Origin of the sequence: Blautia luti (assembly GCF_033096465.1) — a bacterium.
Classification (GTDB): domain Bacteria; phylum Bacillota; class Clostridia; order Lachnospirales; family Lachnospiraceae; genus Blautia_A; species Blautia_A luti.
In genome coordinates, this window is record NZ_AP028156.1 from 247672 (window position 1) to 362500 (window position 114829).

105 protein-coding genes, 1 tRNA gene, 1 other RNA gene, 2 pseudogenes and 1 riboswitch (1 of these 110 cut by a window edge) are annotated in these 114829 nt (G+C 43.8%); of the genes and pseudogenes, 89 read left to right on the forward strand and 20 right to left on the reverse strand.

Features of this window, described 5'->3' with window-relative positions:
- Positions 1-109: 109 nt before the first annotated feature.
- Positions 110-298 (reverse strand): type II toxin-antitoxin system RelE/ParE family toxin, encoded by a 189-nt coding sequence (locus R8695_RS01100; protein WP_154780589.1) that lies wholly within the window; start codon positions 296-298, stop codon positions 110-112.
- A gap of 429 nt (positions 299-727) precedes the next feature.
- Between R8695_RS01100 and R8695_RS01105 the strand changes: the two genes are divergently transcribed.
- The 26 genes and pseudogenes from R8695_RS01105 to R8695_RS01230 all read left to right on the forward strand — a co-directional run bounded on the left by R8695_RS01105 (position 728) and on the right by R8695_RS01230 (position 26411).
- The gene (locus R8695_RS01105; protein WP_154780588.1) at positions 728-1711 is read left to right on the forward strand and encodes a DUF3878 family protein; all 984 of its coding nucleotides are present in this window, start codon (positions 728-730) and stop codon (positions 1709-1711) included.
- A gap of 91 nt (positions 1712-1802) precedes the next feature.
- Positions 1803-2606 carry an HD domain-containing protein gene (locus R8695_RS01110; RefSeq protein WP_154780587.1) on the forward strand — a complete coding sequence of 268 codons (804 nt, stop codon included), beginning with the start codon at positions 1803-1805 and terminating at the stop codon, positions 2604-2606.
- Positions 2581-3168: a M48 family metallopeptidase gene (locus R8695_RS01115; protein WP_118509667.1), complete on the forward strand. Its 588-nt coding sequence runs from the start codon at positions 2581-2583 to the stop codon at positions 3166-3168. The genes R8695_RS01110 and R8695_RS01115 overlap by 26 nt, the downstream gene beginning before the upstream one ends.
- A 6-nt stretch (positions 3169-3174) precedes the next feature.
- A pseudogene (locus R8695_RS01120) lies at positions 3175-4401 on the forward strand (endonuclease Q family protein); the annotation flags it as partial.
- Positions 4402-4537: 136 nt separating this feature from the next.
- On the forward strand, positions 4538-5002 hold the full coding sequence (locus tag R8695_RS01125; RefSeq protein ID WP_118509669.1) for a metallophosphoesterase family protein: 465 nt from the start codon (positions 4538-4540) through the stop codon (positions 5000-5002).
- Between the two features lie 69 nt (positions 5003-5071).
- Positions 5072-6019: a DUF5071 domain-containing protein gene (locus R8695_RS01130; protein WP_167515480.1), complete on the forward strand. Its 948-nt coding sequence runs from the start codon at positions 5072-5074 to the stop codon at positions 6017-6019.
- 246 nt (positions 6020-6265) lie between these two features.
- On the forward strand, positions 6266-8458 hold the full coding sequence (locus R8695_RS01135; protein WP_154780586.1) for an alpha-galactosidase: 2193 nt from the start codon (positions 6266-6268) through the stop codon (positions 8456-8458).
- A gap of 142 nt (positions 8459-8600) precedes the next feature.
- The gene (locus tag R8695_RS01140) at positions 8601-9611 is read left to right on the forward strand and encodes a LacI family DNA-binding transcriptional regulator (RefSeq protein WP_167515479.1); all 1011 of its coding nucleotides are present in this window, start codon (positions 8601-8603) and stop codon (positions 9609-9611) included.
- Between the two features lie 317 nt (positions 9612-9928).
- The gene (locus R8695_RS01145; protein WP_154780584.1) at positions 9929-11284 is read left to right on the forward strand and encodes an ABC transporter substrate-binding protein; all 1356 of its coding nucleotides are present in this window, start codon (positions 9929-9931) and stop codon (positions 11282-11284) included.
- Positions 11285-11381: 97 nt separating this feature from the next.
- Complete coding sequence (locus tag R8695_RS01150; protein WP_118509674.1) at positions 11382-12359, forward strand: carbohydrate ABC transporter permease; 978 nt, start codon at positions 11382-11384, stop codon at positions 12357-12359.
- Positions 12359-13204 (forward strand): carbohydrate ABC transporter permease, encoded by an 846-nt coding sequence (locus tag R8695_RS01155; RefSeq protein ID WP_118509675.1) that lies wholly within the window; start codon positions 12359-12361, stop codon positions 13202-13204. Before R8695_RS01150 ends, R8695_RS01155 begins: the two co-directional genes overlap by 1 nt.
- A 44-nt stretch (positions 13205-13248) precedes the next feature.
- A complete protein-coding gene (locus tag R8695_RS01160; protein ID WP_154780583.1) occupies positions 13249-14280 on the forward strand; it encodes a glycoside hydrolase family 130 protein in 1032 nt (343 codons plus the stop codon).
- Between the two features lie 134 nt (positions 14281-14414).
- Positions 14415-15464 (forward strand): SGNH/GDSL hydrolase family protein, encoded by a 1050-nt coding sequence (locus R8695_RS01165; protein ID WP_154780582.1) that lies wholly within the window; start codon positions 14415-14417, stop codon positions 15462-15464.
- Positions 15464-16540 carry an SGNH/GDSL hydrolase family protein gene (locus tag R8695_RS01170; RefSeq protein ID WP_154780581.1) on the forward strand — a complete coding sequence of 359 codons (1077 nt, stop codon included), beginning with the start codon at positions 15464-15466 and terminating at the stop codon, positions 16538-16540. Before R8695_RS01165 ends, R8695_RS01170 begins: the two co-directional genes overlap by 1 nt.
- A 97-nt stretch (positions 16541-16637) precedes the next feature.
- The gene (locus tag R8695_RS01175; protein WP_154780580.1) at positions 16638-16835 is read left to right on the forward strand and encodes a family 1 glycosylhydrolase; all 198 of its coding nucleotides are present in this window, start codon (positions 16638-16640) and stop codon (positions 16833-16835) included.
- Positions 16832-17059 (forward strand): family 1 glycosylhydrolase, encoded by a 228-nt coding sequence (locus tag R8695_RS01180; protein WP_308418850.1) that lies wholly within the window; start codon positions 16832-16834, stop codon positions 17057-17059. The genes R8695_RS01175 and R8695_RS01180 overlap by 4 nt, the downstream gene beginning before the upstream one ends.
- 83 nt (positions 17060-17142) lie before the next feature.
- A complete protein-coding gene (locus R8695_RS01185) occupies positions 17143-17871 on the forward strand; it encodes a hypothetical protein (RefSeq protein WP_118509680.1) in 729 nt (242 codons plus the stop codon).
- A 116-nt stretch (positions 17872-17987) separates the two neighbouring features.
- The gene (locus R8695_RS01190) at positions 17988-19166 is read left to right on the forward strand and encodes an AGE family epimerase/isomerase (RefSeq protein WP_118509828.1); all 1179 of its coding nucleotides are present in this window, start codon (positions 17988-17990) and stop codon (positions 19164-19166) included.
- Positions 19156-20304: pseudogene (locus tag R8695_RS17615) on the forward strand (glycoside hydrolase family 130 protein); the annotation flags it as partial. The gene R8695_RS01190 and the pseudogene R8695_RS17615, both read left to right, overlap by 11 nt.
- A complete protein-coding gene (locus R8695_RS17620; protein ID WP_416385742.1) occupies positions 20290-22008 on the forward strand; it encodes a phospho-sugar mutase in 1719 nt (572 codons plus the stop codon). The pseudogene R8695_RS17615 and the gene R8695_RS17620, both read left to right, overlap by 15 nt.
- Before the next feature lie 152 nt (positions 22009-22160).
- On the forward strand, positions 22161-23102 hold the full coding sequence (locus tag R8695_RS01205) for a type I phosphomannose isomerase catalytic subunit (RefSeq protein WP_154780579.1): 942 nt from the start codon (positions 22161-22163) through the stop codon (positions 23100-23102).
- A 260-nt stretch (positions 23103-23362) separates the two neighbouring features.
- Positions 23363-23830 (forward strand): hypothetical protein, encoded by a 468-nt coding sequence (locus R8695_RS01210; protein ID WP_118509683.1) that lies wholly within the window; start codon positions 23363-23365, stop codon positions 23828-23830.
- Positions 23831-23849: 19 nt separating this feature from the next.
- A complete protein-coding gene (locus tag R8695_RS01215) occupies positions 23850-24218 on the forward strand; it encodes a CidA/LrgA family protein (RefSeq protein WP_118509684.1) in 369 nt (122 codons plus the stop codon).
- Positions 24215-24907, forward strand: coding sequence for an LrgB family protein (locus R8695_RS01220; RefSeq protein ID WP_118509685.1), 693 nt, complete (start codon positions 24215-24217; stop codon positions 24905-24907). Before R8695_RS01215 ends, R8695_RS01220 begins: the two co-directional genes overlap by 4 nt.
- Before the next feature lie 207 nt (positions 24908-25114).
- Positions 25115-25339 carry a hypothetical protein gene (locus tag R8695_RS01225; RefSeq protein WP_118509686.1) on the forward strand — a complete coding sequence of 75 codons (225 nt, stop codon included), beginning with the start codon at positions 25115-25117 and terminating at the stop codon, positions 25337-25339.
- Between the two features lie 103 nt (positions 25340-25442).
- A complete protein-coding gene (locus tag R8695_RS01230; RefSeq protein WP_118509687.1) occupies positions 25443-26411 on the forward strand; it encodes a biotin--[acetyl-CoA-carboxylase] ligase in 969 nt (322 codons plus the stop codon).
- Between the two features lie 74 nt (positions 26412-26485).
- Here R8695_RS01230 and R8695_RS01235 read toward each other — a convergent pair whose 3' ends face one another.
- The 3 genes from R8695_RS01235 to R8695_RS01245 are packed head-to-tail and all read right to left on the reverse strand — an operon-like array spanning position 26486 to position 28228.
- Positions 26486-27223 (reverse strand): hypothetical protein, encoded by a 738-nt coding sequence (locus tag R8695_RS01235; RefSeq protein WP_118509688.1) that lies wholly within the window; start codon positions 27221-27223, stop codon positions 26486-26488.
- A gap of 3 nt (positions 27224-27226) precedes the next feature.
- Entirely contained in the window at positions 27227-27721 is a 495-nt protein-coding gene (locus R8695_RS01240) for a hypothetical protein (RefSeq protein ID WP_118509689.1), read from the reverse strand.
- Complete coding sequence (locus R8695_RS01245; protein ID WP_118509690.1) at positions 27722-28228, reverse strand: RNA polymerase sigma factor; 507 nt, start codon at positions 28226-28228, stop codon at positions 27722-27724.
- 178 nt (positions 28229-28406) lie between these two features.
- On the opposite strand from R8695_RS01245, the gene R8695_RS01250 reads away from it, so the two are divergent.
- Complete coding sequence (locus R8695_RS01250) at positions 28407-29558, forward strand: alanyl-tRNA editing protein (protein WP_154780578.1); 1152 nt, start codon at positions 28407-28409, stop codon at positions 29556-29558.
- Between the two features lie 96 nt (positions 29559-29654).
- Complete coding sequence (locus R8695_RS01255; protein ID WP_154780577.1) at positions 29655-30524, forward strand: amidohydrolase family protein; 870 nt, start codon at positions 29655-29657, stop codon at positions 30522-30524.
- Positions 30525-30599: 75 nt separating this feature from the next.
- On the opposite strand, the gene R8695_RS01260 is transcribed toward R8695_RS01255, so the two are convergent.
- Positions 30600-31778 carry a hypothetical protein gene (locus tag R8695_RS01260; RefSeq protein WP_154780576.1) on the reverse strand — a complete coding sequence of 393 codons (1179 nt, stop codon included), beginning with the start codon at positions 31776-31778 and terminating at the stop codon, positions 30600-30602.
- 24 nt (positions 31779-31802) lie between these two features.
- Positions 31803-31991 (reverse strand): hypothetical protein, encoded by a 189-nt coding sequence (locus R8695_RS01265; protein WP_118509696.1) that lies wholly within the window; start codon positions 31989-31991, stop codon positions 31803-31805.
- A 157-nt stretch (positions 31992-32148) separates the two neighbouring features.
- Positions 32149-32254, forward strand: a riboswitch (THF riboswitch).
- An 88-nt stretch (positions 32255-32342) separates the two neighbouring features.
- Between R8695_RS01265 and R8695_RS01270 the strand changes: the two genes are divergently transcribed.
- Entirely contained in the window at positions 32343-32903 is a 561-nt protein-coding gene (locus tag R8695_RS01270) for a folate family ECF transporter S component (RefSeq protein ID WP_118509698.1), read from the forward strand.
- 177 nt (positions 32904-33080) lie between these two features.
- Here R8695_RS01270 and R8695_RS01275 read toward each other — a convergent pair whose 3' ends face one another.
- Positions 33081-33857 (reverse strand): GNAT family N-acetyltransferase, encoded by a 777-nt coding sequence (locus R8695_RS01275; RefSeq protein WP_118509700.1) that lies wholly within the window; start codon positions 33855-33857, stop codon positions 33081-33083.
- Between the two features lie 100 nt (positions 33858-33957).
- Positions 33958-34656, reverse strand: coding sequence for an SGNH/GDSL hydrolase family protein (locus tag R8695_RS01280; RefSeq protein WP_118509702.1), 699 nt, complete (start codon positions 34654-34656; stop codon positions 33958-33960).
- Positions 34657-35087: 431 nt separating this feature from the next.
- Here R8695_RS01280 and R8695_RS01285 point away from each other — a divergent pair, with 431 nt between their 5' ends.
- The 8 genes from R8695_RS01285 (at position 35088) to atpC (ending at position 41499) form a co-directional block, all read left to right on the forward strand.
- Entirely contained in the window at positions 35088-35750 is a 663-nt protein-coding gene (locus R8695_RS01285) for a F0F1 ATP synthase subunit A (protein ID WP_118509704.1), read from the forward strand.
- Between the two features lie 262 nt (positions 35751-36012).
- A complete protein-coding gene (atpE, locus tag R8695_RS01290; protein ID WP_008707007.1) occupies positions 36013-36231 on the forward strand; it encodes an ATP synthase F0 subunit C in 219 nt (72 codons plus the stop codon).
- Between the two features lie 39 nt (positions 36232-36270).
- Complete coding sequence (gene atpF / locus R8695_RS01295) at positions 36271-36771, forward strand: F0F1 ATP synthase subunit B (protein ID WP_271727859.1); 501 nt, start codon at positions 36271-36273, stop codon at positions 36769-36771.
- On the forward strand, positions 36752-37255 hold the full coding sequence (gene atpH, locus R8695_RS01300; protein WP_118509708.1) for an ATP synthase F1 subunit delta: 504 nt from the start codon (positions 36752-36754) through the stop codon (positions 37253-37255). Before atpF ends, atpH begins: the two co-directional genes overlap by 20 nt.
- A gap of 16 nt (positions 37256-37271) precedes the next feature.
- Entirely contained in the window at positions 37272-38771 is a 1500-nt protein-coding gene (gene atpA, locus R8695_RS01305; RefSeq protein ID WP_044996912.1) for a F0F1 ATP synthase subunit alpha, read from the forward strand.
- Positions 38772-38779: 8 nt separating this feature from the next.
- Complete coding sequence (gene atpG, locus R8695_RS01310; protein ID WP_025581050.1) at positions 38780-39670, forward strand: ATP synthase F1 subunit gamma; 891 nt, start codon at positions 38780-38782, stop codon at positions 39668-39670.
- A gap of 5 nt (positions 39671-39675) precedes the next feature.
- On the forward strand, positions 39676-41073 hold the full coding sequence (atpD, locus tag R8695_RS01315) for a F0F1 ATP synthase subunit beta (protein WP_008706999.1): 1398 nt from the start codon (positions 39676-39678) through the stop codon (positions 41071-41073).
- 12 nt (positions 41074-41085) lie between these two features.
- The gene (atpC, locus tag R8695_RS01320) at positions 41086-41499 is read left to right on the forward strand and encodes an ATP synthase F1 subunit epsilon (RefSeq protein ID WP_008706997.1); all 414 of its coding nucleotides are present in this window, start codon (positions 41086-41088) and stop codon (positions 41497-41499) included.
- A 245-nt stretch (positions 41500-41744) separates the two neighbouring features.
- Here atpC and R8695_RS01325 read toward each other — a convergent pair whose 3' ends face one another.
- Positions 41745-42455 (reverse strand): glycosyltransferase family 2 protein, encoded by a 711-nt coding sequence (locus R8695_RS01325; RefSeq protein ID WP_118509710.1) that lies wholly within the window; start codon positions 42453-42455, stop codon positions 41745-41747.
- Between the two features lie 111 nt (positions 42456-42566).
- Complete coding sequence (bsh, locus tag R8695_RS01330) at positions 42567-43544, reverse strand: choloylglycine hydrolase (protein WP_118509712.1); 978 nt, start codon at positions 43542-43544, stop codon at positions 42567-42569.
- Positions 43545-43920: 376 nt separating this feature from the next.
- On the opposite strand from bsh, the gene R8695_RS01335 reads away from it, so the two are divergent.
- The 19 genes from R8695_RS01335 (at position 43921) to R8695_RS01425 (ending at position 65305) form a co-directional block, all read left to right on the forward strand.
- Positions 43921-44937, forward strand: a complete 1017-nt coding sequence (locus R8695_RS01335) for a LacI family DNA-binding transcriptional regulator (RefSeq protein ID WP_118509714.1) — start codon at positions 43921-43923, stop codon at positions 44935-44937.
- 24 nt (positions 44938-44961) lie between these two features.
- On the forward strand, positions 44962-47076 hold the full coding sequence (locus R8695_RS01340; RefSeq protein ID WP_154780575.1) for a glycoside hydrolase family 36 protein: 2115 nt from the start codon (positions 44962-44964) through the stop codon (positions 47074-47076).
- Positions 47077-47465: 389 nt separating this feature from the next.
- On the forward strand, positions 47466-48344 hold the full coding sequence (locus tag R8695_RS01345; protein WP_118509718.1) for a carbohydrate ABC transporter permease: 879 nt from the start codon (positions 47466-47468) through the stop codon (positions 48342-48344).
- Positions 48344-49183, forward strand: a complete 840-nt coding sequence (locus R8695_RS01350; protein WP_118509720.1) for a carbohydrate ABC transporter permease — start codon at positions 48344-48346, stop codon at positions 49181-49183. Before R8695_RS01345 ends, R8695_RS01350 begins: the two co-directional genes overlap by 1 nt.
- A gap of 88 nt (positions 49184-49271) precedes the next feature.
- A complete protein-coding gene (locus R8695_RS01355; protein ID WP_154780574.1) occupies positions 49272-50534 on the forward strand; it encodes an ABC transporter substrate-binding protein in 1263 nt (420 codons plus the stop codon).
- Positions 50535-50646: 112 nt separating this feature from the next.
- Positions 50647-53001: an alpha-xylosidase gene (gene yicI, locus R8695_RS01360; protein ID WP_154780573.1), complete on the forward strand. Its 2355-nt coding sequence runs from the start codon at positions 50647-50649 to the stop codon at positions 52999-53001.
- A 3-nt stretch (positions 53002-53004) separates the two neighbouring features.
- Positions 53005-54966 (forward strand): glycoside hydrolase family 127 protein, encoded by a 1962-nt coding sequence (locus R8695_RS01365; protein ID WP_154780572.1) that lies wholly within the window; start codon positions 53005-53007, stop codon positions 54964-54966.
- A 209-nt stretch (positions 54967-55175) separates the two neighbouring features.
- Positions 55176-55658, forward strand: coding sequence for a prepilin peptidase (locus tag R8695_RS01370; RefSeq protein WP_118509728.1), 483 nt, complete (start codon positions 55176-55178; stop codon positions 55656-55658).
- 6 nt (positions 55659-55664) lie between these two features.
- Positions 55665-56678: a P-loop NTPase family protein gene (locus tag R8695_RS01375; protein WP_118509730.1), complete on the forward strand. Its 1014-nt coding sequence runs from the start codon at positions 55665-55667 to the stop codon at positions 56676-56678.
- A gap of 7 nt (positions 56679-56685) precedes the next feature.
- A complete protein-coding gene (locus R8695_RS01380) occupies positions 56686-57876 on the forward strand; it encodes a CpaF family protein (RefSeq protein WP_154780571.1) in 1191 nt (396 codons plus the stop codon).
- Complete coding sequence (locus R8695_RS01385) at positions 57873-58646, forward strand: type II secretion system F family protein (RefSeq protein ID WP_154780570.1); 774 nt, start codon at positions 57873-57875, stop codon at positions 58644-58646. The genes R8695_RS01380 and R8695_RS01385 overlap by 4 nt, the downstream gene beginning before the upstream one ends.
- Positions 58647-58654: 8 nt before the next feature.
- Entirely contained in the window at positions 58655-59686 is a 1032-nt protein-coding gene (locus tag R8695_RS01390) for a type II secretion system F family protein (protein WP_154780569.1), read from the forward strand.
- 22 nt (positions 59687-59708) lie between these two features.
- Positions 59709-59897 carry a Flp1 family type IVb pilin gene (locus R8695_RS01395; protein ID WP_118509738.1) on the forward strand — a complete coding sequence of 63 codons (189 nt, stop codon included), beginning with the start codon at positions 59709-59711 and terminating at the stop codon, positions 59895-59897.
- A 32-nt stretch (positions 59898-59929) separates the two neighbouring features.
- On the forward strand, positions 59930-61405 hold the full coding sequence (locus tag R8695_RS01400; protein ID WP_154780568.1) for a DUF5702 domain-containing protein: 1476 nt from the start codon (positions 59930-59932) through the stop codon (positions 61403-61405).
- 194 nt (positions 61406-61599) lie between these two features.
- A complete protein-coding gene (locus R8695_RS01405) occupies positions 61600-62259 on the forward strand; it encodes a TadE/TadG family type IV pilus assembly protein (protein ID WP_308418848.1) in 660 nt (219 codons plus the stop codon).
- Positions 62260-62294: 35 nt separating this feature from the next.
- Positions 62295-62714, forward strand: coding sequence for a prepilin peptidase (locus tag R8695_RS01410; RefSeq protein WP_154780567.1), 420 nt, complete (start codon positions 62295-62297; stop codon positions 62712-62714).
- Positions 62705-63166, forward strand: coding sequence for a TadE/TadG family type IV pilus assembly protein (locus tag R8695_RS01415; RefSeq protein WP_118509744.1), 462 nt, complete (start codon positions 62705-62707; stop codon positions 63164-63166). The genes R8695_RS01410 and R8695_RS01415 overlap by 10 nt, the downstream gene beginning before the upstream one ends.
- A gap of 1 nt (position 63167) precedes the next feature.
- Positions 63168-64601, forward strand: coding sequence for a DUF6382 domain-containing protein (locus R8695_RS01420; RefSeq protein ID WP_118509746.1), 1434 nt, complete (start codon positions 63168-63170; stop codon positions 64599-64601).
- A 98-nt stretch (positions 64602-64699) separates the two neighbouring features.
- Positions 64700-65305 (forward strand): rhomboid family intramembrane serine protease, encoded by a 606-nt coding sequence (locus R8695_RS01425; protein WP_154780611.1) that lies wholly within the window; start codon positions 64700-64702, stop codon positions 65303-65305.
- Here the strand turns inward: R8695_RS01425 and R8695_RS01430 are convergent.
- Complete coding sequence (locus tag R8695_RS01430) at positions 65235-65930, reverse strand: sensor histidine kinase (RefSeq protein WP_154780566.1); 696 nt, start codon at positions 65928-65930, stop codon at positions 65235-65237. The two genes, R8695_RS01425 and R8695_RS01430, sit on opposite strands and share 71 nt — an antisense overlap.
- Positions 65931-66126: 196 nt before the next feature.
- Here R8695_RS01430 and R8695_RS01435 point away from each other — a divergent pair, with 196 nt between their 5' ends.
- Entirely contained in the window at positions 66127-66540 is a 414-nt protein-coding gene (locus R8695_RS01435; protein WP_154780565.1) for an HIT family protein, read from the forward strand.
- 21 nt (positions 66541-66561) lie between these two features.
- Positions 66562-67098, forward strand: a complete 537-nt coding sequence (locus R8695_RS01440; RefSeq protein ID WP_118509752.1) for an RNA polymerase sigma factor — start codon at positions 66562-66564, stop codon at positions 67096-67098.
- 20 nt (positions 67099-67118) lie between these two features.
- Here R8695_RS01440 and R8695_RS01445 read toward each other — a convergent pair whose 3' ends face one another.
- Positions 67119-68186, reverse strand: a complete 1068-nt coding sequence (locus tag R8695_RS01445; protein ID WP_154780564.1) for an undecaprenyldiphospho-muramoylpentapeptide beta-N-acetylglucosaminyltransferase — start codon at positions 68184-68186, stop codon at positions 67119-67121.
- Positions 68187-68299: 113 nt separating this feature from the next.
- Here R8695_RS01445 and R8695_RS01450 point away from each other — a divergent pair, with 113 nt between their 5' ends.
- Positions 68300-68809, forward strand: a complete 510-nt coding sequence (locus tag R8695_RS01450; RefSeq protein WP_154780563.1) for a hypothetical protein — start codon at positions 68300-68302, stop codon at positions 68807-68809.
- Between the two features lie 613 nt (positions 68810-69422).
- Entirely contained in the window at positions 69423-71045 is a 1623-nt protein-coding gene (locus R8695_RS01455) for an MBL fold metallo-hydrolase RNA specificity domain-containing protein (protein ID WP_118509758.1), read from the forward strand.
- Positions 71046-71107: 62 nt separating this feature from the next.
- Here the strand turns inward: R8695_RS01455 and R8695_RS01460 are convergent, their stop codons facing one another.
- Positions 71108-71353, reverse strand: a complete 246-nt coding sequence (locus R8695_RS01460; RefSeq protein ID WP_118509760.1) for a TIGR03905 family TSCPD domain-containing protein — start codon at positions 71351-71353, stop codon at positions 71108-71110.
- A gap of 242 nt (positions 71354-71595) precedes the next feature.
- On the opposite strand from R8695_RS01460, the gene R8695_RS01465 reads away from it, so the two are divergent.
- The 9 genes from R8695_RS01465 (at position 71596) to R8695_RS01505 (ending at position 84714) form a co-directional block, all read left to right on the forward strand.
- On the forward strand, positions 71596-72294 hold the full coding sequence (locus R8695_RS01465) for a 5'-methylthioadenosine/adenosylhomocysteine nucleosidase (RefSeq protein WP_118509762.1): 699 nt from the start codon (positions 71596-71598) through the stop codon (positions 72292-72294).
- A gap of 69 nt (positions 72295-72363) precedes the next feature.
- Positions 72364-72732: a hypothetical protein gene (locus R8695_RS01470; protein WP_118509764.1), complete on the forward strand. Its 369-nt coding sequence runs from the start codon at positions 72364-72366 to the stop codon at positions 72730-72732.
- 104 nt (positions 72733-72836) lie between these two features.
- A complete protein-coding gene (locus R8695_RS01475; protein WP_118509766.1) occupies positions 72837-74000 on the forward strand; it encodes a class I SAM-dependent methyltransferase in 1164 nt (387 codons plus the stop codon).
- Complete coding sequence (locus tag R8695_RS01480; protein WP_154780562.1) at positions 73997-76456, forward strand: hypothetical protein; 2460 nt, start codon at positions 73997-73999, stop codon at positions 76454-76456. The genes R8695_RS01475 and R8695_RS01480 overlap by 4 nt, the downstream gene beginning before the upstream one ends.
- Positions 76457-76554: 98 nt before the next feature.
- Positions 76555-78045, forward strand: a complete 1491-nt coding sequence (galT, locus tag R8695_RS01485; RefSeq protein ID WP_118509768.1) for a UDP-glucose--hexose-1-phosphate uridylyltransferase — start codon at positions 76555-76557, stop codon at positions 78043-78045.
- A gap of 63 nt (positions 78046-78108) precedes the next feature.
- Positions 78109-80499, forward strand: coding sequence for an InlB B-repeat-containing protein (locus R8695_RS01490; protein WP_118509770.1), 2391 nt, complete (start codon positions 78109-78111; stop codon positions 80497-80499).
- Positions 80500-80662: 163 nt separating this feature from the next.
- On the forward strand, positions 80663-82054 hold the full coding sequence (asnS, locus tag R8695_RS01495) for an asparagine--tRNA ligase (RefSeq protein ID WP_118509772.1): 1392 nt from the start codon (positions 80663-80665) through the stop codon (positions 82052-82054).
- Positions 82055-82103: 49 nt separating this feature from the next.
- Positions 82104-83156 carry a metallophosphoesterase family protein gene (locus R8695_RS01500; protein WP_118509774.1) on the forward strand — a complete coding sequence of 351 codons (1053 nt, stop codon included), beginning with the start codon at positions 82104-82106 and terminating at the stop codon, positions 83154-83156.
- 10 nt (positions 83157-83166) lie between these two features.
- Positions 83167-84714, forward strand: coding sequence for an ATP-binding protein (locus R8695_RS01505; protein WP_154780561.1), 1548 nt, complete (start codon positions 83167-83169; stop codon positions 84712-84714).
- Positions 84715-84792: 78 nt separating this feature from the next.
- Here the strand turns inward: R8695_RS01505 and R8695_RS01510 are convergent, their stop codons facing one another.
- The 4 genes from R8695_RS01510 to murC form a co-directional block, all read right to left on the reverse strand.
- On the reverse strand, positions 84793-85980 hold the full coding sequence (locus R8695_RS01510) for a ribose-phosphate pyrophosphokinase (RefSeq protein ID WP_118509778.1): 1188 nt from the start codon (positions 85978-85980) through the stop codon (positions 84793-84795).
- 3 nt (positions 85981-85983) lie between these two features.
- The gene (locus tag R8695_RS01515) at positions 85984-86967 is read right to left on the reverse strand and encodes an ATP-binding protein (RefSeq protein WP_154780560.1); all 984 of its coding nucleotides are present in this window, start codon (positions 86965-86967) and stop codon (positions 85984-85986) included.
- Positions 86968-87028: 61 nt separating this feature from the next.
- A complete protein-coding gene (locus R8695_RS01520; protein WP_154780559.1) occupies positions 87029-88126 on the reverse strand; it encodes a DnaD domain protein in 1098 nt (365 codons plus the stop codon).
- Positions 88127-88591: 465 nt separating this feature from the next.
- Entirely contained in the window at positions 88592-89971 is a 1380-nt protein-coding gene (murC, locus tag R8695_RS01525) for a UDP-N-acetylmuramate--L-alanine ligase (RefSeq protein WP_118509784.1), read from the reverse strand.
- A 286-nt stretch (positions 89972-90257) separates the two neighbouring features.
- Here murC and R8695_RS01530 point away from each other — a divergent pair, with 286 nt between their 5' ends.
- The 5 genes from R8695_RS01530 (at position 90258) to R8695_RS01550 (ending at position 95335) form a co-directional block, all read left to right on the forward strand.
- Positions 90258-91535 (forward strand): glucose-1-phosphate adenylyltransferase, encoded by a 1278-nt coding sequence (locus R8695_RS01530; protein ID WP_154780558.1) that lies wholly within the window; start codon positions 90258-90260, stop codon positions 91533-91535.
- Positions 91532-92650, forward strand: a complete 1119-nt coding sequence (gene glgD, locus R8695_RS01535; RefSeq protein ID WP_118509788.1) for a glucose-1-phosphate adenylyltransferase subunit GlgD — start codon at positions 91532-91534, stop codon at positions 92648-92650. Before R8695_RS01530 ends, glgD begins: the two co-directional genes overlap by 4 nt.
- Positions 92651-92696: 46 nt before the next feature.
- Complete coding sequence (gene spoVG, locus R8695_RS01540) at positions 92697-92987, forward strand: septation regulator SpoVG (protein ID WP_118509790.1); 291 nt, start codon at positions 92697-92699, stop codon at positions 92985-92987.
- 249 nt (positions 92988-93236) lie between these two features.
- Complete coding sequence (locus R8695_RS01545) at positions 93237-94532, forward strand: PcsB-like coiled-coil domain-containing protein (RefSeq protein WP_154780557.1); 1296 nt, start codon at positions 93237-93239, stop codon at positions 94530-94532.
- Positions 94533-94639: 107 nt separating this feature from the next.
- Entirely contained in the window at positions 94640-95335 is a 696-nt protein-coding gene (locus R8695_RS01550; protein WP_118509794.1) for an anaerobic ribonucleoside-triphosphate reductase activating protein, read from the forward strand.
- On the opposite strand, the gene R8695_RS01555 is transcribed toward R8695_RS01550, so the two are convergent.
- A complete protein-coding gene (locus R8695_RS01555; RefSeq protein ID WP_154780556.1) occupies positions 95309-96403 on the reverse strand; it encodes a hypothetical protein in 1095 nt (364 codons plus the stop codon). The two genes, R8695_RS01550 and R8695_RS01555, sit on opposite strands and share 27 nt — an antisense overlap.
- A 133-nt stretch (positions 96404-96536) precedes the next feature.
- On the opposite strand from R8695_RS01555, the gene R8695_RS01560 reads away from it, so the two are divergent.
- The 4 genes from R8695_RS01560 (at position 96537) to R8695_RS01575 (ending at position 102725) form a co-directional block, all read left to right on the forward strand.
- Positions 96537-96610, forward strand: a tRNA-Pro gene (locus tag R8695_RS01560).
- 130 nt (positions 96611-96740) lie between these two features.
- Entirely contained in the window at positions 96741-100709 is a 3969-nt protein-coding gene (locus R8695_RS01565) for a fibronectin type III domain-containing protein (RefSeq protein ID WP_154780555.1), read from the forward strand.
- A 104-nt stretch (positions 100710-100813) separates the two neighbouring features.
- The gene (gene tadA, locus R8695_RS01570) at positions 100814-101305 is read left to right on the forward strand and encodes a tRNA adenosine(34) deaminase TadA (protein ID WP_118509798.1); all 492 of its coding nucleotides are present in this window, start codon (positions 100814-100816) and stop codon (positions 101303-101305) included.
- Positions 101306-101360: 55 nt separating this feature from the next.
- Positions 101361-102725: an MATE family efflux transporter gene (locus R8695_RS01575; RefSeq protein ID WP_118509800.1), complete on the forward strand. Its 1365-nt coding sequence runs from the start codon at positions 101361-101363 to the stop codon at positions 102723-102725.
- Between the two features lie 80 nt (positions 102726-102805).
- On the opposite strand, the gene ffs is transcribed toward R8695_RS01575, so the two are convergent.
- Positions 102806-103067: signal recognition particle sRNA large type (gene ffs, locus R8695_RS01580), an RNA gene on the reverse strand.
- A gap of 172 nt (positions 103068-103239) precedes the next feature.
- Between ffs and R8695_RS01585 the strand changes: the two genes are divergently transcribed.
- The 8 genes from R8695_RS01585 to R8695_RS01620 all read left to right on the forward strand — a co-directional run bounded on the left by R8695_RS01585 (position 103240) and on the right by R8695_RS01620 (position 110958).
- Positions 103240-104322, forward strand: a complete 1083-nt coding sequence (locus R8695_RS01585; RefSeq protein WP_154780554.1) for a 6-phosphofructokinase — start codon at positions 103240-103242, stop codon at positions 104320-104322.
- A 124-nt stretch (positions 104323-104446) separates the two neighbouring features.
- Complete coding sequence (gene dnaX, locus R8695_RS01590) at positions 104447-106060, forward strand: DNA polymerase III subunit gamma/tau (RefSeq protein WP_154780553.1); 1614 nt, start codon at positions 104447-104449, stop codon at positions 106058-106060.
- A 39-nt stretch (positions 106061-106099) separates the two neighbouring features.
- Positions 106100-106456, forward strand: coding sequence for a YbaB/EbfC family nucleoid-associated protein (locus tag R8695_RS01595; protein WP_118509806.1), 357 nt, complete (start codon positions 106100-106102; stop codon positions 106454-106456).
- Entirely contained in the window at positions 106456-107055 is a 600-nt protein-coding gene (gene recR / locus R8695_RS01600) for a recombination mediator RecR (RefSeq protein WP_118509808.1), read from the forward strand. The genes R8695_RS01595 and recR overlap by 1 nt, the downstream gene beginning before the upstream one ends.
- Positions 107056-107086: 31 nt before the next feature.
- Positions 107087-108199 carry a LacI family DNA-binding transcriptional regulator gene (locus tag R8695_RS01605; protein WP_154780552.1) on the forward strand — a complete coding sequence of 371 codons (1113 nt, stop codon included), beginning with the start codon at positions 107087-107089 and terminating at the stop codon, positions 108197-108199.
- A 324-nt stretch (positions 108200-108523) separates the two neighbouring features.
- Positions 108524-109177, forward strand: a complete 654-nt coding sequence (gene fsa / locus R8695_RS01610) for a fructose-6-phosphate aldolase (RefSeq protein WP_118509812.1) — start codon at positions 108524-108526, stop codon at positions 109175-109177.
- Positions 109178-109192: 15 nt separating this feature from the next.
- Positions 109193-110032, forward strand: coding sequence for a transketolase (locus tag R8695_RS01615; protein WP_118509814.1), 840 nt, complete (start codon positions 109193-109195; stop codon positions 110030-110032).
- Positions 110020-110958 (forward strand): transketolase family protein, encoded by a 939-nt coding sequence (locus tag R8695_RS01620; RefSeq protein ID WP_118509816.1) that lies wholly within the window; start codon positions 110020-110022, stop codon positions 110956-110958. Before R8695_RS01615 ends, R8695_RS01620 begins: the two co-directional genes overlap by 13 nt.
- On the opposite strand, the gene yyaC is transcribed toward R8695_RS01620, so the two are convergent.
- Complete coding sequence (gene yyaC / locus R8695_RS01625; protein WP_154780551.1) at positions 110931-111479, reverse strand: spore protease YyaC; 549 nt, start codon at positions 111477-111479, stop codon at positions 110931-110933. The two genes, R8695_RS01620 and yyaC, sit on opposite strands and share 28 nt — an antisense overlap.
- A gap of 161 nt (positions 111480-111640) precedes the next feature.
- Here yyaC and R8695_RS01630 point away from each other — a divergent pair, with 161 nt between their 5' ends.
- The 3 genes from R8695_RS01630 to R8695_RS01640 form a co-directional block, all read left to right on the forward strand.
- Positions 111641-112912 carry a LysM peptidoglycan-binding domain-containing protein gene (locus R8695_RS01630; protein WP_154780550.1) on the forward strand — a complete coding sequence of 424 codons (1272 nt, stop codon included), beginning with the start codon at positions 111641-111643 and terminating at the stop codon, positions 112910-112912.
- 112 nt (positions 112913-113024) lie between these two features.
- Positions 113025-114272 carry a DUF5711 family protein gene (locus R8695_RS01635; RefSeq protein ID WP_154780549.1) on the forward strand — a complete coding sequence of 416 codons (1248 nt, stop codon included), beginning with the start codon at positions 113025-113027 and terminating at the stop codon, positions 114270-114272.
- 10 nt (positions 114273-114282) lie between these two features.
- Positions 114283-114829, forward strand: partial view of a CvpA family protein gene (locus tag R8695_RS01640; protein WP_118509822.1) — the 5' portion only. The gene runs 161 nt beyond the window's last position; only the first 547 of its 708 coding nucleotides appear in the window; its start codon is at positions 114283-114285; the stop codon falls past the right edge of the window.

Below are 114829 nucleotides of genomic sequence, written 5' to 3' on the forward strand. Positions count from 1 at the left end.
AGAAATATATGTATGGAATAATGCTGTTTATATGATAGTTGAACCGAGGGTGTTATTTGTATTATGAAAGCTTGGCTCGGGAATGTCAATCATAAAACAAGAACCTTTTTCAAGCGAATTCTGATAGGATATAAATGTCATAACCGTACATTCCTGCCAGATCACCTGTCTTTTCTTCGCCGATGGAATAATCTTCACATATCATTTCAATAGCTTCTTTGTACAGAGATTTCAGCTTTTTATCTTTGAGTTTTTTCAGAAATTTTGCTGCAGGTGGAAGGATCTGTACCTGTGTCATTTTTCATCCTCCGTTCCGAAAACATCCTCTAAGGAGTATCCTCCTGATTTAGATTCTGCGACTCGGTCTGCTTCGGCAAGCATTGCTTCAACTGCCGGACGGACTTTTCGCTGTGCCTGTTTGAATTTCTCAAGTGATTCTTCGCCGCTATATCCCTGTCTGATCAGATCGGCAAGAATCTGTTCGGCAAATTCACCACTGGTATTTTCTTTAACGGGGCGTAAAATCAGTTTCTTTATTGAATAGAAAATTTTTTTATTTGGCAGAAAATATGATTAGTGCTATCATAAAAATATATCTGTAAAATTGTACAAATGTATCCTGCTTCTGCATTGCGGTAATTCCATGAAACGATGCAATGGATTTTCTTATCAAGTGTGTTAAACAGAATCGGCGAAAGACATTGTACAGAAACAGCAGGAGTTAAGGATGGAAGATATAATGGAAGATAATTTTGAAAAATTAAATCTGCTTCTGGAGCAGGAACTGTGTGAGTTTGTGGATATTTCGGACGGCTTTACCGGACAGACGGAGAATGGAGAGTTACGTCTGATTTATCTGATGAATGATGCGGTGGAGAGCTTTCTGGTTTTGAAAAATGCCAGAATGACAGGAAATTATGTAAGGGATTATGAAGGGGAATTTGAAGGTTCTCTAGAGAAAGCGGACAGGGATTTATGTGAGGCAGAGTATATTCTGGTGGTTCATCAGGGGCGGAACGTGTTTACTGTATTCTTTGAAGATATTTTGCTGGAAACACATTTGTTCAACTATGGAGAGCTGGGACATTTCTGGGTGAAGGGCTATGAAAATCTCAGGGTAATGGAGTACCAGATTGCTATATTGCGTGATAAATATGAGTATCTGGGAGAAGAATATTGCACTGAGCAGGAACGAAAGCTGGCGATGCTGCGGGATTTCCCGCCGTTAAATTATCTTTTTTATCCTGCAGTATCGGAGAAGTATATTGTTCCGGTGGACAACCCATGGGAGGTAACAGCGGAAGCACTGGCAGTTATGCAGGAACTGGCAGAAGAAGCTGGAGATGAAAAACTGGGAAAAATGCTCAGGCGTTATGGAGAAAATCCGGATATATCAAATGCCAGAAAGATAGCCGAAATGCTTTGCAGGAGCAGTCATTTACCGGTGGTTACTCTGTTGAGAGAAAAAATCAGGGAAGCAGCTTCGGTCTACCCGGACAGAGATTTTGGGAAAGAAAAGAATCAGTATCTCTGTAAATTGCTGGCAGAGGCGGAAAGAAAAAGAAGTGAACTGCATCAAAAGAATGTGCAGGCTATTATATACAGAGAAGAACCTTTCATTTATGACTGTGATTCCATATCGTTTCAGGTATATCTTATGATTGTGAGAAAAGGTGTATGGAAGCAGAAAATAATGGTTGAGAAAATGTAATTCTTTGGATAAAGCCTTTATAATTTGTGTAAAGTATATTGTATTTGTTTTTGAGTAGTAATCTGAACAGGAATAAAGAAGGGATTAAACAATGGATAAATTATTGGACTTAACAAGAGACTTTGATGCAGCGAAAGCTGCTTTTGAAGCATATCTGGATGAATATGACAGAACGGATGATAAGATTCATCTAAAAATTGTACATACTTATGGAGTAGTTGATGCAGCAGAGGACATTGCCCGCCGCATGGGACTTGATGAGGAAGATGTACAGCTGGCGAAAGTAATAGGATTGCTCCATGATATTGGCAGATTTGAACAGATCAGGAGATTTGACAGCTTTGAACCGGGAACTATGGAGCATGCAGTATATGGTGCACAGCTTCTGTTCGGACCGGAGAAAATGATTCGCAGATTTGTGAAGGATGACAGGTTTGACAGTCTGATCTGCACTGCGATTGAGAAGCACAGTGATTTTAAACTGGAAGGAATTACGGATGAGAGAACTCTGCTTCATGCAAAGTTAATCCGGGATGCAGACAAGCTGGATAATTGCAGGGTAAAGCTGGAAGAGTCCATGGAAACACTTCTGGGAGTGGATGAGAAGGGAGCAGGTGAAGGAGTGATCGCACCAAAGGTATGGGAATCCTGTATGGCAAAGGAATCTGTATTATCTTCAGACCGGGTTTCAAAAGTGGACTACTGGATTTCCTATATTGCACAGTATTATGACATCAATTTCCCGGAAACCTATGAGATTATGGGTGAACATGATTATGTGAAACGGATTAAGGACAGAGTTCCCTATGCATTGCCGGAAACACAGGAAAAGATGGATATTCTGGAGACTGAGCTGGAGAAATATATGGATGAGAGAATTCGAAACAAAAAATAATCAGGAGAAATTCACCTGCGGAGAATTCGAATATCAGGTTATAAGAAGTGCCAGAAAAACCATGACTCTGGAGGTACGCAGGGACGGAAATGTGATTGTCCGTGCACCTCTTCGTACAGGTCTGCCACGGATTAAAAGATTTGTAAGCCAGAAGCAGGACTGGGTTCTGGGATGTCTGGAACGGACAAAAGAATACCGGGAAGAGAAGCCATTGAGTGCAGATCTGAGCGAGGCAAAACGGAATGTCTATATACGAAAAGCAAAAGAAACGATTACCAAAAGAGTCTCGTATTTTGCCAGACTCATGGGTGTTTCTTACCGCAATATCACCATCAGAGAACAGAAAACAAGATGGGGAAGCTGCAGCAGTGAGAAGAATCTGAACTTTAACTGGAAACTGATACTTGCACCGCCGGAAGTGCTGGATTATGTAGTAGTACATGAACTTTGCCATCTGAAAGAAATGAACCATTCGAAGGCATTCTGGGATGAAGTAGGAAAAGTAATGCCGGATTATGAGACGCACAAATTGTGGCTGAAAGAGAATGGATGGAGGTTGTAATTAATAATGAAAATGATAGGGGATCTGCACATTCATTCCAGATTTTCCATGGCGACAAGCAGAGAGGGTACGCCTGAGAATCTGGATTTCTGGGCGAGAAAGAAAGGGATTTCTCTGATCGGAACAGGGGATTTCACGCATCCGGTATGGAGAGAAGAACTGAAGGAGAGACTTGTTACAGAGGGAAACGGTCTGTATCGTCTCAGAGATGAATATGTAAAAGAAGAAAGCCGGAAGTTTCCGGGAAAAGGAACACATTTTGTGGTATCCGGGGAGATCAGTTCTATCTACAAGAAGAATGGAAAGACCAGAAAAGTACACAACGTAATCCTGCTTCCGAGCCTGGAGGCTGCAGATACCATGGCACAGCGCCTGGAGAAAATCGGAAATATTCATTCAGACGGACGTCCGATCCTGGGTCTGGACAGTCATGATCTTCTGGAAATGATGCTGGATGTCTGCCCGGACGGAATCCTGATCCCGGCACATATCTGGACACCTCATTTCTCCGTACTTGGAGCGAAATCAGGATTTGATTCTGTAGAGGAATGCTTTGAAGAACTGACACCATATGTACATGCACTGGAAACAGGACTTTCTTCTGATCCTGCTATGAACTGGAGAATTTCCAAACTGGACCGCTATCAGCTTGTATCTAATTCAGATGCGCATTCTCCATCTAAACTGGGACGTGAAGCGAATCTTTTAGATATTGAGTGTTCTTATGAGGGACTTTATCAGGCAATCCAGACTGGCAAAGGGCTGGAAGGCACAGTAGAATTTTTTCCTGAAGAAGGGAAATACCACTTCGATGGACACAGAAAATGCGGTGTATCGTTAAGCCCGGTGGAAGCAGAACGCCTTGGCGGAATTTGCCCTGTCTGTGGAAAAAAGCTTACTATGGGTGTAGACCACAGAGTAGAGCAGCTTGCAGATAGAGAAGAAGGTTTTGTAAAAAAGGATGGCAAGAAATATGAAAGTCTTGTACCTCTGCCGGAAGTAGTCGCTGCGTGTATGGGATATTCTACTGCAAGCAAGAAAGTGCAGGGGTGTTTTGAACAGATGATGCAGACACTGGGAACAGAATTCGACATTCTGCGAAACGTACCGGCAGAAGATATCAAATCCTGCGCAGGAGAACGGATCGCAGAAGGAATTGAGAATGTAAGAACTGGAAATGTGAAGAGAATTCCAGGTTATGATGGTGAATATGGAAAAATACAACTGTTTGATGAAAATTAATGAACCCTGAAAAATGAATTGCATGTAATCGTATATAAAATTTGTGGAATGTTTTGAAGGAATTAAATGTGAGTTATTTTGGGGTTAGTAATCTGTTCATAGAGAATGATCAGCGAGGAAATGACATATGAAGAAAATAGGAATTATCTCAGACACTCACGGCCTGCTCAGACCGGAAATACTTGAAATTTTAAAAGACTGCGACTGCATTATCCACGCAGGTGATGTAAACAAACCGGAAATTCTTGATACGTTGCGCATGATGGGTTCCATCTATGTAGTCCGCGGAAATAATGACAAAGACTGGGCAGAGGGAATTGCGAAAACTTTACATTTCACCATAGAAGGCGTGAAATTTTTCATGACCCACAATAAAAAGGACGTAGACTGGGATTTAAAAGATACACAGGTGGTAATCTTCGGACACACCCATAAATATTTCGAAAAAATGATAGACAACCGTCTATGGCTTAACCCGGGAAGCTGCGGTCCCAGACGTTTCGACCAGGAAATCACCATGGCAGTAATGACAGTTGACAATGGAACTTATCAGTGGGAAAAAATTGCAATGATTCCGGGAAAGGAAAAGTGAAATGAAGGTAAAGCAGATAAGTTCGGAGAGAAGAAAAAGAAACATACAGTAATGAAAGTGGGTGACAATATGCAGAAGTGGAATGAAATTAGAGATGAGGATTCACTGAAGGAATTTATGGAAAGAGTGTCATTTTTTCATGATAGTTGCATCAAAGAGATGCATTATCTGAGCGGTGCATATGTTAATGAAAATATGGATATGTATCCTGTAAACGATCGCAGGATCCTGAGAGTAATTATACAACGGCAGTATGAAGAAGATTCAATGATTGAAATGGAATTTCAGGGATTAAAATACTTAAAATTATTTCCGGCAGATGAGCATTATACATGCGAAATCCTTGGCTCCAATATAATTCTGAAAGAGGATCGTGTGATCTGGAGTGACTGCGAAGATAAGACAGATCTGGAAGATGGAGATACAGGAACTTTGGTATGTGCATCTAAACTTCGATGGCGTCCGATTTCCGGATGTATGGGAGAAAAGGAATTTCTTAAAGATGTGGATATAAATCATATTCTGGATATGCTGAACTGGAATAATTCCGCAGAAATTCAGGCAGAGGGGCGTCGGTTAGCGGAACATATTAATTGTTTAAGCATTTTTATGCAGCCGATGGGTGAGCGGTACAATAAAAACATATGGGAAAATTGTGCGCTTATTTTGAGCGGAAAGAAAGACGCTTTATTAGAACCATATTTGCCCGAATTACTGGACTGGATTCGAGACTTAAACTGGCCGGGAGCAATGATTATTCTGGAAAGACTGAAGAGATTTCGGAATTATGAATGGTTAAGCTGTACGATGAAAGAAAAGATTAAGATAGCCTATGTGCTGAATGCGGAACAATGGCTGGATAATCTATTTGAATTGTTCACACAGGAAGAATTGAAAGGGTATTTAGAGGATGAATACTGTCAGAGGCTTTATGAAGAATATCTGAATGATACAAATCCGGAGAAAGAGGAAAAATATTCTCTGGAGGAATGTAAAAAGGAGTGGGAGCTTACTTAACGTATTGGATTGTCCTCAAAAGAAAAAACTTCTTTTTAGAAATCTATCATGATTTTCGAAAAGAAGTTTTTTCTTTGTTCTATTTGTCAGTTTTTCCGCTCCTTTTTTGGTAGATTTGTGGAACTTAAAAAGTTAAGTTGACGGTAGATTAATTATTAAGTATACTAAAACCAAAGACAAGAACCTGTATCTTGAAGTACCGTAGAAATGATATATACAGCAGGTGTATGACAGAAAGGAGCAGAAATGGCTGTTCATTTTAATGAAGACAAGAAAATCTTCCGTCTGGATACGGAAACAAGTACTTACTTAATGGGATTAACTCCGGAGGGATATCTGGGACATATTTATTACGGAGACCGTTTATATAAAGCAACAGAGAATTACATGCTGCGTATGGAAGAGCCGCCGTACACACCATCTGTAAACAAGAGAGAGAAATCTGCCTTTCTGGACAGCTTTCCCATGGAATATCCCACAGGCGGAATCGGAGATTACCGTGAAAGCTGCCTGAATGTGCGCAATGAAGCAGGCCAGATGGGATGCGAGATCCACTATGTTTCCCACGAAATCTACAATGGCAAAAAAACACTCAAAGGACTTCCTGCATCTTTCGGCACAGAGGAAGAAGTGCAGACTCTGGATATCCTCTGTGAAGATGAGATTCTGGGACTGCAGGTAGTGTTAAGCTATTCTGTATTTGAAAAAGAGAATGTGATCACCAGAAGCGTGAAATTAATTAATAAGGGCGATCAGAAGCTTAAAATTGAGAAAATCTACAGTGCCTGCCTGGATATGGATAACGAGAACTTTGAGATGCTGACACTTCATGGCTCCTGGGCGAGAGAACGCCATATTCAGCAGGGACCGCTCCGTTATGGAAAACAGATGGTATCCTCCACAAAGGGAGAATCCAGTCATCAGGAGCATCCGTTCTTAGCTCTGATAACACCGGGAACCACTCAGCAGCAGGGCAAAGTTTACGGAATGCATTTCGTATATTCCGGAAACTTTATCGGACAGGCAGAGTTAAACCAGTTTGATTCTGTACGTACAGTTATGGGTATCAGCAAAGAAGAATTCGGCTGGATCCTGAAAGCGGGAGAAGAGTTCCAGGCGCCGGAAGTTGTTATGACTTATTCCCATGAAGGTCTGGGAGAAATGACCAGAAGCTATCATGATTTCTACAGAAACCACATGATCAGAAGCAAATATCTTCATAAGAAGAGACCAATCCTGATCAACAACTGGGAAGCCACCTACTTTGATTTCAACACTGATAAACTGTTAGATATCGCAAGAGAAGCGAAGTCCTGCGGCATTGAGATGCTGGTTATGGATGACGGCTGGTTTGGCGTTAGAAACAGTGATAACTGTTCTCTTGGCGACTGGAAAGTTAACACAGACAAGATCACAGGCGGACTGAAATATCTGGTAGATGAAGTAAACAAGATCGGCCTTGAGTTTGGTATCTGGTTTGAGCCGGAGATGATTTCTCCTAACTCTGATCTTTATAGGGCGCATCCGGAATGGGCAATCCAAATTCCTGGAAGAGAAGCAACACAGAGCAGGCAGCAGTACGTGCTTGATCTTTCCAGACCGGAAGTGCTGGATTATGTATATGAAAGCGTGGCTTCTATCTTAAGAAGTGCCAATATTGTTTATGTGAAATGGGATATGAACCGTCAGTTAAGTGATCTGGGAAGCACTTATCTGGGAGCGGAAGAGCAGCAGGAACTTTTCCATCGTTATGTTCTGGGGGTTTATGCACTGCAGGAGAGACTGGTTACAGAATTTCCTGATCTCCTTCTGGAAAACTGCTCCGGAGGTGGTGCACGTTTCGACCCGGGTATGTTATACTATAGTCCACAGATTTGGTGTTCCGATGACACAGATGCCATCGAGCGTCTGATGATCCAGGAAGGAACTTCCCTGATTTATCCGTTATCTACCATGGGTGCTCATGTGAGTGACTGTCCGAATCATGCAGTTGGCCGTGTGACACCGTTTGAAACAAGAGGGCATGTAGCACTGGCCGGTACTTTCGGATATGAGCTGGATGTAACTAAGATTCCGGAAGAAGACAGAAAGATGATTCCGGAACAGACAAAGATGTACCATAAATATCATGAACTGGTACGCGAGGGTGACTACTACAGGATTGCTTCCTACAGAGAGAATCATCTGTATGACTGCTGGGCAGTAGCTGCCAAAGATAAGAGTGAAGTTCTGGTAACTTACGTGCATGTACTGAGCACACCCAATGCTCACAGCAGAAGAATCTTCCTTCAGGGATTTGATCCGGAAGCTGTTTATGCACTGGAAGGAACAGATGAGAAATATACAGGTGAAATGCTGATGAAGTGTGGATTCCTTGTAAAAGGATTCTGGGGAGATTTCAGGAGTAAGCTGTATCATTTTGTGAAAGTAAACGAGTAAGAGCTGAAAAATACTGTTTGAAGTTTGGCTAATGTTGGGGACGAGAAAGTTATGAGTGCAAATGTTTTCCCGTTACAGAACATCTCACTTACCGTACAGTATGAGAAACAGTAAACAAAAACAAGAAAGGAAATGTAATGGGATGGGGAAAGTAAGAATGGCTGATATTGCCGCAAAGGTAGGGGTCAGTACAGTGACAGTCCACAACGCTTTGACCGGCAATAAGGGCGTCAGTGATGAGATGCGGGAGAAAATCCAAAAGGTGGCAGATGAGCTGGGTTATCATCAGATGACGGCAGCAGCCAAGCGTGAAAGAAATAAAGGTGGCCTGCGCAATATCGGTGTCATTATTTCAGAGAAATATTTGGCGGCATATACTACTTTTTACTGGAAAATGTATCAGGAGCTTGTTTTGGTTGCTGCTGATAAGAATTGCATGGCTGCAGTGGAAATACTGAAGCAGGATATGGAGGAGAATTTTATCCTTCCGAGAATTCAGGAAGAACATACCGTAGATGCTCTGATCGTAATGGGGGAAATCAGCAGGGAATATATTCATTTTATGAAGAAACATACTGATGTGCCGGTAATATTTCTGGATTTCTATGACAAAGAGCTGGCTAAAGATGCAGTTATTGCAGATAACTTCTATGGAATGTACCTGATGACAGGATATCTGTTTGAACAGGGATTTACAAAGATGGCCTATGTTGGTTCTATTCATGTGACCAGCAGTATCATGGATCGTTACTGCGGTTTTTATAAAGCACAGTTAGAACATGGAAGGGTTCTTCCGGAGGAATGGTTGATCGAAGACCGTGATGAAAAAGGTTATATGGACATTAAGCTGCCGGAGCATATGCCGGAAGCCTTTGTCTGTAACTGTGACCTTGCAGCAGGGTTGTTGATCGTGGAATTGGAGAAACAGGGATATCGTGTACCGGAGGATGTTTCCGTAGTCGGTTTCGATAATTACCTGTATCCTGGATTCCCGGATAAAAAAATTACCAGTTATGAGGTAAATACCCAGGTAATGGTGAAGGTTGCACTGGAAAAGGCATTGAAACAGATTAAGAACCCTGCTTCGGGACGAGGCCTGAGCGTTGTTTCCGGAAAGATCGTAGAGAAGGAAAGTGTACGGAAAAAGATTTAACGGAAATTTGAAAATTAAATATAAAATTAAATATAGAACATAAAAACAAGTTGTTAAAAATTAAATATTAATAATTGAAGCTTGCAGGAAAATCAAGAAAAGTGGTTTGCCTGTGAGCTTTTTTATTGTGATAAATATACAAAAATAGAACTTAAATATTTCATAGTATTAACAAAAAAGGTTATTTAAGTATTTTTTGACTTGATATTTAAGCTAATTATGGTAAGATTAAATCAACTTAAATAAAGACATAGTTAACAAGGAATTTTGCAGAATGCCCGGGAGTCTGCAAGCTCAAAATTGAAAGGAGAGAAAACATGAAAACAAGAATGTTAAGAAAAGCTGTTGCAACAACAGTAGCTGCAACAATGGTTTTATCTGTTCCGGTTTATGCAAAAGAGGATAAGAAGGTAACAATTGACCAGATTGAACTTGGAAAAGATTACACAGATATCAAAGCTGACCTGAAGTTCCTTACACACAAGACAGATATTGTGGATACTGTATTCAAAGGATATGTGGAAGAGTTCCAGAAGCTGTATCCGAATGTAAACATTGAATATGAAGGAATCACAGATTATGCAAATGATGTTGCCATGCGTCTTTCAACAGGAGATTGGGGAGACATCTGTATGGTTCCTACTACGGTAGATAAAGATGAACTGGAAAATTATTTTGTAAGTTTAGGAGACAAAGATTCCCTTTCAAAAATCTATGAAAGTAATATGCTGAACAATTTTGCATTTGGCGACCAGGTTTATGGTGTTCCGTCCATGGCTAATGTACAGGGAATTGTTTACAACAAGGCAGTGTTTAAAGAAGCAGGAATTACAGAGCTTCCAAAAACACCGGATGAGTTCCTTGATGATCTTCAGAAAATCAAAGATAACACAGACGCGATCCCGCTGTATACAAACTTTGCAGCAGGCTGGACTATGACAGCATGGGATGCCTACATTGACGGCGGTGCAACAGGTGATCCGGATTTCGTAAACAACGTCCTCTGTAAAGGAAAAGATCCATTCTCTGACAGAGGAGACGGAACTGGCCCATATGCTGTTTACAATACACTTTATGAAGCTGTAAGCAGAGGTCTTACAGAGGATGATCCGACAACAACTGACTGGGAAGGAAGCAAAGGTATGCTTAATAACGGTCAGATCGGATGCATGGCACTTGGCTCCTGGTCTGTAACACAGATGCAGCAGGCCGGCGATCATGCAGATGATATCGGATATATGACATTCCCGATTACAGTAGATGGCAAACAGTATGCAGCAGCAGGTCCTGACTACTGCTACGGAATTAACTGCAACAGCTCTGAAGATCAGCAGATCGCAGCAATGTGCTACATAAAATGGCTGGTAGAAGAATCCGGATTTTCTCAGAGTGAGGGTGGTCTTTCTATTGTAACAGGCAGTGAATATCCTGAAGCTTTAAAGGATATGGAAGGTGTAGAGCTTGTTGTTAACAATCCTGCTCCGGAAGGGGAAGAGAACTTATGGAATGATATCAACAATGATTCTGAGCTTGGTATTAATGTATCTGGTGCTGTTCCTACTGAAGTTGTAGAGTCTGCAGTTACAGGAGACAAGACAATGGATGATCTGGTACAGGAATGGAATGAAAAGTGGACATCTGCACAGGAAAATAACGGAATTACAGTTGATTAATAAATGACCTGTGATCCTTTACAGGAGGTTTTGGAAACATTACAAATGGCAGGGTGAAAGATCCCTGTCATTTCTTTGGGAGAAAGGAGAGAAATTCATGAAACAGAAGAATGGATTTGTTCGCTGGATACAATCGGGAAAAGTAAACCGTAATCTCTGTATTTTTACATTTATGCTGGTACCACTGCTCCTGCTTATTGTATTTACTTATATTCCATTTGGAAAAATGGTACAGTTCAGTTTTTATGATATGAAATATATCGGGGCACGTAAATTTGTAGGCTGGAAAAATTATATAGATGTGTTTACCAGAGATGATTGTTTCCGGGCTTTGAAGATCAGCCTTTACTACATATTTGCCTCTTTTATCCAGTTAGGACTTGCTCTTTATTTTGCAACTATTCTGAGTTTCAAAACAAAATGCAGCGGTTTATTCAAAGGATTTATGTTTTTCCCATATCTGGTATGTGGTATTGCAGTAGGCTTCGTATTTAAATTCTTCTATACCAGAGGCTTCGTTCTTGATACCGTACTTCAGTGGTGCGGCTTTCAGCTGGATAATCTTCCTTACTGGCTGAAGGATACACGTATTAACAATATTTCAGTAGCTGCCACCTCTATCTGGAGATATATGGGACAGCAGATGGTACTGTTCATCGGTGCGATCATGTCTGTGGATTCTTCTCTTTATGAAGCAGCTGCGATTGACGGCGCAAACGGATGGGCGAAATTCCGTTATGTAATCCTTCCAAGCATTAAAACAATCGTTGTATTAAATATGATTCTTTCCATTACTGGTTCTCTGAGTGTATTCGAGCCACCTTATGTTATTACAGGCGGTAACTTTGGAACAGGAAGTTACTTTGTAATCATGAATAAACTGGCACATGAAAATCAGAAGGTTGGTCTTGCATCTGCAATGGCGATTGTATTACTGGTTCTGATCATGATTGCTACAGCTATCCAGAAATGGGTTGAAAGATACTTCTTCGGAGTTGGTGATCAGGAAGCGATCAGAACAGTCAGAAAGCGTGAGAAACGTCTGGCTATGGAAGCGAAAGGGGGCACACACTGATGACAGCAGCGAAATTAAAAAAAGGAATCCTGGTTGTGTTAAAGTATTTCACTTTGATCCTGGGTGCATTTGTGTCAATACTTCCGCTGGTTGTGTGTGTGATCACAGCGTTTAAAAGTCCGGAAGAGTATGCTTCCACCAATGTTATGACACTTCCCAAGAGCTGGACATATGTTGAAAACTTTATCCAGGCATGGAAACAGGCAAACATGGGTGTTGCTTTCAGAAACTCTTTTATCATCCTGGTATTTGTACTGGCCGGTTCTATCCTGACAGGCTCTATGATCGCATATGTACTGAGCCGTTTTAAATTCAAAGGAAACGGACTGATCAGAAATCTGTTCCTTTTTGCATCCCTGCTTCCAGGTATTGCCATGCAGGTATCTGTATATCAGATCATGTACACCATTGGATGGATCAACTTCCTTCCTGGATACATCATAATGATGTGCGGAACAGATATTATATCTATTTACATATTTATCCAGTTCTTTGAAAATATCTCCACTGCACTGGATGAATCAGCAATCATGGATGGATGTACCTACTTTGGTGTATTCTTCCGAATTTTATTCCCGCTGCTGAAACCGGCGATCATAACAGTTATGATCCTGAAGGGTGTTGGCGTATATAACGAATACTATAATGCGAACCTTTACCTGCAGGACAAAAACCATCTGGTTACAGTAGCTACTTCACTTTTTAAATTTACAGGACCGCTGGGAAATCAGTACAACTATATCTGCGCAGGCGTCATTATCACTATGCTTCCGGCTCTGATCGTGTTTATTCTCTGCCAGAAACAGATTTACAGTGGACTGACACAGGGTGCTGTAAAAGGCTGATATTACTATGAATACTAACAATAACTAACAGGAGGATTATTTAAATGAGCGAAGTAAAGATCATCGGATCAAACGTTCCTAATATGCCATGGCAGGACAGACCTGCTGACCAAAAAGATAAATCAGAAATCCCGGTATGGAGATACAGTGAAAATCCTATTATCGGACGTAATCCATCAGAAGGTGTTGCACGTATTTTTAACAGTGCAGTTATGCCATATGAAGGAGAATTCATTGGTGTGTTCCGTGGAGAACAGACAAACGGTATTCCATATATCTATCTTGGAAGAAGCAAGGATGCCATCCACTGGGATTTTGATAAAGAAAAAATTCCTTTCAAGGATGAAAACGGAAATGATTTTATGCCGAGATATGCATATGATCCAAGACTGGTAAAGGTAGAAGATACTTATTATATCATATGGTGTCAGGATTTCTATGGCGCAGCGATCGGTGTTGCAAAAACACAGGATTTCAAAACCTTTACAAGAATTGAAAATCCGTTCCTCCCATTTAACAGAAATGCAGTTCTTTTCCCGAGAAAGATCAATGATAAATTCATGATGCTTTCCCGCCCAAGTGACAGTGGACATACTCCATTTGGTGATATCTTTATCTCCGAAAGCCCGGATATGGAATACTGGGGTAAACACCGCCATGTAATGGGAAAAGGAAGCGAATGGTGGCAGAACGTAAAGATCGGTGGCGGTGCAGCTCCTATTGAAACTTCTGAAGGATGGCTCCTTTTCTATCACGGTGTAACAGGAACCTGCAATGGATACGTATACAGCATTGGTGGAGCAATCCTTGATATTGACAATCCATCTGTTGTGAAATACCGCTGCGATACGTTCCTCCTCACACCGGAAGAATGGTATGAAGAACGTGGATTTGTTCCAAATGTTACATTCCCATGCGCAACGATCCATGATGCGGAAAGCGGAAAGATTGCTATCTATTATGGATGTGCAGATACTTATGTAGGTCTTGCATTTACAAAGGTTGATGAGATTGTTTCCTATATTAAAGAACACAGTGTTGTGACAGAAGAAGATACTGAGATCGGAAAGAGATAATCAACCTACAATTATAGAACAGGATGAGACAGGGGCGTCGTGCCATGTGTGATGGCGTGAGCTCCTGTTTTGCCTTACCGGCTGGTCAGTAATATGGGAGATTATGAGATTATAGAAGACAGAGGGCAGGAAGAATGACAATTTCAGCAGATCATAAGAAATTGATTTACAGTGGAAGAATTGACTGGAGTAATCCGCTGGAACCGATTTTTGTATTTCCGTGTACATTTGTAAAAATGAAATTTACAGGAAACGTTTTGAAAGTTCATGTGAAGAACCGCAATGCTTATTGGAACAATTATCTGGGAGTGCTTCTGGATGGGGAGCAAAGTTCTGTTCTTCTTCCGAAAGACGGAGAAGCACTGCTGGATATTCCGGTAAAGGGATCAGAGAAAACGGAACATGAAGTGATGATTTTCAAGAGACAGGATTCCTGCCATGAACTTACTTTCCTGGGATTTGAGCTTGGCGAGGGAGCAGAAATCATGGATTCAGATCCATTGCCGGAAAGAAGAATCGAAGTGTATGGAGATTCTGTATCAGCAGGAGAGGTATCTGAGGCTGTGGACTACACGGGAAAAGAAGACCCGGAACATAATGGCGAATATTCCAACAGCTGGTATTCCTATGCATGGATGACTGCGAGAAGATTGAATGCGCAGATCCATGATATTGCTCAGGGGGGAATTGCTCTGAGGGATCATACAGGCTGGTTTTACGAGCCGGAAGCAATCGGAATGGAGACAGCCTGGAATAAAATACATTACAATCCACTGTTTGGGAATGCAACAGAGTGGGATTTCTCCAAATATACACCGCAGGTGGTAATTGTGGCAATCGGTCAGAATGATAATCATCCGGATGACTACATGAAAGAAGACTACAACAGTGAGAGATCAAAGCAATGGAGAGAGCATTATAAGGCATTTATAGAAGGGCTGAAGAAACAGTATCCGGAAGCCAAAATTGTCTGCTGTACAACCCTGCTCTGCCATGATGAGTCCTGGGACAGATCGATCGGGGAAGTGGTGAAAGAGCTGGATCATCCGGACATTACCCAGTGTCTTTTCACACGAAATGGAAAGGGTACTCCCGGCCATCTGCGTATCCCGGAGGCAGAGGAAATGTCTCAGGAGCTGGCTGATTATATAGAGAAACTGAATGTGAAGGGATGGGAGAAGTGATGGAAAAGATAAATCTTTCAAGACTGAAAAACTGTATGGCAAGAGCGCAGAGGGGCGAAGAACTGACCATTGGTTTCCTGGGAGGTTCCATTACCCAGGGAAGCCTTGCCACTGAGCATGAGAATACATATGCCTACAGAGTGTTTACCTGGTGGAAGGAAACCTTTCCAAATGGGAAATTTCACTATGTAAATGGCGGGATCGGAGGAACAACTTCTCATTATGGAGTTTCCAGAGCTGTTACGGATGTGCTGATGTATCAGCCGGATTTCGTAGTGGTGGATTTCAGTGTGAATGACGAACCGGATAAATTTTTCCAGGAAACCTATGAAGGTGTCATACGTAAACTTCTTCAGTGGAAATCAGAACCTGCAGTGGTAATCCTGAACAATGTATTTTATGACACAGGAAAAACGGCTCAGGATTTTCACAATGCAGTGGGTAACTGGTATCAGGTTCCTCATGTCAGCATTAAAGATACCCTGTATCAGGAAATGCAGCAGGGAAAATATACAAGAGAAGAGCTGACACCGGACGGTCTTCATCCAAATGATAAAGGCCATAAACTGGTGGCAGAGAAAATCATTGCATTCCTGGAAGAGGTTCGAAGTCATGTGGCAGAACCGGAAGATGATCTGACGCTCCCGGAACCAATGACTGAAAATGCATATGAAAATGCCAGACGACTGACAATCCGGGAAATTTCTCCGGAGCTCGCAGGATTCCGGGCAGATACAGAAGAGAAAACAGGACATCTGGATCACTTCAAAAACGGATGGATTGGAAAGAAGCCGGGAGATAAGGTTACTTTTGAGACAGAAGGCTCCTGTATTGCGGTACAGTACAGAAAAACCATTCATAAGCCTGCACTGCGCGCAAAGCTTGTGCTGGACGGGGACAGAGCCAATGAGGTACTTCTTGATGCAAATTTCGATGAAGACTGGGGTGACTGCCTGTATCTGGAACCAGTCCTTCACCATGGAGAAAACAAAACTCATAGGGTAGAAATTGAAATCCTGCCGGATAACAATAAAGATGCAACGCCATTTTACCTGATGTCTTTGATCGTGGCGTGAAATATCAGCTATAGCATTAGTAATGCTTGACCAGTCCACTATCCAGTGAGGGAATGAACACTTATAATTACCAAATAACAGACGAGGAAAACCGATTATGGGATTCAGAGAAGATTTTGCATGGGGAACTGCAACCAGTTCCTATCAGATAGAAGGTGCTGTAAAAGGCGAAGGAAAGGGAGAACATATCTGGGATGTTTATACAAAAGAACCGGGACACGTGTTTGAAGATCATACAGGAGAAACTGCCTGTGATCATTATCACAGATATCCGGAAGATGTAAAAATGATGTGATCTCGCTGGATGGAAAAGTCCACGATCCAAACAGAATTGATTTTCTGGCACGTTACCTTCATGAGCTGAAGAGAGCGGCTTCGGAGATTGATCTGCGAGGATATTTCCAGTGGTCATTGATGGATAATTTTGAATGGTCAGAAGGATATGCTCAGCGTTTCGGGCTTGTGTATGTGGATTTCAGAAATCAGCAGAGGATTCTGCATACTGGTATAGAGATGTGATCCGGGAGAATGGCAATAATCTGTAAATGGTTTCCGGAAATGCTCGGCAGTATCTCTGAACTTTCAGGCGGAAAGGTGATGCAATGAAGAAAACAGCACTTGATGACGATGCTTATCTTTATCAGAAAAGAGAAGAAAAGACAGAAAAAGAAAAATGGTCAGAAATGAATCGACATCAGAGAATGCAGTATTTTCTGGATTACTATCTGGTGAAGCTGCTGGTTTTTACAGGAATTATCCTGGCAGTTGTTCTGTTTGTATGGAATTTTATAAGTAAGTCAAAAGAAGACACAGTACTCTATGTGGCTGTGGTTGATGAAGCCTTACAGACAGAAGGAACTGAGAAACTGAAAAAAGAGCTTACAGAATATCTGGGCGCAGATGGAAAATATCGGAAAATAATAATCGATGACAGCTTTTATTTGGATGATGGAGGCCTTGAGAAGCTGGAAGTGTATCTTTATAATAAGCAGATTGATGTGGTCATAGCGGATGAAGCTGTGTACAAAGAATTGGCAGGTTATGGCTTTTTTCAGGATATCAGTACTGTTCCCGGTGTTTCTTCAAAATATGCAGATCTGTATGTGAAAGCAGCCGGATATAAAGATGAAGATACAGATAAAGACACAGATTCTTTTGAGGATCATTCAACCGCAAAAGGTGAGGAACTTCCTTATGGAGTGGACGTTTCCGCAAGCAGGATCAGTGATATTAAAACAAAGATCCAGACGCCTGTACTGTCAATAGCGCAGGGAACTGAGAATATGGAAAATGCAGTGAAATTGCTGGACTTTATTTACAAACAGAGATAGAATAAAGATAAAAAGCATCCGTAAAAATAATTTAACCAAATCAGGGAAGTCCCCTGCTGAGGTTGCAAAAAGCAATAAGCAGTGGGTGGGGACTTGTTTGTATCAGGAGGAAGAAAATGGGTACATTTGCAAAGGAAATTGAGGAAGAATTAAAGCAGAAGCTAATCCCTTTCTGGGAGAATCTGAGGGATGAAGAGAATGGTGGATATTATGGCTATATGGGTTATGACCTTAAGGTACAGAAGGATTATGAAAAGGGATGTATCTTAAACAGCAGAATCCTGTGGTTCTTTGCCAATGCCTATATGACACTTGGAGAGGAGAAGCTGAAAGAGGATGCAGATCATGCGTATACATTTCTGAAAGAGAAATGTCTGGACAGAGAATATGGTGGCATGTTCTGGTCAGTCGCTTATGACGGAAAACCGGCAGATACAACTAAGCATACATATAATCAGGCTTTTGCAATCTATGCTCTTTCTTCCTATTATGATGCCACCGGTAATGAAGAAGCCCTGGAGATCGCCAGAGGACTTCAGAAGGTAATCGAGGAGAAATGTACGGATGAGTACGGATATCTGGAAGCGTTCAACCGTAAATTTGAACCGGAAGAAAATGACAAACTTTCTGAGAACGGAGTCATTGCAGAGAAGACCATGAATACACTTCTTCATGTATTCGAAGCATATACCGAATTCTATCGTGTGACAAAGGACGAAAAGACCGGTGACAGGCTGCGTTTTATGATGGATATTTTCGCAGACAAGGTTTATAATAAGGAACTTGGAAGACAGGAAGTTTTCTTTGACAAGACATGGAACAGTCTGATTGATCTGTATTCTTACGGTCATGATATTGAGACTTCCTGGCTGATGGACAGAGGCCTTGAAGTGCTGGGTGATGAGAAATACACAGCGAAGATCGCACCGATCACAGCCGAGATCGTAGAGAACATTTATCAGAGGGCCTATAATGATCATTCCCTGATGAACGAATGTGAAAAGGGTGTGAATGATACAAAGAGAGTCTGGTGGGTACAGGCTGAGACAGTGGTAGGTTTCCTGAACGGATACCAGAGAAATCCGGAGAAGAAAGAATACCTGCAGGCTGCCGAAGATGTATGGAACTATATCAAAACATATCTGGTGGATCCAAGAGAAGGCTCTGAGTGGTTCTGGTATGTAAATGCAGACCACACACCAGCAGAGGAACCGATCGTAGAACCGTGGAAATGCCCATATCACAATGGACGTATGTGTATGGAAGTTATAAGGAGGATGAAAGATGCTGAATAAACAGTATTACGTTGAAAAAGCGAAAGTAGAGAAACTGATCGCAAGAAAAAATCAGAAGACAGATTTTTACAATGGAATTTATGACCGCTATGAGTATCCGGTACTGACAAGAGAATTTGCGCCGGTTGAGTGGAGATATGACCTGAATCCGAAGACAAACCCCAATTTCCAGGAACGCCTTGGAATCAACGCAGTGATGAACTCCGGTGCTATTGAACTGAATGGAAAATATTATCTGGTTGTCCGTGTAGAAGGAAATGACCGTAAATCTTTCTTTGCAGTAGCAGAGAGCGACACAGGAATCGACGGATTCCATTTCTGGGATTACCCGGTACAGCTTCCGGATACCTGCCCGGAGGAAACAAACGTATATGATATGCGTCTGACCAAACACGAAGATGGATGGATCTATGGTGTATTCTGCTCTGAGAGCAAGGATAAAACAAATCCTGATCTGTCTGCAGCAGTTGCAGAAGCAGGTATCGTAAGAACAAAAGACCTCAAGACATGGGAGCGTCTTGATAACCTGAAAACACTTCATTCCCCACAGCAGAGAAATGTAGTGCTTCATCCGGAATTCGTAGACGGCAAATATGCATTCTACACACGCCCGATGGATGGTTTCATTGAAACAGGAAGCGGCGGCGGAATCGGATTTGGTCTCTGCGACGATATCGAACATGCAGTAATTGATGAGGAAAAAATCATCAGCAGAAGAATTTACCATACATTGACAGAGTCAAAGAACGGTGCAGGTGCAGTGCCGATCAGAGGTAAGAAATGCTGGATCAATATTGCTCACGGTGTAAGAAATACAGCAGCAGGACTTCGTTATGTTCTCTATGTATTTGGAACTGACTTAAATGATCCGTCCAAAGTGATCGCTGAGCCATCCGGTGTATTCCTTGTTCCGCTTGGAAAAGAAAGAGTCGGAGATGTTTCCAACGTAGTATTCACAAACGGTGCCATCGCAAAAGATAACGGAGATGTTTACATCTATTACGCATCCTGCGATACAAGAATGCATGTGGCAACTACAACTATTGATAAACTGGAAGACTATCTGTTCCACACACCAAGAGATCCACATCGTTCTCCGGACTGCGTAAAACAGCGCTGTGAACTGATCATGAACAATACTTATCAGCGCTGGTGCGAGGATGAGTACTTTGACGCAGACACAAGAGCTGAGTTAAAAGCAATCGCAGATGATCCTCAGGAGATCAAAGAGAGATTTTACAAAGATCTGGAATTCGGTACAGGCGGACTGAGAGGAATCCTCGGTGCCGGTACCAACCGTATGAACATTTATACAGTAAGAAAAGCAACTCAGGGACTTGCAAACTTTATCATTAAAGAGAACGCACAGGCAAAGGGTGTTGCCATTGCATTTGACTCCAGACATATGTCACCGGAATTTGCAAAAGAGACAGCTCTCTGCATGGCAGCAAACGGAATCAAGGCTTACATTTTCCCATCCCTGCGTCCGACTCCAATGCTTTCTTTCGCACTTCGTGAGTTAGGCTGCACAGCTGGTGTGGTAGTAACTGCAAGCCACAATCCGCCACAGTACAACGGATACAAAGTTTACTGGGAGGACGGCGCACAGATCACAGCTCCTAAGGACAAACAGATCATCACAGAAGTTCAGGCGATCACAGATTTCGCTCAGGTGAAGACGATGTCCGAGGAAGATGCAAAGGCAGCAGGTCTTTACGAAGTGATCGGTGAAGAGATCGATGATAAATATATGGAAGCTCTTAAGAAACTGGTTCTCCGCCCGGAAGCCATCAAAGAGCAGGCAGACAAGCTGAAGATCGTTTATACACCTCTTCACGGAACAGGAAACATTCCGGTAAGACGTGTACTGAAAGAACTTGGATTTAACAATGTTTATGTAGTAAAAGAGCAGGAACTTCCTGACGGAGATTTCCCGACAGTAAGCTATCCGAACCCGGAAGATAAGAACGCATTTACACTGGCCCTGAAACTTGCAGCAGAAGTGGACGCAGATATCGTTCTGGCTACTGACCCGGATGCAGACAGACTTGGAATCTATGCAAAGAATGAGAAGACCGGTGAGTACGAAAGCTTCACAGGAAATATGTCCGGAATGCTGATCCTGGAATACCTTCTTTCCCAGAGAAAAGAACTTGGCATGCTTCCGGAAAACGGTGCAGTTGTAACAACTATCGTTTCCGGAAAAATGGCAAGAGCCATTGCAAAAGAATATAATGTAGAGCTGATCGAAACTCTGACAGGATTCAAATATATCGGAGAGCAGATCAAATTCTTTGAGCAGAATCATGACCATGAATTCCTCTTCGGATATGAAGAAAGCTATGGCTGCCTGGAAGGTACCCATGCAAGAGATAAAGATGCAGTTGTAGCTGTTATGGCTCTCTGTGAGGCAGCAGCTTATTACAAATCAAAAGGAATCACACTCTGCGAGCAGATGCAGAATCTGTACCAGAAATATGGCTTCTACAAAGAAAGCCTCTTCTTCCAGACATTCCAGGGAATGGAAGGAAAAGCAAAGATCGACGGTCTGATGGATGCACTGAGAAACGAGCCTCCGAAACAGGTTGGTCCATTTAAAGTAACTGCACTGGAAGATTATAAGAAGAGCATTCGCACAGATATCGCAACAGGCGAAACTTCTGCACTGACATTACCGGAATCTAATGTACTGTACTTTGAATTGGAAGACGGCGCATGGTTCTGCGTAAGACCATCCGGAACAGAGCCGAAGATCAAATACTATGCAGGTGTGAAGGGCGCAGATGCACAGGATGCAACAGACAAACTGGAAGCATTATCCAAAGCTGTTGTAGAACTGTAGGATTTGACGGAAACCGTTATACATAGTATGATGGGAGCTGGTTGCAAATGTGTTTCGGCACAATTGAAAAGTAAAAGCAAAAATATATAGCAAGGGCACGGCTGGAGCATTTTCCGGTCGTGCCTGAAAGAGTAAATGGAGGAATTTTACAAATGGCAATTTTAAAATTAAAACCAAGTTGCAAAGACTATCTCTGGGGCGGCACAAGATTAAGAACAGAATTTGGGATTGAGTACGATAAAGATCCTCTGGCTGAATCATGGGAACTTTCCTGCCATCCAGACGGACCAAGCTATATCGTAAACGGAGAATATGCAGGTAAAACTCTCCAGGAATATATTGATGCCAAGGGCAAAGAGATCCTGGGTACAGACTGCCAGTCCTTCGAGCAGTTCCCGGTTCTGATCAAATTTATCGATGCAAAGAAGGATCTGTCCATTCAGGTACATCCGGATAATACTTATGCCCTGAAGAATGAAGGCCAGTATGGTAAAACAGAGATGTGGTATGTAATGGATGCAGAAGAGGGAGCAAGTCTGCTCTACGGCTTTAACAGAGAAGTTTCTGAGGAAGAATTCGAAGAGCGTATCCACAACCATACTCTTCTGGAAGTCCTGAATAAAGTGATGATCCATAAAGGTGATGTTCTTTTCATCGATCCGGGTACTATCCATGCCATCGGTGCAGGAAGCCTGATCGCTGAAATCCAGCAGAACTCCAATGTTACATACCGTGTTTACGACTATGGTCGTAAAGGTCAGGATGGAAAAGAGAGAGAGCTTCATGTAGACAAAGCCCTTCAGGTAACCAAACGTGAACCGGCAGCTACAGACAGAGACTTCGGACCACACGTTGCATCCTGTGAATATTTCACAGTAGATAAAGTGATTCTGGACGGTCTGAGAAGAAAGAAACTTACAGGGGAAGCAGATGAGACTTCTTTCGTAAGTGTACTGGTAATGAGCGGAGCAGGTAAGGTTACTGCAGGCGGCGAAACATTAGAAGTTAAGAAAGGTGACAGCATCTTTATCACAGCCGGTTCCGGCGAATATGAGCTGGAAGGCGATATGGAGGCACTGCTTACCACTGTATAAATAAGCGTACTTCTTAAAAAATTATTGAAGAAAAAGTTTTTACAGAAAGCCTGTGAAGCCTGTAAAAACTTTTTCTTTTTTTGCTTATCAGACAGGTGACGCAGACCGGATTATTTTGTATTTTTAAAAAAACATATAAATATATGAAGGAAAACAGCAGGATTTCCGCAGAAACAGCCTTGCAATTTGTGATGAATACGTTATAATAAAAAAACGTAACGAACCTGGATTGGTTAGACCAATATAAAGGAGTTGAATATTTGAAAAATAAAAAAGAACGAGACTGGAAGTTTATTATCGGTATGATTGTTCTGCTCGCCATTTTTGCTGTAATGGGAGGTGCTTTCTGGAATATGGTAGGAAAGCAGGCACAGATGGTCAGGGAGGAAGAGCAGAAAGAGGAAGCAAATGCTATTTCTGCAATCTATATCGAGACAGGAGAATTTCTGAAGACCGGAGTTTTTGTGGATCTGAACAATGGAACTATTTTCAGCGCAGACATACCGGCAGAGGGCATTTACAATAAAAAAGGAAAATTAATTTCCGATGATGTATTGGAAAATGGGGATGAAGTAAAAATATACGGCGACGGGATCATGCTGGAATCTTTTCCGGGACAATATCCGGGTGTAACGAAGATCCAGAGAACAGGGCGGGCATCTCTTGAGGAAACCCAGGAGTATGAAGACCTGGTGAATGGAATGATGAAACCTGCAGCCGTTCAGTAAGAATTAGAGGAGACTGAAAATGAAATACGTAAGACAATTCTGGATCATTTTACTGATATCCGCAATGGGAGAGACACTGCACGTCCTGATCCCGCTTCCTGTACCTGCAAGTGTGTATGGACTGGTGATCATGCTGATCGCACTGGGAACACACATTATCAAGCTGGAACAGGTCAAAGAAGCAGCTGAATTTCTCATAGAGATCATGCCGGTTATGTTTATCCCGGCAGGAGTAGGATTACTGACAGCATGGAGCGTACTGAAACCGGTATGTGTGCCGATCATTCTGATCACCGTGATCACTACAGTTGTGGTTATGATTGTAACAGGTCGTGTCACTCAGACGGTTATTCGTATGGACAGAAAGAAAGGACAGAAGAAATCATGACACAATTTATGAGCAATTCCATATTCTTTGGTGCAGCGATCAGCCTGATTGCATATGAAGCAGGACTTTTTTTGAAGAGAAAATTTAAGATGGCGATCTTTAACCCACTTCTGATCGCGATCATCGCAGTAATGGCAGTTCTCTCTTTATTACACATAGATTATGACACTTATAACCAGAGCGGCCAGTATATCAGCTATCTGCTCACCCCTGCGACTGTCTGCCTGGCAGTTCCGCTGTATCAGCAGATAGAACTTCTGAAAAAGAATCTCAAAGCAGTGGTGATCGGAATTGTTTCCGGCGTACTTGCAAGTATGGTCAGTGTATTGCTGTTTGCCAAACTGTTCCGGCTGAGTCATGAGCAGTATGTCACACTTCTTCCCAAGTCCATCACGACAGCTATCGGAATGGGTGTCTCTGAAGAACTTGGTGGTATCGTAACGATCACAGTTGCAGTTATCATCATCACCGGAGTTCTGGGAAATATGATCGCAGAAACCGTGATCAAACTGGCACACATCGAAGAGCCTATCGCCAAAGGTCTCGCACTTGGAACTTCCGCCCATGCCATCGGCACAGCGAAGGCAATGGAACTGGGGGAAGTCGAAGGCGCTATGAGCAGCCTTGCTATTGCAGTTGCCGGTCTGCTGACCGTTGTCAGTGCATCTGTGTTTGCACAGTTTATGTAGGGAAAAACAGAACAGGAAATAAAAAAGGTCTGCTGTACGGCAGGCTTTTTTTATTTCCATAAAAAGATCCTAAAAAACAAAACAAATGTTCGAAAAACTCTTCCATTTTCAAATAAGGTGTGGTATTATAAATCAAAAGCGAATACATGTTCGGAAAATATGTTCGGAATATATGTTTGATATGAAGAATACGAGGAGGAAAAAGAAATGACAAATACAGCAGGTACCACACAGGAAATGAGAAGAAAAAGAGAGAACCATAAACTTTCCAGAACAATGGCAGCAGTGATAGGTCTGATCGTTACTCTGGAGGTAATGGTTGCAGGGGGAATGATCTTTAATGTGGATTTTCATTCCACAGACCTTATTGCCCTGATTTTCGGATTTATGGTGCTGTATGCAGGGGTTGTGGCTGTGCTTACAGATAATTAAATTATGAGTTACACCCATATACCTATTAGACAAAAAGCACTTCGAATGGTATGATATAAACATATATCATAATGGGTATGAAGAATACCAAAAAGGGGTAAATATGACTGTAAAATCAAGCCTTTTGGAGATGCTGGAGAAGAATAAAGGGGAAGTACTCTCGGGTGAAAGGATTGCCGGTACGCTGGGCTGCACTAGGGCAGCAGTGTGGAAAGCAGTGAAATCACTCCGGGAAGAAGGATATCATATTGAGGCAGGTCCGAATAAAGGATATATGCTTGCGAAGGATACAAACCGTTTGTCTCAGGAAGGAATCCGCCTGTTTCTGGATGATCCTGATGTGAGGATAGACATTTATGACGAACTGGAGTCCACAAATCAGACAGCCAAGAAAGAAGCGATGATGGGAGAAGCAGGACATGGCGCATTTGTAATTGCCAGAAGCCAGACAGCAGGCAGGGGCAGAAGGGGACGGGAATTTTATTCCCCGGCAGATGCGGGACTTTATATGAGCGTGATCCTGAAGCCTCAGGGAACCATACATGACAGCCTGTTGATCACTACAGCTGCAGCAGTGGCTGTGTACAGGGCAGTTGAACAGATCTGTGGGATCCGGCTGGATATCAAATGGGTAAACGACCTGTTTTATCAGGGAAGGAAAGTCTGTGGAATCCTTACAGAGGCTGTTACAGACTTTGAGAGCGGAGATATAGAATTTGTGGTAGTAGGTATGGGACTGAATATCTGTCTGGAACCGGAGCTGCTACCGGAATCATTGAAGGAAGTTGCCGGCGCGCTTTATCAGGATCAGGAGGAAGCAGAGCAGACAGACCGGAACAGACTTGCCGCAATGATCGTAAATGAACTGAGAAAAGAAACGAAAGATCTGAAACTGTCCCCGGATTATGTGGCACACAATATGATCCTCGGACACCAGATTACAATTACAGATGGAACTTCTGTCCGAAAGGCAGAAGCACTGGAAATCTGCCCGGATGGACGCCTGAAAGTAAGAGAAGAGAACGGAGAAGAGACGATATTTTCTTTCGGGGAGGTTTCGGTGGCGCTGTGATTTTGCGTAGCAATTAATCATGTGTAACGTAAAAACGAGATTCAGACATATAAAATCTGAATCTCGTTTGCTTTTCAGGATTCGGCTGGGGATGTGCTGTCATCTTCTGTCATAACTGCAGGAGATGTTTTCGGTAATGAATCTGATGAGGAGTCTGATAAGGTTTCATCTGTACCATCCGTAGTAATGTCTTCCGGGTGAATATCCGGTTCATTGGAAGGTGCAACAGGAGTGTTTTGCTGGTATGGACGATAGGGCGTCCAGTAATGCTCCTCTTTGTTGTTGTTTAACGGTTCATTCTCCAGTTCATCTTTCTTGCGTGTAAGAATATAGATTCCTGCAAGGATGATCATCACTGCGATCACCAGCTGAGGCAGATGATATGCGAAGCTTCCAAGAATGTCAGCCAGATAATCAGGCAGGATTATATAGAAGAAATCCACGATGTTATTCCACAGGATAGAAGCTCCGAATATGATCAGAACAATTGCTGTCAGTTTCCTGTGCTCACCGATCAGGGCATGGAAATCTTCAGCCAGCTGATCAATATGGAAAATATAAGAATCTTCTATGGAATAAAATTCTTCTTCAGAGAGAGATTTCAGGTTGTGTACATTAAAGAAACTGTAGAACCAGATGATCGGGATCAGGAAGATAAGCCAATCCATTCCGGTACATGATCCCACAGCAAATACACCCCAGAACATCAGCATGATACTGAGTCCTTGTTTTTTAAACCCCATATACATTTCTCCTGCGCCCGGGATCAGGGAGAAGATAAAAAGCCAGAATCCACGTTTTTGTTTTTGCATACTTTATTTGCCTCCATTCATTATTTTACTGGAAAAATCACTGATATACTGAACCAGAGAACTGGTACCATCACAGATGCTCTGATTAATACCTCTGGAAAAATCATAAAGCTGGCTGCTGTGTTCCTGTACCGTACGTTCACTCTGAACAGAAGAGCAATTTGATCTTAACTCTGAGAAGTCGATATCCGGAATACTGAACAGAAGAAGCAGTGCAGCAGCAACGCCCGCAGCAGTCTGCAGACCATATCGCAGAAACTGAACTTTACGTGAGACTTTATTTGCAGCCCGTGCAAACTGAACCTCGCTGGATATGGCTTTATCCATAATTTGTTCTGCCAGATAAGAAGGGGCAGTAACCGGACTGTGGTTTTCCTGTTCTATCATCTGGTCAAGACATGAATCGCAGTGATCCAGATGCGACAGAAATTCAATGAGTTCCTGCTCGTTCATAGTACCGTTGTCAAATTCTATTAAATCATTCTTATCGATATGCATCTAATCACTCCTTTCAAGCATTTTTTTCAGCATAGCCCTTGCACGATAGAGCTGTGTCTGGATTGTTTTCGGATTTTTGCCGGTCCGTTGTGCAATTTCCACTACAGATAGTTCCTGACAGAAATGAGCATAAGCGACTTCCTTATAAGGGCTCTTCAGCTGCATACACAATGCTTTTACCCGGGCATTGGAATCTGTCAGCATATATTCGTCTTCGGGAGAAGACTGTTGATCAGGAATCTGGGAAAAGTATGTATCTTCTGTGGGAATACTGCGGCGCCCGGCGGCTTTCAGATAGTCCAGACATTTCCGGACAGCGATCTTACTTAGCCAGGCTTTTTCATAAGTGCCATCAAAACGGGACAGGTTTTTGTAGGCAGACAGAAATACTTCCTGAGTGAGATCCTCGGCATCAAATGGATTACCGACGGACTTCAGGCAGATCGAATATATTAAGTTCTGGTATTGCGTAATTAGATATTCCAGATATTGCTTTTCTGTGATCATTACTGTCTCCTTTGTCCCCGTTCATTTAATTATAACGCAGAAGGAGTATGGAAATCTTCAATATTTTAAAATTTTTCGTCTGGATCCGAAATCATGCTGGGGTTGCGGCAGAACGGGAATTGTTCTATACTTGTAGGCAGTAAACAATCAGAGAAACTGACTAAAGGAGAGACAGACAATGACAGAGACAAGACGCTTATATTATGAAGATGTATATAAAAAAGAATTCACTGCAACTGTAGTAGAATGCAGAGAGAGAAAAAAAGGCTACGAAGTAATCCTGGATGAGAGTGCTTTTTATCCGGAGGGCGGTGGTCAGCCCAGTGACGTGGGAATTCTGGGGGATGCGAAGGTGACAGAGGTTCATGAGAAGGATGGAGAATTACTTCATTATATAGACAAAGCACTGGAAGTTGGAGCTAAGGTTGAAGGAAAGATTGACTGGGCGCATCGTTTTGATCTGATGCAGCAGCATTCTGGGGAGCATATGGTCAGCGGTATTATTCATGCGAAGTATGGTTATGACAATGTAGGTTTCCATATGGGAAGTGATGTGATCACTGTGGACTTAAATGGTATGCTGGATGAAGCTCAGCTGGCAGAGATTGAGCAGGAAGTGAATGAGAGAGTCTGGGAAGATAAAGAAGTACAGATCACTTATCCGACTGCTGAAGAATTAAAGACTCTGGATTACAGAAGCAAGAAGGAACTGACCGGACAGGTTCGTATCGTGACTTTCCCGGGAGTGGATGTATGTGCCTGCTGTGGTACTCATGTAACTCATACAGGCGAGATCGGAATGGTGAAACTTCTCTCTGTAGTGAAGTTCCGTGATGGTATCCGTATGGAGATGATCTGCGGTAAACGTGTTCTGGATTATCTGAATATGGTGAATGAACAGAACCATCAGATTTCAGTAAAGCTCTCTGCGAAGATGGAAAAAACAGCAGATGCAGTACAGCGTCTGCAGGATGAGAACTTCCGCCTGAAAGGTCAGGTTGCACGTATGGAAGAAGAGATGTTTCAGGCAGAGGCGAAGAAATGGGAAGGTGTAGGAAGTGTCCTGATCTTCAAAGAAGGCCTGGAAGCAGATTCTGTACGGAAACTTGCAGATGCGGTGATGAATACCTGTGAAGGATGCTGTGCGGTATTTTCCAGAAATGAAGATGGAAGTTATAAATATGCGATGGGTGAGATTGACGGAGATCTTCGTCAGTATACAAAAGAGATGAACGCCGCATTAAACGGCAGAGGCGGCGGAAAGCCGTTCTTCGTACAGGGATCTGTGCAGGCGACAGAAACAGAAATCAGTAATTTCTTTGAGAAATAATAAGATGGCTGGTTTATTGTTTTAAGTAATATTTCGCAGGATGATATTACTGTGCGGGAAGTAAACTGCAAAAAATTAAAGCAGAGGTTACGGGGAATGTTTGGAGAATGTCATGCACATATTATTATGGACGGCGTGAATTATCGCCATGCTGTTGATTTACATAAGAATGGACCAGATGAAGGTGCGATAAGAGAACATTTGAAAGCTTATCAGGACAGAGGGATCACCTTTGTCCGCGATGGAGGGGATGCCCTAGGAGTTTCCCTGAGAACGAAGCAGATTGCACCGGAATATGGGATTGATTATCGGACGCCTGTATTTGCCATTCATAAAGAAGGCCATTACGGTTCTATTGTTGGAAAAAGTTTTTCTAATATGAAGGAATTTCATCTGTGTGTACTGAAGGCGAAAGATAAAGGAGCGGATTTCATAAAGATCATGACTACAGGCCTGCTGGATTTTAATGATCACGGTACAGTGACAGGAATGCCTCTTTCGGCAGAAGAAGTAAAGGAGATGATCCATATTGCTCATGAAGAAGGAATGGCGGTCATGTCTCATACCAATGGATGTTATGGAGTGAAAGCAGCAGTGAGCGCCGGGGTGGACAGTCTGGAGCATGGAAACTATATGGATGAAGAATGTCTGGACATGCTGGCAGAGAATGATACAGTATGGGTTCCTACACTGGTGACCATTCGAAATCTTATGGGAGATGGCCGTTACGAAGACAGGGTGCTTCGCCCCATTATAGAAACAGCAGAGAAAAATGTGCGGAAGGCATTTGCCAGGGGAGTGAAAATTGCTCCCGGAAGCGATGCTGGTGCATACAGAGTTCTTCATGGAAAAGGAATTCAGGATGAGATAGAAGCTTTTGAAGAAATTCTGGGGAAAGAGAAAAAAGTGTATGACTGGCTTGCAGAAGGAGAGGCAGAAATCCGGAGAAAATTCAGCAGACGGTGATAAATTATGTCTTCTCTGATCGAGAAAAGTAACAACAGCCGGGTACAAATGAGGAATGTACCCGGCTGTCTGCATTTATGCGTCGTGTATCTGTACAGCAGTATAGATATTAGAAGACTTGGATCTGGATGGGTGAAAAATAATACGGACATAACTTCCGTATTCCAGTGCCTGATCCGCATAGTTTTCGGCACTTTCTACCCGGAAAGTATCTATGGCTCCATCGTCTGTCTGAAGGGTGATGGTATTGGCTGTATTTCCTGTGATGGTACCAGTGACAGTAAAGGAAAGGTGCTTGTCTGAAATGTTATCAGGATCCTCTCCTGTAACAGCCAGGATCTGAATTCCCTCCAGAGTATCTGTCTGGAAATCCCCTTTGTATGTAATATTTACATGAGAACCTGGGGCAATTCCCCCTTTGAACCATACCGAAACAGAGGACATATCCAGATTCAGGAGCGTATCCGTGCCGGCAGGGATGATCTGAAGGATGTTCAGGTTTACACCCTGGACAGTTGCCAGAAACTGCTGTTCTTTTTCGGTAATATCTTCATCAGATCCATCGTCAGGTTTCTGTGTTGGAACAGGTGTCGGGTCGAGAATCTTCAGTTTCTTCAGGTCGGAAATGCTCAGGACTTTAAGGTGACTGGCATTTACAGCTTGGGAAGTATCCTGAGAATTGTCGGGAAGAGTTCCTTTGTATTTTATATATACCCAGTCACCGGATTTGATGCCGTTCTGGTAATACTGCCTGGTTCCGGTAATAGGGTAGGTAGTGGTAATGCCTTTTTTATTTTTTATGGTAATGGTGTTGGGAGTCAGGGCCATGACTTTTCCACGGGTTGTGTGGTTTTTCAGTTTGTTTTTCTTATGGAATTCATCTACGACCTTGAGTGCCTTTACTGTACTGGTGTCTGTATTGGAGAGCTGTCCTTCATAGATCACGCTGATCTCATCGCCTGTGATCATACCGCCTTCACATTCCAGGGTGGCGTTTGACACATTGAAGACGTAGGAGACGTCCTGGGAAGTGAGGATCAGCTGGCTTCCGGTGAAATCCTGGAGTGTTCCGGAAATCTCATCCATATACACGCGGTCTTTGATTTCAGAGACAGTGTTATCTGACGGGACAGGAGTTTCCTGAACTGAAGTATCTCCTGTAGAGATAAATTGCTCCAGAACAGTTCCAAGGGTGCAGCCGCTTAAGCAGAAGCTCAGACTGGCGCAGATACAGACAGCAAATAATTTTTTCATAATAAAGACAGACCCTCCGACAATTTAATTCGTATCTTCGTTCCTGTCTGCGGGAGTAAAGGCATAAAGCTCTTTGTAATTTTCCCATTCATTCTCATCACGGACAGGAGCCGGTATCAGGCCTGTACATTCCGTACAGGCGTTGGTATCCAGGTAATTATCATAACATAAATGGTAGGGATTTTGGCAGTTATTTTTCGGTTTTTTGCTCATTTTTTGTCACCTCATTTTATCAGGTTTACTGCACACAGCATTCTTAATATGTGGAAAAGAGGTATGGAATATTCACAGAGATAAATCTGACAAGTAAATAACGCGAAATATATTGCAATTTCTATAAATTGTGCTATAATTTCACTAAATAAATAATAGCGAAGTAGGATTTTATGCGTCAAGTGTTCACAGGCTGGGGAGTCGCCGTGAAACGAAAAGCAGAAAAGCGTGCTGCTTACGATATAATTTCCGCACCCGTTGCTACATATGAGGACATCTCATAATGTGGAGGGATTATTATTTATGGTAACTACTCTATTTTTTTAAACACATTATGGAGGTGTTTTTATTATGCAGAAAAAACAAACATGGAACGTAAAAACATTGGTGTTTATGGCACTCCTTATTGCCATGCATCTGGTACTGACACGAGTATTGGTTATTGATCTTGGTGCATACCGTATTTCTGTAGGAAGTGTAACGACGATCCTGGCAGGTCTGTGGCTTGGCCCGGTAGCTGGTGGTGTCTGTGGATTTTGTGCGGATATTATCGGATGCTTCATGAAAGGTTATGCTGTAAATCCGTTTATCACAGTTGCAGCAATCCTCTGGGGTGTGCTTCCTGCCCTTGCAAAACCATTCTTTGCGAACAGAAAGAAAACAGGAAAGACAGTTGGTATCTGCGTATCTATCGTAGTAACTGCAGTTCTCAGTTCTCTGGTTCTTACAACAGCAGGACTCGTGATCATGCTTGGATATAACTTCTATGCGATCATGCCCGGAAGACTGGTACAGTTTGCAATTATGATCCCGGTTTATTGTGTATTAACATGTCTGTTGTATTTCAGCCCGCTGACAGCGATGGTTGCAGGAAATACATCACCAGCAGTGCTGAAAAACAAAACAGTATAATTGAGGCAGAGATAAAATACAGAATAAGACTTGAATATTAAAATGATATACAACATAGTTGGCGCGAACTATGTTAATGAATCAACTGATTCCCCGAAAAAGAAAAGTTAAAATCTATAAAAATTAAGAACTATCTGTAAAAGCAGAAAATGAAAATGCTTTACAGATAGTTCTTTTTTATTTCTCAGGTGGAAAATTTCCGTTCTCATCCGGCTGTACGCGGAACCAGTAAGTATAAAGCTGCTGGAATCCAAGTGATCTGTATAATGCCCGGGCATTGTCATTCCCTTCAACAACCTGAAGATAAGCATTCTGAGCTCCTTTTTTAATACCTTCTTTCAGAAGTCCGGTGCAGATCTGACGGGCATAGCCATGTTTGCGGTATTCTTCTTTAACATGGATGGCATAGATGCCAATATAATCTCTGTCCAGAATACCAAGTCCGGTTGCGATGATCTGGTTGTCCATGCGGATGGAAGCACAGATGGTTTCCTTGAGGATTGCCTGATACATGGATGGAACAACTTTCCGGTGGACAGGATTGGTGGTATTTTTTAAACGGAACAGGCTTTCAATCCATTCGGAGGGAATATTATCACAGAAGGTTACATCAGGATATGGGGCATCCAGCCGTGCGGCGTTCATGCTCATTGCCATGACATTGGTGGTATGTTGGACGGCATATCCGCGGTTTTCCAGAACATAATCAAAGTCAGGAGAAACAAGAGGGCTGATCTTAAATACAGCAGGAGTTCCCAGTCGTTTATATACACTTTCGCAGTATGGGATTTTTTCCCGCCAGGTGAGGGTGGAATTGCCGAACTGTTCCACACTGTTGGTTCTGTGCGTATAAAAATAGGAAAATCTCAGGATCCAGCCGTCATATAATTCCATCTTGTGAGATGGCCAGGCATTCAGAGACATATCTTCAATCTGTTTAATTGTAGTTTCCATAATATAAGGAAGACTCCTTTCCATAATAAGTCCACAGATATGAGTGTGGGCAGTGATTTATTATACAAAGTTCCGGGAAAATGCGCAATAGCTCATCTGTTCAGGAATTGTTATCTATGCTTTGAAGGAGAGGGAACAGTTTCTCGGCCAGAAGTTTATGTCCATACAAAGTAAGATGAATCCCGTCTGTTGTTATGGTATCGAAACCCGATTGAGTTGCTTCCTTATTAAAATAGTTATGCAAAGGCAGAAATGGAAGTCCGACTCTGACAGAGAGCTGTCGGATAATATCAGACATGGTATGGACATAGGGAATCCATGTCTCATATTCTTCCGGATGCGGAAAGATAAATGGTTCCATAAGGATTACCTGCCTGGCATCTGCAGTTATCAGGTTCAATAATTCATTATAATGAGTGGCAAACTCTCTCATCATCTGTTTTTTCTGAGAATTCGTCCGGTCTGTGTTCATTATCAGACCGATATCATTGATGCCGATCAGCAGAGTTATAACAGGAGAGCGATGTAAAGAAATACGGTGTTGACGGATATTTTCAAGGACTCTTGTCACAGTGAAGCCATCTATGCCATAGTTCCTGAAATGTATGGCGCCTGTTGATTTATCTGTTAACTGTACAGCGCTTGATGAGTGTCCGACAGTATCTCCGGATATGGAGAAGGAAGGAGTCTGATTACGGAACATTTCTGAGAGTATCTGTACATACCCATTTCCCAGAGGAAAATCTTCAAATAAATGATTGCAGTCTGTGATGCTGTCTCCGAGACAAATAACCTGCATAAAAAACCTCCTGTTTGGTATTACCAATATAAAGATTGGTAAGTATAAAGATATAAAATTTATATAAAAACTATATAAAATAATATCATCCACTTACAGTTCGGTCAATGAAAAATGCCTCTTTTTCGTGAAAATGCCTTGAGAAAATTGTGAAAATCTATTTTGCGATCAAAATACTTCGATGAAATGCACAAAAATAAAAACTATTTTTGTCAGAAATAGTCAAAATGATTGTTGACTTTTTAACGGATTTTAATATAATAATCTCAAAATCATGAATCGATGGAAAGCTTATGAAATATTTTACAGTCATAAGTTTCGGAATCCTGGCTGAGGCATCTGAGACGGACAGCATAAAAAGCCAGAATGTCTTCCGGAGATTTAAATAGAAAAAGGAGGGAAAAGAAACGGGTAATTTAGCAGACACGTTAATGGAAGAACTTCAATGTAAGACAGTTTTTACCATACCGGTGTTTGGAGGAATACCAGTTGCAGAGTCAGTAGCAGTGACATGGGTGATCATGGCAGTGCTTTTAATTTTGTCATTGGTGCTCGTAAGAAACCTGAGTGTGGAAAACCCTGGTAAGAAACAGATTTTGTTGGAAACCGGTGTCAGTTTTCTTCATGATTTCTTTAAGGATATCCTTGGAGAAGAGGGAAAAATGTATATTCCCTATCTGATGACAGTTGTCATTTACATTGGAATTGCAAACATTTTCGGTGTGTTTGGATTTGTACCGCCTACAAAGGATTTAAACTGTACGATCGGTCTTGCACTCACAAGTATTTTTCTGATCGAGTATGCAGGATTCCATAAGAAAGGTCTGAAAGGCTTTCTTAAAAGCTTCGCAGAGCCGGCACCGATCATGCTGCCGATTAATATTCTGGAGGTCGTTATTCGACCGACATCACTTTGTATGCGACTTTTTGGTAATGTATTAGGAAGCTATGTGGTTATGAAACTTCTTGAGTTTATATGCCCGGCAATTCTTCCTATCCCATTCAGCCTGTATTTTGATTTCTTTGACGGATTCATTCAGGCTTATGTATTTGTATTCTTAACTTCTTTATTTATCAAAGAAGCTATTGAATAAAAAAGATTACTGTTCATACAGGAATATGACATCTATATAAGATCTGAGACGCGGGACATAAGGGATAAGACAGCAGTTATGAACAGCACTTAAATGCTGTCCGGATATCCGGTGGGTCATAACGGTTATAAACAACCGTTGGTACAGACATCTGTTGCACAGGCATCAAATGATCTCATCGGAATATCGACAGGATAGCATATTGTGAAGAAAGATTTGTAATATTTAGTTTATTTCAGTTAAACAACAGGAGGAAAAAGTTATGTTAGTAGCTATTGGAGCAGGAATCGCAGTTTTAACAGGTATTGGCGCTGGTATCGGTATTGGTATGGCAACATCTAAAGCAGTAGAAGCAATCGCAAGACAGCCGGAAGCAGAGAGCAAGATCAGTAAATCCCTTCTTTTAGGATGTGCCCTTGCCGAGGCAACAGCTATTTACGGTTTCGTTATCGGTCTTCTGATCGTTATCATGCTTGGCTAATTGATGGATAAAGAATAAGTAGAAAGGCAGGTGGGACCGGTGATTGAAATTAATATCAACGTGGTCTTTACAATTATCAACCTGATTGTTCTTTATCTTTTAATGAAAAAGTTCTTATTTGGTCCGATCCTCAATGTGATGGAGCAGAGAAAAAACATGATCGACCAGCAGTTCGCAAGTGCCAAGGATACAGAAGAACAGGCATATGAACTGAAAGGCAAATATGAAGATGCACTGAAATCTGCGAAAGACGAATCCATGCGTATTGTAAACCAGGCAAAGGATGAGGCAAAAGTACAGGCTGAGCGTATTGTAAAAGATGCAAACACACAGGCTGGTGCAATGCTTGACAAAGCAAAGGCAGATATCAGGACAGAGCAGGAAAATGCTATGAAGGCTATGGAAAGCAGAGTAGCAGAGATTGCGCTGGATGCAGCCTCAAAGATCATGGGAGAGAAAAACAGCAGTCAGCAGGATTTGTCCCTTTATGACCAGTTTATAAAAGAGGCAGGTGATTCCAATGACGGAAACAAGCATTAATTATGCAAAAGCATTATATGAGCTTTCTGTCCCGGAAGAAGCTGTTTTGGAGACAGAAAAGATTTTCAAGAGTACCCCGCAGTTAAAGGGTGCTCTTGAGAATCCGCTGGTTTCTTTAAAAGAAAAAGAACATGTAATTGACAGGGTATTCCCACAGGAGATGAAAAATTTCCTGAAGGTGACCTGTAAATATCAGAAAATCAGCAGCATTTATGATATCCTGGAAGCATATGGCGATTACAGCCGCAAGCAGAAAGGTATCCTGAAAGCTGTTCTCACATATGTAACAAAACCGGAAGAAGCCCAGAAAGAGAAGATGGAAGATTTCCTTCGCAGGGAATTTGGAGCAAAGGAAGTAATCCTTACTCTCAGAGAAGACAAATCTTTGATCGGAGGCTTCATTCTTTCTGCCGGAGACAAAGAGTTCGACTGGAGTCTCCGCGGACGTTATAACAATTTAAGACAGAAATTGACACGGAGGTGAATAAAAGTTGGCTGCAATGAATCCAGATGAAATCATTTCGATTCTGAAAGAAGAAATTAAGAATTATGACGAAATCAGCAAGGACCAGGAAGTAGGAACAGTCATCTCCGTCGGAGATGGTATCGCCACGGTACATGGTATTGATCATGCTATGTATGGCGAGGTTGTAACCTTTGAGAATGGTCTGAAAGGTATGGTTCAGGATATCCGTGCAAACAGCATCGGATGTATCCTGTTCGGTAAAGATACAGGAATCAAAGAAGGAACAAAGGTAGCAAGAACCCAGAAGCAGGCAGGTGTGCCTGTAGGTGACGCTTTTATCGGAAGGATCGTAAACGCTCTGGGAGCGCCGATCGATGGTAAAGGTGAGATCAAGGCAGACGGGTATCGTCCGGTAGAGAATCCGGCACCTGGAATTATTGACAGAAAATCTGTAACAGTTCCTCTGGAAACAGGTATTCTTTCTATTGACTCCATGTTCCCCATCGGCCGTGGCCAGCGTGAGCTGATTATCGGTGACAGACAGACAGGTAAGACTTCCGTTGCACTGGATACCATTCTGAACCAGAAAGGTAAAGATGTAATCTGTATCTATGTTGCAATCGGACAGAAAGCTTCCACAGTAGCTAAGATCGTATCTACTCTGGAGAAACACGGTGCCATGGATTATACAACAGTATTCTCCTCCACAGCCAGTGACTGCGCACCGCTTCAGTATATTGTTCCTTATGCAGGTACTGCACTTGCTGAGTACTTTATGTATAAGGGAAAAGATGTATTAATGGTTTATGATGATTTATCCAAGCATGCGGTTGCATATCGTGCACTGTCACTGCTTCTGGAACGTTCACCGGGACGTGAGGCTTATCCTGGAGATGTATTCTATCTCCATTCCAGATTACTGGAGCGTTCCAGCCGTCTGAATGAAAAGGCCGGCGGTGGTTCTATCACTGCACTTCCTATCATTGAGACACAGGCAGGTGACCTTTCCGCATATATTCCTACAAACGTTATTTCCATCACAGATGGTCAGATCTTCCTGGAGAGTGATCTGTTTAACTCCGGTATGCGTCCGGCGGTTAACGTAGGTCTTTCCGTATCCCGAGTTGGTGGTGCTGCACAGGCAAAAGCCATGAAGAAAGCAGCAGGAAGTGTCCGTATCGATCTGGCACAGTATCGTGAGATGGAAATCTTTACACAGTTCAGTTCTGATCTGGACGAGGCTACAACTCAGCAGCTGAAATACGGAAGCGGACTTATGGAACTTCTGAAACAGCCGCTTTCAAGCCCATTAAGTCTTCATGAGCAGGTCATCACTCTTTGTGCGGCAACACACAAGGCAATGATGGATGTGGAAACTAAGAAGATGAAGAAGTATCAGAGAGATATGCTGGACTACTTTGACAGTGCTTATCCGGAAATCGGAAGAGAGATCGAGGAGAAGAGACAGCTTCCGGATGAACTGGCAGAAAAGATCGTGAAAGTGGCAGAAGAATTTGCAGATAAGAGCAGGTAGGTGTTGATATGGGCAGTACGAAAGAGATTCAGACTCGAATGAAAAGCATTCAGGACACCATGAAGATCACCAATGCCATGTATATGATTTCTTCATCCAAGATGCAGAAGGCCAAGAGAATCCTGTCCGATACAGAGCCGTATTACTATAATATGCAGGCAGCAATTTCCCGAATCCTGCGTCATATGCCGGATACAGAGCATCCTTTTTTCAGTATCCGTCATAAGATCGCAGAGGAAGACCGTAAGATCGGCTGTATCGTAGTTACCGGTGATAAAGGTATGGCAGGTGCCTATAACCATAATATCCAGAAAATGACAGAACAGTTTATGGCAGAGCATGAGCATTGCAAGCTCTATGTGCTGGGTATGGTAGGCCGTCAGTATTTCACGAAGAAACATATGGATATCGCAGAGAACTTTCCATATACAGTACAGAAACCGACCATGCACAGAGCGCGTCTGATCTCAGAGGAGATTACCAGAGCGTTCCTGGACAGAGAACTGGATGAAGTCCGTATTTTCTATACGGAGATGCAGAGTGCAGTTGCAATGGAGCCGGTGAATATGCAGCTTCTTCCATTGAAGAAAGCAGAGTTCCTGCCAAATCAGGCAATGCTTGCGGACATGCCGCAGGAGGAAATTGTGCTGTCACCATCAGCCGATGTACTTCTGAATACCATGATCCCCAATTACCTGACCGGTCTGATCTATGGATGTCTTGTAGAAGCGTATGCCAGTGAAAATAATGCCAGAATGATGGCAATGCAGTCCTCTACGGACAGTGCAAAGAAGATGCTCAGGGAGTTATCCATTGAGTATAACCGTGCGCGTCAGGCTGCCATCACACAGGAAATCACTGAGATTGTCAGCGGTGCAAAAGCACAAAAAAGGAAGTGACGACGATGAACAAAGGTAAAATTGTACAGGTTATGGGACCTGTTGTAGACGTTGTTTTTGAAGATGGAAATCTTCCTGAGATCAAGGACGCCCTTGAGGTAGAGAACAACGGTAAAAGATGTGTAATGGAAGTTTCCCATCATCTGGGAAACAATATGGTACGCTGCATTATGCTGAGTGCAAGCGAAGGCTTACAGCGTGACAGAGAAGTCATCGCCACAGGAAGCGGCATTAAGGTTCCTGTAGGTGATAAGACACTGGGACGTTTATTTAACGTACTTGGTGATACAGTAGATGACGGTCCTTCCCTTGAGGGAGAACAGAAATGGGTCATCCACAGAGATCCGCCGGATTTCGAACATCAGAAACCGGCTGTAGAAATCCTGGAAACAGGTATTAAGGTTATCGACCTTCTTGCACCATATGCCAAAGGTGGTAAGATCGGTCTGTTCGGTGGTGCCGGTGTTGGTAAGACAGTCCTTATTCAGGAGCTGATCCAGAATATCGCTACAGAGCATGGCGGATATTCCATTTTCACAGGTGTTGGAGAGCGTTCCCGTGAAGGTAACGACTTATGGTCAGAAATGAAAGAATCCGGTGTTCTGGAGAAAACAGCCCTGGTGTTCGGACAGATGAACGAGCCGCCGGGATCCCGTATGCGTGTTGCTGAAACCGGACTGACAATGGCAGAGTACTTCAGAGATGAGGAACACAGAGATGTGCTTCTTTTCATTGATAATATTTTCCGTTTCGTACAGGCTGGTTCCGAGGTTTCCGCCCTTCTTGGACGTATGCCTTCAGCCGTAGGTTATCAGCCAACACTGGCTACTGAGATGGGTGAACTTCAGGAACGTATCGCTTCTACTAAGGATGGTTCTGTAACATCTGTACAGGCTGTCTATGTACCTGCCGATGACCTGACTGACCCGGCTCCTGCAACTACATTCGCTCACCTGGATGCAACAACCGTTCTTTCCAGAAAGATCGTAGAACAGGGTATTTATCCGGCTGTTGACCCGCTGGAATCCACTTCCCGTATTCTGGAGCCGGATGTTGTAGGTGAAGAACATTATGAAGTAGCACGTAAAGTACAGGAAATCCTTCAGAAATATAAAGAACTTCAGGACATCATCGCTATTCTTGGTATGGAAGAGCTTTCTGAAGAGGATAAGAGTACTGTATTCCGTGCAAGAAAGATCCAGAAGTTCCTTTCCCAGCCATTCCATGTAGCTGAGAACTTCACAGGTATCAAGGGTAAATATGTTCCTCTGAAAGAAACCATCCGTGGATTCAAGGCAATCGTTGATGGTGAGATGGATCAGTATCCGGAAAATGCTTTCTTCAATGTTGGTACAATTGAGGATGTCATCGAGAAAGCAAAGACTGAGATGGGTCAGGAATAAGGAGCGGATTTTATGGCAGATACATTTGGTCTTGAGATTTATGCCAGTAATAAGCTGGCGTTTGCAGGACGTGCCAAAACTCTGACAATTCCGGCTGTTGACGGTGAGCAGGCTTTCTTGGCACAGCATGAGAATATTGTTGCTGCTATCATTCCAGGTGAAATGCGTTTCGAGGAAGCAGATGGCACAAAGCATGTTCTGGCTGTGAGCAGTGGGTTTGTGGAGATGATCAATAACCGTGTGAAGCTGTTCTGCCTGACAGCAGAGAGTCCTGAGGAGATCGATATCCGCAGAGCACAGGAAGCAAAGGAGAGAGCAGAAGAGCAGATGAGACAGAAGCAGAGTATTCAGGAATATCATATGAATCAGCTGGCTCTGTCCAGAGCTATGGCACGACTTAGGGTTACGAGTCATAAAGAGATTTAACGTTTTGATAAACGGTAGGAAAATCCCAGAGGGGACGCTTGAGCAGCGTCCCCTCTGGACACCCCCTTGCGCTTCTTTTTTAGGAGCGCGAGTTTTTTTATGTGGGAAGTTATTAACTTGGCGGATTCGCCAGGTTGGGTCAAAAAAGTCACCGCGTGTTCGCGGTGGCTTTTTTTCGGTAGTGGGGAGTTGGGGGATAAGTTACGTTTTGAAATACAGATAGATCAGATTTTGATATTGTCTATCTACATAGATTTCTTCAGGGTGTGGAAGTCCTTTATTGCCTGCCAGCCGATCTTGGTGATCTTTTTCAGGTTGATGGAGTTGGTTCCGGCTCGTCTGGGTTTGAAGGTGATGGGGAGGAAGGTTACTTTTTCTTTGTAGTATACGAAGTAGGTGGTGAACATGATGTTGGGGAGGTTGTAGTTTTTCGGGAGTCGACAGATGTATTTGTTTACCAGGTCTGTGCGCATCAGGCGGAAGGGGGCGTTGGCATCCGGGACTTTTACGTGGAAGATCATGCGAAGGAGGAAGCATACCGTATTTTCTACGAACTTTCGGGATTTTCCGTCACCACGGACTTCACGGTTTCCGATGATGGCATCGAAAGAGTTTCTTTTTTTCCAGAACTGTTCAAATTCTGCAGGGTTGGTCTGTCCGTCAGAGTCAGTCTGGAAAATGTAATCTGCGTGATTTTTGATGGCATAACGGTAGCCGTAGAGCACTGTGGAACCGTGTCCACCGTTGGGTTTATCCAGGGCGATAAGCAGTGGATGATCTTTCATCTGGGCTTTGATAAGCTGCAGAGTATTATCTTTACTGCCGTCGTTAATGATTACCAGGCGGGATTTGCCTTCTTTGTTGTTGCTTTCTACGATCGGGTACCAGTCCCGGATGGTCTGTTCTATATTTTCCGACTCATTATATGCCGGAATTACGATAAATAATGAAGACATAATGGAACTCCTTTTGTTGCTGTATATATTGTCTATCCAATAAGTTGCTTTTATTATACCGTACAGAACCAGAAACTGGCAATGGTTATAATGGCGGATTATTTGTCGAAATCAGTTCTGAAAATGAATGTTCTGTTCTGTAACAACCGGATAACGGATGAGCACATCAGCATCCAGATTCTCATGATGCATATTCACCGCGCTGATCTGGTGGTTTTCGTAAGTGGTGTAGTAGTAGATTCCCTTTGTGGCATTGCAGCAGGAAGTATAAAGGGTAATTTCATATTTACCGTCAGTTACTTCGCAGCATCCTCTCTGTTGGTCCACAGAACCCAGAATATGAAAGAACTGACTGATACTTTCGGATTCAGATTCGCCGGATCTGGAGTTCATTCTGGTAAAAGCTACTCTGGCGAAGCGGGAAGCGGAGGAAAGATCTCCGGGAAGTCCCAGGGCGCCCATGCCGCGGCTGTAGGAAGACAGGTCAAGACCAGGTGCGAAAGTGTTTTCAGGCTGGCGGGGAGACAGGGACATGTAGTTGTTGAGCTGGAACATCTGCTGTGGAAATGGGGGATTGTTGGTGAGAACACCCACAGGGTTGTCATAGATGTGCAGTCCGTCTTTCATGGATTCCACTGTAATGGAGCCGGAAGCATCTGCAATGATCCAGTGAAGCTGAGCGCAGGGGAAATACTCATTGAACGGAGTGTCTGTCAGGTTCATGCCGGATAATTTTTCCCTTGCTTCTGCCAGGCTGGCACACTGGGAAAGAATCCAGGGGATAAATTCGTACTGGGCTACATTTCCCAGGGAATCAGAAGGAGAAGCATAGGCTGCATTTCCTACGAAATTCAGTCCTGCCATTCCAAGTCCCTTTTCGTTGATGGCATCGTAATAAAGGGGATAATCCTCTGCCACATGAGCCATTCCGATGATTGCATAGTGATAATCCAGAGAATCTTTGGCATGACGGAAATGAAACGGATAGTTTCGTGGTGTGATGGTGATCTCGTCTCCATAGGTAAATTCATAATCCAGAGTTCTGCCGAAATAGAAATCCTGAGTTTTATAAGTTGCTGCTGTACACATATATCATACCTCCTGCGACAAAATAAAAATTTCATTGATATAATAGTTTTTGTTTTTTTTGTGAATATTATTACTGTTCACTTCGTGCCCAGTAACACGCTTTGCGATGCACAGAATTTATGCCTTAAGGCATAAATTCGCGCCGTATGTCTCGGGATTTTGGCATATACATGCCAAAACACCTCGCGGAATAGTGGCGTTTGAACAGTAACAGAATATTACCACAAAAGCTGCCAGATATGCAAATGTTGCTTCTTTTTGTACGGAAAAACTTATTGTCAGTGAATAATAAAAAATAAATATAAAAATTCAATTTACTGTAGCTATTTCTGGTCAATATGTATTATACTGAACACAGAAGAGGGGGAAAACTTTTATGGTCACAATAAAGGAAATTGCCAGACAGGCAGGGGTAAGTACAACGACGGTTTCCAATGTTCTGCATAAAAAGAATGCCAGAGTTTCCGCGGAAACCATAGAGAAGGTAGAAAGGCTGCTGGCAGAGAACAATTATATTCCAAGACTGGGACTGAATGCACTGACAAACAGGAGTTCCAGGATCATCTGTATCCTGATCACAACGCCGGAATTTGCCAGAGGATCTGCTTATGAGACACCGTTTTACGGGAATATGCTGGGACATCTGGAGCAGCTTCTCAGAGAAAGAGGATACTATATCATGATCTTTTCGGACAAAAATGTGGAGGAGATCGAGAAGATGACAGTTGGCTGGAATGTAGACGGGATCATTACGATCTCCATGCCGTACAGACACCTGCAGAAGATCGCAGGGTTGTCAGAAACACCTATCGTTTCCATAGACATGGATGAAATGCCGGAGGGAAATGAAACATATTATCAGATTACATCCGAGGATAAAAAGGGCGGCAGAGAGATGGCACGATATCTGATCCAGCAGGGGATAAAAAGGATCGTGTATCTGGCGAATGTAGATCATGGAGCTGACCATTTACGTTTCGTGGGTGTACGTGAGGCAGTACGTGAGGCAGATTGTGAGATTCTTCTGGAAGAGAAACGTCTGCCAAGGGATTATAGAGAAAGAAAAAAATGTTATCAGGATTTTCTGAAATATGTAGGAACAGACACAGCACTGTTTTTCTCCACAGATTTCAATGCAGCAGAGATGATTTCGTTCCTGCATAGAAATCATGTAAAGATTCCTGATGAGATTTCTGTAGCAGGAATGGACGATGATGTGTTTGCCAGCATTGTTTATCCGCGCCTTACTACTATTCGTGTGAATGTAGAAGAGAAAGCAGAGACTGCAGTAGAGGTACTGATGAAGCTGATAAACGGAGAAGAATGCGAAAAGAACGTATACAAGACAACAGTACAGCTTATAAAAAGGGAAAGTGTTAAAACTAAATCATAAAGCATAAAAGAGGAGACCAAAAAAATGAAGGTATTCAAGATTCAGGAAAACGGGATCAATATGGTATGGAAGGTCGCAGATACAGGCTGCGTAAGGCTACTGCATTTCTCTGCACTGCCATTTGATGAGAGAACCATTGTAGACGAATACGAGGAGCAGGGATTCAAACTTCTGGAGTTGGAGGCTGCAGGTTATGACAGACCGGACGAACGTCACGGAACCAAATATATCGTAACTGCGCCGGGCTACAGAATGCAGTATGCAGACCATAAAGATTACCGGAATGAAACAGGACGTAAGCTTGAGATCACCACACAGGATCAGGAATCCGGGCTGCAGGCAGTCAACCATTTTCAGTTTTTCGACGGTATTGCAGTAGTAAGATGCTGGTGCGAAGTTTCCAATATGGGAAAAGAAACCCAGACAATCCAGTATGTATCTACATTTAACTTAAACGGTGTGGAGAAAGAAGGACTTCTTTCCCGTGATGAGAAGATCAGGATCGGCGTGGTACATAATTCCTGGCAGAGAGAGCTTCTTCTGCAGGAATATACACTTCCGGAGGTTGGCCTTCAGAATTCACAGGTCAATATTCCCATCCGTTCTTCCAAGGCATTTGAACTGACCAACACAGGAAACTGGTCCACCAAGCATTATCTTCCTATGGGATACATCTCCAACACAGAAACTGGCAGCATGCTTTTCTGGCAGATCGAACACAACGGTTCCTGGCACAGTGAGATCAGTGACCTGACCAATCATTTGTATCTGCAGATCAGCGGACCTACAGATATCCATTCCCACTGGCACAAAGAATTAAAACCAGGAGAAAGCTTTACCACAGTACCAGCAGGTGTAGGTGCAGTGACTGGTGATCTGGGAGCTATGGCGAAAGAACTCACCAGCTACAGAAGAGCCATCAGAAGAAAGAATAAAGATAATGAGAAACTGGCTGTTATTTTCAACGATTATATGAACTGCCTGTGGGCAGATCCTACCACAGAAAAGGAATTCCCGCTGATTGATGCAGCAGCGAAAGCAGGATGTGAATACTTCTGTATTGATGCAGGCTGGTATGCAGATGGTTTCTGGTGGGATGAAGTCGGGGAATGGCTTCCGTCTGACAAACGTTTCCCGGGCGGGATCAAAGAAGTGATCGACTATATCCGTTCCAAAGGAATGATCCCTGGATTATGGCTGGAACTTGAAGTTATGGGAATCAAATGCCCGATGGTGGAGAAGATGCCGGAAAATGCCTTCTTCCACAGATTCGGAAAGAGGGTTTACGACAGAAGCAGATACCAGCTGGATTTCCGTCAGCCGGAGGTTATCGCCCATGCCAACAGTGTGATCGACAGACTGGTGAATGAATATGGCGTGGGATATATTAAGATGGATTACAATATCGAGCCGGGAGTAGGAACAGAAGTAGATGCAGAGAGTGCCGGAGAGGGTCTGCTTGAACATGAGAGAGCATATCTGGCATGGCTGGACGGCATCTTTAAGAAGTATCCGGATCTGATCATTGAGAACTGCTCCAGCGGCGGTCTGCGTATGGATTATGCCATGCTTTCCAGATACAGTATCCAGTCTACCAGCGACCAGGAAGATTACAGATATTATGCGACTATCGCAGCCAATGCACCGCTGGGTGTTGCCATGGAACAGGCTGCTGTATGGTCTTATCCGAAGTCAGGGGCAGATGAAGAAGAAACGATCTTCAATATGGTAAATGCCCTTCTTCTCAGAGTTCATCAGAGCGGTCATCTGGCAGAAATCACAGATGTACAGAAAGAACTTGTGAAAGAAGCTCTGGATTTTTATAAGACGATCCGTGATGATATAAAAACAGCATATCCATACTGGCCGCTGGGAACTTCCCATTATGATGATAACTGGTCTGCTCTGGCGCTGAACGCAGGTAAGAAACAGTACCTGTCTGTATGGAGAAGAGGAGGATCTGATACTCAGACCATTCCGCTTCCACAGCTGAAAGGCAGAAATGTAAAAGTACGCTGCGCATATCCCCAGAATCGCCCGGTTTCTTATCTGTGGAATGAAGAAGCAGGAACTCTCAGTGTGAAGCTGGAAACAGCTCCATGTGCGAGAACATTTGAAATTGAATGTACAGAAGATTAAGAGATAAGTGGCTGTCCATATACTTGTGCATGTAAATCTGATGCTGTGTATGGACAGCTGTGAAATAATGAAATATATGTAAAAATGCCTATGATTTTGACCGATTGGCAAAGTGACGAAAATGAATATTGTACAAACTCTACAATTTAAACTGGAAAAATAAAGGGTATTTCCAGGGGAAATTAGGCAAGATTTACAAAAAATACTCGAAACAGTCAGAAAAAGGTTATGTAGAAAACCGATAAAAATTTACAAGATTAAAACAAATTATATGTTGACAATTCACATAAAATTGGGTATATTTTAATGCATAAGACAAACAAACGTTGCTGTTATGGCAAAGACAGTAACAAACGTTGCAATAACTGAATAGAGGAGGACAGACAGATATGAAGAGAAAGAAAAAAGAATATCTGGAATGTGCGGCTTTTACAGTTCCGTCATTATTTCTTGTAATGCTGGTGTTTTACATTCCCTTTGTAATGAGTCTTTACTACTCACTGACAGAGTGGAACGGAATTTCCAAAGCACCGAAATTTATCGGGCTGGAGAACTTTAAGAAATTGTTCAGTGGTTCTTCAGATTTCATGCAGAGCCTGATCTTTACCGGCAAGTACACGATCATCTTCATGATCCTGGTAAACATCCTGGCACTGGCGATTGCAGTAGCTCTTGTACAGAAGATCCCGGCTGCGAACGTAATGAGGAGTATGTTCTTCATTCCGTATATTATGAGTATGACTATCGTAGGTTTCATCTGGAAATTCATTTTTTCACAGGGATTTGCAGCACTCTTTGAAAAAACTCATCTGGGATTCTTAAATCTCAGCTGGCTGGGTGACAGTCATCTCGCATTCTATGCGGTGGCCTTTGTAGGTATCTGGCAGGCACTTGGCTTCTATATCGTTCTGTATATTGCAGGACTTCAGGCAGTTCCTACAGATGTACTTGAGGCAGCAGAAGTAGATGGTGCTACTTCCTGGAAGAAATTTTTCAAAGTTACACTTCCACTTCTGGGACCATCCATCACAACATGTGTATTCATGTCCCTGACAAATGCCGTTAAGGTATTTGATATCATCCTGGCACTTACCAAAGGTGGCCCGGGAGGATCTACATACAGTGTAACACTTGATATTTACAGAGAAGCTTTCCAGAATAATAATTATGGTCTTGGATCTGCCAAGGCGCTGGTATTCTTTGTGATCATCCTGGTTATCACACAGCTGGTATTAAAAGCTATGCATAGCAGGGAGGTAGATTTATAATGACAATGGCCCAGAGAAAGAAAACGAAAAAGATAGTTCTTACAATTGTAATGCTTATCCTGGCGTTGATCTATATTTACCCTGTATTTCTGATGGTGATCAACTCCGTGAAGCCGTTCGGCGAAGTTATCATGGATGTAATCGCACTTCCAAGTAAGATCGAATGGAGCAATTACACCTATGTAATGGACAAAATGCAGTATGGCAAGCTGTTCCTTAACAACGTGATCATTACCGTGATCGGTATTGTGGGAATCATCGTATTCTCTTCTATGTCTGCTTATATCATCAGCAGAAAGAAAAACAAATATACCAAATTCGCTCAGTTCATGATCACAACACCTATGCTGATTCCGTTCCAGACTATCATGATCACACTTCTGAAAGTTATGAACATAGTTAATCTTTCCGGAAGCAAGGTAGGACTTGGAATCCAGTACTGGGGCTTCGGTATTCCGATGGCAGCATTTATTTATGGAAACTTCATGTCAACAATTCCCAAGGAGCTGGATGAAAGTGCATTTATCGATGGTGCAGGAACCTTCCGTACCTATCGTTCCATCATTTTCCCGCTTCTGAAATCTGTAACATTTACAGTCATCGTAATCGATGTAATGTGGATCTGGAATGACTTCCTTCTTCCACTGCTTATGGTCAACAGTTCAAACGAGACCAAGACACTGGTACTTTCCGCTTATACATTCGTAGGCCAGTTCAATACTCAGTGGCATTACGCAATGGCAGCCATGGTGCTGGCGGTACTTCCATCCATTATTATCTTTATCTTCCTGCAGAAATACATCGTAGAAGGTGTTGTTGCAGGTGCGGTAAAAGGTTGATGATCTGAAATCTGTAATAATGTAAATGACCGGTTAGTTTCATGCCGGACAGAAATAAAAACAATGAAACCAAAAGGAGGATTTTAAGATGAAGAAAAAACTGATCAGTGTAATGCTTTGTGCAGCAATGGCAACTACTATGTTCTCAAGCGTAGCAGTTCATGCAGAAGGTGATGACGAAGGCGAAATCTATATGTTTATCTCCCAGCCGGAGTATGCAGATGCCATCACAACTCTTATTGATGAGTACAAAAATGTAGAGCCAGGTGTTACTATCAACTACGAGACAACACAGAACGACTATCCTACACTTTTAAAAGCAAAACTTAACTCAGGTGAGTGCCCGGATATCTTCTCCTCCACATCAGGAAAAGAAATCGAAACATATAAAGAATATTCTCTTGACCTTACAGGACAGCCATTAGTTGATGCTATGGACGATAATGTAGCAGCAGCTATGAAAGATGCCAACGGTGAAGGCTGCTATGGTGTAGCGATCAAAGGAAACTACTTCGGACTGATCTACAACCAGGATCTTCTGGATAAGGCAGGCGTTGAAAAAGTTCCGGAAACTATGACAGAGTTAAAAGATTGTGTAGAGAAATTAAAAGCAGCAGATATTACACCATTTACAAGTGGATATGCTGAATGGTGGGTATTTAAACATGTATTCCAGCACTTTGCAGATGCAGCATCTGATGATGTGCAGAAACTGATCGCAGGCTTCGAAGACGGATCTGATTCTCTGAACAACTATCCGGTTCTTACAGATAACTTCTTCGATTTCGTTGATCTTGTAAAAGATAACGGAGATCAGAAACCGCTGGAAACAGACTTAAGTGGTGAAGAAGCAGCATTTGCATCCGGAAAAGCAGCTATCATGGTTGGACAGGGTGCATGGGTTGAGGGCGATCTGATGAAGATTAATCCAGATCTTAAGATTACATTCTCTGGATATCCGGTAGATGAAGATGCTTCTCACTGCCAGGTTATCACAGGATCTGACCAGGCACTTCGTGTAAACAAAGATTCTGAGAACAAAGATATTGTTCTTAACTTCCTGAACTGGTGGTATACATCTGACTATGGTCAGTCATGGTTCACAGATGTTGCAGGTGTAGTTCCTCCGATCAAGGGCGACTTTGATACGGAGTATGAAGTAATCAAACAGGGCTCTGCTTCTGTTGAAGAAAAAGGTGCAGCTCCTCTTGCAGTTATTTACTCTACAGACAGCTTACATCAGGCATTTGGTGAAGCTATGCAGGCATATGTAGAAGGCAGCGCTTCCAAAGAAGATACAATCAGCACAATTGAACAGAAATATCAGGAAATTGACGGGGCTTCAAACTAAGGACTAACAGGTAGAAATGATAACTGGGGGAAGAAGCATGGCTTCTTCCCCTTGTTTTGTATAACAGAGTATAAAAAAGGATTATTTTATAGAAAAGGAGATCACAGACCAAATGAAATTTACAGAGGGATATTGGGAGAAAAATGAAAGAGCAAATGCATCCTATGCATCTCAGGCATTTACAGCAGAAGCAATTCCGGGAGGAATGAGAATCGTTTCTCCGTTCAGACAGATCACAGACAGAGGCGGCGCCCTGGATGTAGGAACTATCACTACAGAATTTACTTCTGTACGTAAAGATATCATCAGTGTAAGAAGCTATCATTATGAAGGTTATGTAAAAGGCGAACCAAGATATGAACTGAATGAGGATCCGCAGGAAACAGAGGTGGAGATCACAGATACAGAAGCGGTAATGAAAGCCGGAAGAATGACAGTGAGAGTAGACTTAAAAGACTTTAAGATCTCCTATGAGGCAGATGGAAAAGTTCTTACAAACATTGGATTCCGAAATCTGGGATATATGCAGTATGACAGAGCTACACTGACCAAGTTCCCGGAACCAAACTATATGGCAGCACAGTATCAGCCATATATGGTAACAGAACTTTCCCTTGATCCGGGAGAATGCGTATATGGTCTCGGAGAAAGATTTACAGCATTTGTAAAGAACGGACAGGTAGTAGATGTATGGAATGAAGATGGTGGTACAGCTTCTCAGATTTCCTATAAGAATATCCCATTTTATGTAACAAGCAAACACTATGGTGTATTCGTAGACCATAGCGACAATGTTTCTTTCGAAGTTGCCAGTGAGAAGGTTGAGAATGTAGGATTTTCCGTAAAAGGTGAAGAAATCCGTTATCATGTAATCTACGGCGATGACATTAAAGGTGTGATTGAAACTTATACAGATCTGACAGGAAAACCGGCATTGCCTCCGGCATGGTCATTTGGATTATGGCTTTCCACATCCTTTACAACCAACTATGATGAAGAGACAACCAATTCCTTTATCCAGGGAATGGCAGACAGAGATATTCCGTTAAGTGTATTCCATTTCGACTGCTTCTGGATGAAAGAGTTCCACTGGTGTGATTTCGAATGGGATTCCAGAATTTTCCCGGATGTACCTGCGATGCTGAAACGTTATAAAGAAAAAGGTCTGAAGGTTTGCGTATGGATCAATCCATATATTGCACAGGGAACCGCATTCTTCAAAGAAGGAATGGAAAAAGGATATCTGTTACAGCGTGCAGACGGAATGGGTGTAAAACAGATCGATAACTGGCAGCCTGGAATGGGACTGGTAGATTTTACCAATCCGGACGCAGTAAAATGGTACCAGAACAAACTGAAAACTCTGCTTGATATGGGCGTTGACTGCTTCAAGACAGACTTCGGTGAAAGAATTCCTGTAGATGTGAAATATTATGATGGATCTGATCCTGTATCCATGCATAACTACTATACATACCTTTATAACAAAACTGTATTCAGCCTCCTGAAAGAAGTAAAAGGAGAAGGAGAAGCCATCCTTTTCGCAAGAAGTGCTACAGCAGGTGGACAGCAGTTCCCGGTTCACTGGGGCGGTGACTGCTCTGCAACCTATGCTTCCATGGCAGAGAGCTTAAGAGGCGGTCTGTCCTTCACATTATCAGGATTCTCTTTCTGGAGCCATGATATGGGTGGATTTGAAATGACAGCAGCACCGGATGTATACAAACGCTGGCTGCAGTTCGGCCTTCTTTCCACACATAGCCGTCTCCACGGTTCCAAGAGCTATCGTGTACCGTGGCTGTTTGATGAAGAAGCAGTAGATGTTTGCCGCAAGTTTACCAAGCTGAAATTAAGATTACTTCCATATCTGTACTCCATGGCTGTGAAATCACACAGAACCGGTATTCCGTCCATGAGAGCAATGATCATGGAATTTAACGATGATCCTGCAGTAAAATATCTGGATATGCAGTACATGTTAGGTGACAGCATTCTGGTAGCTCCGATCTTCAACAAAGAGAACCATGTAGAATATTATCTGCCGAAGGGAAAATGGACTCATCTGTTAAGCGGAGAAGTAAAAGAAGGCGGCAGATGGTATGAAGAAACCTATGACTTCTTCTCACTGCCTGTATTCGTAAGAGAAAATACTCTGCTTTCCATCGGCGCAGTAGATACGACTGTTGATTACGAATTGGAGAAAGATGTACAGATCCAGGTTTACGAGCTGAATGAAGCAGGTTCCTGCGAAGTTGTGACACGTAAAGGTGAGACAGCATTTATGGTAAATGCAGTCAAAGAAGGAAACAAACTCACACTGGAAACAACTAAAGAGAATCCGGGAATGACTTATCTTCTCAGAAACATTCACGAGGTTTCTGCAGTTGCAGGTGGCAGCGTAGTGAAAGATACAGAAGAAGGTATCATCCTGGCACCGGAAGGATGCAAGCTGGAGGCTACAATCTAAATTATGGAAAATAACAGAATTCTTCAGAAGGGGGAGTGCGTGATTCGCAACTCCTTCTGGAACAGATATATTGATCTGGTGAAAAACAGCGTAGTCCCATATCAGTGGGATATTCTCAATGACAGAAGAGAGGACGCAGAACCAAGCCATGCCATTGATAACCTGCGTATTGCAGCAGGGGAGATGGAAGGACATTTCTACGGACAGGTTTTTCAGGACAGTGATGTGTATAAATGGTTGGAAGCCGTTGGAAATATTCTGATGCTTGAAAGAGATGAAGAACTGGAAAAACAGGCAGATTCTGTCATTGACCTGATCGCGAAAGCACAGGAAGAGGACGGTTATCTGGATACTTATTTCTCTATCGAGGAACCGGACAAAAAATGGACAAATGTACTGGAATGCCATGAATTATACTGTGCAGGCCATTTCATTGAAAGTGCAGTAGCTTATTACAGGGCAACCGGAAAAGAGAAGATCATTCAGGTAGCATATAAGCTGGCTGACTATTTGGACACTGTTTTCGGACCGGAAGAAGGGAAACTTCACGGTTATCCGGGACACCAGGAGATTGAGATCGCACTGATCAAACTTTATGATCTCTCTGGAAATGAGAAGTATCTGAAACTTGCCGGATACTTCATCAATACCAGAGGAACCAACCATTTCTTCGAGGAAGAATTTGAAAAGAGAGACCATGTCAGCTTCTGGGAGAAAGCCAGAACACCGGAACCCAACAGATATTATAATCAGTATCCATATAATTATTACAATCAGTTCCAGAGCCCTGTAAGAGAGCAGAAAAAGGCAGTAGGACATGCAGTACGAGGTGTCTACATGTACACTGCAATGGCTGATATGGCTGCGAAAACAGGAGATAAAGAACTGTTTAAAGCGTGCCGCACGATCTGGGACGATATTGTAAACTGCCAGATGTATATCACAGGCGGTATCGGTTCCACCAATTCCGGTGAGGCATTTACGAAAGATTACGACCTGCCGAATGATACCAATTATTCAGAAACCTGTGCATCCATCGGTCTGATCTTCTTTGCCCAGCGTATGCTTATGACAGAGACAGATTCCACTTATGGTGATGTGATCGAACAGGCACTTTATAATACAGTACTTGGCGGTATGAATTATGAAGGAAACAGATTCTTCTATGTAAATCCTCTGGAATCTGTGCCGGAAGTATGCTATGACAACACACAGCGTCATCATGTAAAACCGGAAAGACAGAAATGGTTCGCATGCGCATGCTGCCCTCCGAACATTGCCAGACTGATTGGTGGTCTGTGGGATTATATTTATACAGCAGCAGAAGATACTGTAAATGTACACCTGTATATTGCAGGCGATGCGAAAGTACAGGTGGGTAACAGCATCCTGAACATTACTCAGACAACTTCTTATCCTGAGAATGGCAGAATTCATTTCAAGGTTCAGGCAGATACAGACCGTGAGATCACATTGGCGCTGAGAATTCCGGGATGGGCAGAGCACTACACACTGCGCCTGAACGGACAGGAGCTTACACCGGATAAAGTGGAGAAAGGCTATGCCTATCTTACACGCCCGTGGGCAGAAGCTGCGGAACTGGAAGTAGAATTTGACATGCAGCCGCGCTTCATGTGTGCCAACAGAAAGATCCATTATGATCTGGGACGTACAGCCATTATGAGAGGACCTGTGGTTTACTGTCTGGAAGAAGTGGATAACGGCAAATATCTGGATGAGCTTTCTGTGGATACACAGGCAGGCCTGACAGAAGAGAAGAAAGAAGAATTCGGCGGATTTGTAGCACTGAAGGCGCAGGGAAGCAGGCTTCACGTGCCGGAAACAGATCAGCTTTATATGAATTATAATGCCAAGAGAGAGAAGGCAGAACTCACTGCAGTTCCATATCATCTGTGGAATAACAGAGGACTGGGCGAAATGCAGGTATGGGTGAAGGCTGAATAATCTGGCAGCAACAGTTTATAAAATTTTTAGACTTTCGACAAAAAATAGGACTGGACAAATCATTTGTCCGGTCCTATAATAATATTCACCAGAGATCTTCTGGTAATTCAATCCCGCCAGCTCGGCGGTAAATTCCACTTTATTTTTATGAAACACATAAGAGAGAATAGGGAGGTGATGCGTATGTATTTTTTCACCTTTTTCCTGTGATGATCGCGTGGACTGCCATGATCATGGATCTGAGGACTGCCAGGATCGATAACGGCTGGATCTTGTTTTCCATGGCTGTGGGAGCTGTCTGCTGTACAATGGAAAAAGGCATTGCCGGAATGTTTTTTTACGCTGCAGGAAGCAGCATACCATTGATCCTGATCATTTTGTTTGGATTTGGCATGCTGGGTGCAGGAGATATTAAACTTTTCTGTGCACTGGGAGGTGTGATGGGCACCGCCGGCATTCTGAAATGTATTCTTGTTTCCTTTATTCTGGGAGCATTCATTTCAGTTCTGATCTTAATGTTCAGCCGCAGTTTCTGCGAAAGAATCCTCTACTTCATTTACTATATCGGGCAGACTGTCCGGGAAAGGAAAGTAATACCTTACCGCAGGAAAGACATATCTGCTTCGGAGAATTTTCATTTCACCGTTCCGATCTTTCTGAGTGTTGTGTTATATGCGGGAGGTGTTTATTAAAGGAAATTGAAGAAAAATATATTCGCAGTCTGCGATCTGGAGGTAGATTATGCCCTGAATTTCATGGACTATCTCAATCAGAAAAAGAATATCCCTTTTGAGATACAGGTATTTACAGCAGTAGAGAACCTGATCGCCTATGGGAAAAAGACACGCATAGAGTTGCTGTTGATCTCCGGACGTGCCATGTGCCGTGAAGTCCGGGAATTAGATATTGGGAAGATCATCATTCTGTCGGAGGGAGTACATTCTCCGGAGCTTGATACCTATCCCAGTGTGTATAAGTATCAGTCTTCTTCTGATGTGATCCGTGAAGTGATGGAGTGCTACGGGGCCGAGAAAAAGACAGTCCCCGGGCAGTACACAGTGCTGAAAAAGACCACGGAGATGCTGGGTGTTTTTTCTCCGCTGGGGCGTTGTCTGAAAACTTCCTTTGCGCTGACATTAGGGCAGATACTTGCGAAAGAAAGAGCAGTGCTTTATCTGAATCTGGAAGAATATTCCGGGTTTGAGGAACTGATGGGGAGAGGATTTGCCCATAATCTGAGTGATCTTCTCTATTATGTACGGCAGGATAATCAGAATCTCATCCATAAGATGAACAGCATGGTCCAGAGCATCAATAACCTGGATTATGTTCCTCCTGTACAGACACCGGCAGATATCAGAAGTGCAGCGTGGAAAGACTGGGAACGGCTTCTGCAGATGATCAGTACAGAAAGTTCTTACGAGGTGATCGTTCTGGATATAGGGAATGGCATTGATGAGAACTTTCAGCTTCTGGATCTGTGTAAACGGATCTACATGCCGGTGTTGTCTGATGCCGTTTCCATGTGCAAGATTGCGCAGTTTGAGAATCTGGTACGCATATGGGATTTTCCACAGATCCTGGAGAAGACTGTACGGATCAGCCCTCCTTTCCATATGGTCAGTTCGCCTTCACCTGCCTATATCGAGCAGCTGATGTGGAGCGAACTGGGAGATTATGTGCGGGAACTGATCAGAAAGGAAAAAGGATGAATGACGAATGAATAACGAAACATTTCGTATACTCCGGCAGATGCTTATGGAACAGCTGGATCTGTCCAGAGAGCTGACGGATAAGGAGATTCTGGAACAGATTGATGAACTGCTTCTGGATCAGGGGCAGGAGGTTCATATTGCTTTGAAAGATAAGGTGATCCTGAGGCAGGAGCTGTTTTATTCCGTCCGTAAACTGGATGTGCTTCAGGAACTGGTGGAGGATGAGTCTGTAACAGAGATCATGGTGAACGGACCGGAGACTATCTTTATAGAGAGAAACGGTAAACTGATGAGATGGCACAAGAGTTTCACATCCAGAGAGAAACTGGAAGATGTGATCCAGCAAATTGTCGGGAAGTGTAACCGTGTAGTCAATGAATCTATGCCTATTGTGGATGCCAGGCTGGATAATGGTGCCAGAGTGAACGCAGTGGTTTACCCGGTAGCGTTAAACGGGCCGATCCTGACAATCCGGCGTTTCCCGGAACACCCCATTACAATGGAGAAACTTATAGAACTGGGGAGTATTACTCAGGAATGTGCACAGTTTCTCCAGAAACTGGTAAATGCCAGATATTCCATGGTCATAGGCGGAGGAACCGGCAGCGGCAAGACGACTTTCCTGGCAGCACTGTCAGAATACATTCCCAGGGATGAACGACTGATCACCATAGAAGATAATGCAGAGCTTCGCATCCGTGGGATTGAGAATCTGGTGCGTCTGGAAGCAAAGATGGCCAATATGGCAGGTGCTCCTGCTGTTACCATTCGTGATCTGATCCGGTCGGCATTGCGTATGCGGCCGGACAGGATCATTGTGGGAGAGGTCAGGGGCGGGGAAGCGATGGATATGCTTCAGGCACTGAACACAGGGCACGAAGGGTCACTGTCCACAGCGCATGCCAATTCAGCAGAGGATATGCTGTCACGTCTGGAAACCATGGTCCTTATGGGAGTGGAGCTTCCACTGGAAGCCATTCGCAGGCAGATCGCATCCGGCGTGGATATCCTGGTACATCTGGGGCGTATGCGGGACAGATCCAGAAAGGTGCTGGAAGTAACCGAAGTGTGCGGCTTTGAAGACGGACAGATCCGGATCAGGCCGCTGTATCAATGGCAGGAGGGGAAAGGGCTGGTAAAGACTGCACCCCTTCTCCATATGGAAAAACTGGAAAGAGCAGGGATTGAACTATGAAAGGGAAAGTAAAAGAACGATCATACAGGAAAACAGATTATGAACAGTATCATTTTTCAGTAAAGGAACTGGTGAAATATCTGGGGCAGGCGGCAGCTTTATGTATGGCAGCAGATTACTTGTTTTACAGAAATCTGTGGCTGCTTATGTCTATTATTCCGGTTTCTGCCTTTTATCTGAAATGGCAGAGAAACCGAATGATCCGGGAGCGCAGGAAAAGACTGAATTATCAGTTTAAGGATGCACTCACTTCTCTCAGTGTGGCTGTGCAGGCCGGATATTCAGTGGAGAGTGCGGTGATGTCCTGTGTACGGGATCTGGAACGCCTTTATGGAAGAGGCGCAGATATTGTGGAGGAATTCCGGTATATTGAGAGTCAGCAGCAAGTGAGCGTACCCCTGGAAGAACTGTTTATGGATCTGGGTGAGCGAAGCCAGGTAGAAGATATTGAGAATTTTGCATCTGTTTTTTATACGGCGAAGAGAACAGGTGGAGATATGAACAGAGTGATCCAGAAGGTGGCGCGGATGCTGGGAGACAAGATCGATGTAAAGAAGGAGATTGAAGCGACACTGGCTGCGAAGAAATCAGAGCAGATGATCATGAGTTTCATGCCTGCAGGAATCATTGTCTATCTTCAGATGACTTCGCCGGGATTCTTAAGTGTTCTTTATGGAAATCCCTTTGGAATTGCCGCAATGAGTATCTGCCTGGCTGTTTATGGAACTTCTTACTGGCTTGGCAGAAAGATCGTAGATATAGAGGTATAACAAGAAGAATGTGGGTACATATTGCCGTTTTTGGTATGATCCTGGCTCTGTATGTGGGATGGAGAAAGGGCTGGATCCCATCGGAAGGTATCGGCGGAAGAGAAGGAATAAGGCTTTTTATCACAGTTGCCCTGGCAGGCAATGTGCTGGGAATGCTTCTCACAGCAGGAGGCAGCGGACAGGTGTACTCCCGGGGATATCGACTGGAAAAGGAGGATACAGGATCTTATGAGAAGGAATTCATGGTATCCGTGGATGGAGAAGAAGCAGGCACCCTGCACATTCAGGTACCGGAAAAAGAATCTGAAGAACAAAAAGGACAGGAACAGAGTCAGGAACTGACACAGGAAGAACAGGAGAAAAAGGATCTTGCAGAAGAAGTTGCCAGATATAACGAAGAGAAGGCAGATCCGGATTATTACTATCTTCCTGATGAGATTGAAGGAAAAACCCTGACATGGGAAACTCCGGAAGATACTTCCGGAAGATTGCTGACAGGCCTGTTTCTGGCTGCGGCTATGGTTGTTCTTGTTATGAAAGGAAGAGAAGAACAGGTTCAGATCCAGAAACGATATGAAGAACTTCTGATGGATTATCCTGGCCTGATCATGAAATTTACTCTTCTGGTACAGGCAGGAATGACTGTGCGGAAAGCATTTCAGAAGATAGCAGCAGATTACAGGAGAAAGAAAAACAGGAAACCAAGAACTGCCTATGAAGAAATCCGTACAGTCTGCTATGAAATGGAGAGCGGAGTCTCGGAAAGTGAGGCATACCGAAGATTCGGGGAACGATGTGGTCAGGCGAAATACAAAACACTGGCTACACTTCTGATCCAGAATCTTCAGAAAGGAAGCAGCCAGATGGCAGATATGCTGGAACGGGAATCTGTGGAAGCATGGGAAGAGCGTAAGCGGAAAGCCAGAGTTCTGGGCGAAGCCGCGGCTACGAAACTTCTGTTTCCCATGATGCTGATGCTGGTGGTAGTTATGGCCATTGTGATGATCCCGGCATTTCTTTCCTTTTATGGAGGAACCTGAGATATAAGAACGGAGGGGAAATATGAAACAATTGAAACAACTGAAAAGACTTCTGTGTAATTTCGCAGAAGAAGAGGACGCGGTAGGCGTTGTAGAGATCATTTTGATTCTGGTGGTCCTGATTGGACTTGTTATTATTTTCAAGGAACAGCTGACGAATCTGGTCAGAAGCATTCTTTCCAAAATCGCGAAACAAAGTAACTCTATTTGATGAAATAACTGCAGGGAGAAGGTGTACTCAGAATGAAAAACAATGGAAAAAAGGCAAGTATCACTGTTTTTCTGGCATTGATCTTAAGCCTTTTACTGTCTCTTATATGTACCAGTATCCAGTCTGTACGGATGGCATCTTCCAGAATGCAGATCCTCAATAGCATGGATATAGGACTGTATTCGCTGTTTGGCCAGTATGACAGAAAGCTGCTGGAGGATTATGAGCTGCTTGCATTGGATGGTTCCATGGGCGGAGGACGGCTGAATCTGGCGGAGATCTGTAATAATCTGGAGTCTTATATGAAACCTGTACTCAGCCAGAATGGGAGAAAATTGAAACTGAAGCAGAGCGGACTTACAGGATACAGCCTTCTGACTGATCATAACGGAGAGGTTTTTTACCAGCAGATTGTACAGTATATGAGGGACACTCTGGGAAGTCAGGGAGTACAGCTTCTCCTTAACAGAATGTCAGAAAGAGAAAGAAAGACACAGGAAGCAGATAAGAATGCCAATACAGCAGAATCAGGTGATACAGTAGAAAACTATGATTCTGCCATGGATAAGGCTGCCCAGGAAAGTAAGAATGCACAGGAGATTCCTAAAGGGGAATTCTCAACAGGACAGGGAAATAACTCTGTAGTTCAGCCTCCATCTGCAGTGAAGAATCCTATTACAGTAATAAAGAGAATTATGAAAATGGGCGTTTTGGAATTGGTGCTTCCCCCTGGAAAAGGGATTTCCGGGAAAGAAATAAATACAGGCACTTTGCTTTCGGGCAGAGAGCAGCAGAAGGGAATGGATATGCCGGATGGGACTACAGCAGAAAACAGCTATACAGCCAGCATTCTTTTTCAGCAGTATCTGCTGGATCATCTGGGAAATTATACAGATCCGTCCACTTGTGGCCTGGCATATCAGATGGAATATATTTACGGAGGAAGAGACAATGATATGGATAATCTGAAGAGTGTGGCGGCGAAACTGCTGTTTATCAGGGAAGGAGTAAACTTCGCCTGTCTGATGGCAGATACCGGGAAACGTGCGCAGGCAGAGGCACTTGCAACAGCTATAGCAGCAGGCTTTCTGGTTCCTCCGGCAGCAGTGGTGATCGAAACGGCACTTATTCTGTGCTGGGCTTTCGCAGAGAGTGTCCTGGATGTAAGGGAACTGTTCGCAGGGGGCAGGATTCCGCTGGTAAAAACTTCAGATCAGTGGCAGATTTCTCTGGTGAATTTATCAGAACTGATGTCGGGTCTGGATACATTCAGGAGAAGTGATGACAGTGGAATGTCCTATGAGGACTATCTGCAGGTTCTGATCCTGACAGTGCCCAAAGGAAAAAAAGTTCTGCGTTCCATGGATATGATAGAGAATTCCATACGCAGCCAGGGCAGACCTCATTTCTGTCTGGATTCCTGTATCGTGGCGCTGGAAGCCTTTGCAGATGTGAATGCGGAGAACAGAAAAGATTTTCAGGTAATCCGTCAGTATGCCTATGAATAAAAAAGTGTAGAAAATATGCGAAATATGAAAAGAGGTGCGAAAAGATGCTTTTGCAGAAGGAAATGGTGAAATGCGTAAAAGAAATCAACGAAAAGGAACTCAGTAAAAAAGAAAATCAAATAAAAGAAAGGAGTAACTGCTCTCTGACAACAAAAACAATCTTTTTTCCCCCGAAAAAAAGATACAGGCCTTCTGTGAAAGTATCTTTTTGCACCTCTGTATGGCGAAGGGCGAGTCTGGCTGTGGAAACTGCACTGGTACTGCCGCTGTTTCTTATGGGCGCAGTGACCATGATCTCGTTTATGGATATCTACAAGGTTCAGACGGAGCATCTGAGCAGGCTGTGTGATAAAGTGAAACAGGCGGGAATGTATGCTTATCCTGCAGGACAGAACAGTCTGGAGAATATTGTACTGCCGGATATTTATTCCTATGAACCTTTCGGCGGGCTGGTTCCCCTGCCGAAAATGATCACCTGTAATCAGGTAAAAGTTCATGCATGGGTCGGAAAGACATATGAAGACACAGGAGAAAATCAGGAAAACATAGAAAATATGGTTTATATTTCGGAAAGCGGAAGTGTATATCATAAGAATCCGGGATGCAGTTACCTGAATGTGTCACTGCGGCAGGTATCAGGGAGCTCCATACTGTCCATGAACAATGCACATGGAGAGCATTATACTGCCTGTGAAACCTGCAGCAGAGGCCAGGAACCTGCAGGCGTTGTCTACATTACAGGTCAGGGGAACAGGTATCATAATCTGGAGTCCTGCAGTGGGTTGAAGAGAACTGTAAAGCTGGTAAAGGAATCTGAGGTTTCAGGAATGGGTCCGTGCAGCAGATGCGGATGATGATAAATATAAAAGAAAGGCAGGACAGGGGATTTATGATAAAAGAAGGGGTTGTACTGGTATTTCTTGGAATCAGTACCTGGACGGATCTTAGAAAGAGACAGGTGTCTCTGATCATTACCGGTCTTTTTGCAGCAGCAGGGCTGGGATGGATGTTGTATCAGGGAGCACTCTCAGCAGAAATTCTGCTTTCTGTCGGCCCGGGAATGTTTTTCCTGGGATTAAGTGTTCTTACAGGAGGAACTGTGGGAATGGGTGATGGATGGATCATAACTGCACTGGGAATATTTCTGAAACCGGAAGAATTGTATGAAATGCTTCTGGCAGCAGTCCTGATCAGCGCTGCCTGGTCTGGAATCCTGATGGGGATTTTTAAAAAGAAAAGAAATACAGAGATCCCTTTTGTGCCATTTCTGCTGGCCGGATATGCAGGAGGTTTATTTTTATGGAAATAAAAAGCATCAGAAGAACAAATACTGCAAAATTACAGAAAGGAAGCCTGACTGTGGAAGCCGCGTGCGTGATGCCGGTGATCCTTCTGACTTTAACAGGAACACTTTATCTCTGCTTTCATGTACATAACAGGGCATGGCTGACTTCAGCGGCTTATGAGTCTGCATTATGTGGAAGCATGGAAGGAATAAAAAAGAATGGATCTGCCTGTGATGCGGCCAGGATGCGCAGTGAAGAACTTGGCAGCACGGGATTTTTCGGGACAGAAAATCTCACAGCACAGACGCATGTGGGGAAGGAAGTGCAGGTTACATATGATCTGGATACGGTTTCTCAATACGGCAGTTTCTCCTGGCATGTTCGTGCAGAAGGAAGGGCCAGAATAACAGATCCGATGAAGTATATACGAAAGATCCGTGCAGCAGCTGCGATCCTGAAAGGAAGGGAGGGATAAGGTGAAAACAGAGTATAAAAGAGACATGAACCATAATTACCTGATCCTTTATGGGGAAGAGGAGATCAATACAGATTCCTATCAGGTGCGGATGCTGGTAGGAAATATCATTCCCTCTCTTCTGAAATGCCGGATACAGGGAATGGACGGGAAATTTATGGTGTATTTCGATATTACATCCAGACAGGCGCTGAACAGATTATATGAAGAGAAGAAAATGGGGATCGAAGATCTGAGACGCATTTTCGGCGGATTCGTAAAGGTGATGGAGGATACCGCAGAGTATCTGATGAATCCGGGACAGCTGGTACTGGCACCGGAATACATCTTTACAGATATGGAAGAGGGGCAGGTTTATTTCTGCCTGATGCCTGGATATGACAGAGATATCAAAGAGCAGTTTCAGGCACTTACGGAATACATTCTGCCGAAAATTGACCATGAAGACGGCGTTGCAGTTATGCTTGGGTATGGAGTTTACAGAAGAGCGATGGAGAACAGTTTTCATCTGGAACATATTAAAGAAGAATTATATAAACTTCCTGAAGAGCGGGAAATTCCGTCAGCAGAAGAAAAGGATCTGTTCGGGGATGAACAGAGAATGGAGCCGGAAGAAAAGGATCGGTTGGAGAATGACAGAATAGAATTTGTGCGTGAAAACAGAGCTCCGGAGATAAAGAACAGTGCAGGGCAATCTCTACGGAAAGTACTGCCGGCAGCAGTCAGTCTTGTTATTCTGGCAGGTATTGCAGCAGCTACGGTGATGGGGTATCTGCCATATCTGGAAACAGGAGTTTTACTGGGGGCAGCGCTGCTGATACTAATGGCGGCGATGGGAATTTCATGGATCATGAAAAGGCGGACAAAAGAAACGCCTTCTTCTGCACAGAAATCCCGGAGGCAGAAAGAAGGACAAACAGAATACGGAGACTCAGAACTTTTCGGGAAAAACAGTGATTTTCTGCATAAAAAAGAATCTCCAAAAGTATTCGAGAGAACAGAAAATAATGGAAATGCAGAGCTATTTCAGGAAGAAAGAAGCGTATATGGAGGCATGGAATCTGTTCAGAAAGAAAAAAAGAGTATGTGTAATGGGAATTTCGGAGAAACCATGGTTCTTTCGGCAGCAGTAACGTCAGGTCCGGCAAGTTTCGTAAGCAGGGAACCGGGAGAACTGGCAACTATATATCTTCAGGAAGACCTGACAGTGGTAGGAAAGCTTGCCAATGCCTGTGATGCAGTCATAGATCTTCCCACAGTGAGCAGGATCCATGCGAAGATCCGGAAAAAAGAAGAGGGGTATTACCTTACTGATATGAATTCCAGAAATGGAACTATGGTAAACGGCCGCCTGCTCCTGCCGGATGAAGAGTACAGACTGCAGAATGAGGATGAGGTGGATTTCGCCCAGGCAAGATATGTGTTTCTGGAATAGAGACATGTCTGTTAAAGAATAAAGGTTTTGTAAATTCTTGCGTTTTTTGGTACAATTACAGAAGATACTGAATAGAAAAGAGGTTAAATGTGGAAGAACTGAAAAAAGAGCCTGTAACAGTCTTTTTGATCCTGGTCAATGCGCTGGTTTTTCTTGTAGTAGAATTCACAGGAGGATCTGGGGACACCCTGCACATGCTGCAATGCGGAGCTGCTTATACCCCATCCATTCTGGACGGGGAGTATTTTCGGATATTTACCTGCATGTTCCTGCATTTCGGAGCGAAGCATCTGGGAAATAATATGCTGGTGCTTTTTGTTCTGGGAGGAAGGATGGAACGTACTGTGGGACGGATCCGTTATCTTCTGATCTATCTTCTGGGAGGTATGGGCGGCAATATCCTCTGTCTTCTTCTGGAGATGAGAAGCGGCGATTTCGCTGTGTCAGCAGGTGCCTCCGGAGCGGTCTTTGCTGTAATGGGAGCGATGATCTATGCTGTGATCAGAGGAAAGGGACATGTAGAAGATCTTTCTACCAGGCAGGTGCTGATCATGGCAGCGTTTTCTCTTTACTTTGGCTTCACCAGTGAAGGCGTGGATAATGCAGCCCATGTAGGCGGACTGATCTGTGGATTTATACTGGCAGTACTTCTGTATCATCCAGGAAAATATGAAAGGCAGAACCCTGACCAGGTGTGCTTGTAAGCGTAATGTGTCCATGATGTGCGAGAACAATCTCCTGAACAACTGTAAGTCCGAGACCGGTTCCTTCCGGTTTATAGGTAACAAATGGCGTCCAGACATGCTGAAGCTGATCCTGTGTCATCCCGCAGCCATTATCACTGATGGAGATACAGATTCCATTGTCATTTTTACGGAGACAGGCGGTGATCCTGCCTTTGGGATGATCGATGGCCTCACAGGAATTACGGATAAGATTCAGTAATGCCTGACGCATTTTGATCCGGTCAATAAAAACAGGGGAGGAAATCTCTTCCAGATGACTTTCCAGTGTGATCCCCAGATAATCCAGTGTGTGTTTTTCGCTGGAGAGGACTTGCCGCAGGAAATCTGTGGGATTGGTGGGGATTGGGGAAATGGTTCCGGCATGGCTGAAGTCGGAAATCTGATTCAGAAGCTCCCTGACGTAATCCAGATTATCTGTCAGGCTGTCCCAGCCCTGCCAGGTGCAGATCTCGGGATGAGAGGACGCCATAAGCTGCAGTTCACTGACAATCAGGGCGATGGGATTACGTATTTCGTGTCCAAGTTTGGATAAGGTCATCTGAAATTCTTTTTTTAATTGTTCTGCTGTACTTTCAGTCTGCATATGTATCACCTCAGGGAAAGTGTACCACTGAGACAGCAGGATCATCAATCAGTTTCGTAGTGGAAAAATCGTATAGTTTCGCTGTAATTATTGCACAGACGAGGGATTTTGACGTAAAATGTCCGTATACGCAATGCGAAATTATGCGTGAAAGAAAAATAAATTCAACAAAATTTAATGAAAGAGGGAATTAAAAATGGATAATTGTATTTTCTGTAAAATCGCTAATGGAGAAATACCGGCTGCAACTCTTTATGAAGATGAAGATTTCAGGGTGATCCTGGACCTGGGACCTGCAAGTAAAGGCCACGCACTGATCCTGCCTAAGGCTCATGTAGCGAATATTTATGAACTGTCAGATGACATGGCAGCCAAGGCTATGGTTTTGGCGAAGAAGATGGCATCAGCTATGACAGAAGCGCTGAAATGTGACGGTTTCAATATTGTGCAGAATAACGGGGAGTGCGCCGGCCAGACAGTATTCCATTTCCATATGCACCTGATTCCGAGATACAATGGAGATACTGTAGGCATCACATGGAAACCGGGTGAATTAACAGATGAAGATAAAGAGGAGATCCTGTCAAAGGTAAAGGCACAGCTTGCCTGACCCCGAGACTTTATACAAAAGATGAAAAACACGGAGTTTGGAGCCATCTACGCCAGATACCGTGCCCGTTCAAAGCGGCTCGCAAGAGCAATTCTGAAGAATGAAGATGAGGCAGAAGACGTCTGCCATGACGTATTCGTAAAACTGTATAAAATGGGAGAGGAATTTGATACGTCCAGTGAGAAAAAGATGGAATCATGGATACTCACCACGACTGAGCGCACAGCGTTGGATTATTACAAAAAAGGATACAGGAAACATGAATATGCAGATTCAGATGAAATTGAGAGAGCGGCAGAAGTGCTTGCACAGAGCAGAAGCACTGTAGATGAAGTAATAGAAGTAATTGAAGCACATGATTCTGTGGGAGCGATTTTCAGGGAACTCAGACGCAGGAATGAGAGAAACTACGAAATCTATGTCAGAGTCAAGTTATGCCATATGCCGCCGGAAACCGTGGCACGACAATTTCATACTACATCCAATAATGTGAACAATATTGTCATGCGCACGAAGCGGTGGCTTATGAAAGAATATGACAGAAATTCAGATCTCTGAGAACAGAGGGAACAGTATGTTTATCTGGCGGCACATTCCTCGATGAGTTCCGTGATCTTTTCGATAGAATTCATATGACTGCTTCCTGACATTGCATCAATGTAGGTCTGGCGGTTATTATAAAGCTGGCGGATGGAATCCAGAAGCTTTTCTTCTGTGATCTCTTCTTCTTCCAGAACCATGCTGAAGCCCTGACGTTCGAAAGAACGGGCATTTAAGATCTGGTCTCCACGGCTGGCATTTGCTGACAGGGGAATAAGAAGATTTGGTTTCTTAAGGGCATTGATCTCACAGATCGCGTTGGCGCCTGCACGGGAAATTACCACATCTGCCAGTGCAAACATATCTGCCAGTTCCTGTTTGATATATTCATACTGAACATAGCCTTCTGTGCCATTCAGGCTTTCGTCCATTTTTCCTTTTCCACAGAGGTGGATCACCTGGAATTCTTTCAGAAGATTCGGAAGGATGCGGCGGATATTTTCATTGACGGAAGCTGCGCCCAGACTGCCTCCGATCACCATAAGTACGGGCTTGCTGTCTGTGAAACCACAGAATTTTCTGGCTGCTTCTTTATCACCGCTCAGAAGTTCCTGACGGATTGGTGTACCGGTAAGGACAGCTTTATCAGCAGGAAGGCTGCTGACAGTTTCAGGGAAATTACAGCATACCTTTGCAGCGGAAGGAATGCAGAGTTTGTTTGCAAGTCCTGGTGTCATGTCAGATTCATGGATGATGGCAGGAATTTTGCATTTTTTAGCTGCGATGACTACGGGAACAGTAACGAATCCACCCTTGGAGAAGACAACATCCGGTTTTAACTGTTTCAACAGTTTCTTAGCTTCTCCGAAACCTTTCAGAACACGGAACGGGTCGGTGAAATTTTTCACATCAAAGTAACGTCTTAATTTACCGGAGGAAATGCCGTAATAAGGAATGTGCATTTCTTCGATAAGTTTCTTTTCAATTCCGTCATAAGAGCCGATATAGGAAATTTCATATCCCAGTTCTTGCAGACGGGGAATCAAGGCAATATTTGGAGTAACATGACCGGCGGTACCGCCACCGGTGAGTACGATATGTTTCATAAGGATCCTCCTGATCATTTCGAAATAAAATAGAATAAAATGCCCTTTCAGAGCAGAAATTCTATCTTTAATATGAACCAGTACAGGAGAATTGTCAAGGAAAGTTGGAGATTATGAGAGATAAAATAAGCAGGTACAGAAGCGAAGAAGAGACAGACAAACTGCTGGAAGAACAGTTCATCAGAGAGGCAGAAGAGATGGAAGCACGGATACTGAGAGCAGCAGGGGCAGACCCCATGGAAGAGCCGCCTGAAGAATCCCAGGAAGAAATCAGCGCAGGATATGACCGTGTGATCGCCACCCTGAAAGCCAGCGGTGAATACCGGGAGGAAACAGAGGATCGTAAGCTTCTGGGATTTCAGGAATGGAAGAAAGAGATTGCCAGAGAACAGAAATTGTTTGAGAGAGCCGGTATTGCAGCAGTGAGCCTTCTGATCGTGTTTATGGCGGGAATGACAATAACAGCAGATAATACTTCTGCTCTGGAAGCTTCCAGAGCCATGTTTCATATAGAGAAACATGTGGAATCTGACGATCATCTTTCAGAAGAAACCAAAGAAGAAGCAAAAGAAAAATCCATAGAAGAACCAGAAGAACTAACAGAGGAATCCGCAGGAAAATAAAAAATTAAAAAAATTTTATTTTTTGTGTGATTTTGGAAGTGGCTGATTCGTATTATATATGTAGTGGAAATCTGCAAGTGGAAAAGATACCGGTTTTGGACTTGGTTAATTTTGTTTTTCGGGAAACAGTCACTTCACAAGAAAACAGATACAGGCAGGATGAATCAGCCGGTGTTTTGCAGATGTACATTACCATTCTGCACATCCATGTGTTTGTTCCGCAGTAGAGTACATTGAGATATCAGCAAAATCCAATATCCGAATGTGGCAGACGCATGAAAGAAGCCGGGAACTGTCTGAAATGATAGTTTCTGGCTTTTTTGAATATAGAATGTATTACTTTATTACTTGCCCGAAATGAACGTTACTGTTCACTCCGTTCACAGTAACGTAGCCAAAATTCATTCCAGATTGCCTGCGGCAATGGAATTTTGGCTTGTATGTCTCGGTATTTTGGCATATTCATGCCAAAACACCTCGCGGGATAGTGGTGTGTGAACAGTAACAAACGAACAATAATGCCCTTGAAATATCAGAAAAAAGCTGTTATTAATAACAATTGTATTGTATAATAAATACAATGATAAAGAGAAGTCCGAAAGGAGGTTTTTGTATGAAGATTACTTTTATCGGTGCTACTCATGAGGTTACGGGATCCTGCTATTATCTGGAAGCTGCAGGGCGTAAGTTCCTGGTAGACTGTGGAATGGAACAGGGACCGGATTATTATGAAAACGTGGAAATCCCTGTAGCCTGCGGAGAACTTGACTTTGTGCTTCTTACCCATGCACATATGGATCATTCAGGCAATCTGCCCGCAATCTATGCGAAAGGTTTCCAGGGGCCGATCTATGCGACAGATGCTACCTGCCACTTGTGTGATATTATGCTTCGTGACAGTGCGCATATTCAGATGTTCGAGGCTGAGTGGCGTAACAGAAAGGGCAAACGTCAGGGCAAACCGGAATTTGTACCTGCTTATACCATGGAAGATGCCATGGGCGTTATCAGGAATTTCGTGAGCTGTCCATATGAAAAGGTGATCACTCCTGCAGAGGGAATTTCTGTCCGCTTTATTGATGCAGGCCATCTTCTGGGATCTGCAAGTATAGAGCTGACGATCCGCGAAGGGGATAAAGAAGAGAAGATCGTCTTCTCCGGTGATATCGGAAATACAGGACAGCCGCTGATCAAGGATCCGGAGTATCTGCACAGTGCGGATTATGTAGTTATGGAGTCCACCTACGGCGACAGAAGCCATGGAGAAAAGCCGGATTATGTGAAGCTTCTGGCACAGATCATTCAGGAAACATTTGACAGGGGAGGAAACCTGATCGTTCCTTCTTTCGCAGTAGGACGTACACAGGAAATGCTGTATTTTATCCGTCAGATCAAGGCGGATAATCTGGTACACGGGTATGATGGATTTACGGTTTATGTAGACAGTCCTCTGGCAAATGAGGCAACGACTATATTTTCGGAACATCAGTATGACTGTTTTGACGAAGTGGCTATGGAACTGATCCACAAAGGAATTAACCCCATCAGTTTCCCAGGATTGAAGATATCTGTTACCAGTGATGATTCCAAAGCCATCAACTATGATGAAGAGCCCAAAGTTATTATTTCAGCCAGCGGAATGTGTGACGCCGGACGTATCAAGCATCATCTGAAACATAACCTGTGGGACGAGAGAAATACGATCCTGTTTGTAGGATATCAGGCAGTGGGAACTCTGGGAAGGGCACTGATCGAAGGTGCCACAGATGTGAAGCTGTTTGGCGAGCCGGTTCATGTAGCTGCACATATCAACAGAATGCCTGGAATCAGCGGACACGCAGATGTAAACGGACTTCTGGATTGGGCGAAAGCATTTGCAGAGGTCAGACCGAAGAAAGTGTTTGTCACTCATGGTGATGACGCAGTTACAGAGATTTTTGCCAAGCGTCTGAATGAAGAACTGGGATATGATACCATGGCACCTTTCAGCGGTACGGTTTATGATCTGGCAGAGAATGTATGCATTTATGAAGCAGAAGGAATTAAGATCCAGAAAGCATCCGTATCTCCGAAAGCATCCAGGGCAGCCCGGGCATTCGAGAAGCTTCTTTCTCTTGGCTATCGTCTTCTGTCTGTTATCAAGAAGAACGAAGGAATCCCGAACAAAGATCTGGAGCGTTTCTCGCGGGATGTCCAGTCTCTGTGTGACAAATGGGACAGGAAAGATATAGAATAAATTAAACAGCAGCCCCCGCAGTGAAGATCACCGCAGGGGCTGCTGTTATGAAAGAGAGTGCATTATTTATTTAATGCCTGTTTGATAGCGATTGTAAGCTGGTCAGGACATGAAGTGTTTTTGAAACCACATTTGATCCCTTCCAGGCGGGAGATCACTTCATCTGCATCCATACCCTCTACAAGTGCTGACACTCCCTGGGTATTACCGCTGCATCCGCCGAAAAACTGTACATTGTGAATTTTATGGTCTGCATCCATTTCAAACTGGATCTCCTGGGCACAGACTCCTTTTGTCTTATATACCATGGTATGATTCCTCCTGTTATTAAAAACAACATGATATCAGGATCCAAAAGTACACAGGTGTAAAATATTTTTAATTCTGATATCATTCATTTGTAATTCGCAAAAACTATTATATCAGAACACAAAAAAAGTTTCCATATAAATTAAAGATTTGCTATAATAAAAACAGCAGACTTTTTTGGGAGTCTGCTCACAAACAGATAACTACGCAAAAAGATTTTACAAAGAAGAGGTGTTTTAATATGAAATGTATCGGAATTATCGGAGCTATGGAACAGGAAGTAGCCAGAATTAAAGAGAAAATGCAGCATGTAACTATCACAACAAAAGCATCCATGGATTTCTATGAGGGAACTCTGGAAGGAAAGAAAGTAGTAGTAGTACGTTCCGGGATCGGTAAAGTAAATGCAGGAATGTGCACACAGATCCTTACAGACGTTTATCATGTGGAAGCCGTGATCAACACAGGAATCGCAGGAAGCCTGAACAACGACGTGAACATCGGAGATATTGTACTTTCCACAGATGTACTTCATCATGATATGGATGCCACAGGTTTCGGTTACAAAAAGGGCCAGATCCCGCAGATGGAGGAATTTTCTTTCCCGGCAGATGAGAAACTCCGTAAACTGGCAGCGAAAGTATGCGGGGAAGTAAACCCTGAGATCAGTGTATTCGAAGGAAGAATCTGCTCCGGAGACCAGTTTATCTCTGATAATGATGTAAAAGCAAAGATCATCTCCGAATTCGGCGGATTTGCAGTAGAGATGGAAGGTGCAGCCATCGGTCAGGCAGCATATCTGAATGGAATCCCATTCCTGGTAGTACGTGCGATCTCTGATAAAGCAGACGGAAGTGCGAATATGGATTATGCAGAATTCGAAATGGCAGCCATCGAGCACAGCGTGAAGCTGACAGTGGGAATGATCCAGGCACTGTAAGGCAGGAACCATCGGGCATATCCGGGCATATACTGAAACAGATGATTGTAAGAAAAGCAGGATCCGGATATGTATTTTGATAAGTATTTTCCGTTTTATGAAGCATATGCAAGTCCGTTGCTGTATCAAGGGGAACGGATGCAGGAAGAGGAATTCGAATTAATGAAATCCTATTATCCAGAAACTGTACGCAGGATCCAGGAGCAGGTCGAGGAAGAGTGTGATCTGCTGGATTATGAAGGCAGCCGTCTGTATGATGAGTATCCTGATAAATATATGTTTTACCATCTGTGCAGGAAGATCCGCCAGAGGGCGGAACCCGAGCTGAAAGTACAGTCCATGGACGGTAGCTTTCTGGATGAACTGGTGCAGGTACTTCTGCTTCAGGAGATTTCCAGAAGACGGTGCCGCAGACACAGATGCAGAAGATATTTCTGAAATATCAGACCTGCATCAGAGGGTGAACACAGCAATACAGATAAACGGAAAGCATTGTGTAAAATATAAAAGAACGCACCAGAAACTTAACAGATAGAGATAGAATGAAAAATTTAAAAGAATATTTAGAAGAACAGATAAATGAAAACCTGATCCAGGGAGTTCTGAGCGGTAACAAAACCGGCAGCGGTCCATCCAAGGTGAAGATCCGTCCGGTAATGCTCAAGGGCAGCATCTGCTATCAGGCATCTGCCACAGAGGGACCGAAAGTGTTCCACAAAAATTACGACAGACAGCAGCTGATCGGGTACCTGGAAACAGAGATCACAGGGCGCTTCAGCCAGTTTCAGACACAGGGAAGAATGCTGGACGGAGTAGTTCTTGTGAGTAAAAAAGGCAGAATGACCATAAAGGAAAAGCACCATGAGACTAGGGAACCGGTGCAGATCCAGGCACATAACCGTGTGAAACAATATATTCTGAAGGAAGGCGTACCGGTTCCATTTCTCATAGATCTGGGAGTTATGAATGAAAAGGGGAAGATCATTACTTCCCGATATGACAAATTCCGCCAGATCAATCGTTTCCTGGAATTTGTGGAAGATATACTTCCGGCATTTTCCCGTGAGAAAGAGATCACAATTCTGGATTTCGGATGCGGCAAGAGTTATCTCACATTTGCCATGTATTATTATCTGAGAGAACTTAAGAATTATGATGTGAATATCATAGGACTTGACCTGAAGACTGATGTGATTCATAAATGTAATTTCCTGGCTGAGAAATACGGATATGACAAACTGCATTTCTATCAGGGGGACATTGCAGAATATGAAGGGGTATCTTCGGTAGATATGGTGGTAACCCTGCATGCGTGTGATACAGCTACAGATTTCGCACTTGCGAAGGCTGTAGAATGGGGAGCCAGGGTAATCCTCTCTGTTCCGTGTTGCCAGCATGAAGTAAACAAGCAGATCAGGAATGAGATGCTTGAGCCGGTACTGCGCTACGGAATCCTGAAAGAGAGAATGTCCGCACTGATCACAGATGCAGTTCGTGCCAATCTTCTGGAAAGCAAAGGATATGAAACACAGATCCTTGAATTTATTGACATGGAACATACCCCGAAGAATCTGCTCATCCGCGCCGTAAAAACCGGCAGGGAATGCCCGAAAGAGAAAACTGATCTCATGATGAGCGAGCTGAACATACACCCTTCCCTGGATAGGCTTTTGTACCCTGATCGAACAGAAGGGGGACAGGTATGAAACGCATAAAGAAAGCCCTGTTGAAGATACTGATCCTTGTTTGTGTTTTTGTAGTGGGAGTAGCAGGAACTGCCCTGCTTCTTAACAGCGTATCCACAGATGACAGATCTGAACTGAATGATGCCACTTTTCCTGAAGTAATGATAGACATGGATGGAACGCTGGTAAACAGAATGTACGGATATGCCACAGCCATGCAGGCAGATTTTACCAGAGACAGTGTCACTCCGCTGGATACTACGAAACAGCTCACTTTCGTAGTCAATCCCTATGCATCAGAGGTGACAGGTTTTTCCTATGAGATCCGTACTTCTGATGGGAGCAAGGTTCTGGAGAATAAGAAGATCAAAGCATTCGAGCAGAACGGAGAAAACCTGAAGGTAAGTGTGGAGATCGGAAGTGACCTGAGAGTGAATCAGGAATATTCCATGCAGATTTCTCTGGATACAGAAGGGAAGACCGTCTATTACTATACCAGGATCGTTTACAGATCCCAGGTTCATGCCGGTGAGTATGCAGCCTTTGTAAAAAGTTTCTACGAGTCCTGTCTGGACAAAAATGCAGCAGATGGACTGGCTGCCTATCTGGAACCGGAAAACAACGGAGCAGGCACCAATTATTCCAATATCAACATCAACTCCACTCTGTCAGAAGTCAGTTGGGGAACCCTGGAGCCGCAGTTATATAAAGAAGGGATCCCGATCATCAAAGATATCAATGAAACCACAGCAAGTATTTCCATTGATTATCAGCTTACTTCCCAGGATGACAATGAGAATACAGAAGTTTATGATGTGACAGAGTTTTACAGAATGCGTTATATGGATTCCAGGATCTATCTCCTTGACTTCCAGCGTTCTGCCAACCAGATTTTTGATGCTTCACTTTCCGTATTTTCAGATGACGGTATCGTGCTGGGAGTCCGGAATAAAGATGTGGAATATATGGTAAGTGAGAAGGCAGACATTGTTGCATTTGTGCAGCAGGGAGATCTGTGGTCTTATGCACCGGGTGATGGAAAGGTAAACAGGGTTTTCAGCTTCCGTAAATCTGAGAACGGAGATTTCCGTGATTCCAGAAACCAGCATGATATTAAGATCATCAGAGTAAATGAGGACGGAGACATTGATTTCGTTCTTTATGGCTATATGAACCGGGGTGCTCATGAGGGATATGAGGGAATCGGTGTTTATCATTATAATAATGATAAGAATGTAGTGGAAGAACGTGCATTTATTCCTATATCAGAGTCCTTTGAATTCCTGAAGCGCGACCTGAGCAAATTATCCTATGTCAATGAGAATAATGAACTTTTCCTGCTGCTGGCCCAGAAGCTGTACTGTGTAAATATTGAAAATAATACCTATGAGGTTCTGGAAGACGGGATCAAAAATGCGAATTTCACAGCTTCCGAAAATGGTGATTATGCAGCATGGCTGGTAACCCAGGGAGATGATAAAGGCTGTATTCATGAGATCCAGATGGATACAAAAGAAATCAGAACCATTGAACATGCCAAAGGTGAGAGACTGCGTGTCGTTGGATATATGAATCAGGATCTGATCTATGGAATCCTGCAGAAATCGGATATCCTTACAGATTCGGACGGACATACCAAAGAGGGAATCCATACACTCCGCATCGAGGATTTCCAGGGAGATATAAAAAAGGAATATCATCAGGAGAGCCTGTATATTACAGATATTTCCGTGGGAAGCACGCTGATCGAATTTGAACTTTCTTCCAAATCAGGAGATACCTATCAGGCACGGAAAAAAGATACCATCATGAACAACAAGAATTCCGCAGTAAACACAGCGAAAGTTGAACTGATTTCTGCATCCAGGACAGGAGTGAGGGTACGGCTGGCATTAAGTGAGAATGCGCAGACGGATACACCTCTTGCTATGTATTCAAAAATCAGCAATGTATCAGAGAAGAACATCAGTCTGGATACCCAGATCCCCCAGGAAGCAGTTTACTATGTATATGCCAAAGGTGGTCTGGACAGCACCTATACAGACCCTGCGAAAGCAGTGCTGCGTGCAGATGATCAGGGCGGCGTCGTGCTGAACCGTGCCCAGCAGTATGTGTGGGAGCGAGGCAATAAAAAAACGAAGATACAGCTTGATACAGCAGATATTCCTGATAGCATCCTTCAGGGAACCCTGGATACAGATGAATTGAAAAAGGCATTAAAAGGCACCGGAACTGTGACGGATCTTTCCGGCTGCAGTCTGGACAGCGTTTTATATGAAGTCAGTGCACAGAGACCGGTGATCGCGAAGACTGGAAATGGTACAAGTGTTGTAATCGTAGGATATGATGAATATAACACCTGGCTGTATGATCCGGTAAAACAGGAGACCTACCCATATGGAATGAACGATAGTACAGATTTATTCCAGAAAGCAGGAAATATTTTTATCACATACATTGAATCTGTCAATTATTGACAAAAAATTATAATAATAATTATGTAAATGGTTATTTACAATCTGGCAGTATTTGGTTATCCTTAGAATGACAAAAAATAAACGGAGGGGAATCAGCCATGTTATACGAAGATATTAAGAAACTTGTGCAGTACGGAATAGAAACAGGTATTACACCTGCCTGTGAGAAAAATTATACTACAAATCTTCTTCTGGATGTTTTTTCAGAAGATGAATATGTAGAACCGGAACAGGAATACAGCAATATTGATCTGGAAGAGGTATTAAACGGACTTCTGGATGAAGCAGTAAAAAGAGGTCTGATCCAGGACAGTGTTGTATACCGTGATCTTTTTGACACAAAGCTGATGAACTGTCTGATGCCCCGTCCGGCTCAGGTCCAGAAGGAATTCTGGGACAAATATGAGAAAGATCCTGAAGAGGCTACAGATTATTTCTATAAACTCAGCCAGGACAGCAATTATATCCGCCGCTATCGTGTAAAAAAAGACCAGAAATGGACAGTAAACAGTGAGTACGGCGAGATTGATATCACCATCAACCTGTCAAAACCGGAAAAGGATCCGAAAGCCATCGCAGCAGCGAAGCTTGTGAAGTCCAGCAGTTATCCGAAATGTCTTCTCTGTCCGGAGAATGAGGGATATGCAGGAAGAGTCAATCATCCGGCAAGAGAGAACCATCGTATCATCCCTATTACAGTAAACGACAGTCCATGGGGCTTCCAGTATTCTCCGTATGTATATTATAATGAGCACTGCATCGTATTTAACAGCAGACATGTACCTATGAAGATTGAGAGAAATACGTTTATCAAACTGTTTGGTTTCGTGAAACTGTTCCCACATTATTTCCTGGGTTCCAATGCAGATCTTCCTATCGTAGGCGGATCTATCTTAAGCCACGATCATTTCCAGGGCGGTCATTACACTTTCGCAATGGCCAAGGCACCTATTGAGAAGAGAGTGACAATTCCGGGATATGAGGATGTGGAAGCAGGTATTGTCAAATGGCCGCTTTCTGTATTGAGGATCCGCCATAAAGATGAGAAACGCCTGATCGATCTGGCTACCCATGTGCTGGAGGTGTGGAGAGGTTACACAGATGAAGCTGCATTTATCTTTGCAGAGACAGAAGGAGAACCTCACAACACCATCACTCCGATCGCACGTAAGGTGGGAGACACCTTTGAACTGGATCTGACTCTGAGAAACAATATTACCACAGAGGAGCATCCGCTGGGTGTATATCATCCTCATGCACAGTATCATCATATTAAGAAAGAGAACATTGGTCTGATCGAGGTTATGGGACTTGCCGTACTTCCGGCCAGACTGAAAGAAGAACTGGAACTTCTGGGTGAATATATCCTGGAAGGAAAAGATATTTCTTCTAATGAGAAGATCAAGAAACATGCTGCATGGGTAGCAGAGGTTCTGCCGAAATATAAGAATCTGGATAAAGACAATATCCAGGATGTGCTCCGCCAGGAAGTTGGACATGTATTTGTCCATGTTCTGGAGGATGCCGGTGTATATAAATGCACTCCGGAAGGCAGAGAGGCATTTATGAGATTCATTGACAATCTGTAATCTGTATGAGAGGGGACGTTCCGCGGGATATGCGGGACGTTTCTGCAAAATGGAGGTAGATTTATGTTTAAACGAAAGCGAAGAGAAAGGAAAAGACTGTTATGCCTGCTTCTGGCAACAGGGATGATCGCATCTGAGACGCCTGTGTGGGCTTCGGAGTTTGATGCTCCATATGAGTCCGTGGATTCATTTGACATGTTCAGTTCCGGAGAGGACGACACAGAGATTTTTGAAACCGGAGAACCGGAACCTGTCCCTACAGTGACTCCCACCCCGGAACCGACAGTGACACAGATCCCGGATCTGACAGTGACCCCGGAGCCGGATGAGGAAGTGACAGCAGCATCTGCAACGGTGACTCCGGCACCATCCGTATCTGCGGCAGCAGTGACTCCCACCCCGGAACCAACGATAGATCCTGAAAAGGAAATAGAGATCCGGTTTATAGACGGAGAGGGCAAAGAATGTGAAGATGTAGACAGAATGGTTGTGAAATGGGAGACAACGATCACTCTGCCGAATGTTCCTGATCCGGAAGCGCCTAACCAGTGGAAACTGGAACAGAATGAGAAACTCAACGACAGCATCTGTCTGGAAGGCGGCTCGAAATTGACTCTGGAGAAAAAAGAAAACTGGGATGATTTCATGGAGAAGGATGTCCTGAAATTATATATGCCGAAGAAATGTAACGTTACTTTCTGGAATAACTCCGGAACAGGAACTTTTAAGACTGTAAAGGCATATGAGACAAAGGAAATCACCTTGCCTGATATCGTCAATTCTGCTTACATTAATTACGGCTGGACAAACACAGCAGGAAGCGGTACTGTCAAATACGCGCTGAATTCCATTTATAAAGTAACGGAAGACGTGAATCTCTATATCGTGCGCCGGCTGTCCATGCAGATCACCTATCTGTCACAGAACGGAAAGAGCAACAATACCTTTGCGAAGCTGAACCGGACTATAGGAAAGAACCTGAAACTGACTCTGGCAGAAGTACCTGCCAAAAGCGGATACCAGGCTCTGGGCTGGGCACTGACCCCCAATGCCACGAAAGCCAAATATACAGCAGGCCAGCAGGTAACTGTGACCGATGATTACACTCTTTATGCAGTGTATAAGAAGATGCCCTATAAAGTAACCTTTAATAACAATGCAGGAACCAGTACAAGCAGCAGCTATACATCCCTGACTGTCTATGCAGATCAGAACCAGAAGATCACCCTGCCTGCAGTACCGAAGGCCAAAGGCTACACGAATCTTGGATGGACAACTGCCAAAGGAAAGAAGAAACCGCTGTATAAAGCAGGATCACAGGTAAAAATTACAAAAACAACCAGGTTCTACGCAGTCCGCAGAAAGAGTAAATACTATACGGTCACATACTATATGGGAGATGGAAAAACCAATTCCACATATAAAAAGCTGACAACCAAAGTAGAAGAAGGAACGAAAGTGACCTTCGCCAAAGTACCGGCCAGAAGCGGTTATATAAACCTGGGATGGTCCAGCAAAAAGAATTCCACGAAGGCAACCGCCAAAGCGTCCTATACGGTAACCAGAAACATCACTCTTTATGCAGTGCAGAAAAAAGCGGTGACCCTGACTCTGTGTAAGAATAACGGCGCAGTATACAGTACCACCAGAATGGCACAGGGAAGCACATATAAACTGTCCGGTGTCAAGGATGCCAACGGTTACACATTCATGGGCTGGTCTGAACAAGCAGGCCAGAAGGTGAACCCGGACTATGAAGCAGAGGAAACCATTACGGTCAAAAAAAATACTACACTATATGCAGTAGTATTCAACAGATCTTCGGAAGATAATCTGTCCGCAGATGTTCTTCCACAGGTAAACTCCTATAAATATAAAAATGTGGTGTTTATTGGAGACTCCCGTACAGAATATATGAAAAATGCTTTGGCACGTGCGGGTGCAAACACAAATTATGTGAAATTTATCTGTAAGGCAGGGGAAGGATATAGCTGGCTGACAGGTACTGCAGTACCTCAGCTCCAGGAACTGGTAAAAAATGATACCAACAGCATTCTTTCTAAGAAAACAGCAGTGATCTTCAATTTCGGTGTAAACGATTATAATGAGTATGCGAAATATGCAGCCTATTATAAGCTGATCGCCTCCTCTCTGGAGAAGAAAGGATGTGAACTGTACTTCATGTCTGTAAACCCGATCAACCGCCTGATGCTTTCCAATACAGGAAGGGCAGACAGAAGCGAAGCGAAGATACGGTCATTTAACACCTATATGCAGAAGAATCTGCTTTCATCATACACTTACATTGATATGTACAGCTACCTGAAGGCAACAGGATACAGTTTCGCCAGTGATAAATACGGAGCCGGAAGCATAGATGACGGACTTCATTACACAGCCAGAACCTATAAGAGAATCTTTACCCAGTGCCTGCGGTCCCTGAAGAACAGCTGATGTAATAAAACTGATATAAAAAACAATTGCAAATCCCAGATTACTCCTTGCGTGAAGACGGGGAATAGTCTATACTAAAGGACGAGACGTCTGTTAAGGTTAACAGCGTTTCGTCTTTTTTACCAAAAGTGTGAGAATGATGAGAGAAAGAGGAAACATAGATATGAAACTGACAACAGTAAAAGAAATTTACAAAGAGAGAGAAAAATATCTGGATCAGGAGGTTACTGTAGGCGGATGGGTAAGAAGTGTTCGTGATTCCAAGACCTTCGGATTTATCGTACTTCATGATGGTACTTTTTTTGAAACACTGCAGGTAGTTTACCATGATACAATGAAGAACTTCGCAGATATCAGCAAGCTGAATGTAGGTGCAGCTATCATCGTAAAAGGAACTCTGGTAGCAACTCCTCAGGCAAAGCAGCCATTCGAGATCCAGGCTACAGAGGTTACAGTAGAGGGTGCCTCCGCTCCGGATTACCCGTTACAGAAGAAGCGCCACAGCCTTGAATACTTAAGAACTATCACACATCTCCGTCCGAGAACAAACACATTTCAGGCAGTATTCCGTGTTCGTTCCATCTGTGCTTATGCAATCCACCGTTTCTTCCAGGAACAGGGATTTGTATATGTACACACACCACTGATCACAGGAAGTGACTGTGAGGGTGCCGGTGAGATGTTCCAGGTTACCACACTGGACATGAACAATGTTCCTGTAGATGATAAAGGCGCTGTGGACTATTCCCAGGACTTCTTCGGAAAAGAAACCAACCTGACAGTAAGCGGCCAGTTAAACTGTGAGACTTTCGCACAGGCATTCCGCAATGTTTATACATTCGGACCAACATTCCGTGCAGAGAACTCCAACACTACACGTCATGCAGCAGAATTCTGGATGATCGAGCCTGAATGTGCATTCGCAGACCTGAATGACAACATGGATCTGGCAGAGGCTATGCTGAAATATGTGATCCGTTATGTACTGGAGAACGCTCCGGAGGAGATGAACTTTTTCAATTCCTTCATTGACAAAGGACTTCTGGACAGACTGAACCATGTGATCAACTCCGAGTTCGGTCATGTAACTTATACAGAAGCAGTAGAACTTCTGGAGAAGAACAACGATAAATTTGATTACAAGGTATTCTGGGGATGTGATCTGCAGACAGAGCATGAGCGTTATCTTACAGAAGAGATCTTTAAGAAACCGGTATTTGTAACAGATTATCCGAAGGAGATCAAGGCCTTCTATATGAAGATGAACGAGGACAATAAGACAGTTGCAGCTATGGACTGCCTGGTACCTGGAATCGGAGAGATCATCGGCGGAAGCCAGAGAGAGGACGATATCGAGAAACTTGAGAAACGTATGGATGAGCTGGGACTGAAGAAAGAGGATTATGATTTCTATCTGGATCTTCGTAAATATGGTTCCACACGCCATTCAGGATTTGGACTGGGATTTGAACGCTGCGTAATGTACCTGACCGGCATGGGAAATATCCGCGACGTAATCCCGTTCCCAAGAACTGTAAAGAACTGTGATTTATAATCAGGGAGAGCTGATAGGTTCTGCGCCTGAATAAGAAAGAGAGATTGGCATGAGATTTATTCATCTTGCAGATGTGCATCTGGGAGCTGTGCCTGACAGAGGCTGCCCCTGGAGTGAACGGCGGGAGGAAGAAATCTGGGAAACTTTCCGCCGGGTTATTGCGGGCATCCGCGAGAATCCGGTGGATTTGTTATTTATAGCAGGAGATTTATTCCATCGTCAGCCGCTTTTACGAGAGTTAAAGGAAGTGAATTACCTGTTTTCCACCATCCCGGATACCAGGGTTTATCTGATGGCAGGGAATCATGATTATATTAAACCGGATTCCTTTTACAGGGATTTTAAATGGGCAGAGAATGTAGTATTTTTCAGAAATGAACACCTTACCTGTATCAAGGATGAGAAGCTGGATGTTTATGTATACGGGTTGAGCTATGAACACCAGGAAATCGAAGAACCCCTGTATGACGCTGCCAGGCCGGGAGAGGGAGAAGGACTGCATATCCTTCTGGCACACGGAGGAGATGCCTCACATATTCCCATGAATGTAAAGGGCCTGTCAGCAGCAGGATTTGACTACATTGCCATGGGCCATATCCATAAACCGGAGATCCTTCTGAGGGATAAAGCAGCCTATGCAGGAGCTCTGGAGCCTATTGACAGGAATGACCTGGGAGAACATGGATACATCGAAGGGCATCTGGAAAACGGGCGCCTGAAAACGAACTTTGTACCTTTTGCCTGCCGTTCCTATGAGCAGATCATTCTGATGCTCAGGGAAGGTTCCACCCAGGCATCCCTGGAGGATATGTTGCGGGCAGATCTGGCAAGCAGAGGAAGGATGAACATTTACCGGATCATTATCAAGGGAAACCGTGCTCCGGAGCTTCTGCTTCTGCCTGAGAAACTGAAATCCTTCGGCTATGTAACAGAAGTTCTGGATGAATCCAGGCCGGCCTACGATCTGGAGGAGATTCAGAAGAAATACAAAGGAACCCTGATCGGTGATTATATCAGTTATTTTCTCGAAAAGGACAGGAATCTGGTAGAAGAAAAGGCATTATATTACGGGCTTCAGGCATTGCTGGAGACAAGCAGGTGACAGATAGAATATGATAATCAGACGTTTAAATATCAGAAATTTCGGAAAGATCCACGATCGGACTTTAGAGTTTTCGCCGGGGATCAATGTACTCTACGGTGAGAATGAAAGCGGAAAGACCACAGTACATACTTTCATAAAGAGCATGCTTTTCAGTCTTTCCAGAATGCGGGGAAAAGCAGCCAGAAATGATGTATACAGCACCTATGAACCATGGGAGAATCCGGGAATGTACGGCGGGATCATGTGGTTTCAGAGCCAGGGACACAATTACCGGCTTACAAGGAATTTCCAGAAGGAGCATCTGATGGGGGAACTGCTGAATGAAGACAGCAAGGAGCTGACAGATGTGGAGAAGGGAAGCCTGGAAGGAATACTGGGAAATGTAAGTGAGGCTATATATGATAATACAGTATCCGTGGCGCAGCTGAAAAGCGTTACAGGACAGGATCTGGTCCGTGAACTGCAGAATTATATGGCAAGTTATCAGGGAACAGGGGACAGTTCCATTGACCTGGGAAGGACAGCACAGATGCTGAAAATGTCCAGAAAGGGCTATCTGGTCCAGGAGGACAGAAGACAGAAAGAGATTGATGCCCAACAGCAGAAACTCATGGTGAATATTGATTATATCCAGGGTGAGATCCGGGATATCAGGGAAAAGCTTTCCAAGATAGATGAGCAGGAGGGATCCCTTCATATGCGCCCCGGTGATGAATCTGGTGCAGCACTTCTGGATCAGAGAGTAGCCAGGACCCGTGCCAAGAGAAATGGTTATGCTGCGGGGATGGTTGTGGCAGCTATAGCGGGGATCGTAGCATTGATCCTGGCAGCAGCGCTGGCAGACAGCATCAGGGTCAGCCTGGGAGTGGTGGCTGTTGCTGCGGCTGCGGTAGTTTTCTGTGGAATGCAGCAGCTGAAATATGCCAGGGAGCTGCAGAAGAGGATGAGGATGAAAGGCAGATGGCTGTCCAGACAGGAGAAGCTGAAATGGAACAGAGAGAGTCTTCAGCAGGATTATGATGAAAAAGAAACTGCATTGAAGAATCTGCAGGAAGAATACCGGGAATATGAAGATGAATCTTATTTTCCTTCCCAGAATGAGATTGAGATCCAGGCGCTGAATCTGGCCATGACTACCATAGATAGATTATCCCGTGACATCCATACGCAGGTAGGAGGAAGGCTCAGACAGAGGACATCCCAGATCCTCAGTGAGATCACAGGAGGAAAATACCAGGAAGTGCTCATGGATGCAGACCTTCATATGACTGTGAATACAGGAGATCGGACAGTAGGACTGGAACGACTCAGCCGGGGAACTATGGAGCAGATTTATTTCGCTCTGCGTATGGCTGCCGGGGAACTTCTGTGCAGGGAGGAGAGTTTCCCTGTGATCCTGGATGATGTATTCGGGATGTATGATGAAGAGAGACTTACAGCAGTACTTCGATGGTTATATAAAGAAGAGAAGCAGATCATTATCAGCACCTGCCATAAAAGAGAGATGGAGATCCTGGATAAAGAAGGGATTCCCTATCAGAAGATCTTATTGTAGATGTTGTAGGACATAATAAAAATCCCCCGCCGATGGCGGAGGATTTTTATTTCTTATCAGTCAGGAAATCTGTCCGGACTATTTCTCATCATACTGAGCCATATAGTTGTTTACGCAGCGTTTGATCCTGTCTACCGGGTTCAGCAGGTGGCTGACAGACAGGTCATGGTTCAGTGTATCAATGATCAGGGCTATATATTTACTCATATCACAGGAAATGTAGTATTCTTTTGCAAGAAGCTCAGGGGACTGATAGATCAGGTTGGTGGTAAGCAGCTTATCGAATACGCCTGCTTTATGAGCTTCATCAAATTTCTCCAGACCGTCTGTGAAGAGGCCGAAGGTGGAGCAGATATAAATACGTCCTGCACCTCTCTCTTTCAGAAGAGAAGCAATCTTCAGAACAGTATCTCCGGAGGAGATCATGTCATCGATGAGGATCATATCTTTACCCTTAAGGTTCGGGCCGAGGAATTCATAGGCTGCGATTGGGTGGCGGCCGTTGATCCTCTTGGAATAATCCAGACGTTTATAGTACATACCCATATCTACACCAAGGATGTTGGCCAGGTAAATGGCACGGTTCATGCTTCCTTCATCCGGGCTGATGATCATGAAATGGTCATTATCAATATGAAGACCTTTTTCATGTTTCAGAAGAGCCTTGATAAACTGATAGGACGGCTGAACAGTCTCGAATCCATGGAGAGGAGTTGCGTTCTGTACACGGGAGTCATGAGCGTCGAAAGTGATAATGTTCTCCACCCCCATGCTTACCAGTTCCTGAAGTGCAGTTGCACAGTCCAGGGATTCCCTTCCGCTGCGGATGTTCTGGCGGCTCTCATACAGATAAGGCATGATAACGTTTACTCTGCGGGCCTTGCCTCCGATGGCGCCGATGACACGTTTCAGATCCTGAAAATGGTCATCCGGGGACATAAGGTTGGTGTACTGTCCGATATTATAAGTAAGGCTGTAGTTGCATACATCTACCATAAGATAAATATCATCACCGCGGACAGATTCCATGATCGTACACTTCGCTTCACCGGAACCGAAACGTGCTGTCTGTACAGGGATTCTGTAGGAGTCTCTCTGATAGCCCTCGAATGCAAAAGAATCAAGCTCTTCATGAGCGCGCTCCTTACGCCATTCTACCAGCCATTCATCGACCTTCTCTCCCAGATCTTTACAACTGATCAGTGGAATCAGACCAAGTCTGCCCACCGGAAGTGTAGTTAAATCTTTAGTAGTTGCCTGTGCCATGATTTATTTTCCTCCTAAAAATATTTTCTGTATCCTGATATCCTTTCCCTCCAGCTTCACCATCCGGTAATTGCTGGCAATCCGGGAAAAGGTTCTCTCGGAATAGGTATCCGAGAAGTTCTCCAGTTTCAGATTTGTAGATATGATGGTGGATTTTCTGCGCATAATACGTTCGTTTATACACAAAAACAACTGGGACGAAACAAAGCTGTTGGTAAGTTCAGTTCCCAGGTCATCAATGATCAGCAGATCGCTGTCAAACACAAATTCCTGTCCTTCTGTCTTGTCTCTGGAGAATTTCGAATCTGCCAGCAGATCAAACAGATCAAACGCGGAAAAGTACATAACGCAGTGTGCTGATTCCAGAAGCTCATGGGCGATACAGTGGGAAAGGAAAGTTTTACCCACGCCTGTATCTCCGTAGAGAAAGAGATTCTCGAAAGAACCATCGAAATCCCGGACAAAGCCTCTGGCAATGTCATAAGCCCTCCTGGCTGTCTCTCTTTCGGTCAGCCCGGTGGCTTCGTTCTTCATTGTATCAGAATAGTAATCAAAAGAAAAGTGTTCAAAGTTTTCTTTTTTGAGAATTTCTTTTAAATTGGACTGTGTGTAGAGCAGTTCAATCTCTGCTTTTTTGAAACAGGTGCACTTCTGGCTGCCGATATAACCGGTATCCTGGCAGGCAGGACAGTCGTAGGGAAGCTCCAGATAATCCTCAGGATAAGAGTTGCAGACCAGCAGAGCATTCCGCTCCTGGGCCAGAAGGGAGATGGCTGCCTTCAGATCTTCCATGCTGGAAGACTCTCCCCCAAGGAGTGCCCGGGCTTTCTGTGCACTGAGGGAAGCCACTTCTTCATCGATCTCCCTGATCCGGGGGATTTTCTCGTAAATCTCCTGTGTGCGTTCTTCCAGGATCCGTCGGTTCCTGGACTGGGTCTTGCTGTATTCTCTCATGATGGTATCATACTGATAATTCTGTAAAGGCATGAGATGCCTCCTTTTCTATTATAAGTATCTCTCGGCTGCTGGTTCAGAAAATCCGGCTTTATTACTGATTCAGCAGTTTCTTCTCATATTCGTTAAAGTCGTACGTTCTCTGATGGAAGTTATTAAAACGGTTCTGGCTGGCTGCTTTCGGTGCCTGGTTTCGTCTGGCAGCTGCCTTCTCCAGCTTCTGTTTCTCGTGGGCGGCATCCAGCAGACGGATATCTGCCAGATTTCTTACATTTTTATTCTTCCATCCGGAAAGGATTTTATCCGCATACTGGAAACTGGGCTGTCCTGTGGAAAGAACGGTACGGCTACAGGCCTCCTGGATGATATCCATGGTAAAACCGTAATCCTTCAGCCAGGTATCCATCAGGGTCACTTCAGTATCCACAGGATTACGTCCGCTGATCCCCATTGCCTTCAGGATGGTGTAATAATCCTTCATGTAGCGGGAACTGGCTTCCTTCGCCATGGCCACAGTGGTGATGCCCTCCTGCGCCCATGCCAGGGCAACTGTTTCTATGTAACGGAGACTCTTATGTCCCCGGCTGACGCTGTATTCGATCAGATACTCAATCAGGTCAGGGGAGAGCTTCAGTTCATCATAGAAAAACATGATCTTCTTCATCTCCCCCGGTGTGAGTGTCTTACCCAGGTACTGTTCCGCGATATAAAGAAGCTGTACGATCTCATCATTCTGCTTCAGTTCCTTCACCCGGTCCGGAGTAAGGGTGGAAGAAGCAGAAGTCCGTGAAGTCCGGGGCTGTGCAGCATTCACTGTCTCAGATGAAGGTGAAACGGACGGGGATAAAGGAGATGCAGATGAGGAAACAGGTGTGGATACAGAAGTCTGTTTCAGCGGCGGCATGTTCAGGGTAATATCCGCAATGTCTTCATTGCTCCTGTAACTCAGGGTCAGAAGCTTCTCTTTCTCCCAGTATTTCAGGGCACGGACAATATCTCTCTCTGTGCAGAAAAAGTGGTCTGCCATCTGCTCCAGACTGAAAGGAACAGAAACATCAGAAAGAAGCCTCAGAAGATAGATATAAACCTTTACAAATTCTCCGTTGGCTTCGGGCATATAGTTGTCTATGAAATTATTGTTCAGAACAGTTACTCCCTGACCGGAGGACTGCTGCAGGGTGATCATAGCCATGGATCCACACTCTCTTTCTAAAAAAGTGCATGCCCGCAGGCATGCGTTCGATCAGTTTATGATACCCTGAATTATAGCACAACCTTTTTTAAAAGAGAATAGGGGATTTTTTCCGTGGATTATTCCACATATCTATGTGGATAATGTGGAAAATGTGGATAAAGAAAAATCCATAAATTATGTGAAACTTGAAAAATGGCGAATTTAAGGGAAAAATTCACAATTATGTAAGAGAAGATTGTCGAATTATGTTAAGCAAATTATGCACACGGAAATCCACAGCTATGCACAGCCTAAAATGTGTATAACGATGTGGATAATGTGGATAAGTCGGAAGACATGCGGAAATATACGAAAAATCAAAGGGGATAAATTGTTTATAACTTTGGGAAAATTTTCCATAAAAAATGCAGGAACAGATGATAAGCGTTCTGTTCCTGCGATAAAAAGTGTATTTGTTCTTTATTATTTACCTAAAAGCTGTTCTCCGATGTTGACAACATCTCCGGCTCCCATGGTGATCAGAAGATCCCCTTCTTTACAATTGGAAAGAAGATAATTCTCGATCTCGTCAAATGTAGGGAAGTATTCACATGGAGTGCCAAGCGCCTGAATCCGTTTCTGCAGATCCTCAGAGGAAATTCCCAGAGTATCTGTTTCCCTTGCAGCATAAATATCTGCCAATACCACGTGGTCTGCCAGGCTGAGTGCTTTGGCAAACTCCGGAAGAAGAGCTTTGGTACGGGTATATGTATGAGGTTGGAATACACACCATAATTTCTGATGTGGATAATTATGGGCTGCGTGTAACGTAGCTTCGATCTCAGTTGGATGATGTGCATAATCATCTATGATGGTAACACCTGCTACTTCGCCTTTGTACTGGAAACGGCGGTCAGTGCCTGTGAAGCTTCCAAGTCCTTTGATGATCACTTCTTCAGGAAGCTCCAGAAGATGTCCCAGAGCGATAGCAGCCAGGGCATTGGATACATTGTGGATACCCGGAACTTTCAGATAATAGCTGCCCACTTTTACGCCGTTGCGAAGTACACTGAAGGAAGCGTGGCCGTATTTGTCATAGGTAATGTCAGCAGCCTGGTAATCTGCATCATGCTCCAGACCATAGGTGATGACTTTACATGGAAGATCACGGATAATATCTTCATATTTCGGAGTATCTGCATTGATGATCAGGGTTCCGTCTTCAGGAAGGAGTTCTGCGAATTTACGGAAAGAATGACGGATGTCATCAATATCCTTAAAGAAATCCAGATGGTCTGCATCCATGTTCAGGATAATGCTGATCTTCGGGAAAAAGCTTAAAAAGCTGTTGGTGTATTCGCATGCTTCTGTGACAAAAGTTTCAGATTCACCTACGCGGATATTTCCGCCGATGGCAGGAAGGATTCCTCCCACACTGATGGTCGGATCACATTTTCCCTCCAGAAGGATATGGGATACCATGGAAGTAGTAGTAGTTTTTCCATGGGTTCCGGAAATAGCGATAGGAGTATCATAGTTGCGCATGATCTGGCCAAGCAGTTCCGCACGTGTAAGCATGGGGAGACCCTTTTCCTTCGCACAGGCGAATTCAGGATTGTCCGGATGTATGGCTGCGGTGTAGACAACAACTTCTACGTCGTCTGTAATATTGGAAGCACGCTGTCCGTAATAAATCCTGGCACCTTTTTTCTCAAGGGCCTGTGTCAGCGGGCTGGATTTGGCATCTGAGCCGGAGATGATGAAATCCTCACCCAGAAGGATCTCAGCCAGACCGCTCATACTGATTCCACCTATGCCGATAAAATGGACATGAAGCGGTTTATGAAAATCTATCTGATACATAATATAATCTCCTTAGAATTATTTTCGTATATTATACATCCTGCACCGTGAAATGAAAAGTCTTTACTTAAAATAATATTCCTCTGTTAATGTCAAAAAATACAAAAAAAGATCGAATATATATGAAAAATGCATAATAGTATAGAGAAATATGAAAGCATTTCCACATATAACGTATGCAATAATTCTAAAAAAAATAAAAATCAGGAAGAAAAATTGTAAATAATGTTCACTAATACTTCCATGTGTGCTATAATGAAAAATCATAACTACAAGAGGTGATTGCATGATTAAGAAAGAAATGATAGCTATGCTTCTAGCTGGCGGCCAGGGCAGCAGGCTGGGTGTACTGACAGAAAAAGTAGCAAAACCTGCAGTTGCTTTTGGTGGGAAATACCGTATCATAGACTTCCCCTTAAGTAACTGCATTAACTCGGGTATCGATACAGTAGGTGTTCTGACACAGTATCAGCCACTTCGGTTGAATACTCACATCGGCATTGGTATCCCGTGGGATCTCGACAGAAATGAAGGTGGTGTAACTGTACTTCCGCCTTATGAAAAAAGTACAAGCAGTGAGTGGTATACAGGAACGGCCAACGCGATCTTCCAGAATATGGATTACATGGAGCAGTATAATCCGGACTATGTTCTGATCTTATCCGGTGACCATATCTATAAGATGGATTATGAAGTAATGCTTGATTTTCATAAAGCGAATAAAGCAGATGTAACCATCGCTTGTATGCCGGTGCCTATGGAGGAAGCAAGCAGGTTTGGGATCATGGTAACAGATGACATGGGAAGGATCACGGAATTCGAGGAGAAACCGGAGCATCCAAGCAGTAATCTGGCATCCATGGGTATCTATATTTTCAGCTGGCCTGCTTTGAAAGAGGCTCTCATTTCCCTGAAGAATCAGAATGGCTGCGATTTCGGCAAGCACATCCTTCCATATTGTAAGGAGAAGGGAGAGAGACTTTTCGCCTATGAATACAATGGATACTGGAAAGATGTAGGTACTCTTGGTTCTTATTGGGAAGCCAATATGGAGCTGATTGATATTATTCCGGAGTTTAATCTGTATGAGGAATTCTGGAAGATCTATACGAAAGGGGATATTATTCCTCCTCAGTATATTGCTGCAGATGCAGTTACAGACAGATGCCTGATCGGTGAAGGTGCGGAAATCTACGGAGAAGTACATAATTCCGTGATCGGACCGAATGTTGTCATCGGTAAGGGCAGTGTGATCCGCGATTCCATCATTATGCGTAATTCTACAGTGGGAGAGGAAGTACAGATGGACAAGGCGATCATTGCCGAGGATGTTAACATCGGTAATCATGTTGTACTTGGCTGCGGAGAAGAAGCGCCCAATGTGCTGAAACCTGCAGTATACGCTTTCGGACTGGCTACAGTAGGAGAGCGCAGCGTGATCCCGGACAATGTAAGGATCGGTAAGAATACCGCCATATCAGGAGTAACAACTGCCGCAGACTATCCGGACGGAGAGCTTGCAGGCGGACAGGTAATAGCAGCAAAGGACGGTGACCAGGAATGAGAGCGATAGGTATTATTTTGGCAGGCGGCAATAATAACCGCATGAGAGAATTATCCAACAAGAGAGCGATCGCGGCAATGCCTATTGCCGGAAGCTACAGAAGTATTGATTTTGCCCTGAGCAATATGGCAAGTTCTCATATACAGAAGGTGGCTGTTCTGACACAGTACAACGCCCGTTCCCTGAACGAACATTTAAGTTCCTCGAAATGGTGGGATTTTGGCAGGAAACAGGGTGGCCTTTATGTGTTCACTCCGACCATTACGAAAGAAAACAGCTTATGGTATCAGGGAACCGCAGATGCCATCTATCAGAATCTTCAGTTCCTGAAGAACAGCCATGAGCCTTATGTTGTCATTGCATCCGGCGATTGTATCTATAAGATGGATTACAATAAAGTGCTGGAATATCATATAGCAAAGAGAGCGGATGTCACAGTGGTATGTACCACCTGTGAAAATCCGAAAGAGATCGAGCGCTTCGGCGTGCTCCGTATGAATGAAGACTGTAGGATCGAGGAATTTGAGGAGAAACCGATGGTTTCTTCCTATAATACCATTTCTACAGGTATTTATGTGATCCGCAGAAGACAGCTGATCGAGCTGATCGAGAGGGCTGCTCAGGAAGGCAGACATGATTTCGTTCAGGATATTTTGATCCGTTATAAGAATCTGAAGAGGATCTATGGATATAAGATTGATACATACTGGAGCAATATCTCCACTGCAGAAGCATATTACAGGACCAATATGGACTTCCTGAAACCTGATATCCGTAAGTTCTTCTTTAAACAGGAACCAACCATCAAAACCAAGATCGATGATCTTCCGCCTGCAAAGTACAATCCTGGCGCACAGGTCAGAAACAGTCTGGTGGCAAGCGGCTGTATCATCAATGGTACAGTAGAGAATTCAGTTCTCTTTAAAGACGTTTTTGTAGGTAATAACTGCGTTATTAAGAATTCCGTGATCTTGAACAATGTATATCTGGGAGACAATACCCATATTGAGAACTGCATTGTTGAAAGCCGGGATACCATCCGTGCAAATTCGTATTACTGCGGCGAAGACGGAGTGAAGATCGTCGTAGAGAAAAATGAGCGCTATGCATTATAAAAACAGCCGGATAGACTCGGTGAATTGAAAGGAGCTAGTAAATAGTATGAATATTACTGACGTGCGTGTGAGAAAAGTGGCAAAAGAAGGAAAGATGAAAGCAGTTGTTTCCATTACAATTGATGATGAGTTTGTAGTACATGATATTAAAGTGATCGAAGGAGAAAAAGGTTTATTTATCGCTATGCCGAGCCGTAAGGCTACTGACGGTGAGTACAGAGATATTGCTCATCCGATCAACTCTGCGACACGTGACCGTATCCAGGGGATCATCCTTGGCAAGTATGAAGAAGTAATGGCAGCAGAACCGGAAGTGGAAGAAGCTGCAGCTGAATAACGAATCATATAAAAACTGTTCAGGCAGATATAAAAGGGCATTGTTTCCAGTGAAGGGAGGCAATGCCTTTCTTACTGACAGGATCCGTTTTTGAAGAAACTATGAAATATTACGTAATTATTACAGAAGTTAATAAAAAGTGTTGATTTTTTTACGAAACCTGTTATACTTACCTTCAGAATAAGTTGAAAAAGATTTGTCATTAGATTAAGAAACTAAGAAGATTTATATTTGAAAGGTGATTTATTTATGAAGAAAAAAGCTATTTCATTACTGCTGGCAGGAATTCTTACGTTTTCCATGGGAACTCCTGTATTCGCGACAGAGAGTGAAATTGCAGATATGCAGGCACAGAAACAGGAAGCAGAATCGAATCTTGCGCAGACCCAGTCTGATATCAGCAGCATGGAGAGCAAGAAGCAGGAGCTGGAGAGCTATTTGGCTGACCTGAATACTCAGTATGAAGAACTGACCAACACGATTTCTGAATTAAGTATCCAGGCCGGTGAGAAAGAAAACCAGCTGAAACAGATCCGTGCAGAGTTAAAGAAAGCGAAGAAAGCTGAGAAGAAACAGTACGAAGATATGAAACTCCGTATCCAGTATATGTATGAGAACGGCGGCACTTCCGCTCTGGAAACCCTTCTTTCTTCTAAGGATCTGGCAGAGTTCCTGAATAATGCAGAGAGTGTTTCGAAGATTTCACAGTATGACAGAAATATGCTGGATAAATATGTGAACCTCCAGAACAACATTCAGGAGCAGGAAACAGCAGCAGAAGAGGAGAAACAGTCCATAGACGCACTTCTTGCAGAGCGCTCTTCCAAGAAGCAGGAAGTTCAGGAACTGACAGCAAGCACAAGCGATAATATTGCATCTTACGTGGATCAGATCAGTGCAAGCCAGGAAGAGGCGGCAGCCCTTACAGAGCAGATCAATAATGCAGATAACAGCATCGCACTTCTGGTACAGCAGGCAGAAGAAGAAAAGGCAGCCAGAGAAGCAGCAGAGGCGAAGGCAGCAGAAGAAGCAGCTGCACAGGCAGAAGAGAGCAATGATGCAGAAGAGAGTTCATCACAGGATGAAGACACATCCGAAGATTATGTTGAGGATACTGTCAGCGAAGACATACCAGAGGATACTTCTGATGAGGAATGTACAGAAGAAACAGACAGTAGCGACGATTCCGAAGATGCAGATACCAGTTCTGATTCAGAAGCAGCCTCTGAGGAACAGACATCTTCTGAGAGTTCTGATTCCAGCCAGGGGAAATACCTTGGAAACTTTACATTGACAGCTTACTGTAACTGCGCACAGTGCTGCGGTACAGCCGGAAACCTTACTGCAAGTGGTACAGTACCTACGGCAGGACGTACAGTAGCCATGGCAGGGGTTCCTTTCGGAACACAGCTTCTGATCAATGGAACGGTTTATACAGTGGAGGATCTGGGTACTCCTTACGGACATGTGGATATTTACTTTGATAATCACTCTGATGCCTTAAGCTTCGGATTACAGACAGCAGAGGTTTATCAGCTGAATTAATAAAGTTACATAAACAATCGGTGAAAAGAATCCTGGCAGTCAGGATTCTTTTTTGCAGTGAGGGATTTTTAGAGGATCGAGAACAGAAGAATTGGAGAGGGAAGATCATGAGGATTTGTGGATTTAATAAAACGACACTTCTGGATTATCCGGGAAAAGTAGCCAGCACCATATTTCTGGGAGGCTGTAATTTCCGCTGTCCGTTTTGCCAGAACAGTGTGCTGGTGGTGGATCCTGGGCAGCAGCCGGACTATGAACAGGATGAGATTCTTGCATTTCTGAAAAAGAGAAAAGGGATTCTGGACGGGGTGTGTATTTCAGGAGGCGAACCTACACTGGCAGATGATCTGGAAGATTTTCTGGGAAAGATAAAAGAACTGGGATATGAGATAAAACTGGATACCAATGGAACCCGCCCGGAAATAGTGAAAGATCTGGCCCGAAAGGGTCTTATTGATAAAGTGGCTATGGATATCAAAGCCTGTCCATCCAATTATCCGGCACTGTCCGGAATTTCACACCCGGATATGGAAAAGATCAGAGAAACTGCAGAGTTTCTGCTGCACGGTTCACTGGATTATGAATTTCGCACAACTGTCGTAAAGGAACTACATACGGAAAATGACTTCCGGGAGATCGGACAGTGGCTGAAAGGAGCCAAAGCCTATTACCTGCAGGCATATAAGGACTCAGAGGGAGTCCTTAAGCCTGGGTTTGGCAGTTACAGCAGGGAGGAACTGGAAGGATTTTGCAAAGTTTTGCGGGAAAACATCCAGTCAGTGGAAATTCGGGGCATTGACTAAAGTATACCAATAACCACCCCGGACACCGGGAAGTTCGATGTAACTGCTTTCCTTGAAATATGGAAATCCAAACATGTTGGCCATGAAGCGCTCCTGCTGACTATAGCCACCAGGGATACCGAGGATGTACTGGCCGTCGTTTCTTTGTCCCAAAAGGAGATGACCGAAATTATAATGCCCGTACTGGATAAAACGGTTATTGCGCAGAGCATTGCAACGCTTTGAAATACGGCAGAGATCCTTCGGGTGGATCTTCCAGGCTACCGTGAATTCTCCGTCTGTGAACGGGGTAAATTCTTCCAGGGAAGAGGAATCAGCCGTGCTGTTATTATTATCCGGGCGCGCTGGCGTGGAAGAAACCTCCGGGCCTGAATCAGCGGACTCAGTGGAAATGGCAGGTTCTGCTGGAAATGCAGACTCAGCGGAAACAGCAGCTCCTGTTGGAATGGTAGATTCAGTAGAAACAGTAGACTCCTGTGGAACAGCGGATGAAGAGGGAATAACTGCGCTTACAGGATTTTCTGGCTGAACGGAAAGAACCGGTTCAATGGAAACTTCAGATTCCAGTGCGTCATCTGTACTTTGTTTAGCGACAGATGGCTCTGAAATGGAATCCTGATCAGCAGAAATTTCCTGCCGGGGGATGCCATGCGCCTGGGAAGCATCATCTGCCGGTTTCATTTCCACAAAATTATCCGGCCGTACAGGCTGATCATCCCATTCCGTGGCAAAGAAATTTCCGGAATCCGTCAAAAGCACCATTCCGCCGATCTTCCCCAGAGAAATCCCGGAATCATTCAGGTTTGAGGCATCTGTTTCAAGGAGAAACTCAATGGTTTCTTTTTCCGTCTCGCAGGTTCCCAGAAGGATTCCGTTCATCAGACCGTCTTTGCGGGCAAATCCATAGACTTTACAGGAAATCTCTCCTGCCAGTCCGGGACAGTGAAGATGTATCTCCATCCGGCACTGCTGATCCCGCACTTCAACTTTAATAAAACCGCAGTTGCCGCTTTTTTTTCCGTTCAGGTATTCATACACATATGCAATAAAACGCCGATATCCGGACAAAAAATATACCTCCGTGGAGTTTGATTCAATAATGTATATGTGTCTCAAAGAAAAATATTCGAAAAAAATAAAAAAATTGCAAAAACTCTATTGACAAATGGAGAAAGGTTTAATATAATATCAATTGCATTGACGAAGCGTGGCTCAGTTTGGTAGAGCGCTGCGTTCGGGACGCAGAGGTCGTGGGTTCGAATCCCGTCGCTTCGACTGCACATGAAGGTTTGAGAACATTAAGTTTTCAGACCTTCTTTTTATGTCCGAAAAGATGAGTTATTGTTGAAAAAACGTAAGAAGAAAGGTATGATGTAGTCATATACTTAATAAGGAGGACCAAAAAGTGAAAAAAAAAGTTTTAGCATTTGTCGTGGCGGCAGCTATGGCAGTTTCACCGGCAGCTTCTGCAATTGGCGCAGAATTTTCCAGCGGTGAAGAAACAACCGTAGATCCAGGGACAGATGACCTGTTTTCGGCAGGTGAGGAAGGAGAACCGGAAGAAGAAATTCAGCCGGAAGACACACAGGCAGCAGAAGATGAATTCAGCACAGGAGAAGAAGAAACAGAGGTTCCAAGTGCCGGCTATTATGATGGCTATGATGATGAGACAAAGCCTGTAAGTATTAAAATCAGCAAGCAGCCTGATAAGACGGAATTCTGGTATGGCCTGGAAACCTATTCATGGAGAATAGAGCTGAGTGGCCTGGAAATAGAAACCACCTATGAGGATGGATCGAAAAGCGGAAATATTGATGCGTCATCCAGCAGTTATATATCCGATAAATATCAAAATGAGTACCATATGTCCCTTATCGGAGAATCCGGAGAGGATGTTATAACTGACGAAGGACTCAGTGAAAATTTCAGGCCGGGTAAATATGAACTTCGGATAGAGTATAGAGATGTAAAGAGTGATGCGATCACTGTTGAATTTAAAGATCCTGCTCAGACACCGGAAATTCAGTCTGATCTGTCCAAACCATGTACAACACAGGTAAAAGCTGAAAATGGAGCAGCTGTTGCGAAATTTGTTCCTCTGGAAGATAAGAAATGCGTGATAACAGCTGATGGAACGGATGTTCAGATATATAATTCTAAGTTTAATAATGTTGATCCTATAACATTTGAGAAAGGTGAAACCTATTATCTCCTTGCTGATACAAAAGAATCCAGTGCATCATTTACAGTTGAATATGCAAGCAATGCAGCTTCCATAAAACTGATACAGGAACCATCAGTAAAATATGTATATGAGGGTATTACAAGAGCTGATCAGGTTTATCTGAGTGGTGGAAAACTTCAGATCACTTATGAGAATGGTACTGTAGAAGAAATTCCTACAGAGTATGAACATGCGACTAAATTCGGCGAACTTCTGAGTACTTCTCTGAAGAAGGCGGATGGTGGAAGTGTTGACGGATATCCGCAGGCTGGTACTTATAATGTTTACTATAAAGTAGGTTCAATTGCAGAAGCGGCATGTGTAAATAATGTAGAGGTAAAACCATTATCACAAATGCCTTCAATTGAAGGCTATGCATCTGCCACAGCTGATGTCACAGGGGACAGAAATGCGTGGGTGAAATTCACAACAGGCAGTGACAGCAGATATTTGATTGAATCTTCATCAGGTGATTCAAAGTCCAGGATTGTGGTGAATCAGTATCGTGAAGATTCACATATGATGATTGACTATGAAAGCAATGACAGTGGTGAGATGTTTGAACTTGAGCCTGATACAACCTATTATATTTCTCAATGGCAGAAAGAAAACACTCCCGTTACTTTCAGCGTGAAATCCTGTACTCCTCAGAAAATCGCTATTACCAAGATGGGTCAGACTAAATTCTGGTATAAGATCGATGACGCTTTTATAGATGATATGTACTATAAAGATATGGCCTTTGAAGTGACATATACTGATGGAAGTAAAGAAACTGTCAATGTAAAAAATATAGAAATTAATAATGAATCAGACTCCAAAGGAAATTATTATCGTGTGTGCTTCAAAGGCAAAAATGGAGAGACCCTGAGTGGGGGTGGTTATTATCAGAGTCCTGGAACATATCAGGTTGTAGTTGAGAACAGAGAAACAGAGATCGCCAGCGATCCTGTTTATGTTCAGATCGTAGATCTTAATGATGTGCCTGAACTCAGCCAAGACCTCTCGAAAGCAAGCACAACCGAGGCAAAAGCACAGAGTGGCCAGGCTGTAGTGAAATTCATACCGAAGTATGAGCAGAAATGCACGTTGAGTACAGATCAGGCAGAAGACAGTGAATATTCAGAAGTTTTCCGGGTATATGATTCAGATTTGAATGTCATTAACAGTTCTTATAAAGGAATAAAATTCGAAAAAGGAAAGACTTATTATCTGTGGGCACGTACGAAACAGGATACTGTTAAATTCCAGTCTGAATATTATAGTAAGATTGTTTCTGCGAAAGTGATAAAGGAACCGGACAAAAAGTATATCTACGAGGGAACTGCCGATGGAAATAACCTTTTCCTTACAGGCGGCGAGATTGAGATTACATATGAGAACGGCTCGAAAGAAGTTATTTCTACCTATAATCCGGTTCGTTTAACCAAGTTTGGTGAATGGCTGAGCGTAAGATGCGTTACCGAGTCTGAGATTTACGGGTATGGAGCTGCGCTTCGCCCAGGATTTTATGATATAGATTATGTAGTGGGAACAAAGACAGCCCGGGTGAAAGGTGTAGAAGTTAAATCAGTTGAATCTATGCCTGCGGTTAATGTAAAGGGTAAAGTCACTGCTGAGTGTACAGGATGGGAATCCGGAGTCTGGTTCCAGCTGAGAACCGGAGCAACAGGTAAATGCAAAATTACATGTTTAAGTAACGAAAACCTGTATATGGGAATTTATACATATGATCCTGAAACACGTGAGTTTGTAGATTGTAAAGGTGTGGACAGCGGAGATGAATATCAGTTATCACCGTACAGTACTTATTATGTTTCACCGGATGAGCATGGCACTTCAGCTATGGACTTCAGGGTCGATTCTTCTGATGAAGAAGCTTTGCAGATAGGCGACTGCAAGTTAGACATGCAGACAGAGTATACATATGCTGGTAAGGAAATTGTTCCGTCTCTTACATTGACTTATAAAGGTAAGAAATTACAGGAAAACAGGGATTATACAGTTTCCTGCACTTCAAATGACAAACCCGGTAATGGGGTTGTTACAATAATTGGAACAGGTGATTATCATGGAACTTTACAGAAAGCATTTACCATTTCCATGGCAACACCGGTTCTGACGATCAAGCAGAATGCAGACAAGAGTATGCTGCTTTCATGGAGCAAGGTTCCGGGAGCAGAGAGATATTATATTTACCGTGCGGATGAAAACGGATGGGGAAACTATGAATATGGTGATACTGAATTGGAAGAGTGGATTGAGGCTGGATTAACAGATGGAGTTACTTATCAGTATAAGATCCAGGCAGTTTCTTACAGCGGCAGAGTGATAGCCAGAAGTCATTATTCTGAGGTGAAATCTGTCACTATCGGTTCAGTAAAACCAAACCCAACAGAAGCCCCGAAGCCAACAACAGCGCCAAACCCAACAGAAGCCCCGAAGCCAACAACAGCGCCAAACCCAACAGAAGCTCCGAAGCCAACAACAGCGCCAAACCCAACAGAAGCCCCGAAGCCAACAACAGCGCCAAACCCAACAACAGCGCCAAACCCAACAACAGCACCAGACCCGACAGCAACTCCGGCTCCTGCACAGTCTCTGAAGACACCGTCTATCAGCGCAGCAGTACTCTCCGGAACAACAGGTGTGAAACTTACCTGGAAAAAGGTAACAGGCGCGCAGAAATACTACGTTTACCGCAGCACAGACGGCAAGAAGTGGAAAAAAGTAAAAACTACCGGTTCCACAACCTACACAGATACCAAACTGACCAAAGGAACAAAGTATACTTATAAACTGCGTGCATATTCCGCAGCAACAGATCCGAAATACAGCTCCTATTCCAAGACCAAATCAGTTCTGGTACCGCTGGTACTGTCCAAACCGTCCCTGACAGTAAAGAAATCCGGTTCCAAAGCTCTGAAGCTTACCTGGAAAAAAGTAGCAAACGCCCAGAAATATGTAATCTATCGTTATGACAAGAAAAAATGGGTAAAAGTTAAAACAGTAAGTGCAAATACCTTAAGTTATACAGATAAGAACAAGAAAAAAGGAACCACCTACAAATACAGGATCCGCGCATACTCTACCAAGGCAGCACCGGATAAGTACAGCGCATATTCTGCAACGAAATCTGTGAAACGATAAAACAGATATCCGGCAAAAGTCGAGATTTACCCCTGGAGATCAATAACCTCCAGGGGGTTTTTATCCAGGAAAAACCGCGAAGAACCGGGGAAAAGGAGAAAAGGTTGACAGAACAGGAACGTTATATGAAAGAAGCCATCCGCCAGGCGAAAAAGGCAGAAGTATTGGAGGAAGTCCCCATTGGCTGTGTGATCGTCCATGAAGGGAAGATCATTGCCAGAGGATATAACAGAAGAAACACGGACAAAAATACCCTGTCCCACGCAGAGCTGAACGCCATACGCAAAGCCAGCAGGAAGCTGGGAGACTGGCGTCTGGAGGGATGCACCATGTATGTAACACTGGAACCCTGCCAGATGTGCTCCGGGGCACTGGTACAGTCCAGGATCGATGAGGTGGTCATCGGCTGTATGAATGCCAAGGCGGGATGTGCAGGTTCCGTCATGAACCTTCTTCAGGTAGAAGGATTTAACCATCAGGTAAAGATCACCCGGGGTGTTCTGGAAGAAGAATGTTCTACCATGCTCTCGGAATTTTTCCGGAAGCTGCGTGAGAAAAAGAAACAGGAAAAAGCTGTCAGGAAGCTGGAACAGTAGCAGGCAGCAGAAGAGGAGAAAAAATAGAGGAAAAAGGAGAGGAATAAGACCGAATATGAAAAGCACAACCAATGATATGACCACAGGCAGTCCTGTGAAACTGATTATTATGTTTATGATCCCCATGTGCCTGGGGAATCTTTTTCAGCAGTTTTATAATATCGCAGATTCTATCGTAGCCGGTAAATTTATCGGTGTAAATGCCCTGGCTGCCATCGGAAGCACCGGCTCCCTGATGTTCTTCGTAACCGGCTGGCTGAATGGTTTAAGCAGCGGTTTCGCTATTATCATAGCCCAGATGTTCGGGGCGAAGAAATACGACAGAATGCGTCACTATGTAGCCATGTCCATCTATCTGATGGCAGCCTTTTCCATTGCCATGACCATTGGATTTGGTATTGCGAACGGCCCGATTCTGCGTCTGATGAACACACCGGATGAAGTATTCGGAGATGTCAAAGCATACATGGGGATCATTTATGCAGGACTGATTGTTACAGGTGCCTACAACGCACTGGCCGCATTCTTAAGAGCACTGGGAGATTCCAAATCCCCGCTGTATTTCCTGATCATCTCCGCAGTGATCAATGTAATCCTTGATATTGTATTTATCGCATGCCTGGGAATGGGAGTAGAAGGCTGCGGATATGCTACAGTAATTGCTCAGGGAATTTCCGCACTTTGCTGTCTGTTTTATATTTCAAAAAGATTTCCTCTCCTTCATCTTGAGAAGAAGAATTTCGGGATCGCATGGGGCAGTTTTGCCCGCCTTCTGAAACTGGGAATTCCCATGGGACTTCAGTTCTCCATTACAGCTATTGGAACCATCATTGTACAGGGGGCCATCAATGTGTACGGCCCGGTATATATGGCAGGGTTCTCGGCAGCAGGAAAGATCCAGAATGTTTTTGTCACAGTATTCACATCTTTCGGTGCGACTATCGCCACTTATGTGGGACAGAACCGTGGTGCAGGAAAGATGGACAGGGTGAAACAGGGAGTGAAATGTACCCAGCTGATGATCTGGGGATGGAGCTTTCTGTTCATGTTCCTGATGTTCTTTTTCGGCAGGTATCTGACTTATATGTTTGTAGATCCTTCAGAACAGGATGTTGTACAGGCTGCTGTTACATACTTTAAGACAGTGTTCTGGGCATATCCGTTCCTGGGAAGCATTTTCCTGTACAGGAACACATTGCAGGGAATGGGCTACGGACTGATGCCTATGCTGGGAGGCGTGTTTGAACTTGTGGCGAGAACATGCATCGTAATTGCCATCGCAGGGCATACTTCCTTTGCGGGTGTATGTTTCGCTGATCCGGCAGCATGGCTGGCAGCGCTGGTTCCCATCGTACCTTATTACTTCTGTGTAATGAAGAAATACAAGAATATAAAGACTGTAGAAGCTATGAATGAATAAAAAAGAAACAGCATCCGAAATCTCTCGCAGGAGAGCTCTGAATGCTGTTTCTTTATATATAAATGCGATTATATTCTTTCTTGCGCGCCGCACCTCGGAATGGTCCCACAGACGTTACCTCTACAGTTAACTCAGCCCAGGCACCCTTACGGCACACAAGAGCTTCTGCTTAGTGCTGCTACATTCCTGTCCTGACACGGTTCACAGATTCCTGTTGCGTAAGACCCAAACGTCAACGCCACTTATAGAGGGCAGCTCCACAGGATACAAGCCTCAGATTGGCATCACCCCTGCTGTAGCGGATTGCAGGTACAGGGCACCGCTATCTCCCCGGCTGCGCAGACTTGATTATAGAGGGTTTTCGGGGTTTTGTCAATACTAAATAGAGATTTACAGAGTGGTTTACTGCTCATTGGCTATATGCCGGTATGGTTTACTGTTCACGAAAACTATTGTAGGAAAAAGGGAAATATTATATAATATAGACAATACAAAATTTCAGGGAGGTACTATCATGATAAAAAGAATAGGTATGCTTACCAGCGGCGGTGACTGCCAGGCTTTAAATGCCACGATGCGCGGTGTGGTTAAGGGATTGACCAATAATGTGGACGAGCTGGAAGTTTATGGATTTGATGATGGATATAAGGGACTGATCTATGGCAAATACCGCATGCTTACAGCCAAGGATTTCTCAGGAATCCTTACACAGGGCGGAACGATCCTGGGAACATCCAGACAGCCTTTTAAACTGATGCGTGTGCCGGATGAGAACGGACTGGACAAGGTTGAGGCGATGAAGCAGACATATTATAAACTCTGCCTGGACTGCCTGGTGATCCTCGGCGGAAACGGTACCCAGAAAACAGCTAACCTTCTGAGAGAAGAGGGCCTGAATATCATCCATCTTCCGAAAACCATTGACAATGATATTTATGGAACAGACATGACTTTTGGCTTCCAGAGCGCAGTAAATGTTGCTACCAACGCCATCGACTGCATCCATACCACAGCATCCTCCCACGGACGTGTATTCATCGTAGAGATCATGGGACATAAAGTAGGAAGCCTGACCCTCCATGCAGGTGTTGCAGGCGGCGCAGATATTATCCTGATTCCTGAGATCCCGTATGATATCAAGAAGGTTACAGAGGCTATCCAGAAACGTGCGAAAGCAGGCAAGAGATTTACCATCCTGGCAGTAGCAGAGGGAGCCATTTCGAAAGAAGATGCACTGCTTCCGAAGAAGAAATATAAAGAGAAACTGGAAACAAGAGCCAAGAAATATCCGTCAGTTTCCTATGAAATCGCTGATCAGATCTTCCAGGAGATCGGAAGTGAAGTACGTGTTACAGTTCCGGGACATACACAGAGAGGTGGCGAGCCGTGTCCATATGACCGTGTACTTTCCACAAGGATCGGTGCAGGTGCAGCCCAGGCCATCATTGACGGAGCTTACGGCATAATGATCGGTGTGGTAAACGGCAAGATCAAACGTGTACCTCTGGAAGAGTGTGCAGGCAAGCTGAAAATGGTATCCCCGAAAGATCAGCTGGTTCTTGCAGCGAAACAGATTGGCATCAGCTTCGGAGACTGATGAGATATCATTCAGAAACAACACTTGACTGAAAGATACCTTTTCATATAAGATACTAGAGTAAAAAAGACCGCCGCGGGAATTTTTTCCGCGGCGGCTGTGATAATAAGAAGGAGTTTGTTCAATGAGTTATACTGCCCTTTACAGAAAATTCAGACCAGACAATTTCACAGATGTCAAGGGTCAGGATCATATTGTGACAACTTTGACCAATCAGATCAGGCATAACCGCATCGGCCATGCCTATCTGTTCTGCGGGACCAGAGGAACCGGTAAGACCACAGTGGCGAAGATCCTTGCCAAAGCGGTCAACTGTGAACATCCGGTCAATGGAAGTCCCTGTAATGAATGCGCTATGTGTAAAGCAATCCAGGCAGGAACTGCCATGAACGTGATCGAGATTGATGCTGCATCCAACAACGGTGTAGATAACATTCGAGAGATCAGAGAGGAAGTTTCCTACCGCCCCACAGAAGGTAAATACAAAGTCTACATCATCGACGAGGTTCATATGCTTTCCACGGGAGCGTTTAATGCGTTGCTGAAAACACTGGAAGAACCGCCGTCCTATGTCATGTTCATACTGGCAACTACGGAAGCGCATAAGATCCCTATCACGATCCTGTCCAGATGCCAGCGCTATGATTTCCACAGGATCACCATAGACACCATCGCTGCCAGACTGGAGGAACTTCTGAAAATAGAAGGAGTGGAAGCAGAGGAAAAAGCAATCCGCTATGTGGCGAAGGCGGGAGATGGATCCATGCGAGATGCCCTCAGCCTGCTGGATCAGTGCATTGCCTTTTATCTGGGCCAGACTCTCACTTATGATAAAGTGCTTGAAGTTCTGGGTGCGGTGGATACAGAGGTATTCAGTAAGCTTCTGCGAAAAGTGATCCAGGGGGATGTGACTGCATCCATCCATATTCTGGAGGATCTGATCGTAGGCGGCAGGGAACTGGGCCAGTTTGTAGGAGACTTTACCTGGTACATGCGAAATCTTCTGCTGGTGAAGACTTCAGAGGATCCGGAGGAAGCGATTGACGTATCTTCTGAGAACATGAAGCTCCTGAAAGAAGAGAGCACCATGCTGGATGTGGAGACATTGATGCGCTATATCAGGATCTTTTCAGATCTGTCCAATCAGATCCGGTATGCCACTCAGAAGAGAGTTCTGGTAGAGATCGCGCTGATCAAACTGTGCCGTCCTGCCATGGAGACCAACCTGGATTCTGTTCTGGACCGTCTCCGTGTTCTGGAACAGCGTATGGATGAACGTCCAGTGCAGCAGGTGATCGTACATAGCGCAGCCGGAGAAAATGGCACACAGCAGACAGTGCTGGCCGGCAGCCCGCAGAAGGCTCCGGCGAAAGCGGCACCTGAAGATCTGCAGAAGATCGTGGCTGGCTGGAGGGTGATCACAGGCCAGGCTACAGGAATGTTCAAACAGATGCTCCAGAAATCCATTCCGAAATATAATGGAGAAACAGGTGAACCGGTGCTTTATGTGGAATTTCAGGACTTCCTGGGCCAGACTTATGTAGATAATCCGGAGGCGAAGAAAGAGCTTCAGGATATCATTGCCGCGCAGACCGGAAAGACTGTAGAGATCCAGATGCTGGTAGCCAATCAACATCAGCACACGAATCTGGCAAACATTACAGTGGACCAGGCAATCAGAGACAATATCCATATGGACGTTGTCTTAGAAGAAGATCCTGAGGAAACTGAAGAATAACTAAGATATGAAATATATAGAAAAAAGGAGGATACCACAATGGCTAAACGTGGAGGATTCCCGGGTATGGGTATGCCGGGAAACATGAACAATCTTATGAAACAGGCGCAGAAAATGCAGCGCCAGATGGAAGAGAACCAGAAAGCACTCGAAGAGAAAGAATTTACAGCAACTGCAGGGGGCGGAGCTGTAGAAGTAACTATCTCCGGTAAGAGAGAAGTGACCAAAGTGAAACTTCAGGAAGAGGTAGTAGATCCGGATGATATTGAAATGCTGGAAGATCTCATCGTAGCAGCTACCAATGAAGCACTCCGCAAGGTAGATGAGGAATCCACAGCAGTAATGTCCAAGCTGACAGGCGGTCTGGGCGGACTTGGAGGAGGCCTTCCATTCTGATGGAATACTACAGCAGTCATATTAACAGGCTTATTGAGCAGCTGTCCCATCTTCCCGGGATCGGTGCGAAATCTGCACAGCGGCTGGCATTTCACATCATGAATATGCCGAAGGAACAGGTACAACAGCTGACCTCTTCTATTGTGAATGCCAGGGAGAATGTGCAGTACTGCAAGTGCTGTTACACGCTCACGGACAAAGAAATGTGTCCTATCTGCAGCAATCCGAAAAGGGATCATTCTACCATCATGGTGGTGGAGAACACCAGGGATCTGGCAGCTTATGAGAAAACCGGTAAATTCGAAGGCGTTTACCATGTGCTTCACGGAGCTATTTCCCCTATGCTGGGGATCGGGCCGGATGATATCAAGCTGAAAGAGCTGATGCAGCGCCTTGCAGGTGAAGAGGTAAAAGAAGTGATCATTGCCACCAATTCCAGCCTGGAAGGGGAAACTACAGCCATGTACATCAGTAAGCTTATCAAACCTACAGGGATCAAAGTCAGCAGGATCGCCAGCGGCGTTCCGGTAGGCGGAGACCTGGAGTACATTGACGAAGTAACTCTTCTGCGTGCCCTGGAAGGAAGGGTAGAGCTCTGATCCAATAAAAAACGATAAAGGAGGAGTCTTTTTGCCAAGAAAGAAAGCAACTTCTTCTGATGTGGCGAAGAAGGCAGGAGTATCCCAGGCAACTGTTTCCATGGTCCTGAACAGGAAGTACAATGTTTCTTTTTCCCGGGAAACCATAGAAAAGGTGGAGCAGGCTGCCAGAGAACTGGATTACCATCTTCCGGGCCGCAAAAATAAAAAAGACAGCAAAAAGGAGAAACTGATCGTTGTCTTTTGTCCCACCCTCACCAGCCCGTACTACGTGCTCCTGCTTCAGGGAGTAGAGGCAGTAGCGAACAAGCAGGGATATGGCGTCTTTATCTGTAACACCCAGAGGGATGCCCGGCTGGAGGAGACGTATCTTAGGATGATGCACACCATCCAGCCCCAGGGAATTATCTACAGCTGCAATCCCAACCCGGATTTCCAGCAGCAGGTAGAGGAACTGGCACGGACGATCCCTCTTGTTATTATCAGTAACAAGGAGAAGACCACCACAGTAGATGCCATCAATCAGGACAATACAGTGGTGGGAAAAATGATGGCCAGGCATCTGCTTGATCTGGGGCACAGAGATGTGGCATTTATCACTCCGCCGCTGACCAGAAGGCAGTGGCAGAGAACCAAGCGTGTAAATGGTTTTGTAAAGGAATTCGAGAAAGAAGGGCTGAAGGAGCATGTGATCATAAAAGCAGCAGATGAGTCCATAGATTCAAGAATTCCCCGGATGGATACGGAGTATTCCATGGGGTATGAGCTGACCCGGGAACTTCTGGAGGAAGGCAGGCAGTTTACCGCCATTGCTGGCCAGAATGACATGATGGCCATCGGTGCGCTGGATGCACTCCACGAGGCGAAGGTTCATGTACCGAAAGATGTGTCGGTGATCGGATGCGATAATATTTTCTATTCCGGCATCCGGAGAATTTCCCTCACAACCATCGATCATTTCGTAGTGCTGAAAGGCCAGGATGCATGTGATATTATCCTGCGTAAGATCGATGCCAGGGAAAGAGCCCTGACAGACTCTGCACCTATCAGTCTTTACAATATTGAATACACGCCGAAACTCATATCCAGGCGCACAACCGGGTATGCAAGAACCTGGAAGAACCCTACCGGGAAAAATAATTAAATACGCCATACGAAATTATTAATAATAATTTGGAATTTCAAAATACGATCAGATATAAGATATCCTGTAGAAATCTGTATAAAAGCCTGATTGATAATCCTTTAACAAGGCAATGGGAATTAATAAAAAATATAATTATTAATAGAAAAATTATTAATAATTTTTTCGTACACTTGACCTTCCTGTGAAGTCTGATATAATGAAAATATCAACAAAAGAACGCTTATGTGAAGCAAAAATTACGACTGTTCACATACTGTTGACCTGCGAAGCAGATTATCGTCAGCAGAAAGAACAGGAACCAAAATCAGGAGGGTTAAAAACATGAAATTTTTTATTGACACAGCGAAAGTAGAAGATATTAAAGCCGCTAACGATATGGGAGTGATCTGTGGTGTTACTACAAACCCATCTCTTATCGCAAAAGAAGGAAGAGATTTCAACGAAGTAATCAAAGAGATCACATCTATCGTAGACGGACCGATCAGCGGTGAAGTGAAAGCTACAACAACAGACGCTGAAGGCATGATCAAAGAAGGCCGTGAGATCGCAGCAATCCATCCAAACATGGTTGTTAAGATCCCGATGACAGTAGAAGGTCTGAAAGCAGTTAAAGTTCTTTCAAAAGAAGGAATCAAAACAAACGTTACTCTGATATTCACAGCTAACCAGGCACTTCTTGCTGCAAGAGCTGGTGCAACCTATGTTTCTCCATTCCTTGGAAGACTTGATGATATTTCTACAAGAGGCGTTGACCTGATCCGTGAGATCGCTGAGATCTTTGAAGTAGCAGGAATTGAGACAGAGATCATCGCAGCAAGCGTAAGAAATCCAATCCATGTAACAGACTGCGCACTTGCAGGTGCTGACATCGCAACTGTTCCGTACAGTGTAATCGTGCAGATGACGAAACATCCTCTGACAGATGCAGGTATTGAGAAATTCCAGAAAGATTATAAAGCAGTATTCGGCGAATAAGGAGAATTTACCATAATGGAAAAATTAGAACTTCAGAAAATTGCAAACGAAGTCCGTAAAGACATCGTAACAGCAGTACATGCTGCAAAAGCAGGACATCCGGGCGGATCCCTGTCAGCAGCAGATGTATTCACTTATTTATATTTCGAAGAATTAAATATTGATCCTAAGGATCCTAAGAAAGCTGATCGTGACCGTTTCGTACTTTCAAAAGGCCACACAGCACCAGGTTATTATTCTGCACTTGCAGAAAGAGGATTTTTCCCGAAAGAAGACCTGAAGACTCTTCGTCATCTGGGATCTTATTTACAGGGACATCCGGATATGAAACATATCCCGGGTGTTGATATGTCCAGTGGTTCTCTTGGACAGGGAATCTCTGCAGCAGTAGGTATGGCACTTTCTGCTAAATTAAGCAACGAAAGCTATCGTGTATACACCTTATTAGGTGACGGTGAGATTCAGGAAGGTCAGGTATGGGAAGCTGCTATGTTCGCAGGCCACAGAAAACTGGACAATCTTGTAGTGATCGTAGATAACAATGGACTTCAGATCGATGGTAAGATTGACGATGTATGTTCTCCATACCCGATCGATAAGAAATTTGAAGCATTTAACTTCCATGTGATCAACGTTGCAGACGGAAATGATATGGATCAGTTAAAGGCAGCTTTTGATGAAGCTAAGGCTACCAAAGGAATGCCTACAGCAATCATTATGAAAACTGTTAAAGGAAAAGGCGTTTCCTTCATGGAAAACCAGGCCGGATGGCATGGCAAAGCTCCGAATGATGAGCAGTATGCACAGGCAATGGCAGACTTAGAAAAGGTAGGTGAAGCATTATGTCAGAAGTAAAGAAGATTGCAACAAGAGCAAGCTACGGCGCTGCACTAGTTGAATTAGGTAAGAAACATGACAACCTGGTCGTTCTGGACGCTGACCTTGCTGCAGCTACTCAGACAGGTATGTTCAAGAAAGAATTCCCGGAACGTCACATCGATTGCGGTATTGCTGAGTGCAATATGATGGGTATCGCTGCAGGTCTGGCTACCACAGGAAAAGTTCCTTTTGCCAGCACATTCGCTATGTTTGCAGCAGGACGTGCTTTCGAGCAGGTTCGTAACTCCATCGCATATCCGAAGATCAATGTAAAGATCGGCGCTACTCACGGCGGAATCTCTGTAGGTGAAGATGGTGCTACCCATCAGTGCTGCGAAGACTTCGCACTTATGAGAGTAATCCCGGGAATGGTTGTTGCATGCCCTTCTGATGATATCGAAGCGAAAGCTATGGTAAAAGCAGCTTACGAGCATGTTGGACCTGTATATATGAGATTTGGACGTCTGGCAACACCTGTCATTAATGACAGACCAGATTATAAATTTGAATTAGGTAAAGGTATCGTCCTTCGTGAAGGAAAAGACCTTACCATTATCGCAAACGGTCTTTGCGTAGCTCCTGCTCTTGAAGCAGCAGAGAAGCTTGCAGCAGACGGTGTAGATGCGAAAGTGATCAACATTCATACGATCAAACCTCTCGATGAAGAACTGGTAGTTGCAGCAGCCAAAGAAACAGGCAAAGTTGTAACTGTAGAGGAACATTCTGTAATCGGCGGACTTGGCGGCGCTGTATGCGAATGCCTGTCTGAGAAAGCGCCAGTACCTGTAAAACGTATCGGTGTAAACGACGTATTCGGCGAATCAGGCCCTGCAGTAGCTCTTCTTGAGAAATATGGCCTTGATGCAGAAGGCATCTACAAACAGATCAAAGAGTTTGTATAATTCAGGATTCCTTGTGTGATGGTATCTGCCAGGGAGATCACCGTAGACAGCCGGGTGGTCTGCAGAGTCAGCTGCTCCAGCACACCTGATATGTTTACAATACCTGTAATATGAATATCACCCACAGGAGGAAGTTCTTTCTGAACTCCGGCACCTGGGTACAGTGCGCCATCAGCGATGGTCACGTATCCCAGGTGCTTTTTTTGTCCCAGAGAGGCATCAATGGCGATCACCAGGCTCTGAGGGTGTATGGAACGGATCATGCGGGAGACTTTTTCCAGATTTAAGGCATGTACAGGATCTTTCAGAGTACCGTAAACATAAATATCCTGGAGATCCAGCCTGTCCAGGAGCTGGTGCCCGATATAAGGACCCAGGCAGTCTCCTGTCACCCGGTCGCTTCCGATGCACAAAAAGACCAGTTCAGACCATTTGCCCGGATGATGCAGAATACATTTTTTCAGAAAGAATGCGATTTCCTGTGAAGAGTTGTTCTCTTTTGAGTTTACATAAAATACCATGGAAAAATCCTCCGGAAATACTTTTGCTTTATCATATCCCACGCCCGGGCAAATTATGCATGGCGCAAAATCTGTCGGCAAATTCTTATAAATCCCTCTTACAAAGTGCTAAATTCCGCAATCTTCCTGTGCTATTCTGTTAGCCGAAGGGGTGATTGGACATGATAGAAGTCATTTATAAGGAGGAGAGCCAGGAAACACAGGACAGTGAGGGGACATTTGGACTGCCCAGAAATATACGGCAGATCGGACTGATCGGGGATGACTGCAGGATCTATATGGAGGATTATGTGTACACCTTCCTGGTAAGACTCGCCAGGTCAGAAAAAAAGCCGGAAGAACAGGAAGCGAAAACAGCGGTGCTTACAGGGGAAACGAAGTACAGGGGAGGAACCCTGTATCTTTTTATTAAAGGTGCCATTATCGCGGAGGATATGGAAGCGGCTCAGGATCACATAGACTTTTCCGTTGAAGTATGGGAAAAGATTCATCAGGCGCAGAAGCAGTACTTCGAAGATCAGGAGATCGTGGGCTGGTTTTTCTCCGGACCTCAGCTTGCTCTGGAGGTGACGGAACTTCTGACCAGAGTACATCTGAAGCATTTTGGAGGTGAAAAGGTACTGATGCTGATGGAGCCGCAGGAGCATGAAGATGCCTTTTTCCGCTATGAAAATAATGTCATGGTAAGACTGGAAGGGTATTATCTCTATTACGAAAAAAATCCATGCATGCAGAATTACATGCTTGAAAAAAATAAGGAACTTCAGCCGGAGATCACGGAACAGTACGAAGACAAGGCAGTAAAGGATTTCAGAAAGATCATCACGGATAAGAAGGAAGAGAAGAAGGAGAATACAGCTCCTTCTGTTTTTTCTTATGGACTGACTGCATGTCTGGCTATTGCTGTGCTGACTGTGGGGGTGAATTTTTACCGAAATTACCAGGGGCTGGATGAAATACAGAATACAGAAGCGCAGACAGCATCTGTGATCGTAGAAGAGATCACGGCTGTGCCTACAGAGACGCCTGTACCTGCCAAAACTGCAGCAGTACAGAAAAAGAAAGCCGTACAGACAGTCAGTGCCGGGAAGAAAAAGAAAACGCAGGATACAAAACAGACAGCGGCTGCTTCGGATAAGACCGAACAGGCGCCTGATACAAAGAAACAGACAGACAAATCTGAACAGATTTATAAAGAAGAGGCAGATGAAAGAAAAGCTCAGAAAAGGGTAAGAGATGCTGCGCAGAAAGAGAATGAGGCAGCTGCTTCAGATGCAGTGCAGGAATCCTATGTAATACAGCCGGGGGATACCCTTTTTCAGATCTGTATGGACAGATACGGCAGTTCAGAAGAAATCAGGGAAATCTGCGAGATGAACGGCATAACTGTGGATGAGATCATTTATCCGGGACAAGTAATTGTACTACCTTAGAAAAATGTGCTATAATGTACAGAAAATGTAACTGTGAGGTACTGATCAGTTACCAGAAAATAATGACTGACGTCCGGGATTTCCGGACAGTGGATCAAGGTAAGGATGAAAAATGGCAAATACATTAAAAAAAATGATGAAGCAGCATAAAAAGAAAAAGCTGGCAGCAGAAAGAGCCAGACTTGCCAGGCTTCAGGGGAAACCGGCAGGCAATCATCAGGATGATTATGCGGCCAGATTATCCAGGCATAAAAGAAAGGTACTGAAAAAAACTGTATTTACAGTAGCTGTTATTGTGGCGGCTGTTACAGGAATCACTTTCTATGTGGAAAAAAGAAGCTATCACAATTATAAGGTGGTACAGTCCAGTGAACAGGAGGATGTAGTTTCTACCAGTTATCTGGAGATGGACGGTGATATTCTACGTTACAGTCCGGATGGGGTTTCGCTGGTTTCTGACAGTATGAGCACTATCTGGAGCGAGAATTATCAGATGCAGAATCCTGTGGCTGATGTAAACGGAACCCACGCAGTGATCGCAGATAAAGATGGTACTGCACTGGAAATCTACGACAAATCCGGGAAAACAGGAAGTATTACAACTTCATACAGTATTGTGAAGGCAAAAGTGTCCAAAAGCGGAGTGGTGGCTGCCATTCTGGACGGCGGAGATGATACCTGGATTGATTTTTACAGTACTGATGGAAGCCTGATCGCCGAGAACCAGACGAAAGTGGATGATCCGGGATATCCTATGGATGTGGCGCTTTCGGATGATGGTGTGATCATGATGGTTACGTATCAGTTTGTAGAAGGCAGTGATACCACAAGTTATGTGGCATTTTATAATTTCGGGGATGTGGGCCAGAATGAGGATGACAGAATTGTCAGTGGTTATAAATACGAGGGCGTGGTAATACCGCAGATCCAGTATCTGAGCAATAACCGCTCTGTAGCACTGAAGGACAATGGCTTTACTATTTATCAGGGAAGCCAGATCCCGAAGGAAGTAAAAACAGTAGAAACTGATAAAGAGATTGTCAGCACTTTCTATGATGATGACATGATCGGTATGGTGTTCAAGAATGACAGCAAAGATAAGCAGTATACGATGGAAGTTTACACCACAGAGGGGAAACTGAAGTTCAAACAGGATTTCAATATTCCTTATACAACGATCAAACTCAGCGGTGGAAATATTCTCATGTATAACAGTTCCCAGATGTGTGTGATGAACAGCAGGGGAGTACAGAAATATATGGGATCTGTAGATGGAACGATCAAAGATTTCTTTAAGATCGGCTGGAACAGATACATGCTTGTACTGGACAGCGGTGTAGATGTGATTAAACTCAGTTAGGAGGAAAATAATGACCTTGACATGGCTTGGAATTGTGGCAGCAGCCGGTCTTGCTTTTTCCTGCTGGCGAAGTTACAGAAGAGGGCTGATCCGCGAGGTGGTATCTCTGCTTCTGGTGTTCTTTTCTATGGGAGTAGTATGGTTTATCAATCCATATGTGAACGAATTTATATGTGAAAATACCTCCATATATGAGAACGTACAGGAAAACTGCAGGCGTTTTGTAGAAGAAAAGGGGAATGAGTCCTCTTTTGTGTCCGGAGAAAATCAGAATACCGTGATCAATAACATGGAACTGCCACAGCTTCTGACAAATGGTCTGCTCAACAATAATACAGCAGAGGTTTATCAGTATCTGGCAGTAACTACATTTTCGGACTATATTGCACAGTATCTGGCAAGGATGGTAGTGAACGGAATTTCTTTTATGATTTCCTTTGTTCTGGCAACTCTGCTGATCCGATGCATTACCTGGATGTTGAACCTGATCTCAAGACTCCCGATTATCAATGGGGTAAACAGGCTGGCAGGTGCATTTTTTGGAGCAGCCAAATATA

Bases quoted from the DNA above. Each gene is read 5' to 3' on its own strand.
- R8695_RS01100 (WP_154780589.1), bottom strand. From the start codon at position 298: ATGACACAGGTACAGATCCTTCCACCTGCAGCAAAATTTCTGAAAAAA.
- R8695_RS01105 (WP_154780588.1), top strand. From the start codon at position 728: ATGGAAGATATAATGGAAGATAATTTTGAAAAATTAAATCTGCTTCTG.
- R8695_RS01110 (WP_154780587.1), top strand. From the start codon at position 1,803: ATGGATAAATTATTGGACTTAACAAGAGACTTTGATGCAGCGAAAGCT.
- R8695_RS01115 (WP_118509667.1), top strand. From the start codon at position 2,581: ATGAGAGAATTCGAAACAAAAAATAATCAGGAGAAATTCACCTGCGGA.
- R8695_RS01125 (WP_118509669.1), top strand. From the start codon at position 4,538: ATGAAGAAAATAGGAATTATCTCAGACACTCACGGCCTGCTCAGACCG.
- R8695_RS01130 (WP_167515480.1), top strand. From the start codon at position 5,072: ATGCAGAAGTGGAATGAAATTAGAGATGAGGATTCACTGAAGGAATTT.
- R8695_RS01135 (WP_154780586.1), top strand. From the start codon at position 6,266: ATGGCTGTTCATTTTAATGAAGACAAGAAAATCTTCCGTCTGGATACG.
- R8695_RS01140 (WP_167515479.1), top strand. From the start codon at position 8,601: ATGGGGAAAGTAAGAATGGCTGATATTGCCGCAAAGGTAGGGGTCAGT.
- R8695_RS01145 (WP_154780584.1), top strand. From the start codon at position 9,929: ATGAAAACAAGAATGTTAAGAAAAGCTGTTGCAACAACAGTAGCTGCA.
- R8695_RS01150 (WP_118509674.1), top strand. From the start codon at position 11,382: ATGAAACAGAAGAATGGATTTGTTCGCTGGATACAATCGGGAAAAGTA.
- R8695_RS01155 (WP_118509675.1), top strand. From the start codon at position 12,359: ATGACAGCAGCGAAATTAAAAAAAGGAATCCTGGTTGTGTTAAAGTAT.
- R8695_RS01160 (WP_154780583.1), top strand. From the start codon at position 13,249: ATGAGCGAAGTAAAGATCATCGGATCAAACGTTCCTAATATGCCATGG.
- R8695_RS01165 (WP_154780582.1), top strand. From the start codon at position 14,415: ATGACAATTTCAGCAGATCATAAGAAATTGATTTACAGTGGAAGAATT.
- R8695_RS01170 (WP_154780581.1), top strand. From the start codon at position 15,464: ATGGAAAAGATAAATCTTTCAAGACTGAAAAACTGTATGGCAAGAGCG.
- R8695_RS01175 (WP_154780580.1), top strand. From the start codon at position 16,638: ATGGGATTCAGAGAAGATTTTGCATGGGGAACTGCAACCAGTTCCTAT.
- R8695_RS01185 (WP_118509680.1), top strand. From the start codon at position 17,143: ATGAAGAAAACAGCACTTGATGACGATGCTTATCTTTATCAGAAAAGA.
- R8695_RS01190 (WP_118509828.1), top strand. From the start codon at position 17,988: ATGGGTACATTTGCAAAGGAAATTGAGGAAGAATTAAAGCAGAAGCTA.
- R8695_RS01205 (WP_154780579.1), top strand. From the start codon at position 22,161: ATGGCAATTTTAAAATTAAAACCAAGTTGCAAAGACTATCTCTGGGGC.
- R8695_RS01215 (WP_118509684.1), top strand. From the start codon at position 23,850: ATGAAATACGTAAGACAATTCTGGATCATTTTACTGATATCCGCAATG.
- R8695_RS01220 (WP_118509685.1), top strand. From the start codon at position 24,215: ATGACACAATTTATGAGCAATTCCATATTCTTTGGTGCAGCGATCAGC.
- R8695_RS01225 (WP_118509686.1), top strand. From the start codon at position 25,115: ATGACAAATACAGCAGGTACCACACAGGAAATGAGAAGAAAAAGAGAG.
- R8695_RS01230 (WP_118509687.1), top strand. From the start codon at position 25,443: ATGACTGTAAAATCAAGCCTTTTGGAGATGCTGGAGAAGAATAAAGGG.
- R8695_RS01235 (WP_118509688.1), bottom strand. From the start codon at position 27,223: ATGCAAAAACAAAAACGTGGATTCTGGCTTTTTATCTTCTCCCTGATC.
- R8695_RS01240 (WP_118509689.1), bottom strand. From the start codon at position 27,721: ATGCATATCGATAAGAATGATTTAATAGAATTTGACAACGGTACTATG.
- R8695_RS01245 (WP_118509690.1), bottom strand. From the start codon at position 28,228: ATGATCACAGAAAAGCAATATCTGGAATATCTAATTACGCAATACCAG.
- R8695_RS01250 (WP_154780578.1), top strand. From the start codon at position 28,407: ATGACAGAGACAAGACGCTTATATTATGAAGATGTATATAAAAAAGAA.
- R8695_RS01255 (WP_154780577.1), top strand. From the start codon at position 29,655: ATGTTTGGAGAATGTCATGCACATATTATTATGGACGGCGTGAATTAT.
- R8695_RS01260 (WP_154780576.1), bottom strand. From the start codon at position 31,778: ATGAAAAAATTATTTGCTGTCTGTATCTGCGCCAGTCTGAGCTTCTGC.
- R8695_RS01265 (WP_118509696.1), bottom strand. From the start codon at position 31,991: ATGAGCAAAAAACCGAAAAATAACTGCCAAAATCCCTACCATTTATGT.
- R8695_RS01270 (WP_118509698.1), top strand. From the start codon at position 32,343: ATGCAGAAAAAACAAACATGGAACGTAAAAACATTGGTGTTTATGGCA.
- R8695_RS01275 (WP_118509700.1), bottom strand. From the start codon at position 33,857: ATGGAAACTACAATTAAACAGATTGAAGATATGTCTCTGAATGCCTGG.
- R8695_RS01280 (WP_118509702.1), bottom strand. From the start codon at position 34,656: ATGCAGGTTATTTGTCTCGGAGACAGCATCACAGACTGCAATCATTTA.
- R8695_RS01285 (WP_118509704.1), top strand. From the start codon at position 35,088: ATGGAAGAACTTCAATGTAAGACAGTTTTTACCATACCGGTGTTTGGA.
- atpE (WP_008707007.1), top strand. From the start codon at position 36,013: ATGTTAGTAGCTATTGGAGCAGGAATCGCAGTTTTAACAGGTATTGGC.
- atpH (WP_118509708.1), top strand. From the start codon at position 36,752: ATGACGGAAACAAGCATTAATTATGCAAAAGCATTATATGAGCTTTCT.
- atpA (WP_044996912.1), top strand. From the start codon at position 37,272: ATGAATCCAGATGAAATCATTTCGATTCTGAAAGAAGAAATTAAGAAT.
- atpG (WP_025581050.1), top strand. From the start codon at position 38,780: ATGGGCAGTACGAAAGAGATTCAGACTCGAATGAAAAGCATTCAGGAC.
- atpD (WP_008706999.1), top strand. From the start codon at position 39,676: ATGAACAAAGGTAAAATTGTACAGGTTATGGGACCTGTTGTAGACGTT.
- atpC (WP_008706997.1), top strand. From the start codon at position 41,086: ATGGCAGATACATTTGGTCTTGAGATTTATGCCAGTAATAAGCTGGCG.
- R8695_RS01325 (WP_118509710.1), bottom strand. From the start codon at position 42,455: ATGTCTTCATTATTTATCGTAATTCCGGCATATAATGAGTCGGAAAAT.
- bsh (WP_118509712.1), bottom strand. From the start codon at position 43,544: ATGTGTACAGCAGCAACTTATAAAACTCAGGATTTCTATTTCGGCAGA.
- R8695_RS01335 (WP_118509714.1), top strand. From the start codon at position 43,921: ATGGTCACAATAAAGGAAATTGCCAGACAGGCAGGGGTAAGTACAACG.
- R8695_RS01340 (WP_154780575.1), top strand. From the start codon at position 44,962: ATGAAGGTATTCAAGATTCAGGAAAACGGGATCAATATGGTATGGAAG.
- R8695_RS01345 (WP_118509718.1), top strand. From the start codon at position 47,466: ATGAAGAGAAAGAAAAAAGAATATCTGGAATGTGCGGCTTTTACAGTT.
- R8695_RS01350 (WP_118509720.1), top strand. From the start codon at position 48,344: ATGACAATGGCCCAGAGAAAGAAAACGAAAAAGATAGTTCTTACAATT.
- R8695_RS01355 (WP_154780574.1), top strand. From the start codon at position 49,272: ATGAAGAAAAAACTGATCAGTGTAATGCTTTGTGCAGCAATGGCAACT.
- yicI (WP_154780573.1), top strand. From the start codon at position 50,647: ATGAAATTTACAGAGGGATATTGGGAGAAAAATGAAAGAGCAAATGCA.
- R8695_RS01365 (WP_154780572.1), top strand. From the start codon at position 53,005: ATGGAAAATAACAGAATTCTTCAGAAGGGGGAGTGCGTGATTCGCAAC.
- R8695_RS01370 (WP_118509728.1), top strand. From the start codon at position 55,176: ATGATCGCGTGGACTGCCATGATCATGGATCTGAGGACTGCCAGGATC.
- R8695_RS01380 (WP_154780571.1), top strand. From the start codon at position 56,686: ATGAATAACGAAACATTTCGTATACTCCGGCAGATGCTTATGGAACAG.
- R8695_RS01385 (WP_154780570.1), top strand. From the start codon at position 57,873: ATGAAAGGGAAAGTAAAAGAACGATCATACAGGAAAACAGATTATGAA.
- R8695_RS01390 (WP_154780569.1), top strand. From the start codon at position 58,655: ATGTGGGTACATATTGCCGTTTTTGGTATGATCCTGGCTCTGTATGTG.
- R8695_RS01395 (WP_118509738.1), top strand. From the start codon at position 59,709: ATGAAACAATTGAAACAACTGAAAAGACTTCTGTGTAATTTCGCAGAA.
- R8695_RS01400 (WP_154780568.1), top strand. From the start codon at position 59,930: ATGAAAAACAATGGAAAAAAGGCAAGTATCACTGTTTTTCTGGCATTG.
- R8695_RS01410 (WP_154780567.1), top strand. From the start codon at position 62,295: ATGATAAAAGAAGGGGTTGTACTGGTATTTCTTGGAATCAGTACCTGG.
- R8695_RS01415 (WP_118509744.1), top strand. From the start codon at position 62,705: ATGGAAATAAAAAGCATCAGAAGAACAAATACTGCAAAATTACAGAAA.
- R8695_RS01430 (WP_154780566.1), bottom strand. From the start codon at position 65,930: ATGCAGACTGAAAGTACAGCAGAACAATTAAAAAAAGAATTTCAGATG.
- R8695_RS01435 (WP_154780565.1), top strand. From the start codon at position 66,127: ATGGATAATTGTATTTTCTGTAAAATCGCTAATGGAGAAATACCGGCT.
- R8695_RS01440 (WP_118509752.1), top strand. From the start codon at position 66,562: ATGAAAAACACGGAGTTTGGAGCCATCTACGCCAGATACCGTGCCCGT.
- R8695_RS01445 (WP_154780564.1), bottom strand. From the start codon at position 68,186: ATGAAACATATCGTACTCACCGGTGGCGGTACCGCCGGTCATGTTACT.
- R8695_RS01450 (WP_154780563.1), top strand. From the start codon at position 68,300: ATGAGAGATAAAATAAGCAGGTACAGAAGCGAAGAAGAGACAGACAAA.
- R8695_RS01455 (WP_118509758.1), top strand. From the start codon at position 69,423: ATGAAGATTACTTTTATCGGTGCTACTCATGAGGTTACGGGATCCTGC.
- R8695_RS01460 (WP_118509760.1), bottom strand. From the start codon at position 71,353: ATGGTATATAAGACAAAAGGAGTCTGTGCCCAGGAGATCCAGTTTGAA.
- R8695_RS01465 (WP_118509762.1), top strand. From the start codon at position 71,596: ATGAAATGTATCGGAATTATCGGAGCTATGGAACAGGAAGTAGCCAGA.
- R8695_RS01470 (WP_118509764.1), top strand. From the start codon at position 72,364: ATGTATTTTGATAAGTATTTTCCGTTTTATGAAGCATATGCAAGTCCG.
- R8695_RS01475 (WP_118509766.1), top strand. From the start codon at position 72,837: ATGAAAAATTTAAAAGAATATTTAGAAGAACAGATAAATGAAAACCTG.
- R8695_RS01480 (WP_154780562.1), top strand. From the start codon at position 73,997: ATGAAACGCATAAAGAAAGCCCTGTTGAAGATACTGATCCTTGTTTGT.
- galT (WP_118509768.1), top strand. From the start codon at position 76,555: ATGTTATACGAAGATATTAAGAAACTTGTGCAGTACGGAATAGAAACA.
- R8695_RS01490 (WP_118509770.1), top strand. From the start codon at position 78,109: ATGTTTAAACGAAAGCGAAGAGAAAGGAAAAGACTGTTATGCCTGCTT.
- asnS (WP_118509772.1), top strand. From the start codon at position 80,663: ATGAAACTGACAACAGTAAAAGAAATTTACAAAGAGAGAGAAAAATAT.
- R8695_RS01500 (WP_118509774.1), top strand. From the start codon at position 82,104: ATGAGATTTATTCATCTTGCAGATGTGCATCTGGGAGCTGTGCCTGAC.
- R8695_RS01505 (WP_154780561.1), top strand. From the start codon at position 83,167: ATGATAATCAGACGTTTAAATATCAGAAATTTCGGAAAGATCCACGAT.
- R8695_RS01510 (WP_118509778.1), bottom strand. From the start codon at position 85,980: ATGGCACAGGCAACTACTAAAGATTTAACTACACTTCCGGTGGGCAGA.
- R8695_RS01515 (WP_154780560.1), bottom strand. From the start codon at position 86,967: ATGCCTTTACAGAATTATCAGTATGATACCATCATGAGAGAATACAGC.
- R8695_RS01520 (WP_154780559.1), bottom strand. From the start codon at position 88,126: ATGGCTATGATCACCCTGCAGCAGTCCTCCGGTCAGGGAGTAACTGTT.
- murC (WP_118509784.1), bottom strand. From the start codon at position 89,971: ATGTATCAGATAGATTTTCATAAACCGCTTCATGTCCATTTTATCGGC.
- R8695_RS01530 (WP_154780558.1), top strand. From the start codon at position 90,258: ATGATTAAGAAAGAAATGATAGCTATGCTTCTAGCTGGCGGCCAGGGC.
- glgD (WP_118509788.1), top strand. From the start codon at position 91,532: ATGAGAGCGATAGGTATTATTTTGGCAGGCGGCAATAATAACCGCATG.
- spoVG (WP_118509790.1), top strand. From the start codon at position 92,697: ATGAATATTACTGACGTGCGTGTGAGAAAAGTGGCAAAAGAAGGAAAG.
- R8695_RS01545 (WP_154780557.1), top strand. From the start codon at position 93,237: ATGAAGAAAAAAGCTATTTCATTACTGCTGGCAGGAATTCTTACGTTT.
- R8695_RS01550 (WP_118509794.1), top strand. From the start codon at position 94,640: ATGAGGATTTGTGGATTTAATAAAACGACACTTCTGGATTATCCGGGA.
- R8695_RS01575 (WP_118509800.1), top strand. From the start codon at position 101,361: ATGAAAAGCACAACCAATGATATGACCACAGGCAGTCCTGTGAAACTG.
- R8695_RS01585 (WP_154780554.1), top strand. From the start codon at position 103,240: ATGATAAAAAGAATAGGTATGCTTACCAGCGGCGGTGACTGCCAGGCT.
- dnaX (WP_154780553.1), top strand. From the start codon at position 104,447: ATGAGTTATACTGCCCTTTACAGAAAATTCAGACCAGACAATTTCACA.
- R8695_RS01595 (WP_118509806.1), top strand. From the start codon at position 106,100: ATGGCTAAACGTGGAGGATTCCCGGGTATGGGTATGCCGGGAAACATG.
- recR (WP_118509808.1), top strand. From the start codon at position 106,456: ATGGAATACTACAGCAGTCATATTAACAGGCTTATTGAGCAGCTGTCC.
- fsa (WP_118509812.1), top strand. From the start codon at position 108,524: ATGAAATTTTTTATTGACACAGCGAAAGTAGAAGATATTAAAGCCGCT.
- R8695_RS01615 (WP_118509814.1), top strand. From the start codon at position 109,193: ATGGAAAAATTAGAACTTCAGAAAATTGCAAACGAAGTCCGTAAAGAC.
- R8695_RS01620 (WP_118509816.1), top strand. From the start codon at position 110,020: ATGTCAGAAGTAAAGAAGATTGCAACAAGAGCAAGCTACGGCGCTGCA.
- yyaC (WP_154780551.1), bottom strand. From the start codon at position 111,479: ATGGTATTTTATGTAAACTCAAAAGAGAACAACTCTTCACAGGAAATC.
- R8695_RS01630 (WP_154780550.1), top strand. From the start codon at position 111,641: ATGATAGAAGTCATTTATAAGGAGGAGAGCCAGGAAACACAGGACAGT.
- R8695_RS01635 (WP_154780549.1), top strand. From the start codon at position 113,025: ATGGCAAATACATTAAAAAAAATGATGAAGCAGCATAAAAAGAAAAAG.